Here is a 113669-nt window from a genome sequence, read left to right as displayed (position 1 = left end):
GGCCTGCTGCGACGCTTCTACTCAAGGACGGTGGACGACCACCTGCCCACGGTCTACATCGAGATCGGACCTCGGCCGGCCGAAAAGGGGAAGGGTAGCTGAGTCCCCGGCCGCCGGCCCGCATTCGGCAGCGTCGCCTGCTCATTGACGTCGTGAAGCGCGACGGCGTCTAGATCGCGATGGCTCGGAGGCCGAGGGCGATGAGGACGACCGCCGTCGCCTTGCCGACCGCGCGCTTGAAGCGGGCATGGTGGACCAGGCGCGCCCCTCGGCGCAGGAGGACCGTCCAGAGGCTTGGGTGTAGACGGAAGCGCTGCGTTTCGGCTGGTCCATCGGCGCGGGAGGCGGGGGCAGAGTGGTGGGGCGCCAGGTCCACAGGCCCAGGCGGACGAGGTAGGCAGCACCGAGGAGTTTGACGGCCGTCAAGGCCTGGCTGGAGTGCATGACCAGCGCCGACAGGCCGGCGATGGCCAGGGTGGCGTGGGCGTACAGGCCGGTGACCGTGCCGAGGATGACGGGCAGAGCCTGGCGGTGACCGCCCGCGGTGACGTACTGGATCAGCAGGGCCAGGCTGGCTCCCGGGGTGGCGATGAGCGGCAGGATCGCCAGGAGGAACGCAGCGACCGCGTACGGGTGGATCATGCGCGGAGCGCGACGCGGTAGTGGATGCCCAGGCGCCGCTACGAAGGCGGGGGCGAGATCGTGCTGATCGCCGGCACGCTAATCTGCGCCCAGCGCCACAGCGGGACGGACAACGGTGGCTCAGAGCCAGGTGGATCGCAGGTCAGCCAGCGCCTCAGGGACATTGGGGAACGTCTTCTTGACGCATCCCGGCTCATCCAGACTATTGCAGGATCATCGCGACCCGCTTCAACGACTGCTCACCGCGGAGGATCTCGCCGGGCTCATCGACGATCCCGATCCCTGCATCCGCCACCGCGCAAAGCGGCTTCAGGCGGTAAGGCCACAGGGATGGCAGGAAAGCGGTGCCCATCGGCAGTTTTAGACCTCGTGGCCTTGCTCGGGTACGTGCGACTCTTTCCATGCACCTATTGAGAATCGGAGAGAATCATGAAGCGTATTGTCATGACGGCCATCACGGCGGCATTTGTGGCGGGAGGGATCGCCGCGGTGGTCGCCGCTCCGGCGAACGCGGACAGCGTCCGGATCACCACGGTCGGCGAGGCCGGTGCTGTCACCAGCGACAACCGGGACATGTAGTCACTGGCGAGGACGTCCACCTCTCTCCGGGCGTTCTCGCCAACCCAGTGACTCCCGAAGCCCGGCCCTCGGGAGCCGAAAGCAAAGCAGGTGAAGCGGTGCCCGCCGAGATTCTTCCTGGAAACTGCGCTCCACGCTTGACGCCATGACCCGCGCGCAGTTGGACAAGCAGCCGCGAGAAGTCGCCGAGATGTTCGATCGCACGGCCCGGCGATACGACTTCGTGAACGACCTCATCTCGTTCGGCCAGATGCGGCTGTGGCGCAAGGCCGCCGCCGACGCCATCGATGCGGGCCCCGGCGAGATCGTCCTCGACCTGGGCGCGGGCACGGGCACCTCCACCGAAGCCTTCACCGGCTCTGGCGCCCGCGCGATCGCCTCCGACTTCTCCATCGGCATGTTGAGCACGGGCGTCAGGCGCAGGGGACGCAACGCGCTCACCGGTTCGGGCGTGCCGTTCATCGCGGGCGACGCGCTGAACCTGCCGTTCGCCGACGACGCCTTCGACGCCGTCACGATCTCCGCAGCGCTGCGCAACGTGCACGACACCGAGCAGGCACTGCGGGAAATGCTGCGGGTCACCAAGCCGGGTGGCAAGCTGGTGATCCTCGAATCCTCCCACGTGACGATCAAGTCGTTCGACCTGGTCTACCGCGAGTACCTGATGAGGATGCTGCCCACAGTAGGCAAGATCTTCGGCTCGAACGACGACTCCTACGAGTACCTCGCCGAGTCCATCAGAGACTGGCACGACCAGCCTGCCCTGGCCAGGCTCATCCAGAGCAGCGGCTGGGAGCGGGTGGCGTGGCGCATCCTCAACCTGGGCATCGTCGCCCTGCACAGGGGCTACAAGCCCCGGCGTTGAACCACTGGCGTCGCGTTCGACACCGACCTTGAGGGGTGCCGGACCGGACAGAGTAGACATGCATGCATACATGTATGAAATGCGAGCGGAGCTGCCCACTGACCATGAGAAAGGCGTGAACACGCATGAAGGCCAGGGCGCCGCGTCTCGCGGCCATCTCGCTATATCCGGTCAAGAGCACGGCGGCGCGCGAGGTGGATCGGGCACGTATGGGGAGATACGGCCTTGCCGGCGACCGGGAATGGATGGTGGTGGACGGCGACGGCAGCGAGGTGACCGCGCGCGAGCTGCCCGCGCTTCTGCACATCACGGCCGGCAACAGGGCCACGGGCGGGCCCCAAGGGGTTGATCTCCGGCTCGATGCCCCAGGAGTCCCCGGGCTCGAGCTGACTGGCCCAGGTGAGGGTGACCGCAAGGTGCAACTGTTCGGGGAGCCCCTGATCGCACGTCCGGCTGGAGCGCATGCCGACGCCTGGCTGCGCAGAGCGATCGGTCGCGACGACGTGAGCCTGGTCCGGTGTGCCGCGCCCGAGGATCGGCGCGTGTCCTTCGGTAGTGGCCTCACCGGCCACGCCGCATTCCAGGACAAATCTGCGGTCAGTCTGGTCTCAACCGCCTCGGTTGCCCAGGTCAACGAGTGGGTGGGCGCCCCCCAACCGCTTCCAGCCAACCGCTTCCGCGCCAACCTCCTGATCGACGGTGTGGAGCCGTTCGCCGAGGACGGGTGGGGGGCGGTACGAATCGGAGATGCCGAGCTACGAGTGGCGGGTCCAATCCCCCGATGCGTCATGACCACCATCGACCCCGTCACGCTGGCTCGGGGCAAGGAGCCGATTCGCACGCTGGCCCGGCACCGACGCTGGAGCGGCAAGACATGGTTCGCCGTCCATCTGCTGGTCGACCGTCCTGGGACAATAGCCGTCGGAGACGTGGTCGAGTTCGAGCCTGGCTCCGGTGCCGCACCGCAAACCCAGCGGCCGGTGTGATCGTGGGCCACTGTGCGTCCCGGCCGGAATCCATCACTGATTGGCAGATAAAGAGCTTTATCCGTCGTCGGCCAGCCGGACATGATGAACGCAAGGCCAGGCTCCCTGCCGCAGACTCGTGGCCCTCTCGGCACCTGGCCCTGGTGCGACTCGGAGAAGCGCACTTACACCGCTGCTACCAGGTCTCCTCCTGCGAAGGGGAATATGGTCTCGATCTTTCTCGAAGTCGATCGGGTCGCGTAGCGGGTCCACCGGCTTGGTTTTCAGGTCTGGGCCCGCGTCCGGCGGTAACTGCACGCGAGCAACCGCGGCGGCGATCAGATCGGCCATGCCCGGAATGAGCAAGGCACAGCCGCCGGCGGCGAGGACCGCGGGCTCTTCCAAACATCCGGAACCGACATGGCCACGCGCCGCTTTCAAAGGACAGACCCATGCAGAACGACAAGAGGCTGCCGCCAGGGCAACGCCGGGCCAACGGGTTCCCACGCTTCGGCTCGCACCTTTCCCGGCCTGCGCCGGCCGTACCGGCCGACCCTGTCATCGAGATGCGCGGTGCGGTGACCGAAGGATTCGACCTGCCACTCGCCACGCTGTCGACGCTCCCTCGCCTGGAGATCGCCGCCGACTTCCATTGCGTCGCCGGCTGGTCGGCCACTGATCTCCACTGGGAGGGGGTCTCGTTCAAGACGGTCTACCGTGCCATCATCGAACCGGCGCTACGGCCCGGGACGACGGTCACTCATCTCCTGTGTCGCGGACTCGACGGATGGGAGTCGGTGCTGACGATCGAGGACGCGTTGGCCGACGACGTGCTCATCGCCGAGAACCTCAACGGTCACCCGCTCAATGGTGACCACGGAGCACCGGCCAGGCTGGTCAGCCCCCGACAGTACGGCTACATCAGCGTCAAGCATCTCTCACGCATCGACGTTCTGACCACCGCGCCGGAGCGCGCCGAAGGACTATTGCTGCGGACGCATCCGAGGGGGCGAGTCTGGGAGGAAGAACGGCACGGTCTGTTCCCCGGCAAGGTGGTGCGTCCCCTTTACCGGACGTTGATCGCCCCCATCAGGTTCCTCAGTTCCCGGGGTGCCTCCCGCTCCTCCTCCGATCACGAATCGAGACCGCCAAGCATTTGATCGGCCCCTTCTCGCCGATCGGATGCGGCGTCCCGTTCCGGTACGCCGCGATTCGCACACTCTCTTTCCGACCACGCGGCCGTCTGCGTGGGGAACGTGGCGCGCAGCCAGCCGACCAGCACGCCCAGGTTGCCGTAGGTGACGTACGGGTAGTCGTCCGGGCCGAAGGCGTCACTGCGCAGATCTCGGGCGTACGGATGGAAGGCGCCCCGCCACTGCCTGCCGCCCGCCCGCTCGGCCAGGCCGCGCAACACGGTCTGACCGGCCAGGGTGGCATCGTGGGCCGAGGGGCGTTCCAGTTCGACGCCGAACTGGTGGTCCAGGGAGATGAGCACCTTGGCGGTGGGCTGCTCGGCGAACACCCGGTCGTGGGCGGCGTTGTAAGCGCCGGCGAGTTCTCGTAGAAGGCCACCCGCTGACTACGCAAGGCTGGGTCCGCTATCGATACAGCGGGGTCAGCGCGGCTGGGCGGCCCCTTCGGGATCGCTGTGGCGCCGGCCGGCCATTGCGACGAGACCGGCCGTGGTAGCGGCGGCGAGGTCGGTGATCATCGTTTCGTCGACCGGCAGGTTGATGATGTACAGGCCGGCCGCGAGGGAGCCGAGCAGTAGCAGGTGGGCCAGCGCGGGGTCGACGGGTCCGGCCAGCTCGCCGCGGACCATGGCCCGTTCGATGATGTCGGCAAGGCAGGTGTGTTCGGCGGCCAGGAAGGTGTCCTGGAACCGCTTATCCAGTTCGAGATTGACGGCGAGTTCGCTTATCAGAGCCGGTGCCACTTGTCGGGCCGCCGGGGTGGCCATGCGGGCATGAAACGCGCGGACCAGTGCCAGTAGGTCCCCCTGCAGAGAGCCGGTGTCGGTCAATGGAGGCGGCCACTGTCCGCGCACGGTGGCGACGAACGCCATCTCGGCCTTGGAGGCGTAGCGGCGGTAGATCGCCGCCTTGCCGACCCCGGCCCGGGCCGCGACCTGGTCGACGGTCAGCGCCGGGTAGCCGGCCTCTTCGATCAACTCCCGGGTGGCCTGCAGGATTTTGTGATCCACGCGACTGTCGCGAGGGCGTCCGCCTTGTTGCCTTCCAGCTGTCATACCTGCATGATACGAAACGTGAGTACCGAAACTCTAGTATCGAAACCAGGCCGCTCCCCCCTCGTGCACCAGCCGCGCCATCGCCGACGAAGCCGCACCGCGCGGCTTCGCAACACGAACGGGGGAATCAGATCATCAAGTGGGCCGGCTGGATTCTCGCGCTCTCCGGAGCCGCGCACGCTCGACGCCCTGACAGTGGAGAAGGCCGCGAGCCATGCCGGAACATGGTTCAGCGGAGGGCTGTGGCACGAGGACCTGGCTGAGATGAGCCCGGCAGGCAGCGCGTACTGGCTGAGCGTGGACAGCTTCGGGCCCACCACTCATCGTGATCGGCCTGATCGTGATGTGGCTGGATCGCCGCGGCAGCACGCCGCCGCCGTTCATCGCCTGAATTCTGGGGCTCTGGACCGTGATCGATGCCGTCGTCCAGCCGTTCACGCCCTGGCCGCTCGGCGTGCTCGCGATCATCCTGCTGCTGGTCGGCGCTCGCCGCGCCACCCGCCACGACAACCCCACCTCCCAGGCCGGGCTTTCCCGATGACGTCAGGCACGCCGGAACATCTACCAGTGATAGGCGGTATGTCGCCATGAGACTTCCCAGCAGTGCGCACACCGATCAGCCATGGCGGATCAACGAGATCGCCGCCGACTTTCACCTCGAGGACGTGTGGGCGCTACCCACCCCCGGCGGCCCGGACGACTTCGCGCGATTCGTGCGGATGGGCGAACGGATCGCCGGCGACGATCACCACCCCACGGACGGCTGGGCATGGCCGGCGCGCGCACTGTGGGACCTGCGCTGGCAACTCGGTCGATGGCTGGGCTGGGACAAACCCGAACACGACCTCGACGTCCGGGCGCCGTCCCTACGTGACCGGCTACCGGCCGACTTGCGCGACGGGCCACCCCCGCCAGTGCCCCACGGGACACCGTTTCGCCCGGTCTACCTCACGCACAACGAGATGTGCTGGGAGCTGTCCAACAAGACCGTGCACTGCCTGTCCCATTACGGGTGGGTCCCCGACGGCTCGGGCGGCTACCACGCGCAGGCAGCCGCGCTGGTCAAACCGAATGGCGTTTTCGGGCGGGCCTACATGGCCGGGATCCGGCCGTTTCGCTACCTGATCGTCTATCCGCAGCTGATGAAGCAGATCGACCGCAGGTGGCAGAACACCCCACCCGGCCCCGCCACCGAGCCGAACCCGCAACGGCCGACATCCGGTGAGCAGGTGATCCGAGCTCACCGATCGGGCCGGTGACGCACACTTTTCCATGCGTTACGAGACACCGCCGTTCCCGCACAACAGAGCAGGGGAACTCATGCTCCGGCATCACGTCAGCTTCCATCATCATCACCCTGCCCGAACATCTGCGCAGGTCGCTGACCTGGGATCAAGGATCGGAGATGGCCCAGCACGCCAACTACGCATCGACACCGGGCTGGAGATGGCGTGATATGTGGGGTGTGTGTCGTTGACGCTATCGCCTGGCGTCAACGACGCTGAAGGAGTGACAACCCCCAGACCACGTGTCGTCTTTGTAGTCTTCGAGGACTTCCAGCCGCTGGACCTTGTCGGCCCGTACGAGGTGTTCAGCCATCCGGGTGAGTACCTGTGCCAGATCGTGGGGTCCGAATCCGGGCCGGTGCGCTCTCACAGTGGCCTGTACGTCCACGCTGGGCACGATGTCGACGACCTCGATCCGTACGGCATCGACACGCTGATCGTTGTCGGTGGCGCCGGTGTGGACAGGGCACGGCAGGACGACGCTCTGGTCCGGTGGATCGCCGCTGCCGGGGCATCCGCGCGGCGCGTGGCTTCTGTCTGCAGTGGCGTGTTTCTGCTCGCCGCGGCCGGCCTGTTGGGCGGCTGCCGGGTCACTACGCACTGGCGCAGGGAAGATCAGCTTGTCCGGGAGCATCCCGAGGTCATTGTGGACTGCGATCCGATCTTCATCCGGGACGGTCACGTGTGGACCTCAGCGGGGGTGACCGCGGGAATGGATCTCGCGCTCGCACTGGTCGAGGACGATCTCGGGCGGGGAGTCGCACATGACGTGGCCCGCGAGATGGTGCTGTTCCTGCGCCGCCCGGGCAGCCAGTCGCAGTTCAGCGTGCAGTTGTGGTCCGCGCAGCCATCCAGCGACCCGATCCGTGTGGTGGTGGAGGCGATCCACGCGGATCCGGGCGCCCGGCACGGCCTGCTGGAGCTGGCGGACCGTGCCGGGTTGAGCCCGCGTCACCTGCAGCGGCGGTTCACCGCTGAACTCGGTGTGCCGCCCGCGACGTACGTGGAACGGGTGCGGGTCGAGGCGGCGGGCCGTGCCCTGGTCGAGGGTGACGAGCCGGTGGAGGTGGTCGCCCGGCGAAGCGGTATCGGCACGGCCGAGTCCCTGCGCCGCGCGTTTCACCGCCATCTGGGGGTCCCGCCGTCCGAGTATCGGGACCGGTTCCGATCTACGAAGGAGTACGCATGACGAGCTATGGGTTGCTGATCTTCGAGGGTGCGGAGGAGCTCGACTTCGTCGGGCCCTGGGAGGTGTTCACCGCTTCCGCCATGATCCGCGACCAGGGTGACACGGCGGTGCTGATCGCCGAGCGAGAGGATCCGGTTCGCTGCGCCAAGGGCATGCGCGTGCTCCCCGATCACACGCTGAACAACCACCCGCCGCTGAACGTCCTGCTCGTCCCCGGTGGCATGGGCACCCGCCGGGAGGTGTCCAATCCGGCAGTGACCGGCTGGATCGGCAAGGTCTCCTCCGAGGTGGACTGGGTGACCAGCGTCTGCACCGGCGCGCTGCTCCTGCACGAGGCAGGGCCAGCACGGAACCGCCGTGTCGCCACCCATCACAGTTTCGAGAACACGCTCCAATCCCGTGGAGAAATCACCGTTGTGCGTGACGCGCGGTACGTCGTCGACGGCAACCTCGTCACCAGCCAGGGCGTCTCCGCCGGAATCGACATGGCGCTGTGGCTGATCGGCCGCTTGCATGGCCGCGACCACGCGCGTGCGGTCTGCCGCTACATCCAGTACGAGCCCGCGCCGCCGTACCTCGCCGACGAGCCCATCGGCTGACTACCGCGATGCCAAAGATGTCGACGGCTCCGACCTGGTCGGGGTGCCGGTAAGAAGCGTGTCATAAGCCCCAAACGAGCGTTGCCGCGGGAGCGACTACCGCTTGGACCTGCATTCCCTGCCGGTCAATGATGCCAAGGCCCGGACGCAGCCAGGGCCCGCGGGCTGCACGGGCCCTGGCTCGTTCTGGGGTGAGGTCGTCATGCGGTGGCGGGCTGGAGGAGTTCGATCTCGATGGCCAGCACGCCGAGCGCCTCCTTTCCGGGCCGTAGCTGCGGCGGATGTTGGCCAACTGTCGCTGCTGATCTTCTGGGGTTGCTTGCCAGCCAGACAACAGCAGCCGGACGACAGCGAAACGACACCAGGACGACACCGGACGAGAGGAACGTGACCAACCCAGGAGATCACCGCGATCAACCCGCGCCCGGAAAGGTGCGCTCGATCAACGAGGTTCTGGCGGTGAAACCACACCGGCGACATGCTCTCCCGGTTCACCGTGTCCGTCAGACGCCTGTGCCTCGCACCGATACCTGAGGGCCGGCCGACCGGCGACGGCCTCGACCTGTTCAGCCGCCTGGGGCGTGGTGAACCTCGATTATCTCCACCCGGCCTGCCGGCCGCGACCACCACTCGATACCGCCGCCAGTCGCCGTAGCGGCTTCACACGCGGTGACCTGCCGCGCCGGCGCATGGCGGATCACGAGCCGAAGGGCCGCCATGCCCGCCACGACCGCCACGACCGCCACGACCGACGACGTCCGACACCGACCCCAAACTCGTGGAGAGGGGAGATTCACACGTGATCACAGATGGGCCACCACGGCGGCCCCCGGTAAGCCGAGCCTGCTTACCGCCACGACAGGCCGAAGGCCACCAGCCACCTGAACGGTCCACCAAGAAGGCGCGAACCCCGTTCCGATCCGTGCTCGCCTACGCCCCCTCCGGGGTCAGCGCGTTCGGCCTGGCCGCAATCAGCAACATCTTCGCCGATCGAAGCCACCTGGGATTGCCCCCGCTCGACTTCGCCGTCTGCGCCGACCGCGCCGGCACCCTGCGCACCGACCTCGGCATGTGGACGCACGTCGAGCACGGACCCGAAGCGATCGCGAACGCCGACCTGATCATCGTGCTGCCCACCGACCAACAGCCGCTCACCCTTCCCGCACCCGTCACCAAGGCGATCACCGACGCCTACCACCGGCAGGCCCTCATCGCGGCCTACTGCGCCGGCTCATTCCTACTGGCCGAAACCGGCCTCCTCGACGGCCTGCGCGCCACCACCAGCCGGCCACTGGCCACCCACCTGGCCCAACGCCATCCGGGCATCATCATAAAAACCGACGCCCTCTACGTCGACGAAGGCCAGATCGTCACCGGCACCAGCGTGACCTCCTGCATCCACATGTGCCTGCACCTGCTGCGCCGCGAACACGGCGCGGCCGTCTCCAACGCCGTGGCCAGGGAATGGATGATCACGCCACGTCGGGAGAGCGGGCAGACGCGATACGTTCCCACCACCGCACCCGCGGGCACCCGATCACTGGCCGACGCCGAGGACGCCCGCCTGGCCGACCTGCTCATCTGGGCCCGCACCCACCTGCACCACCCCATGACGGTCAACGACCTCGCCAAACAGGCGTTGATGAGCGCTCGCACCTTCGCCCGACGTTTCCGGGCCGTCACCGGCACCACACCCCACGCCTGGCTGAACGACCAGCGGCTTGACCTCACCGAGGAACTGCTGACGTCCACCACCCTGTCCATCCAGGAAATCGCCAGACAGGCAGGCTTTGCCTCCAGTGGCGTCCTGCGCACCCAATTCACCAAACGCCACGGCATCGCCCCCAGCGTCTACCGGCACAAACCCGCCCAGGACCGAGCGGATCGTCCAACGCACCGGCGATCCGCCACTCGGTCGGCTCAGGACGAGGTCCGCCACCGGCCTGGCGAGACCGGTGGCTCATCCGGCCACGTCACAGACATGAACGAACGATGCACGCCTGATGACTTTCATCGAGAGGATCTGGCCACGTGAAGATCCCCAGGGCGCAATATGAGGCCACGGCAGCCGTCTTGTCGATCCCCTCAAAGTGTGGAGACGGTTCTATGCCACAGCGGCCCTCAGCAGGGCCGTTGATGCTTGCCTCTTCTCGATCATCTGACGCTCGAATGTGACAGGCGGCAGCCCGTCGTTGGCACTGTGCCTGCGCTTGATGAGGCGGTGGCCGCCGCACGTCACGCAGACACACCGTGTCGAAACAGCCACAATCAGCTACTCACTGGTGAGTGCCGGATACTTGCGGCATGGCGGGCGCGACACGCAAGATCCTGGAGATCAAGCCGAGGCAGTCCTGGCTGGTCCTCTCCGAGGGTCGCTGGGCCTACGACGCACCGCCCAACCACTCGTCGATGCCACTGGAACGGACCTCCATCTGGCTGCTGCCCCGAGCACCCCCGCCTGGACGTCGAATCCGAAGCTCGGGCGCGCCTGCAGCCCGGCGACCCGGACCTCGCCCAGCCGCTGCGATTGGTCATCAGCACCGGACTGGGTGCATGGTCCGACCACTGCATCTTCCACACCCTCAACTGGGTGGTGCCTTCAGAAATCGAGCTGTTCGCCGACCAGCCCCACGCGATCGCTACAGCCTCCGGCCGCAGCGTCCCAACGAACCAGGACGCCGCCAAGAGGCTGCTGGAGCAGCGAGGTCTCTGGAGAGGCGCTGCAGTAGCCGCCGGGGTGGTGCAGGCGGCTGCCAAGTGGGGGCAGGCCTGGGCGCGGCGAGTGTGCCCAGGTCAAGTACAGGAATCGGTTACGGCGTCCCGCCCTCGCACTACCGGCGCACCCGGACCCGCATGGCGGACCACGCGTGCCTTCACTCGTACGGTGTCAGGAACTCCCGCGGCTTCAGGGCCCGGGACATGATCCGCACGTTGCCGATCCACCCGTGACACGGAACGAACTCGGCACGATGCCGCTCCCGAATCCAGACTGAACACCCGTTTCGAGGATGCGCACCGTGACAGTCGCCTGCACCGCGCCGCGCAGGCTCGAGGTCAGCCACAGACGCTCGTAATCTCCGCCGCCCGCGTCCAGGCAGAGGACCAACGACACCTCGCCGAGACGGTCGGCGAGATGATGGAGGTAGGCGGGCAGATCAAGGCTGCCGGATTCCTCGCCTGTCTCCAGCAGCACCACCGCCCTGGCGTGCTCGCCGCCCGTACAGCAGGACGGTCCCGCTCGACGCCGTGCCCGACGTCGCGGGCACGTCCACGAAGAGGAGTGGGGCGCGGCCATCGAGCTGCACCACTTCGCGCCGCGCATCGGGAAGAGCCCGCGACGTCACCCAGGCCCGCACGTGTTCGACGGCCGCTCGCAAGTGACCGTGCTCCTCCCATTCGGCGTCGTAGGCAGCCGACACGGCGGGAATCTCGACCAACCCGGTAAGGCTGGGCAGCACGGCCTTCGTCCAGGAATCGCAATTCGCGGAAGCTTTTCGTGATCCATGCAGTCATAGCCGCATTGCGAACTGCGCACTTCGCTGCGGTCGCCGATGTCTTTCCGGCTGATCTGCCCGACGCGGCCCCCGCGGGCGGGTCAGGTTCGGCCTTGAGGGGAGCGCCATGGGAGGGGTAGGGCGCGGCGGGGGCCGGTCATCCGCTGCAGGCCCTGGTCGATGTCGGCGAGGGACTCCGCGGTGAGGCGTGAGCTCAGCTGGTCGACCGCGCTCTGGGCGAGCCAGTAGATCAGCACCGGACCCGTTCCAGGACCGCTCTCCGCCATGATCGCGAGCAGGTCTGTCAGCGGGGCAGGGTGGTCGAGCCGGTCGAGCGCCGCTTCCACGTCGGGCTCGGTGAGCGGGGTGGGGAATTGCTGGCGGATCGCGCCCTGGACCTTGCGGATCCTGCCGGTCTGGGAGGACACCGTCCTCGGAGGCCGGCCGCTGAAGAGCCTGCGCGGGCTCCGCAGCACGCGGGTGAGCGCGGGGGCGGTCATCCTGGTGAGGCCGTCCTCGATCTCCCGCTTGATCGGGCCTTCCAGCCCCAGTTGTCTCAAGGCGTGCGCGGTCAGCCCCGACAGCAGCGCCGCACCCGTTCCAGGGCCGCTCTCCGTCATGATCGCGAGCATGAACGCCTGGGGAGGGACTTCGTCCAGGGCCTCGAGGATCTCTTTGACGTCCGCGGGGAGGAGCAGGCGGCCGCGGCTGAGCCGCAAGATGCTGCGGTGATGCTCCAGGCCGGAGTCGCCGAGGCAGGCGGAGACCGGCTTGACCAGGTAGCGGTGGTGGTGGAGCTGCTGGGCGACCTCCTTCCTGTCGTGGCGGTCTCCCAGCTCGCGCAGGACGCTGTCCAGCACGGTGGCGTCGCGGGAGGGCCCGATCAGGTGGAGCAGCTCGTCGACGGTCATGTTCGAGAGGAGCTGCTGCCGCATCCTGGCGTCGCCTATGAGGAAAGTGATCAGCAGCTTGACCAGAGGCTCGCAGTGGGCGGATGCCGCCTTGAGCGCCTTGGCGAGGGGGCGGGGAACCTCGCTGAGGCCGGCGAGGTCGTGGTGGAGGTTCTCGAGGTCGTGGCGGTGGAGGGCGGGGCCGTACAGGAGGCGCAGGAGGATCTCGAAGAAGGCACCCGTGGTGGGGGAGTCGGCCAGCCGGTCGGGCAGCCGGGTCAGGTTCCGCTTGACGATGTCGCGATAGACCGGGCGGTCGTCGTCGGCGATGCGGTGGAGCGCCTGCGACAGATGAGCGTTGAGCTCCTGGAGCCGCACCTCGTCCGCGCCGGCGAGGCTGTCGAGGGACTCGGGGAGCAGCTGCCTCACGGAGGAGGCGAGGCTGATCGCGGTGTGCTCGCGTACTCGCACGAGGGCCTCGGCGCGGTCGGTCTCGCTGTCGAGGTCCAGCGGGCGGTCAAGGGCGGCCAGGCGGCGGATCAGGCGGGCCAGGCCGTCGTGCTCGTACTGCGCGAGTTCCTGCTCGTAGCGGCGGGCCTCGGGAGGGAAGTCGTACGGGACGTCCTTCTCCCAGGGGAGCTCCCAGGCGCCGTGGGCGGGGGCGACCTCGGCGAAGGAGAGCCGGATGCGGTGCCTGGAGGCGCTGTTGGTCCAGGTGGAGACGGCGAGTCCGCTGCGCATGCCGTACGGGAGGAGCGCCGCGACGGCGTCGAGGAAGTCGAGCCGCTGCTCCATCGGGAGCTCCGCGCGGACCACGCAGACGGGCTTGCCGGTGAGCAGGAGCGCCGCCGCCCGGCGCGCGGTGGCGTTGGCGATTCCGGACAGCCTGGGCGGGTCGTAGTCGCGGAGGCTGAGCCGGAACGGGCTCTCGCCGGAGAAGTCCTTTCTCAGCAGCGCCTCGTACAGGGCGCGGTAGGAGATCGGGGTCTTCGAGGCCTGCTCCCAGCGGAGGCAGACGTGCCAGGTCATCGTGTACGGACGGTGGAAGCCGTCCTGGGACTCCGGCTTCGTCTGCAGGGACAGACCAAGCCAGGACTCGCCGCGCCGGTTGAAGTGGCTGGCCGCCACGCGCGGCAGCGCCTTGGGCTCTGCGGTGCCTGAGGAGAACGACTTGAGCCAGTCGGAGAACTCCGCCTTGCTCAACGCTCCAGTGCTGAAGCCGATCACGTCGTAGTCGTCCAGGCTCTGCGGCGTCTTGCCGAGGACGGCCCAGTGAGCGGTCGGCCGCGCCGTCATCACCCGCTCCTCATTGAGTGCGGCCTCAGCATGCCGCCGAGCCAGATCACCGGCTCCATGACGTTGATGGGGCGGACGGGGCCGCGGATCGTGAGGCCCCCGTGGGGGTCGTCGATGACGTTGAGGAAGTCGTCCGGATCGAACCGGCCGTAGCGCTCGTCGATGTACATCCCCACCGACGAGGTCACGAAGAACTTCGCGCGGTCCTTGTGGAAGTACGTCTCGATCAGGTCGAGGATCATCTCCGCGTTGTGGTTGCGCCCGCGCCGGCAGAGCTGGTGGAAGAAATCCCTGGCGTGGTCCTCGGCCACGCGCGGGATGCGCAGCTCGTCACTGAGATCGGGCTCGGCGAACCCCCACTGGTCCGCCAGCGCCAACACCCGTGGGTCGTCATATTTCGTGATGCAGACGGCGATGTAGTGCGGGAGCTTGCCGTCGGCGTACTCGTTGCCCGCCAGCATCTGCGCGGCCACCTCGTTCAGCGCCGAGTCCAGGTGCTTGAAGGCGTCGCCGACCAGGCTCTCCCGGTCCGGGTCGAACATGTAGATCAGCCCGCGGCTCCTGACCAGGCTGGACACCAGGGCCTCCTTGTCGACGCTCGCCTGCGGGTCGGCGTACAGGCCGCCGCGCGGATCCAGGAAGTCCAGTTTGATCCTCGGGGCCCTGCCCGGCTGCGTTCGCCACGGCCGCCACCACTGCCGGTGGTCCTCCCCTGGGCCGATCAGCAGCCAGCTGTAGTACGTCAGGGACTCGGTCGAGTCGGGGAACCTGCGATCGTCCAGCAGCCTGTTGCGGAGCTTGATCAGCTCCGCCCCTGAGGCCTGGTTCTCGCCGACCAGCTTCCAGTTCGTCTCGGCCCTGTTCAGCGCGATGCTCAGCGCAGCTAGGAAGGCGGTCTTGCCGCTACCCGAGGCGCCCCACATCGCGATGTCGGGCGCCGGTTCGGTCTCGGTCACGCGGGGTCCTCATTTCAGCTGACGAGGGGAAGGGCGAGCGCGCCGCCGGTGGACGTCAAGTCGAGGCGGGCGGCGAGCTTCTCGACGTCCACCGCGTCCACCTGGTACAGCGCCGCCGGGCCGAGCCGCTCCCAGACCGGCGAGGTGCCGTCGCAGATGGCCGCGCACTTCATGCCGTGGCGCTGCTCCAGCTCCTGCAGCAGGATCTGCCAGTCGTGCCGGAGCGGGCAGGGCGGCACGCGGTCCCTGCCGACCCTGCGGGGGTGCGGCGGGCGCGCGCCGACCGTGAGCAGGGCGGTACGGGCGCCGTCCTGCCTGAGCCGGCCGCGCAGCTCGGCTAGGACGTCCTCCACCTGGGCGGCGTTCGGGTACGTCGGCGGAGCCGGGCGCAGCGAATCCAGCGCCAGCCTGGCCTCGGCCGCCGAGCCGGCCCAGATGGCCACCCTGGGCGAGACGTGGATCGGGTGACGTTCGCCGAAGACATGGGTGCCGTAGCTCATGATCGAGATCTGTGTGGGGGTGTCGGCCAGCAGGTCGATGAGGTACGCGGGCCAGTGGCAGCGGGCCTCCAGTTCGTCCTGGGTGCCCGTGGTCTCGATGGCGCAGATCAGGTGGGCGGGGCGGGGGGAAGGGGGGCGGAGCCGTACGGGGAGGTCGGCGACCACCTCCGTCCAGGAGCCGGTGTGCGGGCGCAGGCCCACGATGCCGGAGAAGCGGACCTGGCCGGGGCGCTCCAGCACCGCTCTGAGCGTGTGCCGGCCCGCAGGCAGCGGCGCGTGGTCGACCGAGACCAGGCCCGACGGTTCGAGCGGGCCCACCCACGCCGAGACCGCCAGCAGCATGCCGCCGGGGTCGGTGCAGGTCACGGTGACGTGGGCGTCCTGGCCCGGCAGCGTGCCCGCGCCGAAGAGCGGCTGCCCGGCCAGCTCCAGCTGCCCGTCCCCGGCCCGTTCCCTGGCCACGATCAGGTCGTACGACTGCCGCAGCGGAACCCGGGTGGCCAGGTCGCGCAGCAGGCCACCCGCCTTGATCGCTGGCAGGTGCGCGACCTGGGCGGCAGGGCACCACGCGGTGAGCGCGCGCAGGCTCGCCTCTTGTTCGGGTCCGGCGGCGGTGTGCAGCACGACGACCTGGTCGAGGCCGTCGGGGGAGACCAGCTCGCGGGCGACCCGGCCCACTGCGTCCGCCACCTCGTCGCCGGTGGCGGTCAGGGTGGACCACTTGGCGGCGGCCCTGCGGATGACATACGGCGTGCCGATCTCGTCCGCGCGGACCTCGAAGAACCGGATGCCGGCGACGTCGATCTCCACGACGGTCAGCCGCTCCACGAACGACGCGATGAGGTCGTGGATGGACGCGCTCATCGATCGGAAGCGTAGAGTTTGGGGGAATTTGTCAATATTACGTCCGTTTCATGCATATTTGTTACCCGTGTCGCGGTAACGGGTCCATTTGTCAGACGTGGTTGATGCCTACCTTGTTGATGGCGTTGCTTACTTCGTCGTTGCCGACTGTTGATGCTAATCAGTACGCTGCCGAGAGGGTAGCGGCGGGACTCTCGGGAGCGGCATGTGATCGGTAAATGGTTGATCATTCTGTCAGGTGCCCGGCAGGACGTGCTGGAGAAATACGATGGCGAACGCGCCAGGTTCGTCGGCCTGGGCGGGGCCATCCTCACCACCGCCTGCCTCGCCGCGCTGGCCATGATGTTCGCGCTCTCCTCGGCACTCAAGGTCTTCCTGCCGCTCGCCATCGCCGGCGGCCTGGTCTGGGGCGTGGTGATTCTGGGCCTAGACCGCTGGCTCGCCACCTCGCTGCCGGTCAAGGGCCGGCGGCGGTTCTGGCTCGCCCTGCCCCGCGTCCTCCTGGCACTCCTCCTCGGCGCTGTCATCTCCACACCGCTGGTGCTGCAGATCTTCAAGCCGGAGATCGACGCCACCATTCTCGACATGAAACAGGAACGGCTCGACGTCTTCACGCGCGCGCAGCAGACCGGCGAGACGGGCAAGCGCGTGGACACCCTGGAGAAAACGGTGACGGAGCTCGAAGCCGTGATCGCCTCCCGAGGGGAGACAGCGCTCGACCCTGCCTCCGACCGGCGGATCCAGGAGCTGGAGAAGTCACGCAAGGGGGCGGTGAAACAGCGGGACACGTTCTACGACGAATGGCAGTGCCAGCTTTACGTGGGTCCGCCGAAATGCGCCAAAAAGGGTCCCGGACCGTTGTCCCAGGCGGCCGAACAGGCCTACCAGCGGGCCGCCACCCGGGTGAACGACATCGACCGGCAGATCCAGCAGCGCCGCGACCAGCTCGTGAGCACCCAGGCCGCTGGACGGGCCAGGCGGCTCGAAGCGGCGGAGGAGGAGCTGCCGGAGGTGCGGGCCGAGCTGGAGCGGCTGACCGGCCAGCAGACCGACCTTCGCGACCAGTTCGTCGAGGAGAACCACGGCTCCGACGGCCTGCTGCTCCGGCTCGAGGCGCTCAGCCGGGTCTCCCAGGACAACACCACGCTCAACATGGCGCGCCTGCTGCTCTTCCTGTTCATCCTGGTCATCGAGTGCCTGCCGGTGCTGGTCAAGCTGATGCAGCGGCCGGGGTCGTACGACAAGATCGAAGAGAAGCTGGACGCGAAGCGGCTGCGTGACGCGCTCGACGACATTCGCGACGAGCCCGGCCAGACGCGGCGCTTCACCTCCCCCTACGAGGCGCCCGACCACGACGATCCCGGCTCGTACCCCACGGACAACTACGGGACGCGCAGCTTCGAGGACGACGCGCTGCGCGCCCTGCGCGACACCCGATCCGGCGGTGGGCGTTACGAGCGCGTCGGGCAACTGAACGATGATTGGTGACCGCGTCGCCGGCCGCTTCGTCATCGAAGCGCCCCTGGGCAGGGGCGGCATGGGGCGGGTCTGGCGTGCCAGGGACCGCGCACTGGACCGGACGGTAGCGCTCAAACAGATCCGCCCCGACATCGGGTCAGTGCCCCAACTGGCGGCGCGGGCCAGGCGGGAGGCGCAGGCGCTGGCGAGGATCGTCCATCCCGGCATCGTCAGGGTGCACGACATCCTGGACACCCAGGACGGGCCGTGGATAGTGATGGACTACGTCCGCGGCGACACGCTCGGCACGCTGATCGACCGCTCACCGCTGCCGGAGCTCGAAGCGGCCAGGATCGGGGCCCGGGTGCTCGACGCGCTCACGGCCGCGCACGCGGTGGGGGTGTATCACCGCGACGTGAAGCCGGACAACATCCTCATCACCGCCTCCGGCGAGGTGGTGCTGGTCGACTTCGGGATCGCCGCCATCGAGGGCCAGTCCTCGCTCACCATGCTCGGGCAGCTGGTCGGGACCCCTGACTTCATGGCGCCCGAGCGGCTTCATGGCGACCCGGCCGGAGAGGCGGCCGATCTGTGGTCGCTCGGCGCCACGCTCTACACGGCGCTGGAGGGTCGGCCGCCGTTCCGCAGGAGCAACAGCGCCGCCATCAGGTTCGCGATCCTGAGCGCCGATTGCGACCCTATGCTCCGCTCCTGCACTCTCGCCTCAACGATCGGCCGCTTGCTGGACAAGAACCCCGGCACCCGTATGAAGGCCGCCGAACTGGCCCACGACCTGAAACGTCTCCTTGAACCGCCCCGCTCTCCCGGGAACGGGGACCGTCATCCACGATCCGGGCGAAATGCTGTCGGAGGCGGACCGGTCAGGCGCGATCCGTCCGTTGACAAGGCCGCGAGAGATCCTGCTGGAAATCAGGGCGGAGGCGGGGCGGTCAGGAGAGGCGTGCCGCCGCAAGGGCGTCCCACCGTGGGGAAGGCTCGGCCGCCTGCTCGGCGCTCGATCGTGCACCAAGGGGGGAAGCTTCTCGAGCTTCCCGCCGCCGATGCCGCATTGGTGCTCGGAGAACGGTGGCAGGAGCTGACCGCCGACGCGGTGGAGGAGATGTGCAGGCAGGCTCCCAAGAGCGCCAAGATCCTGCAGATGCTGCTCCCCCGGCGCGCGTGCCGGCTGCTGGATCAAGTCCGCGACCCTGCCCTGGTCGCGGGGGTGGTGCTGGCGATGGACACCCGCCACCGCGGTCACATCCTCGGCGGCATGCACGACAGGAACTCCGCCGCCGCCATCGGCGCGATGGCCGCCACCGATCCCCGCCAGACGGGCCTCGCGGTCGCCGCCATACCGGAGGATGCGGCCGTACGCGCCCTTAACCGTCTCTCGCCCGCCACCATCGCGGACGTCCTCACCCACTGCTCCCACTCCGCCCGCGACCACCTCCTCTCCCGCCTCCCCGGCACCACCCGCGAAGCCGTCAAACGCAGGCTCACGGGCTGACGCTTTCCCGGTCGAGTGACGTGGAGCCGACCGTCCTCTTCGCACGGCGCCACCGATCGAGCAGAATTAGCTCGAACATGCGTTAAGTTGCTTGAATCGCGGTGCAAATGCTTGACATTGAGCACAACGAACCAGACGTTTGCCGCAAACGCCTGGCGAAAGGTGGGCGAAGATGGCGAATCGGGCATCGAGTCAGGGGCTCGCGCTTCGAGCCGCCCGGCTCTGGGCGCGGATGGTGCCGTGGCGCGGGCTACGGCCGAGTACTGCCCTCATCGCCTGCGTCGTGGTGTTCCCCACCCACCGGCGGTGGAGACGCTGATCTGTGAGCTCCAGCGCTCACATCCGCCGTCGAAGCTGAGGTGGAAGCTCGATCATGGTCCACAACTCGCGAGCGTCAACGAGAACGGGCGGGGCTCCGTGAGACTGGAGGCCCGCCCGTACCTGCGATGTTTGCCCTGGTCAGCGGCCGGAGCCGCTGACCAAGGTCGAGTGCCCCCTGTAGGATTCGAACCTACGCACCCGGCTCCGGAGGCCGGTGCTCTATCCCCTGAGCTAAGGGGGCTCAACGTGTGACAAGGCTACCAGCATCCCGACCCCACTCGGCACCAGATAAAGGTCCGCGAACACATCCCGCGAAGACCGCACGTGACCGCCCTGCTACAGGTAGCTTTGCCGCCGTGGGTGAGGTTCTTGGGAAAGTACTGGTCGTAGACGATGACGAGGTCATTCGTCAGCTCATCGCGGTCAATCTCAACCTTGAGGGGTTCGAGGTGACGACCGCCACCGATGGGCAGGACTGCCTTGACCAGGTGCTCGATGTGATGCCGGATGTGATCACGCTGGACGTGATGATGCCGTGCCTCGACGGGTGGGCGACCGCGCAGCAGCTACGCAGCGGGGAGGCGACGAGTCACATCAAGCTGGTGCTGATCACCGCGCGGGCCCAGGACGACGACAAGAGGCGGGGGCGGAGCATCGGCGTCGACGCCTATCTGACCAAGCCCTTCGATCCGGCGGAGCTGATCCAGGTGGTTCGGGAGTTGGCAGGCCGATAGTCAGGCGAGCAGGCCGTGTTTGCGGGCGGCTGCGGCTGCCTCGGTGCGGGTGGAGACGTCCAGTTTGGCGAGGATGTTGGACACGTGCACGCTCACCGTCTTGGGGGCGATGAACAGCTGTGCGGCGATCGCCCGGTTGGTCAGGCCTTCGGCTACGAGTCGCAGGACCTCTGTCTCTCTGGCCGTGAGGCCGCCTTCCGCGTCGCCGGGACCGAATCGGGCTCTTCTCCCGAATTCGGCCAGGGCGGCTTCGAGGGGGGCGGCTCGTAGCTTGCCGGCCTGCTCTCTGGCGAGCTCCCATTCGGCCTGTGCGGCCGGCCGGTCGCCGCTGGCCAGCAGAGCCTCCGCGAGGCGCCAGCGGGCTCTCGCCTCCTCGTAGATGAAGCCGTAAGAGAAGGCCGTGACGACCTCGCGCCACAGGTCGACGTCCAGGCGGCCGTGGACGCGATGCCACTCCGCCTCCAGGCGCAGCGCCCAGGCCTGGCCTTCGGGGCCCAGCTGGCCACCCTCGCCGACGGGGCCGGTGGTGACGGAGAAGCGGGCGCGGGACAGCAGGTCCTCGGCGCCTTCGGTGATGCCGAGGTCGGCCATGGCCCACAGGCCGATGGCGGCGATGCGGATGGTGCCGGACTCGCCGGGGTCGAGGGTGGCGAGGGTGGCGTGGATGTGGTCGAGGGCGGTGGCCGGGTCGCCCTGCCAGAGGGCGTGCTCAGCGGCGAGGCCGCGGGAGATGTAGGCGACCAGGGAGTCGCTCCAGAAGGGGCGCAGCCAGGCGAGGCGGTCCTCGACGGCGGGCAGGCCGCGGGCGACCTCGATGAACAGGGCGTAGGACGACAGGGTGGCCTCGGGGACGGTGCCGACGCGGGCGCCGAAGCTGCCGGCCACCGACTCGGCCTGGTCCCACTCCCCTGCCACGTAGTGGATGAGGAAGCGCAGGAAGCGCAGGTCGGTGCCGTAGGTGCTCCACTTGAGGCCGCTTTCGACGGCGAGCCGGATGCCCTCGTCGGCCACCTCCGCCGCCTGGGCGAGCAGGCCCTGCTCGTAGTGGATGCGGGCGTGGTGGAAGCGGGCCCGCAGGTCCATGGCCAGGTCGCCGGTGCTCTCGGTGGAGGCGGTCTCGACGAGGTCGTGGGCGGCGGCCATGTCGTGCCGGATCTCGGTGAAGGTGGCCAGCGTGAGCAGGGCGCCGACCTCGGCGTCCTTGGCTCCGGCGGTGCGGGCGGTGGCGAGCGCGCGGTGCGCGAGCTCCTCCACCTCGGCGTGGCGGGGGCCCCACAGGAGGGTGCGGGCGTAGGTGGCCAGGGCTCTGGCCAGGGCGATCTGGTCGAAGGCGGTCTGCACGGCGTGCTCGGCGGCGGCGACCGCGGCGTCGAAGTCGTCCATCTCGAACAGGTAGTAGGCCAGCCGTTCGCTGACTTCGGAGGTGGGCGGCAGGGCGCGCAGGGCGGCGACGGCGCGGTGGTTGTCGCCGCTGTCGGCGGCCATGACGGCGCTGCGGAAGGCCAGCGCGACGCGGCTCTCCCCGGCCAGCTCGGCAGCGTCGGGGACCCGGTCCCACAGGCTGAGCGCCTGGTCGTAGTGGCTGTGCGCCTCGGCGGGGGCGCCGAGGCGCTCGGCCACGCGGCCCGCCTCCGTGGAGGCGGCCAGCGCGCCGGCGAGGTCGTGGCTGGCCAGGTGGTGGTGGGCGAGCTCGGCGGGCGCGGTGAGCAGGCGGGCGAAGTCGGCGTGCAGGCGGGTGCGCTCGCCCGGCAGCAGGTCGGTGTAGACGACCTCCTGGAGGAGGGCGTGGCGGAAGGCGTAACCGTGGCCCTGGACGCGCAGCAGGCCGCGCGAGACGATCTCGCGCACCGCCTCCTCGAAGTCGGCCAGGGGCAGGCCGGAGACCTCGCGCAGAAGCTCGTCCTCGACGCGGCGGCCGGCCACGGCGGCGGCGCGCAGCACCTGCTGGCCCGCCGGGGACAGCACCTCGACCCTGGACATGAGCAGGCTGGTCAGACCGTCGGGGAGGGTGTCTCCCTCGGCCACGGCGGCGAACAGCTCTTCGGCGTAGAAGGGGTTGCCCTCGGCCCGGGTGACGATCAGGCCGAGCTCCCGGGCGTCCACTCGCCCCAAAGTGCTGACATAGTCGGACATGTCGCCGCTGCCCAGCGGGCCCAGCTCAACGTGGGTGACGCTGGGCAGCCGCTTGAGCTCGGCGAGGACCGAGCGCAGCGGGTGGCGGCGGTGGAGATCGTCGGTGCGGTAGGTGCCGACCACGCACACCCGCTCGGTCTGCACCATGCGGCTGAGGAAGACCAGCAGGTCACGGGTCGAACGGTCGGCCCAGTGCAGGTCCTCGATCACGAACACCACCGGCTGGACCTCCGACAGCAGCCCCAGCAGCGAGCCGAACAGCCGCTGCTGGGTGAGCCCGGCCGACGGCGCGCTCTCCGTGCCCGGCAGGAGCTGGCCGAGCATGGGATGGGCGGCGGCGGCCTCGCGCACCCCCGGCTCCGCGCCGCGCAGCGCGTCGGCCAGCGGGAGGTAGGGCAGCGCGTCGCCGAGCTCGGCGCACTGGCCGACCAGCACGTTGAAGCCGCGCCGGCGGGCCTCCGCGACCAGCTCGGTGACCAGCCGGGTCTTGCCGATGCCGGCGTCACCGCCGACGAGCGCGACCCCCGCCGTGCCTGCGGCGGCCGCTTCGAGCACCCGCGCGAGCCGAGCGAGCTCGACCGAGCGCCCGACGAGAGTTCCGTTCACGCAGTCACTATGCCACGCCCCGCCGACATCCCCATTGGTCCATAATCAATGGCCGTGATTGGCCCTGCCAAGCGGACCAAAGCGCGCCTACGCTGGGCATTCGTGATCTCCTCCACCACGTTCGCCCTTTTCGTCGCGGCCTCGCTCGCGCTGGTGCTCATCCCCGGGCCGAACCACCTCTACATCACCGCCCGAGGCCTGGCCCAGGGCAGGTCGGCCGGCCTGGCCAGCGCGTTCGGCGTGGAAGCCGGGACGCTCGTGCACATCGCCGCGGCCGCCGCCGGGCTGTCGTACGTCATCTCGCGGTCGGCGACGCTGTTCGCGATCGTCAAGTGGGCGGGCGTCGCCTACCTGGTCTACCTCGGTGTACGCGCCTTCACCGCCAAGGGGGAGACCACCACGCAGGCGCCGCCGCCCCAGCCGCTGCGCAAGGTCTTCCTCGAAGGCGTCCTGGTCAACGTGCTCAACCCCAAGGTGACGCTGTACTTCCTGGCGTTCCTGCCGCAGTTCGTGGAGCCGTCGGCAGGGCCGCCCGCGCTGCAGATCCTGATCTTCGGCGCCACCCTGCTCGTCCTGGGGCTGCTGTCGGACATGGTGTACGCGTTCACGGCCGGTGCGCTCAGCGGCCGGCTGGAGCGGAAGGGCACCACGATGCGGTACTTCAGCGGAGTCGTCTACCTGGGCCTGGGCGTGGCCACGGCGTTCGCCGGGAGAAAATGAGCCGTACAGGCTCAGAGCGCCTCAGCCAGAGTCGCCGGGATGCGGTCGAGCACCGGGTGCGGCACCAGGCCGTAGGCGTAGAAGTCCACCGCCATCGCCCCCGCCGCCTTCGCCCCCCGGGCCTTGGCCACGAGCCGATCGGCGGAGTCGCTGTCAGGGTGCCCCGGCCGCAGCACGGCACGCACCTCCCGGTCCTTGCCCACCGACCGCAGGTAGGCGCCGACGTCGTCGGCCACCCGGGCGGCGTCGCGAGCATAGGCGAGCACACCGAAGGCGGGCACCAGGTCGCCGAGCGCCACCAGGTCCACGCCGAGTTGCCAGGCGTCGTGCGCGGCCAGGCCGGGCGACGGCAGGCCGTCGCGGTAGCCCTTGACGCCACCGGTGGAGTCGATGAAGACCAATTTGGAGCCCTCGGCGGCGACGGCGGAGGCGACCTCGGAGACGAGGGTGGTGACCGTCTCGGAGCGGGCGCGGGCGTAGGCGACGACGTCGGGGCCGGCGTAGGCGGTCAGCGCCGCCCTGGTCACCTCGCCCTGCGCGGGCGTGTCGCCGTCGAGCACGCCGCCGACGATCCGGGCGCACTCCTCGCGCGCCACCGCGGCGTCGACGCCCAGGTCGGTGGCCCGGCGCATGCAGTAGTCGCAGAAGCACAGGCCGAACAGGTAGGTGTCCATCGGCCCGAGCGGCACGAACGAGCGCTCCGGCTTGAGCGGCCTGAAGTGCAGCGACTCGGCGACCACGCTGTCGACGCCGAGCCGGGCGACGGCCCGGGCCAGCGCGACGGCGTACTCGCGCACGTCGGGGTGCGCGGGGCACAGGTCGGACGGGGAGCCGCGATCGCCGAAGCAGTCGCGTACAGTCACGTCGGGGTGCGCGGCGCCGATGGTGGCGTTGCGCAGGAAGACGGTCCAGCCGTGCAGCGTCAGGCCCCGCCTGGTGCAGGCCTCGCGCAGGCCGTCGAGGGCGTCCTGGTGTCCGGCCGTCGGCTTGAGCCGCCGGCCGGAGAACAGGTCGGGCGGCGGGGGGAAGTGCGCTCCGTCGCGGCGGATGGTCAGCTTGGACAGCCCGTGCGGGGTGATGTCGCGGGCGGCGTGGTGGACGGCGCCGATGGTGACGCCGCGCACGCCGTACGCGCTGATCCTGTCGAGCACCCGCTCGACGCCCTCACCGCGCAGGTCCTCGACGAAGACGTACACCGAACTGTCCACGAAGCGACTTTACGCGCTCTTGTGAGCGACGAAGTCGATCTCCACCAGGATGTCCAGCAGTTCGGAGCCGACCGTGGTGCGGACGGGGTACGGCGCGGTGAAGTACGTCTTGTATGCCTCGTTGTAGGCGGCGAAGTCGCGCTTGACGTGCTGCAGGTGGACGGTGGCCTTGATCACGTCGTCGAAGCCGAGGCCGTGGGCGGCGAGGACGGCGCCGAGGTTGCGCATGACCTGGTGGGTCTGGGTGGCCACGTCGGTGCCGACGAGTTCGCCGGTCTGCGGGTCGAGCGGGCCCATGCCGGAGGTGTAGACGAAGTCGCCGACGACGAGTCCCTGCGAGTAGGGGCCGATCGGGGCCGCCGCGTCAGCGGTTTTGAGCTCCTTCTTCATGGCTGCTCCTAGAAGTGGGTGGTTATGGTGCCGACGACCCGATAATTCCAGTCGATCAGGGGAAGGGACCGCCACTTGTCGAAAGCGGTGCACGGGTGGGAGATGCCGAAAGCCAGCAGGTCACCCGGTGCGAGACCGTCGGCGCGCACGATCGTGTGCTGGTCCTGCATGGCGACGACGGTGACGTCGCCGCGTCTGGGGATGGGCAGGCCCTCGTCGTAGGGGGCGTCGCGCTTGCCCATGCCGACGACCGCGAGGCCGGGCTCGGGGGTGGACAGCACCTGCGCCCACACCTCCAGCGCGGGCCGCAGCTCGCCGTCGACGCGGTTGAAGGGGGTGCGTTCGCGGTAGTAGCCGTCGTCGTGGGTGACGTACGCGCCGCTGCGCAGCAGGATCCTGGCCTGGGTGGCGACGAGGTGGCGGCCGATCACGTCGAACCACTGGCTGCCGCCGACGCTCAGGATCGGGGTACGGACCCGCAGGTGCTCGACGGCCTCCTGCAACGAGTCCAGATATTTCCGGACCTCTCCCGCTGTTTTGAGCGCCCCTTCGTACCCGGCCACCCCCGCCAGCTCGATCCCGTCGGTCTCCTGCGCGTGCCGGGCCACCGCGAGCAGCTCGTCCAGTGTCCGGCAGCCGGCCCTGCCACCGGCGTGCCCCAGCTCGGCCAGCACCCTGAACGGCCGCGAGCCGGCGTGCCGGGCCAGGATGTCCACCCCGGCCACCGAGTCCGCGAACGACAGGAGCTCGAAGTCCGGATCGCGCTCCAGCTCCGCCGCCGCCCACCGCAGCCCCGCCGCGTCCACGACCTGGTTGGCCACCATGATCCGGCTCACCCCGAACCCGCGCACGGTCATCGCCTGCCGCGACGTGGCCACGGTCAGCCCCCAGGCCCCCGCCCGCAGCTGCCGCTCGGCGATCTCCGGCGACAGGTGCGTCTTGGCGTGCGGGGCCAGCTCCAGCCCATGGTCGCGGGCGAACGCGGCCATGGTCGCGATGTTGTGCTCCAGCGCGTCCCGGTGCACCACCATCAACGGGAAACCGAGCTCCCCTTCCAGCACAGACCCTTCCGGCACGACCCACCCCCTCTGCCGAGCCTATCCCGAAGATCTTGTCCGGGCCTGTCTTGAAGATCTTGTCCGGGCCTGTCTTGAAGATCTTGTACGGGCCTGTCTTGAAGATCTTGTCCGGGCCTGTCTTGAAGATCTTGTACGGTCAGCGCGGGCGAAGGGCTCGGCCGGGGGTCGCGCCGGTCAGCTCGCCGGCCGCCAGCACCGGCCGGCCGGCCACCAGCACGTCGTCCACCCCGCGGGCCGGCGTGCGCGGCGTGTCGTAGGTGGCCTGGTCGCCCACCGTCAGCGGGTCGAACACCACCACGTCGGCGGCGAACCCGGCTCGCAGCAACCCCCGGTCCGCCAGCCCGAACCGCCTGGCCGGATGCGAGGCCAGGTGCACCACGGCCTGCTCCCACGTCCAGTCACCGAGCTCGCGCACATGCCGGCCGAGGAAGCGGGCGAAGGCCCCGAACGCCCGAGGGTGCGGGTGGCCGCCCACGAAGATGCCGTCGGAGCCGCCGATGTGCGACGGATGCCGCAGGACGCGGCGTACGGACTCCTCGCCTGCCGGGCCCTCGTCGGGGCGAGCCTCCACGCAGCCCGCCTCCAGCCGCGTCTCGATGAGCAGGCGCCGGCAGAACTCGGCCGGCTCCACCCCGGCCCGTCCGGCGGCGGCGACCATGGTCAGGCCCTCCGCCCACTCCAGGCCGGGGGCGTGCGCGATGGTCAGGCGCGGCCAGGTCCCGGCCAGCTCCGGCCACCAGGCGTCGAGCTCGGACGAGGCGATCATCTCCAGGGCGCGGTCCGTCTCGGCGCCCGGCACCTCGGGCGGCAGCGCCATCATCGCCAGGATCGTGCTGCTGCGCAGGTAGGGGTAGGTGTCGAAGGTCAGGTCGACGCCCTGGCCGAGTGCCTCGTCCAGCCGCGGCAGCAGCACGTCGGCCGGGCCGTGCAGGTGTGAGACGTGCACGGCGGCGCCGGACAGCTCGGCGATCCGCACGACCTCCGCCATGCCCACGGGCGCCCTGGAACCGTAGGCCCGCATGTGGGTGACGTACGGCAGGCCGCCGAGCGGGCGGCAGAGCTCGGCCAGCTCGTCGGCGGTGGCGTAGCGGCCCGGCAGGTACTCCAGGCCGGTGGACAGGCCGCAGGCGCCCTCGGCCAGGCCGCGCTCCACGTGGGCCAGCATCAGGTCCAGGTCGTCCCGGGCGGCGTGGCGGGGTGAGGGGCCCATGACGTCGTAGCGGATCGTGCCGTGCGGCAGCAGGTAGGCGGTGTTGACCGCCACCGAGCGGTCGTAGCCGTCGAGCAGCTCCGCCACCGTGAGCGGGCCTTCCGTCATGGGCGGCCCGTTGACGGCGGCGAAGTAGCGGGAGACGTAGGCGAAGGTCTCGGCGGAGCCGGGGGCGAACGACAGCCCGTCCTGGCCGAGCACCATCGTCGTCACGCCCTGCCGCAGCGCCGCGAGCTGCACGCCGGGGTCGAAGACCGCCGCGTCACCGTGCGCGTGGGCGTCGACGAACCCCGGCGCCACCAGCCGCCCACCTGCGTCGATCATCGACCCGGCCCGTGCCCCTTCGAGGCGGCCCACCGCCGCGATCCTGTCGCCGGAGATCGCCACGTCGGCCCGGTACGGAGGCGCGCCCGTGCCGTCGAGCACCCGGCCACCGCTGATGACTACGTCGAACGTCACCTACGGATTCAATCACCAGAACGGGCCGCGCAGGAGCGCGCCGGGAGGATGGGACGCTCGGCCAGCAGGGCGCGGGCCTCGGCCCTGGCCAGGTTCCAGCCGTTCCACGGATCGGGCCCGCCCAAGTCGTTGGCCGCGGCCACGTCGGAGAGCACGCAGCTGCGCAGCGGCTCCGGCAGCCGGTCCAGCGCCGGGACGGCCTCGGCGCCCAGATCACCCAGGTAGTCGGTGTCGAATGTCTGCCCCCCGCGCGCCTCGACCTGCGACTCGGCCACCCGCAGGTCCGGGTTGACGACGGCGAAGGCGGCCAGGCCGAGCGCGGTGACCAGGACGATCGTGCGCGGCAGCCAGCCGGCCCCCCGCCCGGCCAGCCGCACCCCGCCGGCGATCAGCACCAGCGCGAACAGCGCGAACAACCACCAGATCGTGGCCTGCACCGACAGGCGCAGCCGGGACAGGCCGTACGCGTCGGTGTAGAGGCCCAGCCGGTGCAGCGCGGAGAACAGCACCACGAGGGTGAGCCCGCACAGCACGCCGAGCAGCCCGGACAGCAGCCAGCGCTCCCGCCGCTCGGTCTTCAGCACGCTCGCCGCCACCGCCACGATGCCGAGCACGATCACGCTGACCGCGACGAGCTGGAAGAAGCCCTGCCTGGCGTACTCGGCGTAGGTCAGCCCCGCCGTCTTCAGCACCAGGGCGTCACCGCCGAACAGCACGGTCAGCTGGACCATGACGAAGACCGCGAACAGCAGGTTCACCGCGGTGAGCGGCAGCAGCCAGACGGTCCTGCGCACGCCGACCTTGATCTCCGGCGCCACCGGGTCGACGACGGGCCGCAGCGCGACCAGCACCACGGCGGCCAGCAGCGCCGCGAACACCACGAACACGAAGATCCGCAACGGCAGGGACTCGGCCCAGGCGGGCGTGGTCGTCAGCCGCTCCACATAGCTCGCGAACACCGCGTCCGCCGAGGCGAACAACAGCCCGAACACCACCAGCAGCACGGCCGTGATGCCCAGCGCGGCGAGCGTGGACACGATGCCGCCCTTCGCCCGCAGGTTCTTCAGCGGCCTGGCCAGGAACCAGGGCACGGGCCCGAGCGCCAGCAGCACCGAGGCGCCGCCCCTGATCACGCCCAGCCAGCCGCGCCCGGCTCCCGACACGGCCAGCGCGACCAGGGCCGCCCCCGCGAGGAGCAGGAACGTCACCAGCCAGTCGGCGTCCCTGATGGCGGCCATCGCGATCAGCACGTACGCCACCAGCCCGTACGCCACCGTCCACGGCGTCATCCGCCGCAGCACCGCGGGCAGCGCCGCGGCTCCCAGCACCATCGACACCAGCACGATGCCGAGCCCCACCTGCGCGTCGGGCAGCGCCACCGCCGCGAACACGCCCGCTCCCGCCGCCGCCGGCAGCAGCCAGCGCGGCGTCTCCGGCAGCTCCGGCCGGGGGAACAGCGGCGGCGGGACGTACGCGGGAGGAGGAGGTTGCGCGCCGTGCGGCTGCCCCGCCAAGGGCTCCTGACGCTGGTACGGCGAGGACGCGGACGACGCGGACAGCGCGGACGACGCCGACGACGCCGACGCGGCGGACGACGCGGTCGCCGACTCAGGCGTGGACGACGCGGGCGGCGTGCGCGGCGCGGTGGCTGCCGCGTAGGCGCCTCGGCGGCCTGAGCCGGCGCCCAGGGACGCCCCGATGGCACCGAAGGTCGCGGTGCACAGGACGAGCGTGACGAACGCGAAACTGTCCCCCAGCATCAAGCTGGCGAACACGGCCGCGAACATCCCGATCAGGAAGCCGACCATCACCCCGACGACGACCCCCACCGCCATCTTCGCCAGCCGCTCGCGGGACGACTCACCCGCCCCCCGGACCTGCGCCGGGACGCCCGGCCGCAGCGCCCGTGGATCGGCGGCGGGGTCCTGGGCCGGAACGGCGGGCGCGTCCTGACGCGCGACGGCGGCTCCGGCGGTGGCCGGAGCCCCGTCCTCACCCCGGCCCCTTGAGCCCTCGGCGGACGACCCCTCACCCTCGGCCGGCGCCCCTCCGGTCACGACCGACCGGCCTCCACTCTCGCCCGACCGACCTCCTACCGCCACCGGCTCCCCGTCCGCCGCAAGCGATCGACTCTCCCCCTCGCCCGACCGACTCCCGGCCACGACCAACCGGCCTTCGGCGTCGACCGGCCAGCCCATGGCCGCAACCGGACGACCTTCGACCGCAACCGACCCGCCTTCGACTTCGACCGAGCCGGCGCGCTCGGTTCGGCCAGGCACGGCTCCCGCCAGGTCCCCTTCAACCGGGTCCCGGCCGTCCTCCGGCTGAGCCATCGTCTGTGGAGCCGTCTGCGGGGCCGTCTGCGGAGTCGGTACGGGAGCTTCGTCCCGGACCGTCGTCTGCTCCCCCGTCGCCAGCTCCGGCTCCCGTGGCGCGTCGGCCATCGTGGTCCTCCCTGGTAAGTCGATGATCATGCGGCATCCCGCGCAGTCGTCGATGCGGATCGAACCGCCGTGCAGTTCGACGATCTCCTTCACGATGGCCAGCCCCAGCCCGGCGCCCCCGGCGTCGGCGGCGCGGCCCGCGTCCAGCCGGGAGAAGCGCTCGAACACCCGCCCCCTGGCCGCCTCGGGGATGCCCGGCCCCAGGTCCGCGACCACGAGCCGGATCCCGGCGCCTTCCCCGGTGGCGGTCACGGTGACCGTGCCGCCTGCCGGGCTGTGCCGTACGGCGTTGTCGAGCAGGTTGGCCAGGACCTGGGCCAGCAGGTCGGGGTCGGCGCGCACGCCGAGCCCGCCAGTGGTCCGGGGCAGCAGCCGGACGTCCTCGCGCGCCAGCGACGCCTCCGCCACCGCCTGTTCCACCAGTGGCGCGAGCTCGACCGGCTCCGGCTCGATGAGCCGCGCGCCCGAGTCCAGCCGGGACAGGTCCAGCAGCTGGGCGACCAACCGGCCGAGCCGCTCGGTCTGGGCGAGCGCGGTGCGCATGGTGGCCGGGTCGGGCGCGGACACGCCGTCGACGACGTTCTCCAGCACGGCGCGCAGGCCGGTGATGGGCGTGCGGAGCTCGTGGCTGACGTTGGCGACGAGCTCGCGCCGCTGCCTGTCGACCGCGCCGAGGTCGTCGGCCATCGCGTTGAACGCCCTGGCCAGCTCGCCGACCTCGTCGCGCGAGGTGGCCCGGACGCGCAGGGTGTAGCGGCCCTTGGCGATGGTCTGGGCGGCCCTGGCCATCTCGCGCAGCGGCTTGGTCATGCCGGCGGCGAGCAGCTGCACCATGATCAGGGCGAGCGCCACGGCCACCGCGATCCGGACCTCGCGCGAGAGCCCGGAGTTGATGCCGACCTCGTTGACGACGAACGCGGTCGCCACGGCCAGCACGATGACCAGGCCGAGCTTGACCTTGATCCGGCCGAGGAAGTCGAGCGGCCTCATCGGCGCACCAGGGCGTAGCCGACACCGTGCACGGTTCGCACCACGTCGGGGCCGAGCTTGCGGCGCAGCGCCCGTACGTGGCTGTCGACGGTCCTCGTGGCGGCGGCCTCGGAGAAGCCCCACACGTCCGACAGCAGCCGCTCGCGCTCGAACACCTGGCCGGGCCGCTCGGCCAGGCGGCGCAACAGGTCGAACTCGGTCCTGGTGAGCTGGGCCTCGGCGCCGCGCACGAACACCCTGCGGGCGGCGGTGTCGATCTCCACCTCGCCCACCCTGATCACGGTGTCCTCGGCGACGAGCTGACCGGCCCGCTCGACCCGGCGCAGCAGCGCGTGGATCCGGGCGACCAGCTCCCGCATGCTGAACGGCTTGGCGAGGTAGTCGTCGGCGCCGACCCCGAGCCCGACCAGCACGTCGGTCTCCTCCCCCAGGGCCGTCAGCATCAGCACGGGCACCGGCCGGGCCGCCTGCATCCTGCGGCACACCTCCAGCCCGTCGAGCACCGGCAGCAGCCGGTCGAGGATGACCAGGTCGGGCTCCGCCTTGCCGTACTCGACCAGGGCGGTTTGCCCGTCGGCGGCCACCCGGACGTCGAACCCCTCGGCGGCCAGCCTGTCGCGCACGGCCAGCGCGATGGTGGCGTCGTCTTCGACCACGAGGATGCGTCGCTGCTCTGTCACGCTCGAAAGCCTAGGAGTGGCCCGTGCAGACGGCACTCCCCAATTCGTGCACATCCGGTGCAGACTTGGGCGGGTGGACACCGCGGGTTACCTTCGACGCCTGGGCCTCGCGCAGGCTGCCCCATCAGCGGCCGGACTCCGGGCGCTGCACGCCGCCCATGTGGAGCGCGTCGCCTACGAGGCCTTGCAGATCTGGCTGGATCGGCCCACCACGGTCGACCCGCTGGAGTCGGCGGCCCGCATCATCGGCGGCCGCGGCGGCTACTGCTACCACCTGAACGGCGCGTTCTCCGCGCTCGCCACGGCCCTCGGCTACCAGGTCACCAGGCATGTGGGCGGCGTCCAGACTCGGGGCGCCGAGCCCGGCGTCACCGCCAACCACCTGGTGCTGACCGTGCGCGGCCTGCCGGACGAGGCCAATCCGGGCGGCGAGTGGCTGGTCGACGTCGGGCTCGGCGACGCGCTGCACGAGCCGCTCCCGCTGGTCGCGGGCTCCTACGTGCAGGGCCCTTTCACGTACTGCCTGCGCCCGTCGGAGGTGGCGCCCGGTGGCTGGCGGTTCGACCATGACCCGAGCGGCTCGTTCGCCGGCATGGACTTCGGGCTCGCGCCTGCGGACATGTCGGCCTTCACGGCCATGCATGAGCACCTGAGCACGTCGCCGACGTCCGGGTTCGTCCGGGTGCTGAGCGTGCAGAGAAGGGACGCCAAGGGGGTGGACAGTCTGCGCGGGCTGAGGCTGTCACGGGTCGGGACCTGGGCGGACGCCATCACGCTGGACACGGCCGGCGACTTCTACGCGGCACTCGACGACATCTTCAACCTGCCGCTCGACGACGTCGAGGCCGAGGACAGGGACAAATTGTGGCGCAAGGTCCACTCGGCGCACGAGACGTGGCTGACGAGCGCCTGACACGGGTAGACCGTCATTGGTGAAAGCTGGCCATGGCCATGTCCGGAGGCGTGACGCTATCGTGCACCTCGCTGTGACTCCTCCACTCCCTGACGGGAGCGACTTCTCGTCAAGCCACTTGCGCAGCTTCACGCCTTGGGGGCCCGCTCGCACTGCGTCTCGATGTAACGCCGCACCGTCTCGGCGGACACCGCGCCGACCGTGGCCACGAAGGAGGATCGTGACCGCAGCGTGCCGTGCTCGTCGGCCTGGGCGCCGATCAACTCCTCAAGGCGGTACTCCGGGCACCACACGACGTGGTACCCGAGGCCATAGGCCACACCGGGGGAGGTGCGCACTTGACGAGTCACACGATCATTATCGCAATGCCGCACATCTCATGCACAACGAACGGAGACCCCTGATGCGCAGGCCAGACAGGTCACCGCACGCTCGGGCCTTGGCGCCCCTCCGGCTCCCGATCCTCCCGTCGACCCAAGGCGACGGCCCCCTCGGAAGGCTCTGATGGGAGAGACAGGAAAGCTCGCCGGACGTTATCGCCTGCTCAATCCCCTGGGCGGCGGTGAGCTCCTGCTGGCCTTCGACGAGCAGGAGCATCGTGACGTCGTGGTCAGGAGGCTGCGCGTCCCCGTGGAGTCGCGGGAGCCGGCGGTGGCGGAGGCGCGGCGCGCCACCGGGCTGTCGCACGCCTGCATGGTGCCGCTGCTCGACGTGCCCGTCGAGGGCGGCGAGGCGTGGCTGGTCATGGAGTTCGTCTCGGGATCGTCGCTGGAGCAGAGCGTGCGGGCGCGACGCCCGCTGCCGGTCCTGCAGGCGGCGCGGGTGGGCGTGCACCTGCTGTCGGCGCTGGAGGCCGCGCACGCGGCCGGGATCGTGCACGGCCGGGTGAATCCGGGCAACGTGCTGCTCACCAGCACCGGAAGGGCGTTGCTGACCGGGTTCGGGCTGCCCGCGCTGGGTATGCGGCCGACTGCGGACATGTGGTCGCTGGCCGCCACACTGCACTTCGCGGTCGAGGGACGCCCGCCTGGCCAGGCTCCGGCGGAGGGCACCGAGCCGCTGCGCTCGCTCATCAGGGCCATGCTGCGCCCCACGGACACGCCGCCGGTGCGGACGGTGGCCGAGACGCTGCGCCGGCTGGCCATGGACCGCTCCCTCGATCAGGTCGTCGCGGCCGGTGGGCCGATGCCGCCCCCCGAGGTGGCCGCGATCGGGCTGGCCGTGCTCGATCAGCTCGCCGACTCGCACGCGCGCGGCGAGCACCACGGCGGCGTGCAGCCGGGCAGCGTCCTGATCAACGAGTGGGGGCACGCCACGCTGGTCCCCCGCCTGGCGCCGGCCCAGTTGCCCGCCTTCACGCCGCCCGAGGGCGCCGGGAGCCCGGCGGCGGATCTGTGGTCGCTCGGCGCGACGCTGTTCGCGGCCGTGCAGGGGCGGCCGCCCGCCCCCGGCGCGCCGCTCAGCAGGGCGGGGGCGCTCGCTCCGGTGCTGTTCGACCTGCTGTCGGGCGAGCCGGGCCGGCGTCCGGCCGCTGACGTGCTGCGCCGCAGGCTCATGGGGGTGCTGGAGCACAACGGTTGAGATACATCGTGACCAGGAACCAAGGCAGGGGGCCCACTCGTTGGCAGGACGACGCACAATGTGGGAGAGGCGGGGCGCGCGCTCCGCGTTCGGAGGAAGTTGAGGATGTCACCAGTCCAGAAGTACGCCATCGGCGCAGGCGCCGCTGTTCTGCTCTCGCTGATTTTCTTTGGGCCCGGGTTCGTGACTCTGCTCGTCATCCTCGGCGTGGTCGCCGCACCGGTGGTCGGCTACCTGATGCTCGACCCGTCGCAGCGCGAGCGGCTCAAGCGATCCCGCAAGCGCGGCATCGGCCGTTGACCCGGCGCGGCGGGGGCCCTCAGGCCTCCGCCGTGCTCTGTCCGGCCGCGCTCTGTCCGGCCACCCGCTCGCGCACCTTGCGCTCGACGAAGAACGACAGGAACGGCACCGTGCCGCCGAGCATCACGCCCAGCATGTACGGCCACGACCAGCGGGCCTTCATGCCCAGGTTCATCACCGCGACCAGGTAGAGCATGTAGAGGCCGCCGTGGATGGGCGCGATCGTCTTCGACAGGCCCGCGCTGCCGAAGCCGTAGCGCATGACCATGGCGACGCAGAGGATGAGCAGCATCACGCCGACCACGTACGCGAGCACCCGGAAGGGCTTGAGAGCCGATTCCACCGTTAACCTTCCAGAACCATCTCGGGGGACCGTTCGCGGTCCCGATCCGCTCGTACGGCGTCACGTACGAAGTGGAACCACATGAACACGGCGAATCCGGCGAAGATCCACCAGTTGGCGGCGTAGGCGAGGTTACGCCACGTCAGCTCGCCGCCCACGATCGGCGGGGCCGCCTTGACCTGCGTCAGTGAGCCCGAGGGCGGCTGGGCGACGACGTAGCCGTTGCGCACCTTCTGCCCGCTCCACAGGTTGATCAGCTCACCGGTCGAGACCGTCTGCACCTGGCCGGCGGGCACGCCCTCCGGTCGCCGCTGCACCCCGTCGGTGCCCTGCGGCGGGCGCAGCCGCCCCTGCACGGCGATCCGGCCGCCGGGGACGGCGGTGCCCGGGTCGTCGGCCTTCGCCACCCAGCCGCGCACGACCGGCATCAGCGTGCCGTCGTCGAGCCGGAGCGGGGTGAGCACCCAGTAGCCCTCGCCGCGTGAGACGTTGCCGCCCGGCGCCGCCACGTCGGGCGGCCGGTCGGCGACCAGGAGCTGGCGTCCGGCGTCGTAGACGCCCTCGGCGGTGACCTTGCGCCCCACGGCGACGTTGTGCATGTGCGCGCCCACCTGAGCGAGCGTGGTGACGCTCACCGGCTCGGGATCGGTCATCGCCTGCGGCTTGCCGGAGTCCTGGAACACGCCGAGCTGCCAGCGTCCGAGAAAGATGAACGCGAGCACGACCCCGATCGTGAGCAGGTGCAACCCCAGAAGGCGAGGGGACAACAGGGTCCTGAGCATGGGTCAAAGCTATCCGCCCACCGGACCGGTCCCGTCACCAGCCCACCCCACGGATCGCGCAAAACCGCGCAAAAACGGCATGTGATCCCGCTAGGCTGCTGCCCATGTCTGACCAGCATATCGACCCTTCGGGCAGCACCCAGCAGTTCCGCGCGTTCGCGCAGCGGTCCGAGCAGGAGTCCAAGAAGGCCAAGAAGTCGCCGCTGCTGCCGATCATCGCGGTGGTCGCGGTGGTCGTCGTCATCGGCGTGGCCGCGTTCCTCCTCCTGCAGTAAGCCCTTTCCCCATAGACCTGACCCACCCGCCGCGGACAGTGGCGGGTCGTCGCCATGCCCGCGGCGGGTCGAACCGATGGATCAGCGCCTCGGCCGCACCACCAGCGCGCTGCCTCCGCCGCGCCGGGTGGGCTCGGCGACCGCCTGGACCCGGTTCCGGTCGAGGAGCTCCAGCGCGGTGGCCGCGCCGATCTCCGGGTTCAGCACCAGCTGGTGCCCCCGGTCCGTCAGCTCCTGCTGGTAGCGGTCGAGGAAGGCCTGCTCGGCCTGGGTCTGCGCGGTGTTGCGCTGCGTGGCCCTGGGGGCGGCGAGCGCCTCGGGCAGCGACATGCCGAACTCGTACCGGTTGACCATGATCTGCAGCACGGTCGTGATGATCGTCGAGCCGCCGGGCGAGCCGAGCGCCAGCACCGGCCTGCCGTGGTCGAACACCAGCGTCGGCGCCATCGAGGAGCGGGGGCGCTTGCCGGGGGCGGGCAGGTTCGGGTCGCCGGGGGCGGGGCCGAAGGTGAAGTCGGTGAGCTCGTTGTTGAGCAGCATGCCGCGGCCGGGCACCACGATGCCGTTGCCGCCGGTGGACTCGATCGTCAGGTTGTAGGCGACCACGTTGCCCCAGCGGTCGGCCACGACCAGGTGGGTGGTCTCAGGGCCCTCCTTCGCGGTCGGGGTCGCGGTGCCGGTCGGGGCGGCGCAGGGGCCGTAGTCGCCGTCCGGCTCGCCGGGCGCGGCCGGGGCCGCGATGGCCCGGTCGCCGACCAGGCAGGCGCGTTCCTTGGCGAACCCGTCCGACAGCAGCTCCTTCAGCGGCACGCCGGGCAGGTCGCCGACGTAGGCGTTGCGGTCGGCGAAGGCCAGCTTTGACGCCTCCAGATATTCGTGCAGGCCCACCTCGGGCAGCGCGTCCAGGATGTTCAGCGCCTCGCCCACGGTCGAGCCGCCGGACGACGGCGGCGCCATGCCGTAGACGGTCATGCCCCGGTAGTCGACGCGGGTCGGATCCCGCATCAGGGCCTGGTATCTCCGCAGGTCGCGCATCTCCATGAGCCCCGGCCTGACGGTGCGGGCGGCGCCCGGGGTGACCGGCGGCTGCTTGACCGTGGCCACGACCTCCCTGCCGAGCTGCCCGCCGTACAGCCAGTCCGGGCCTCGCTCGCCCAGCTCGCGGTAGGTGGCGGCGAGCTCGGGGTTTCTGAAGACGGAGCCGACGGGCGGCGGCGAGCCGTTCGGGAGGTAGAGGCGGGCCGTGGAGGTGATGTCCTTGAAGCGGTCGGCGTTCTGGGCGGTCTGGTCGTGGAAGGTCTGGTCGACGACGAAGCCCTTGGCCGCCACCTCGATCGCCGGCCGCAGCGCCTGCTTCAGCGACAGCGTGCCGAACCGGCGCAGGGCCAGGTCCCACTGGGCGACGGTGCCCGGCACGCCCGCTGACAGGCCGCTGGTGACGGCCTCCGCGAACGGGATGCCCTCCAGGCTGGTGGCGGTCATGGCTCCGGGGGCGGTCTCCCGGCCGTCGATGGTGTGGACCTGACGCCTTCTGGCGTCGTAGTAGACCATGAAGCCGCCGCCTCCAGGACCGGCGGAGTACGGCTCGGTCACGCCGAGCACCGCTCCGGCGGCGACCGCGGCGTCCATGGCGTTGCCGCCCTTCCTGAGCACGGCGATGGCCGCCTTGCTCGCGTCCAGGTCGACGGTGGCGACGGCCCCGCCGTACCCCTCGGCGACCGGGACCTTCTGCTGCTCTGTTGTGGCCGGCGCGGGAACGGCGGTGGCCAGCGAGACGAGGACTGCTACTGCGGGAACGATCACTCGGCGCATGTTCTCCACCATGGCCCAGCTACGCCCATCGCGGTAGGGCCCCCTTCCACCATCAGAGGATGCGGTGGTGGAATGCGGGACCTAGCGTGGGGTTGTGCGTAAGCAGTCCGGTTTCGATCCGTACCTCGCGTTGATCGTCGCGGTCGCCCAGGTGGTGCTCTCTCAGGGGGCGGCCTGGGGGCAGCGGGCCTCCAGGGAGCCACTCGACCCGGTGGCCTATGCGCTGCTGCTCGTCGGGCCGCTGATGATCCTGGTGCGCCGGAAATATCCGGTCACGGCAACGATCATCACGTTGTTGGCGACATATGTGTATACGTGGCTTGGGTATCCGTACGGGCCGGTTTACCTGGCTCCGATCATCATGCTTTTCTCCCTGGTCACGCAGGGACTACGGGTGGCCGCCTGGAGCATGGCGGGGGTCACGCTCGCGGTCTTCCTCAGCTACGGCTACCTGCTCTCGGGCGAGTCGGCCGGGCTCTTCCACGACTCGGCGATCACCGCGTTCATCCTGCTCGTCATGGTGATGGCCGAGCTCACCAGGATCCTGCGCGAGCGCCGCGCCCAGCAACAGCGGGCCGTCGACGAGGAGACCAGGCGGCAGGCCAGCGAGGAGCGGCTGACCATGGCCCAGGAGCTGCACGACGTGCTCGCGCACAACATCTCCCTCATCCACGTCCAGGCCTCGACCGCGCTGCACCTCATGGACGACAATCCCGAGCACGCGCGCACCGCGCTGGCCACCATCAAGACCGCCTCCAAGGAGGTGCTCGGCGAGATGCGCTCGGTGCTGAACGTGCTGCGCGAAGGCGCCCCACGTTCCCCCACCGCCGGGCTCGACCGCCTGGACGAGCTGGTCGAGCGCTCCGGCCTCGACGTGACCCTCGACCGGGCCGGCTCACGCCCGCTGCCGAGCCAGGTCGAGCGCGCCGCCTATCGCATCGTCCAGGAGTCGCTCACCAACGCCGCCCGGTACGCGCCCGGATCGCGGGTCACGGTCCAGCTGGAGTACGGCCCGGCCGAGCTGACCGTCCGGATCGCCGACACCGGCGCGACCACGGCCACCATGCTGTCGGAGGAAGGCAGCGGCAACGGCATCCCCGGCATGCGCGAACGCGCCTCCGCTCTCGGCGGCACCCTGGTCGCCGGCCCGGCGGGCACCGGCTTCCAGGTCTCCGCCCGGCTGCCCCTACCCGAGGAGAACCCATGATCAAGGTGTTGCTGGCCGACGACCAGGCCCTGGTGCGGGCCGGCTTCAAGGCGCTGCTCGACGCCCAGCCCGACATGACCGTCGTCGCCGAGGCCGCCGACGGCGCCGAGGCGGTCCGCCGGGCACGCGAGCACGCGCCGGACGTGGTGCTGATGGACATCCGGATGCCCGGCACCGACGGCCTCACCGCCACCCGCCAGATGCCCGAAGGCCCGCGCATCATCATCCTGACGACCTTCGAGCTGGACGAGTACGTCTTCGAAGCCCTCCGGGGCGGCGCCAGCGGCTTCCTGGTCAAGGACACCGAACCGGCCGAGCTCATCCAGGCCGTGCGGGTGGTCGCCGCCGGGGAGGCGCTGCTCTCCCCCAGCGTGACGCGCCGCCTGATCGCGGAGTACGCCACCCGCGCCAAGGAGCCGCTGGCCGCCGACGGCCTGGACCTGCTCACCGACCGCGAACGCGAGGTGCTGGCCCTGGTCGGCACCGGCATGACGAACGACGAGATCGCGGCCAAGCTGTTCATGTCACCGGCGACGGCCAAGACGCATGTGAGCCGGGCGATGATGAAACTGCACGCCCGCGACCGGGCCCAGCTCGTGGTGATCGCGTACGAGTCCGGACTGGTCAGGCCGGGCTGGCTCTGACGATCGCTCAGGCCGGCTGGAGCCATTCGGCGGCGGCCTCGCGCAGCCCGGTCGTCCCCGTCCAGGCCACCTGGCCGTCCGGGCGGATGAGCAGGGTGTCGGCGGGGGGTTCGGCGCAGTGGGCCCGGACCACGCGGATCCAGTCGCCGTCGAGCGTGGCGCCACCGCCCAGGTCCAGCAGCAGGGGACGGCCGTCGCGCATCAGCTCGGCCACCCGCGTGGGCCCGTCCCCGGTGCTCAGCTGAAGATCCGGAGCCAGGCGGCCGACCAGATCGGCGCCCACGACGCCCCCACGACCGGCCTCTCCGTCGAGCACGCCGTCCGGTGACGGGAGGCCGGACCTGGTGTCGGAGAGGTGCAGCAGGTTGGCGAGGTGGCGCGCGGGCTGCTCGAAGGCGAAAACCTCGGCCAGCAGGTCGCGCAGCGCGGCGCCGTCCTCGCCGGTAAGCCGCTCCAGGGCGGCCTGTGCCCGGGTGTGCGCCAGCGTGCGCTCGCCGACCGGGCGGCGCTCGGTCTCGTAGGTGTCCAGGAGCCGGACCGGGGCCCGGCCGGTGAGCACGGCGGCCAGCTTCCAGCCGAGGTTGACCGCGTCCATCAGCCCGACGTTCAGCGCCGAGCCGCCGGCGGGGAACAGGTGCGCCGCGTCCCCCGCCAGGAACACCCGGCCCGAACGGTAGCGCTCGGCCAGCCGCGCCTGGGTGACCGTACTGGACAGCCAGATCGGCTCGCCGAGCGGCAGGTCGGCGCCGATCACCCGGCGGATCGCCGCCTGGAAGCCGGCCAGGGTCACCGGGCCCGTGGCGCCCTTCTCGCGGACGCCGACGATGTGCACGCCGGGCTGTAGTGAGGTGAGCAGCAGGCGGCCGTGCGGCGTGTGGTTCCAGCCGGGCTCCAAGCCCATCACCCGCGACTGCTCGAACAGGCCGGTGACCTGGTCGGTCCTGAAGTGGCCCAGGAGCAGCACCTCGTCGTCGGTGGTGCCGGGGAAGGCGATGCCGAGCCGCTCGCGGACCAGGGAGCGGCCGCCGTCGCAGCCGACCGCGTAGTGGGCGCGCAGCCGCCGTCCGGGCAGGTCGAGGGTGACGCCGTCGTCGTCCTGGCCGATCCCGAGCACCGGAGTCCCCCGTACGACCTCCACACCCAGCTCGGCGGCGCGCTCTGACAGCAGTCGCTCCATGCGCGGCTGCTGGATCATCACCATGCGCAGGGGGATGTCGTCCAGCCCGGCGAACCGCAGCGGCACCGAGCCGAACGGGAAGCCGGGTGGCCGCCCGGCGAAGGGGCTGCCTTCGGCGAAGCGCTCCAGCAGCCCTCGGTAGTCGAGCATCCGCACGATCTGCCCGCCGACGCCGTTCGCCCTGGGCAGGTCGCTGGGCTCGGGTCTCTTGTCCAACACGGTCGGGCGCACGCCGGCCAGGGCCAGCTCGCACGCCAGCATCAGCCCCACAGGGCCGGCTCCCACGATGATCACTTCGTCCATACCTGTCAGGCTAGGCTGACACGGGAGTGCCGTCAAGCCAGCCTGACAGAGTGGACGTGGGAGAACAGATCGGCGCGGCCTACGACGTGCCGGTTCTTCGTGGAGCACTGCGCCGAGGACTTCATGGCCATGGGCAATTACGGCATCGTGTCCAGGCAGCAGGTTCTGGACATGTACACCAAGGCGCCCGCCCGAACCAGGGTAGTTCGTCCCACGAATTTGTTACCCTGGGCCGATGAGCGAGTATGTCGACGGGCAGATCAGCACGGTGTCCGCACTGGTGCGGTCCACGTTCCTGGTGAATGCCGTGTACGTGAATTCCGCCCGCGATTACGGCATCACCCAGCAGCAGGGCCAGCTGTTGTGCGTCCTGATGGCGCAGCCGTACGGCATGGGCGAGCTGGGCGCGATACTCGGGCTCGCCAAGTCGAGCCTGACCGGCCTGGTGGACCGCAGCGAGCGCAACGGCCTGGTCCGGCGGGAGGCCGACCTGGAGGACTCCCGCGCGATCAGGGTGGCGCTCACCAGGCGCGGCGCCAAACTGGCCGACGAGTTCTACGCCGAGACCTGCCGCCGCGTCGAGGCGCTGACCTCGGCCTTCACCCCGGCGGAGCGTGACACGCTCGCCGCCCTGCTCGGCCGCGTCGTGGCGGACAACAAGGTGCCCGTCGTCTTCAGGTGACCGCGCGGCCGGCGGAGTTGCAGTTCGTTCCACGAACTAATATGGTTCGTGGAACGAACTTCTACGTTGCGGCACCTGAAAGGCAGAACAATGTCCCCACCTGACATCGTGTTCGGTTTCGGCGCGCATTCCGGCATCGACGACATACCCGAGTTGCTGCGCATGGCACAGCAGGCCGACCGCGACGGGCTCGACCTCTTCACCCTGTCGGACCATCCCTACATCGGCGGGCGACTGGACGCCTACGCCGCGCTCGGCTTCATCCTCGGGCGCACCCAGCGCATCGCCGGTTTCGCCAACGTCACCAACCTGCCGACACGGCCCGCGCCCATGCTGGCCAGGACGGTGACGTCGTTGTCGGCGCTGTCGGAGGGCCGGGTCGTGCTCGGCCTGGGCGCGGGCGGGCTGTGGGACCGCATCACCGACATGGGGGTGCCCCGGCTGTCACCGGGCGCGGCCGTGGACGCCTTCGAGGAGGCGATCGTGCTGGTCAAGCTGCTGTCGGGCGGCGGCCCTCCGGTCACCTACCAGGGCACCCACTACCAGGTGAACAAGATCGAGCCCGCTCCGGTGGCCGCGCCGCCCGTGTGGACCGGGTCGGTCGGCCCGAAGTCGCTGGCCGCCACCGGCCGGGTGGCCGACGGCTGGATCCCCGGCCACGCGGCCGACTGGCTCAGCGAGCGCTACCGGACCTCGCGGCCGATCATCGACCAGGCGGCCACGTCCGCCGGCCGCGAGCCGAGCGAGATCCGCACGGTCTTCAACCTCCCCGGCCGCATCACCGAGCGGCCACTCCCCGCCACCCGCGATCGCGACGGCCGCTGGATCGGCGGCTCCACCGGCCAGTGGGTCGAGGAGCTGACCGGCGCGGTGCTGGAGCACGGCGCGTCGGGCTTCACACTCTTCACCGCCGGCCACGACGCCCCCGACCGCACCCTCCTGGCCCGCTGGGCCCAGGAGATCGCGCCGGCCGTACGCGAGGCGGTCGCGGAGTAGTTTCCTGTCAGGCTGGATTGACAGTGGCGTACGTGTCAGGCTAGCTTGACGTCGTGGACATGGGAGAGCTGTCTGAGCGCATCAAGTCCAACGACCCCGCCCTCGGGCTGCGCGCGGTGGGCGCGCTGCACCGGCTGGCCGAGCAGGTCGAGGCCGCCTCGGTCGCGCTGGCCAGGGAGCAGGGCTGGACGTGGGAGCAGATCGGCGACGCGCTCGGCATGTCGCGCCAGTCGGTGCACGCCAAGTACGGAAAGTGAGGCTCGTCATGTTCGGGATGGACAAGAGCCCGTTCGCGGTCGCCGTCAAGGCGGCCATGGACGAGGCGAGACAGCGCGGCGACCGCCGGATGGGCACCGAACACCTGCTCCTGGGCCTGCTCCGCGACCCGTCAGGCCCGCCGGCCCGCGCCCTGGGCGTCGACGCGCGCACCGCGCGAGCGGCCCTGGACTCGCTCGACCAGGCCGCCCTGCGAGCGATCGGCCTCGACATCGGCGACACCCCTCTCGGCAGCCCGCGCAAGCACCCGCCGATCCCCGCCACCGCGCTCACGTCGAGCGCGCGGGCCGTCATCAACCAGGCGATCAAGGCGACGAGCCGCAAGACCCGGGACCGCACCGGACCGGCCGCGGTGCTGCTGGCCCTGCTGGACCAGCGGCACCCCGACCCCGTGGCCGCCCTCGTCGACCGCCTCGGCATCGACCGCGCCACCGTCCGCACCCGCCTGGAGAGCTGAAACCCACTACGTCCATGGGCGTAGGGCGGGCGACGTCGAGCACTCCCCCGGGTGGACGGCCGGACGCGCCCGGAGTCCGATTCGCGGGGCTTCTTCTGCGGCGAACCTTGAGGTACGTCAAGGAGGAGACATGAACACATTCGTACACACGGGCTTCTGGCCCGTCATCCCGCTCGTCTGGGGCCTGTTTTGGGTCGCCGTCGTCGCGTTCGGCCTCTGGGCCTGGCGGAAGAAGGGCCAGGCGGGCCGTACCGAAACCACGCCGACGGCGTCGGCGGAGCGGATCCTCGCCGAGAGGTACGCACGCGGCGAGATGAACGATGACGAGTACTTCGAGAAGATGTCCGTCCTCAAGGGCGCGACCTCGTAAACGGCACCCAGGGTCAGCGAACTGTTACTGGTCGCGTTCGGCGCGGGCCGATACGTTCCTTGGGAGGACCCTTTACGAGAAGTGGGGCGAGGCATGCGGGCGATCGCCAGGTTCTGCGGCCGGCACGACGGCGGCCGCCCCGGCCCGGCGCTCGTCCGCTGAGCGTGCAGGCGACGGCCCTGCTGGCCAGCGGCCTGGCGGCCGGGCTGGTGGCGGGGACCGCGTCGTGCACGGCCGTGCAGGGCGGCCTGCTCATGGGGCTGACCGCCCGCTCGGCGGGCCGGGCGAGGGATCCGGTCGTGCTGGCCTGGTTCCTCACCGGCCGGCTCGCCTCCTACTCCGCCGCCGGCGCCCTGCTCGGCCTGCTCGGGGCGGCCGTCAAGCCGCCGCCGGCGCTCCGGGCGCTGCTCCTGGTGGCGGCGGGCGTCCTGGTGATCGCCTTCGCGGTCGGGCTGCTGCGCCGCACCGGCTGCGAGCCCCCCGGGCGGGAGTCGCCGGGGCTGGCCGCGCCCCTGCTGGGGGCGGCGACGATCCTGGTGCCCTGCGGGGTGACGATCGGCATGGAGCTGATCGCCGTCTCCAGCGGTTCGCCTCTCGCGGGAGCGGCCGTGATGGCCGGGTTCGTGCTCGGCACCACCCCCGCCCTCGCGCTGCTCGGCTATCTGCTGCGGCGCGTCTCGCGTACCAGATTGTCGAAGGTGGCGGCGGTGCTCGCCATCGCGGCCGGGGTGTGGACCATCGGGTCGGGGATCAGCCTCGGGGGCTGGCTGCCCGCGACCGCGACGACGGAGCGCGGCGGGCCGCCGAGCCCGATCGTCACCATCTGGGCCACCCACGACGGCTACCGGCCCGCGGCCGTGGAGGCGCCCGCCAGGGTGCCCGTCCAGGTGGTGTTCAAGGTGGTGGACCGGGGGTGCACGGACACGGTCGCGATCGGCGGGCGCGACGTCGCCCTGCCGGCCACCGTACGGCTGCCTCCGCAACCTCCGGGCTCGCTGCGTTACGCCTGCGGGATGGGCATGTTCACCGGGTTCATCAAGTTCTCCTGATCGGCTCGGCGATTACGGTTCGCATCCGGGCGATTACATGCCACCCTGTGGCCATGGCCAGGTGGGAAGGTGAGGTGGCGATGCCGGCCGTCCCGGCGCCACGCGTGGGGGACGAGGCCGAGCTGCTGATGGCGGCGCAGGCCGGCGACGCGCAGGCCGCGCACCGGCTCGGCCGGCTCTACGCCCAGCGCGGCGACCGCGCGGCGGCCCGCCACTGGTGGGAACGGGCCGCGACGGCTGGCAATATCGACAGCGCCTACAACCTCGGCATCTGGCACGAGAAACACGGCAGCCTGGACGACGCCGTCACCTGGTACGAAGTGGCCGCCGGCGCCGGCGACGCGGAGGCCGCGGTCAATCTCGGCACGCTGCTGCTGGAGCAGCGCGGCGATCTGGCACAGGCCAGGAGCTGGTACGAGATCGCCGCCCAGGCGGGGTCGCGAGCCGGAGCCCGCAGGCTCGCGCTGATGTGCGAGGACGCGGGCGAGACCTCGGCCGCGCGGGAGTGGCACCGCACGGCGGCCGCCGCCGGTGACGCCTCCTCCGCCCACGACGCGGGCTTCCTGGCCTACTCGTGCGGGCACGAGGAGGAGACCGTGCACTGGTGGGAGTGCGCGGCCCAGAACGGCCACGCCGACTCCGCCTACTCGCTGGGCCTGTTCCTGCAGGCCAGCCGTGACCCGGAGGGCGCCGAGGCCTACTACCGGCTGGCCGCCAGGAGCGAGCACCCCGGCGCGGCGTCCCAGCTCGGCGGCATCGCGCTGTCCCGGCGCGACCTGCGCACCGCGCGGGCCTGGTACGAGCAGGCCGCGGGCGCCGGTCGGCTGGAGGATCAGCGGATGGCCGGGTTCGTCTGCGTGGAGCTCGGTGACGCCAGGGGCGCGAGCCACTGGTTCGGCAGGGGCGCCGCGGGCGGCGACGCGGAGTCGGCGTTCAACTTCGGGCTGCTGCTCATCGCCGAGTTCGGCGATCTGGGCGGCGGGCAGCACTGGTTCCGGCAGGCGGCGCTGGCCGGGCACCACGGGGCCGCCATGGAGCTGGGCGGGCTGCTGTCGGCGGCGGGCAGGCGGAGCGAGGCGGAGGAGTGGCTGGCCGACCCGCCGCCGCCCGCCTGGGACCGGCCCGCCGAGCCGGAGCTGGTGGCGCGGGCCGAGCTGGCCGCCGCCGCCACCGGCCGCCGGGGCGGCGTCCCGCTGTCCGTGCCGGAGCTGACCGAGATCCTCGGCACCTGGGACCTGGTGACCAGGCCGCTGCACGACCACGCGGATGTGATCGACTGGCTGGTGAACCGGAGCCGGCTGCACGCCAGCGCGGTCGAGCATCTGGCCTCGGTGCGCGGCACCCTGCTCCGGCCGGGCAGCGGCCCGTGGCCGAGCCCCGGCGAGGTGTGGCACGTCCTGGCCACGGCCCGTGAGCTGCGCCGCCGCCTCGGCCCGTCCAGCGCCGGCCGAGGCGGCACAGGCGCCCCGCACCGCCGCTGAACAGGTGTCAAGCGGCCAGGACGTCGGCCACCGGGGTGAACGGGAGCCGTAGCGCCTGGGCGACCGGCTCGTTGGTGAGGGCGCCGGCGTGGGTGTTGAGGCCGCCCGCGAGGCCGGCGTCGCTCATGAGCGCCTCCTGCCAGCCCAGTTCGGCAAGTTTGACCACGTACGGGAGGGTCGCGTTGGTCAGCGCGTAGGTGGAGGTGTTGGGCACCGAGCCGGGCATGTTGGCCACGCAGTAGAACAGCGAGTCGTGCACCGGGTAGGTGGGCTGGGCGTGCGTGGTGGGGCGCGAGCTCTCGAAGCAGCCGCCCTGGTCGATGGCGATGTCGACCAGCACGGAGCCCGGCTTCATCCGGGCCACCAGCTCGTCGCTGACCAGCGTCGGGGCCTTGGCTCCGGGGATCAGCACCGCGCCGATCACCAGGTCGGCCCGCAGGACCTCCCGCTCGATCGCGTACGCCGTGGAGACCAGCGTGGTGAGGCGGCCCTGATAGACGGCGTCGATGAAGCGCAGGCGGTCCACGTCGGTGTCGAGGACGGTGACCTGGGCGCCCATGCCGACCGCGATCTGCGCCGCGTTCAGGCCGGAGACCCCGCCGCCGATCACGACCACCCTGGCGGGGGCGACGCCCGGCACGCCGCCGGGCAGGATGCCGCGACCGCCGTTGAAGCGCATCAGGTTGTAGGCGCCGACCTGCGGGGCCAGCCGGCCCGCGACCTCCGACATGGGGGCGAGCAGCGGCAACGAGCGGCCCACCTGCACGGTCTCGTAGGCGATGCCGGTGGTCCGGGCGGCGAGCAGGGCGTCGGTGCACGGGCGGGAGGCGGCCAGGTGAAGGTAGGTGAAGAGCACCAGGCCCTCGCGCAACCGGTGATACTCCTCGGCGATCGGCTCCTTGACCTTGAGCACGAGGTCGGCCTCACCCCACACGGCGTCGGCGCTGTCGCGGATCTTCGCGCCGGCGGCGAGATACTCCTCGTCGGTGATCTGCGAGCCGAGGCCCGCCCCTCGCTCGACGGTGACGTCGTGACCGTGGCTGACCAGCTCGTGCACGCCGGCCGGGGTGACTGCGACGCGGTATTCGTGGTTCTTGACCTCGGCCGGCACGCCTATCTTCATGGCGGTGTTCCTTTCGGCGAAAAAATATCCGGTACGGCGTGCCGTACCGGATGGGTGTTCAGAGTCGCGCCCACGCCTCGGTGAGCACCGTGCGGAGGATCGACTCGATCTCGTCGAACTCCTTCTGCCCGGCGATCAGCGGGGGCGCGAGCTGGATGACGGGGTCGCCGCGGTCGTCGGCCCGGCAGTAGAGGCCGGCGTCGAACAGCGCCTGCGACAGATAGCCGCGCAGCAGCCGCTCGGACTCCTCGGCGGTGAACGTCTCCTTGGTGGTCTTGTCCTTGACCAGCTCGATGCCCCAGAAGTAGCCGGAGCCGCGGACGTCGCCGACGATCGGCAGGTCCTTCAGGCGTTCGAGGGTGGCCTGGAAGACCGGCTCGTTCTTGGTGACGTGGCCGAGCAGGTCCTCGCGCTCGAAAATGTCGAGGTTGGCCAGCGCCACGGCGGCGGAGACGGGGTGGCCGCCGAAGGTGTAGCCGTGGGCGAACATGTGGTCGCCATTCTTGAACGGCTCGAACAGCCGCTCGTGCGCGATCATCGCCCCGATCGGGGAGTAACCGCTGGTCATGCCCTTGGCGCAGGTGATGATGTCCGGCACGAAGTCGAACTTCTCGCCGCCGAACATGGTGCCGAGCCGGCCGAAGGCGCAGATGACCTCGTCGGAGACGAGCAGCACGTCGTAGGTGTCGCAGATCTCGCGCAGGCGCTGCCAGTAGCCGGGCGGCGGCGGGAAGCAGCCGCCCGCGTTCTGCACGGGCTCGGCGAAGACGGCGGCCACCGTGTCGGGGCCCTCCATCTCGATCGCGCGGGCCACCCGGTCGGCCGCCCAGATGCCGTACTGCTCGGGCGTCATGCCGGGGACGCCGCTGATCTCGTCGGCGCGGTAGTGGTTGGTGTTGGGCACCCGGATCGAGCCGGGCACGAGCGGCTCGAACATCTGCTTGAAGGCCGGGATGCCGGTGATCGACAGGGCGCCCTGCGGGGTGCCGTGGTAGGCGATCTCGCGGCTGATGACCTTGTGCTTGAGCGGCTTGCCGACGAGCTTGTAATACTGCTTGGCCAGCTTCCAGGCGGATTCGACCGCCTCGCCGCCTCCGGTGGTGAAGAAGACCCGGTTGAGGTCGCCGGGCGCCAGGCCCGCCAGGCGCTGCGCCAGCTCGGCGGCCTTGGGGTGGGCGTAGGACCACAGGGGGAAGAAGGCGAGCTCCTGCGCCTGCTTGGCGGCGGCCTCGGCCAGCTCGGCCCGCCCATGGCCGACCTGGACGACGAACAGCCCGGCCAGGCCGTCGAGGTAGCGCTTGCCGTGGATGTCGTAGATGTAGGAGCCCTCGCCGCGGACGATGGTCGGGATCTCGGCTCGCTGGTGGGCGCTGTGCCTGGTGAAGTGCAACCACAGGTTGTCCTGAGCTGCCTTCAGGACGTCGTTTTCCGGCTGCGTCATGTCTATCTTCCCTTGCGTCTGACCTGTCCCACAGTCTGCATCTTCACCTGGGCTTTGCCAAGCGAATGCGTCGCGACTCTCTGCGAGAAAACCGAGATCCGCAGCTCCGGCATGCGAGCACTACGAAATCCGCAGGTAGATTAGCGCGCGGGTCATCCCGTTTCACGCAGTGTGAAGCCTTCTGTGATCCAATGAGACGTTGACCATCGCGAACGACCCCCGGGGGACCTTCCCGTGACGCCTGACCAGATCGAGAGCGCCGTACAGGCCGGAATGCCGCAGTCCGTGGAGGAGCTGAAGCGCCTGGCCGCGATCCCCTCCGTGGCCTTCCCCGGACACCCCGAGGAGGCCGTGCACGCCGCCGCGGCGGCGACGGAGGAGCTGCTGCGCAGCACGGGACTGACGCGCGTCCAGCGGATCCCCGTCGAGGGCAGCTTCCCCGCCGTCTACGGCGAGGCGCCCGCCCCGCCCGGCATGCCGACCGTCCTGCTGTACGCCCACTACGACGTGCAGCCCGCCGGCGACCTCGCCGCCTGGCGGACCCCGCCGTTCGAGCCGACGCTGATCGACGGCAAGCTGTTCGGCCGGGGGGTGGCCGACGACAAGTCCGGCATCATCTCCCACGTCACCGCGCTGCGCGTCTTCCAGGGCCGCTTCCCCGTCGGCATCAAGGTCATCGTCGAAGGCCAGGAGGAGTACGCCGGCGAGCGCCTCGAAGCCTTCGTCGAGCGCAACCCCGAGCTGCTGCGGGCCGACGCCATCGTGGTGGCCGACACCGGCAACCCGCGCGTCGGCGACCCGGCGGTCACCACGTCGCTGCGCGGGATGGCGGCCTTCACCATGGAGGTCCGCACCCTGCGCGAGTCGCTGCACAGCGGCTCCTTCGGCGGCGCCGCCCCCGACGCGCTGGCCGCGCTGATGCGCATGGTGACCGCGCTGCACGACGACAACGGCGACATCCGCGTGCCCGGCCTGCCGCGCGGCAGGTTCCTCGGCCAGGGGCCGGCGGAGGAGGAGTTCCGCAGGACGGCCGGGGTGCTGGACGGCGTCTCGCTGGTGGGCTCCGGCTCGCTGGCCGACCGCCTCTGGGCCTCCTACGCGATCACCGTCACGGGCCTGGACGTGCCCTCGGTCTCCGGCGCCGTCAACGCCGTGCAGCCCGTGGCCCGCGCCCGCGTCACGGTCCGCATCCCGCCGGCCGGCGACCCCAAGACCACGGTCAACGCCGTGGTGGAGTTCCTGCGCCAGGTCGCGCCCTGGGGGGTGCAGGCGTCGTTCGGCGACTTCACGGTCGGCTCGGGCTTCCAGGCGGACTCCGGCGGCAAGGCCCGCGCGGCGCTCAACCGCGCCATGGAACGCGCCTTCGGCCGCCCGCCCAGGGACGTGGGCGCCGGTGGGTCGATCCCGCTGGTCAACACGCTGCTCAAGCAGTTCCCGGCGGCGGAAATCCTGCTGTTCGGCGCGGAGGACGAGGACGCCTCCATCCACGCGCCCAACGAGCGGGTGGACCTGGAGGAGCTGCGCCGGATCGCCACCGCCGAGGCGCTCTTCCTGCAGGAGCTCAGCCTGCCGTCGGCGCTGGGCGTCTGAGTCAGAACTTCCAGCGGGTCTGACTGTATTCGCCCTTACGGAAGCCGAACGCCCTGACCGGAGCGACCGCGAACACCAGCGCCCGGCCGCCCTCCTCGCTGTGGAAGGCCTCGTCGCGCACCTCGAAGCGCCACTCGCTGCCGTACTTCGCCTCGAAGGCGTCGGCGAGTGCCTTCAGCGCGCCCTGGTCGGTGACCCGCTCGGCGACGCCCTCGACGACCACGTCCAGCCCTTCCCGCAGGAGGTTGACGCCGGTCGTCAGCACGCAGTGCCGGTTGGCCGCGAGGTTCCCGGCCTTCTGCTCGCCGGCGCCCGTGCAGAAGTGGAGCGCCTCGTCCCGCCAGACGGCGAGCAGGGGCGTGACGTGCGGGCGGCCGTCCGGGCGGACGGTGGACAGCCAGAACGTCTCCGCCCGGATCAGCTGCTCGCGGGCCTCCTCCCAGGTGGTCGCGGTCGCCCCTTCGGCGCTGAAGCGCGCGTCGAGCTCGGTGACTGGGTTCATGGTCGCTCCTCTTCCTGGACGGTCATGGGATAGACCCGGTGGCCGTCAGGAACTCATCGCGGGGCGCGGGAACAGCCGCACGAAGCGCTCGGCCACCTGGCGGTCGCCTTCCACCATGCCGGGGTCGAGCCTGTCGCCGGTGAACACCAGGGCCCGCAGCGTGTCGGCGCCGGCGCGCAGCACCGCGTCGGCGGGTACGGCGCCCGGCTCGGTCCTGAGCAGCGTGAACCGCCCGCCCGACACCTCCGCCAGGAAGCTCTGCTCGCCCAGCCGCAGCTCCAGCCGCCCCGCGAAGTCGCCGGCCGCCTCGGGGTCGAAGGTGGACTTGAGCGCGTACATCAGCGCGTCCACGCTCAGCGGTCCGGCCGAACGCAGCGGCGCCCGGCTCCCCCAGCGAGCCAGCGCGAGCACGACCGGCTCCAGCTCGCGGCCCCGGTCCGTCAGCTCGTAGACCTGGCTCGCGGCCGGCGGCGGCAGCTTGCGGCGGCGGACGACCTGGGACTCCTCCAGCTCGCGCAGCCGCTGGGAGAGCACGTTCTGGCTCGCGCCCGGCAGGCCGGCCCGCAGGTCGGTGAAGCGTTTGGGACCCAGCAGCAGCTCCCGGACGATCAGCAGCGCCCACCGCTCGCCGACCTGGTCGAGCGCGCGGGCGATGCCGCACGGGTCGTCATAGGTCCTCATCCACTCCCCTTGCCATGTCGCACCATCTAGTCCTAATTTAGGACTAAATAAGGAAAGGGGCAATGCCATGACCGCGCTCGACTCACTGCCACAGGGAGACGTCAGGCTGCTGGCGCACCCGGTGGCACGGCGGCTGCTCGACTCCACGGAGCTGGCCCGGGTGGCCTACGTCGCCGCCGACGGCACGCCACGCGTCTACCCGACGATGTTCCACTGGACCGGCGAGGAGCTGGTGATGGCGACGTTCGCCGGCGCCGCCAAGATCCCCGCGCTGCGGGCCAGGCCGGACGTCGCCATCACCATCGACGTCAACGTGATGCCGCCCGAGGTGCTGCTGCTCCGCGGCCGGGCGGAGGTGACGGAGGTCGAGGGCATCGTGCCGGAGTACGCGCTGGCCCATCACCGCTACGCGGGCCCCGAGCAGGGGGCCAGGAACGTGGCGGAGGCCGACCGGCCGGGTGTCCGGATGGCCCGCATCGCGCTCAGGCCGTCCTGGGTGGGCGTGCTGGACTTCCAGAGCCGGCTGCCCGCCCCGATCGCCGGGAAGGGCTGAGCGTGGCGACCTTCGTGCTGATCCACGGCGGTGGCGGCACCGCCTGGCAGTGGCACCTGCTGGACGCCGAGCTGCGCGAGCGCGGGCACGACGTGGTGGCGGTGGACCTGCCGACCGAAGACCCGGACGCCGGCCTCGGCGACTACGCCGGCTCGGTGGTCCAGGCCATCGGGGAGCGCGCCGGCCTGGTCGTGGTGGCGCACTCCTGGGGCGGGTTCGTCGGCCCGCTGGTCTGCGACCGGGTCAAGGCCGACCTGCTGGTCCTGCTCGCGGGCATGGTCCCGGTCCACGGCGAGCCGCCGGCGAACTGGTGGGAGAACACCGGCTTCGGCATGAAGGACATCGACGACGCGGTAGACCTGTTCATGCACGACGTGCCACCCGGCCTGGCCGCCGAGGCCTCCCGGCGTGGGCGCACCCACGCCGAGAAGGCGCTGGCGGAGCCGTGGCCGCTGGAGAGGTGGCCGGACGTGCCGACCCGGTTCCTGCTCTGCCGTGACGACCGGTGGTTCCCGGCGGACTTCATGCGGGCGATGGCGCGCGAGCGGCTGGGCGTCGAGGCGGACGAGATCGACGGCAGCCACAGCGTGATGCTCTCCCGGCCGCGAGAGCTGGCCGACCGGCTGGAGAGCTACCTCTGAAGCACCGGGAGGTCGTAGGCGCGACGGACGCTGCTGCCCAGTTTGTTCAGGTCAGCGCCGTAGACGTGCACGGACACCCCGGTCACCGGGCTGGTGTTGCGCACCTTGTGGATGTCGCCGGGCGGCGCGAAGCCGCTGACCTCGCCGGGCCGGTTCTCCGCGTGCCCGATCTCGACGAGGTGGTCGCCCTCGTCGCGGTAGAGGGTCTCGTACTCGATGCCGCTGAGGATGCCGAACGTGCACCACGACACGTGGTCGTGGATCACCGTCTCCTGGCCGGGCCGCCACACGACGGCGGCGATGGAGAAGTCGGCCTGGGCGTGCAGCACGTGGGAGACGTAACCGTCGGGGGAGCCGGCCCGCTCCTCCTCGGTGAGGATGTCCTGGGACGGGAGCCGCTCGCGCAGCAGGTCGGCCACGGCGACCGCGGCCGCGTGGGCGTCCGGGCGCCGGGCCGTGATCGCGGCGATGCCGGACACGAGCTCGTCGAGGCCCGGCCTGAGGATGGAAGCGACCGTATTCATGGCATCTCCTAGAAAACCGTCTTTCCTCCTACGGTCCTCTCTACCCACCGATAGGTCCAACAGAAGTTCTTGGGCCTATCCATAGATATGCTTGATACATGCTCGATGTCGTACGGCTGCGCGTCCTGCTCGCCGTCGCGCGCAGGGGCTCGCTCACCGCCGCCGCCAAGGAGCTGCACTACTCCCAGCCGTCGGTCAGCCACCACCTCGCCCGGCTGGAGGCCGAGACCGGGGCCAAGCTGATCCAGCGCGCCGGGCGCGGCATCCGCCTGACCGAGGCCGGCAGGCTGCTCGCCGACCGGGCGGCGGACATCGTCGGCAGGCTCGACGCCGCCGCCGAGGAGCTCGCCTCCCACGTCGGGCTGCGCTCCGGGCGGGTGCGGCTGGCGGCCTTCCCCTCGGCGCTGGGCACGTTCATCCCCGAGGCGGCGACGCGGCTGGGCCGGGCCCATCCCGGCCTGCTGCTGCACCTCACCGAGACCGAGCCGCCCGAGGCGCTCAAGCTGCTGCGCGCGGGGCGGGTGGACGTCGCGGTGATGTTCCGCTACGACGACACCGCGCCGGAGGAGAACGGCATCCAGATGGTCCACCTCCTCGACGACCCCAGCTACCTGATCCGCCCCGGCCCGCAGGGAGAGCGCACCGGGCACTCGGACCACGCCGAGCTGGCCGAGCACGCCGAGGCGGCCTGGATCGCCGGCTGCGACCGCTGCCGCCTGCACCTGCTCGACATCTGCGCCAAGGCCGGGTTCGAGCCGCGGATCACCTTCACCAGCGACGACATCGTGGCCGTGCAGGCGCTGGTGGCGGCCGGGATGGGGATCACGGTGCTGCCGGGGCTGGCACTGCGCGCGCACCTCCACCCCGGCGTGTCGGCGACCCCGATCCCCGGCTCCACCAGGCACGTCCTCGCCGCCGTCTACGGCGACCCGCCCCACCCGCCGGCCACCGAGGCGCTGCTGTCGGCGCTGCGGGAAAGCCTTTGACGCCGTACCTACGATGGCCTCATGCCGGATCTCACGACGCTCGCCCTGTTCTGTACGGCCACCCTCGCCCTGCTGCTCGTGCCGGGGCCCGCGGTCCTGTTCATCGTCACCCGCAGCGTGGCCCAGGGCCGGTCGGCGGGGCTGATCTCGGTGCTCGGCGTGCACGCGGGCTCGCTGGTCCACGTGGCCGCCGCCACGCTCGGCGTCAGCGCGCTGCTGGCGGCCTCCGCGACGGCCTTCACCGTGGTCAAGTACGCCGGCATCGCCTACCTGGTCTGGCTCGGCACGCGCAAGCTCCTGCGGCGGGGCGGCGGCGAGGAGGCCGTGGAGCTGCCCGTGCACTCCCGGCGCCGCATGTTCTGGGAGGGGTTCGTGGTCAACGTGCTCAACCCCAAGACCGCGATCTTCTTCCTGGCCTTCCTGCCGCAGTTCACCGACGCCGCCGCCGGGCCCATCGCGCCGCAGATGCTGCTGCTCGGCCTGCTCTGGCTCGCGCTCGGGATGGCCAGCGACGGCACCTACGCGATGCTGGCCGCCACGCTGGCCGGACGCGTGCGCCGCTCGGCGAAGGCCCGGCGGCGCCTCGACGTCGGCAGCGGCCTGGTCTATCTCGGCCTGGCCGCCTGGCTCACGGGTGAGAAGGCCTGACCCGGCCGACCATCTCCTTGGCCCACCTGTAGTCGGCCTTGCCCGCCGGGGAGCGGACCATCTCGGCCACGAAGACGTACGTGCGCGGCACCTTGTAGCCCGACAGCAGCCGCCTGCAGTGCGCGTCCAGGTCGGCGTCCGTGACCCCGGAGCCGGGACGGGCCTCGATCACGGCCGCCACCCTGCTCCCCCACCGCTCGTCGGGCACGCCGGTCACCACCGCGTCGAAGACGGCGGCATGGCCCTTGAGCACCGCCTCCACCTCTTCGGGGTACACCTTCTCGCCACCGGTGTTGATGCACTGTGAGCCCCGGCCGAACACGGTGACCGTGCCGTCCTCCTCGACCCTCGCCAGGTCGCCGGTGAGCAGCCAGCGGGTGCCGTCGTCGGTGGTGACGAAGGTGCGGGCGGTCTTGTCCGGGTCGTTGTAGTAGCCGAACGCGATCCGTCCCGCCTTGGCCAGCGTGCCCACCTCTCCGGAGCCGGGCGTGACGGGACGTAACCGATCGTCGAGCACGACCAGGCCGGAGGTGGCGTTCGGCTGGTAGCGCAGGCCCTTCTCGGGGCTGGACCCGGCCACTCCGGAGGCGGTGTAGCCGGACTCGGTGGAGCCGAAGTTGTCGAGGATCATCACGTTCGGCAGCAGCTCCTGCAGCCGGTCGCGAACCGCGCCGGTCAGGATGGCGCCGGTGGAGCTGACCACGATCAGCGAGGAGACGTCGTAGCCGCCCCCGGCGAGCGCGTCCGCGAGCGGCCTGGCCATCGCGTCGCCGGTGATGTTGAGGGTGAACACCCGCTCCCGCTCGATGGTCCGCCACACCTCGTCGGCCTGGAACTTGCGCACGTAGACCATGGTGCCGCCCATCCACCAGGTGATGAACGTGGCCATCTGCGCGGCGCCGTGCATCAGCGGCGGGGCGGCCATCATGATCAACGGCCCGGCCTTGACGGCCTCGTCGATCACCTCCTGCGGGGTGGCGCGCGGCTCGCCGTACGGGTTGCCGCCGCCGAAGGCCATGAACAGGTCCTCGACATGCCACATGGCGCCCTTGGGCATGCCGGTGGTCCCGCCGGTGTAGATGATGTAGACGTCCTGCCCCGACCGCGGCTCGAAGCCGCGCTCCGGGCTCCCGGCCTTCAGCGCCTCCTCGTACGGCACCGCCCCCGGGACGGCCGACGGGCCGCCTGCCGCGACGAGGTGGTCGAGCTCGGGGCTGTCCCGCACCACGGCGGCCACCCGGGCGTCGAACTCCACGTCGTAGATCAGGGCCCGGATCCGGGAGTCGCGGTAGAGGTAGAGCAGCTCCGCCTCGACGTAGCGGTAGTTCACGTTGATGGGCACGGCCCGGATCTTCAGCGTGGCGAGCAGCCCGGCGACGTACTCGATGCCGTTGTAGAGATGGATGCCGACGTGGTCGCCGGCCCTGATGCCCCGGCTCAGCAGATAGTGCGCGAGCCGGTTGGCCTCGGCGTCGAGCTCGGCGTACGTGCGGCGCTCGGCCCCGCAGATCACGGCCGTCCGCTCCCCGATGGCGTCCGTGAGCCCTTCGAACAGGTCAGCGTGGTTGAACTCCATCAGGGTCTCTCCCGTCCGACGATCCACATCGAGAAGAACTGAGCGCCACCCCCGTACGCGTGACCGAGCGCGAGCCGGGCGCCGTCCACCTGGTGCTCCCCCGCCATGCCGCGCACCTGCAGGGCGGCCTCGGCGAACCTGATCAGCCCGGACGCCCCGATCGGGTTGCTGGACAGCACCCCGCCGGAGGCGTTCCACGGGGTGTCGCCGTCCAGCGCGGTGGCCCCCGACTCGGTGACCTTCCACCCCTCGCCCTCGGCGACGAACCCCAGGTTCTCCAGCCACATCGGCTCGTACCAGGAGAAGGGCACGTACACCTCGGCCACGTCGATCTGCCGCCTCGGGTCGGTGACGCCCGCCTGCTGGTAGACGTCGGCCGCGCAGTCCTTGCCCGCCTGCGGGTTGACCGTGTCGCGGCCGGCCCGGAAGATCGGCTCCGAGCGCATGGCGGCCCCGTGCACCCAGGCCGGGGTGCCGGTGGCGGCCCGCTCCGAGGACAGCACCATCGCGCAGGCGCCGTCGCTGGACGGGCAGGTCTCCAGGTAGCGGATCGGCTCCCAGAGCATGGGCGTCGACTCGACCATCTTCCGGTCGATGCCGGGGATCCTCAGGTGGGCGTAGGGGTTCTTCAGCGCGTTGAGCCGGTCCTTGACGGCCACCAGCGCGCCGATGTGCTCGGGGGCGCCGGTCCTGCGCATGTACTCCCTGATGTGCGGCGCGAAGTAGCCGCCCGCGCCCACCACCAGCGACGCGCTGAACGGCAGGTGCGTCGACAGGGCCCAGGTGGCGTTCGACTCCGACTGTTTCTCGAAGGCCACCACCAGCACCCGCTCGTGCACGCCGCCCTGGATGAGCCCGGCGCCGACCAGGGCGGTGGACCCGCCGACGCTGCCCGCGGTGTGCACCCGCATCATCGGCTTGCCCGCCGCGCCGAGCGCGTCGGCCAGGTACGCCTCGGGCATCATGACGCCCTCGAACAGGTCGGGGGCCTTGCCGATGACGACCGCGTCGATGTCGGCGAAGGTGAGCCCGGCGTCGTCGAGCGCGCGCAGGGCGGCCTCGCGCACGAGCCCGGCGATCGAGACGTCCCTGCGCTTGGACGTGTAGTGCGTCTGCCCGACCCCGATCACGGCGCAGCGTTCGGCCATCATGCCTCCAGTACGGTGACGAGGTTGTGCTGCAGGCAGGGGCCGCTCGCGGCGTGGCCGACGGTGCGGCGGGCCGTGCCGTCGTGGATGCGGCGGGCCGCCTCGCCGATGCGGATGAGGCCGGTGGCCATCACCGGGTTGGCCGCCAGCGGGCCGCCGGAGGGGTTGATCACCGTGCCGTCCGGCAGCTCCAGGGCCTGGCGCAGGATCACCTCCTCGTGGGCGAACTGGGCGTGCAGCTCGGCCACCTCGACGGGCCCCTTGCCGACTCCCGCGGCCCGTGCGGCGTCGGCCGCCGACACCGAGCGGGACAGGTCGCGCATCCCCAGATAGTGGGGTTCGATGCGGTGCGCGATGCCGGCGATGTACGCCGGGGTGGCGCACAGCCGCTCGGCCAGGTCCCCGGCCGCCAGCACCACGGCGGCCGCGCCGTCGGTGATCGGGGCGGCGTCCGACGCCTTGAGCGGCTCGACGGCGAAGCCGTCCGGGATCTCCTCGGGCAGGTCCAGCGCGTACGGGTTGCGCCTGCCGTCGGCCCGGCTGCGCCGGACGATCTCGTCCAGCTCCTTGCGGTCGGCGCCGGTGGCCGAGGCCTGCAGGGCGGCGAAGGAGAGCTGGTCGAGGCCGAGCGGGGCCAGGTAGTAGGGGTCCAGCTGGAGCGTCATGATCTCGGCCAGGTCGCCGAGGGACGACTTGCCGAAGCCGTACACCAGGGCGGTGTCCACGTCACCGTGCTGCAGCCGCACCCAGGCCTCGTACAGCGCCCACGCGCCGTCCATCTCGACGTGGCTCTCCGAGATCGGCGGCCAGGCGCCGAGCGCGTCGAGCGCGGAGACGAACGAGAACGGCGCGCCGGCCAGGTAGTCGCAGCTCCCCGAGCAGGTGAAGCCGAACCGCGTCAGGCCGGTGCGCTCCTTGACCTCGTTGATCACCGGCAGGATCAGCTCGACCTCGCCGACGCCGGTGTCGTGGCCGGTGTGCTCGGTCTGGGCGAAGGCGACGATCGCCACCCGTCTCATCGCAGTACAGCTCTCATCACAGCTCCAGGTCGGGCTCGCCGGTGGGTGCGAACCACCGGATGTTCGCCATGGACAGCGTGCGCTCGCTCTCGGGCACCCACTCCGCCCGGACCCGCATGCCCTGCCGTACCTCGTGGGCCGGGACGCCGCCCACCAGGCTGATCATGGGCACGTCGCTGCCGTCGAGCAGGATGTAGGCCGAGACGAAGGGCACCTCGGGGGCGCGCGGGTCGGGCAGGTTGTTGATCGCGAAGGTGGTGATGGTGCCGGTGTCGGGCAGTTCGACCTGGTCGGCCATGGGGATGCCGCATTCGGGGCAGGAGAGGCGGTAGGGGACGTACACCTTGCCGCAGCCGCCGCAGCGGCCTCCCACGAAGACGCCGCGCCTGACGCCTTCGAGGAAGACCTGCAGCGCCCCGCCCGCCTGCAACCGGTAAACGGTCCGCACAGGCGACACGATGGTGGTTACTTCAGGGGCGAAACACGAAATATCGGTTATGTGGCCGGTGCGTTGGCCGCGCCACACCGGCCACACCCGGGTCCCGGCGGTGATCGCCTTGGGATTGCCCGCGTCCACCGCGTGCACCAGCGCGGTGTCGGCGCCGTCCAGCTCGATCAGCGCCCAGGCGAAGGGCCGGTCCAGCGGATGGGAGGGGCGCGGCTCGGCCACCCAGGCCCAGGCCCGCACCGTCCCGGCCGGCCCCACCTCGACGTACTCGCCGGTCACCGCGTCGCCGGTGGCGGGATCGTACTCCAGGGGCGGCACCAGCACCCTGCCCCCGGCCGTCCGCACGCCCACGATGCGCCCGCCCCGCAGCTCGGTCAGGAACCGGCCGATCACCGGCCCGGTCGTGCGCGTGTAGCCGCCGGGGAACTCCAGCACGTGCTCCGCGCTCAGCCCGCCTTCAGATGGCACGGTCACGACCTTCCCAGTAGGGGGCCCGGAGCTTGCGTTTGAGCAGCTTGCCGTTGGGTTCGCGGGGCATCTCCGCGATGAAGTCGATCGTCCGCGGCCACTTCATCTTCGACAGCCGCCCTTCCAGCGAGGCGAGGATCTCCGCGGCGAGCTCCGGGCCGGGCGGCGCGCCGAGGGCCGGCTCCACGACGGCCTTGATCTGCTCGCCCCACTCCTCGTCCGGGATGCCGAACACGGCCACGTCCGCGACCTTGGGGTGGATCATGATCTCGTTCTCGATCTCGGCCGGGTAGATGTTCGCGCCGCCCGAGATGATCATGTCGGCCTTACGGTCGAGCAGGAACAGGAACCCGTCCTCGTCCAGGTAGCCGATGTCGCCGACGGTGAAGTGGTCCTTGAGCCGGTTCGCCGCGGTCTTGGCCGGGTCGCCCTTGTACTCGAAGGTGGCGCCCATCATCTTCATGTAGATCGTGCCGGGGGTGCCCGCCGGGACCGGCTCGCCGTCGTCGTCCACGATGAGCAGCTCGCTGATCGGCCAGGCGTTGCCGACCGTGCCCGGATGGGACTTCCAGCCTTCGGGCGTGGCCAGGGTGCCGCCGCCCTCGGTGGCCGCGTAGTACTCGTACAGGCAGTCGCCCCACCATTCGAGCATGGCCCACTTGACCGGCACCGGGCAGGGCGCGGCGGCGTGGATCATCCACCTGAGCGAGGACAGGTCGTACCGCGCGCGGGTCTCCTCCGGCAGCGACAGCAGGCGCTTGAAGTGGGTCGGGACCAGGTGCGAGTTGGTGACCCGGTGGCGCTCGCAGAGCCGGAGCATCTCCTCGGCGTCCCACCGGTCCATGTAGACCAGGGTGTGTCCCATGTGCAGCGCGGTGCCGCCGAACTGGGTCACGGCCGTGTGGTAGTTGGGCGAGGTGACCAGGTGCGCGTTCGGCCGGCCCGGCGTGATGCCGAACAGGCCCAGCAGGAAGGTCATCAGCTCGGCCGAGTCGTCCGGGTCGAGGCCGTTCAGCGCCCGCTTGACGCCTTTGGGCTTGCCGGTGGTGCCGGAGGTGTAGTGCATGGCCGCCCCGGCGGTGCGGTCGGCGGGCGCGGTGTCGGGCCGCCCGTCGGTGAGCTCACTGATCGGCCTGAACCCCGAAAAATCACCATCCGGTACGGCGAAGCGGCGGTCCGGTGCGATGGCCTCTGCGCCCCGGGCTCCTTCGGCCGCGTACCTCGGGTGCACGAAGAAGGCCTTGGCCTCGCTGTCCCCCACGATGTAGGCGATCTCCGGGCCGGTCAGGTGCCAGTTGATCGGCGTGTAGTACCACCCGGCCTGGAGTGCGGCCAGGTAGAGCACCAGCCCGTCGGCGCCGTTGGGGGCCAGGGCGCAGATGCCGTCGCCCGGACGCAGTCCCAGCTCACGCAGGCCGTGCACCAGGCGGTTCGAGCGGGCCAGGAGATCGCCGGCCCGATGCTCCGTGCCGTCCGGGTCCACGGCGGCGATCCACTCCGGGTTCGCCTGCGCCAGCCTCCAGAAACCGAGCGTGCCCATCGGAACTCCTTCATCAGGTGTTCGAGGCCCCGAGCCGCCGGAAGTGAATCATGCATCGCCGTCCGCCACAAGGCTCCCGGCCGACTCAGGTGGGATAAACAAGAACAGGTTCTCGTTTATCCCGGGCAGCGTAACCCGGCCCACAGACATGAGCAAGCGCTTGGCTACACCGGTTGATCGCGGGTTAGGATCATCACCTGGCAAGCGTTCGATCACGGAGGTCCTCTGTGGAGCTTCTGCCCATCAGCACCCCGCACTGCCGGATCGAGCGCGACGGCCACGTCGTGATCGTCACCATGAACCGGCCCGAGGCACGCAACGCGCTCTCCTCCGACATGCTGATCGGCCTGGCGAGCGCCTGGGCGTACGTCTCGGCGGAACCGGAGGTCAGGGTCGCCGTCCTGACGGGCGCCGAGGGCACCTTCTGCGCGGGCGCCGACCTCAAGGCCATGGGGCAGCCCGCCGCGGACCCCGAGGTGCGGGCCCGCGCCGCCCAGATCGCCAACTTCCACTGGAAGGGCCTGCTGCGCGAGGACCTGCCCACCAAGCCGATCATCAGCGCGGTGGAGGGCTACGCCGTGGCCGGCGGCACCGAGCTCCTGGTCGGCACCGACCTGCGGATCGTGGCGGAGTCGGCCACGCTCGGCCTGTTCGAGGCCAAGCGGGCGCTGTTCCCGATGGGCGGCAGCGCCGTGCGGCTGCCCCGGCAGATCCCCTACTGCCACGCCATGGACCTCCTGCTGACCGGCCGCGCCGTCACCGCCGCCGAAGCCCTGTCGATGGGCCTGGTCAACCGCGTCGTCCCCGACGGCCAGGCCCTGCCGGCAGCCCTCGGCCTGGCCGCCGACGTGGCCGCCTCCGGCCCCCTCGCCGTCCAGGCCATCCTGCGCACCTACCGCGACACCCTGGGCCTGCCGGAGCCGGCGGCCCTCAAGGTCTCGGACGACCTCGGCTGGCCCGTCATCGGCTCGGAGGACGCCAAGGAAGGCACCCGCGCCTTCCGCGAAAAGCGCCCCCCGACCTACCAGGGCCACTGACAGCGTCAGTCGCCGGTGATGCGGTCCAGGCGTTCGAGGGCTTGGGCGTACTCCTCGATCAGGGAGTAGACGACGTCCTTGGTGGAGCGCACCTGGTTGGTGATGCCGATGATCTGGCCTGCCGGGAAGGTGGCCAGTTCGGCGACGTCCGAGCGGCCGATGCGGCGTAAGGCGTCCGAGACCAGCATGAACTGCATGGGCATCGGCAGCGTGCCCGGCGACTCCTGGGCCTCCCAGGCGTCCGTCCACTCGTTCTTGAGGAGCCGGGCGGGCTTGCCGGTCCAGCTTCTCGAGCGGACCGTGTCGCGGGAGGTGGCCTCCAGGATGCGGCGTTTGGCCATCTCCGGGGTGTCGGCCTCCTCGACGGTCAGCCAGAGGGAGCCGGTCCAGACGCCCTCGGCGCCCAGTGCCATCCCGGCGGCCATCTGGCGGCCGTTGCCGATGCCGCCCGCCGCCAGCACCGGGACGTCGACCGCGTCCACGACCTGGGGGATGAGGACCATGGTGGAGATCTCGCCGGTGTGCCCGCCCGCCTCGGTGCCCTGCGCGACCACGAGGTCCACGCCCACCTCCACCTGTTTGAGGGCGTGGCGGGGGGTGGAGGCGAGGGCGGCGACCTTGACGCCGTGCGCGTGGGCCAGGTCGACGACGTCGGCGGGCGGCGGGCCGAGGGCGTTGGCCAGCAGCGCGATCGGGTGCCGGAGAGCGACCTCGACCTGCGGGCGGGCGGTCGCGTCGGTCCAGCCGAGCAGCACCCGTCCGGCGTCGGCGTCCTGGGACAGGGGCGGGACGCCGTGGGCGGCCAGCAGGTCCTCGACGAACTTACGGTGCCCCTCAGGGATCATCGCCTGCAGGCGGCCGACGAGTTCCTCGGGGGCGAAGTCGGCGCCTTCGTAGGAGGCGGGCATGACGACGTCCACGCCGTACGGTTTGCCGTCGACGTGGTCGTCGATCCAGGCGAGCTCCGTTTCGAGCTCTTCGGGGGTGAAGTAGAGAGCGCCCAGCACGCCCATCCCACCGGCTCTGCTGACCGCGGCGACCACGTCGCGGCAGTGGCTGAAGGCGAAGATCGGGAGCTCGATTCCGAACATGTCCGTGGCACGGGTCCGCATGGCCTGACGATAAGCCGCCGACCCAGCAAACTGCAACGCGTTCTACTCTAGAACCTTTGATCGGTACGCTTCATAGAACGCGTTCTAACGCGGCATCCGGCGCCAGACGGAGCGCGGCAGCAGCCGGAGCACGCCGAACGCCGGCCCCAGTGCGCGCGGCACCCACACCTCGGCCGAGCCGTCCCGCAACGCCCGCACCGTGGCGACCGCCACCTGCCGGGGCGTCGAGGACAGCGGCGCGGGCGTGAGCCCTCTGGTCATCCGGCCGATCACGAAGCCCGGCCGCACGATCAGCACCCTGGCCCCCGAGCCGTGCAGGGCGTCGCCGAGCCCCTGCGCGAACCCGTCGAGCCCGGCCTTGGCGGAGCCGTACACGAAGTTGGCCTTGCGGACCCGCGCGCCCGCGACCGAGGACAGCACCACGAGCGTGCCGTGGCCCTGCTCGCGCAGCACCCTGGCCGCGTGCAGGCCGACGGACATGTGCGCGCCGTAGTTGACCGCGACGGCCGCCATCGCGGCGGCGGGATCGGCGTCGTAGGCGGCCTGCGAGCCGAGCACGCCGAACGCCGAGATCACCACGTCGAGATCGCCCACCCGTCGCGCCGCCGCGTCGAAGACCTGCTGGTGCGAGCCGGGGTCCAGCGCGTCGAACGGCACGACGTGCACCTCGGCGCCGGGCAGCGAAGGGACCGGGCCGGGCTCGCCGCGCACGGCCAGCACCACCCGGCTCGCGCCGAGCCGCACCAGCAGCCGGACGATCTCCAGGCCGATCTCGCTACGGCCGCCGAGCAGGAGCACGGAGTCCACCGCGCCCAGGGCATTCTTCACAAGCCGAGCCTCCTGGCCAGGTCGGAGCGGAACAGGCCGGTGGGGTCGGCCTCGTCCCTGATCCGCCGCCACCGCTGGAGCCAGGGGTACATCGCCGCCATCGTGTCGGAGCGCATCCGGGAGTCCTTGGCAAGATAGACCCGCCCGCCGGCGTGCGCGACGAGCTCGTCGAAGCCGCGCAGCAGCCCGCCCAGCCCGCGCTGCCCGGCGGGGATGTCCAGGGCCAGCGTCCAGCCGGGCAGCGGGAACGACAGCAGCCCGCCGGAGCCGGGGCCGAACCTCTTGAGCACGGTCAGGAACGACACCGTGCCGCGCGCCGACAGCGTCCCGACGATGCGGCGCAGCGTCTCCTCCGCCCCGAACGGCACCACGAACTGGTACTGCACGAAGCCGCGGGGGCCGTACATCCGGTTCCAGCCCTCGACGGCGTCGAGCGGGTGGAAGAACGGCGCGATGCCCTGCACGACGGTCGCCCGCCGGGGGGCCCTGCGGTACCAGGCCTCGTTGAACGCGCGCACGCTCAGCCCGTTGAGCAGCCCGCCGGGCGCCCAGGCGGGGGCGCGCACGAGCGAGCGCGGCGCGAAGTCCGACGCGCCTCGCGGGTCGTGATCGCCCCTGGTCAGCACGCTGCGTCCGATCCGCCGTCCCCGGGCGAGCAGGTCGATCCAGGCGACGCTGTAGCGGTGGCGGTCGTCGCCGCTCGCCATCGCCGCCATCGTCTCGTCCAGATCGGCGGTCCGCTCGATGTCCACCACCATCCGCGAGCTCGCGATGGGAACGCAGTCGAACGTCGCCTCGGCGATCACCCCGGTCAGCCCCATCCCGCCCACGGTGGCCTGGAAGAGCGGGTCGACGGGGCGCAGCGTCCGCACCGTGCCGCCGGCGGTCACCAGGGTGAGCGAGCGGACGTGGGCGCCGAAGGAGGAGTCGCGGTGGTGGTTCTTGCCGTGCACGTCGGCCGCGATGGCGCCGCCTACGGTGACGTGCCGGGTGCCGGGGCTGACGGGGACGAACCAGCCGCGTGGCACCAGCGCCGTCATCAGCTCGTGCAGGCTCACCCCGCCGGAGGCGGTCACCCGGCCGCCGTCGAAGGTCCACCGGTCGAGCCCCGTGCAGTCGAGGACGAGGCCGCCGGAGTTCTGCGCGGCGTCGCCGTACGCCCGGCCGAGACCGCGCGCCACGACGCCGCGCGGCGGCGCGGCGGCGACCAGCTCCGCCAGCTCGCCGAGGTCGCGGGGCCGGGCGAGCGTGGCCGGGGTGGGAGAGGTGCGCCCCCACCCGGTGAGGAACGTGGTCACAGGTGGACGCCCAGCGCCACGAGCACGACCTGGGCGGCGGCGAACAGCAGCAGCGGCCGGTCGCGCACCGCGAGCTCCTCCGGCTCCTCGCCCATCCCCCGGTCGACCAGCAGGTTGTGCCTGAGCACGAGCAGGAGGAACGGGACGATGCTGAGCGCGTAGAAGACGCCGTCGTGCGCGTTGAGCGCCCACAGGCAGTACGTCACGATCAGCGCACCCGAGCACATGACCCGCACCTGGGCCAGGTATGCGGGGCTGTAGGAGGCCAGCGTGGCCCGCGTCCCACGGTCGCCGTGGGCGCGCAGCTCGGCCTCGCGCTTGCCCGCCACCAGCTGCAGCGCCGCCAGGGACACCACGACGAGGAACCACCCGGTCACCGGCACGTCCACGGCGACGGCCCCCGCGAACGCCCTGATCACGTGACAGCCCGCGACCGCGATCAGGTCCACGACCTCCTGGTGCTTCAGCCACAGCGTGTACGACAACGTCAGCGCGAGGTAGCCGGCCACGACCGCGGGCGACCGCCAGTCACCGGTGAGCGCGGCCACCGCGGGCGCGAGGAGCATCAGGGCCACCCCGGTCACCCTGGCCAGGCGGACGGAGACCGCTCCCGAGGCCACGGCGCGCGCCGCCTTGCGCGGGTGCAGCCGGTCCGCCTCCACGTCGGAGGCGTCGTTCAGCAGGTACGTCCCGCTCGCGGCCAGGCAGAAGGCGGCGAAGACGAGCAGTGCGGACAGGAGGCTGCGGGGCTCGCCCAGCACCCCGGCGGCCATCGGCGCGGCCAGGACGAGCACGTTCTTCAGCCACTGGCGCGGCCGGGCGGCCCTGAGCAGCCCGAGAACGGGCCCCAGGATGGACACGGCCGCCGAAAGCGGCCGCGCCACGGTCCCGCCCTGGCTCATGCGACCTTACGCCGGAACATCCAGCCGCCCACGACGAGAACGACCACGCCCACGATGAGCAGCACGAGCGGGATGGTGGTCCTGACCAGGGTGATCTGGCTCTTACCCGCCACGGCGCTGTCGACCAGCTCCTCGACGGTCTCGTCGGTCATCTTGGCGTCGGCGACGAACGCCTTGGCCCGCTCGATGCCGTCCTGGCTCTTCAGCACCTCGTGGCGCCGCTGCTCCTGGCGGACCGGCGCGCCGGTGAGCGGCTCGATCCAGTAGGTGTTCGTACCGGAGTAGAAGCGGTCGAGCTGCACGTCGCCGGACTCGCCCATGTCGAAGAGCGCGGCGGGCACGTTCCTGGTCTCGGTCTTGGTCTCGGGCACGACCTGCTCGAACTTGTACACGTCGAGGCCGTTGACCTTCTCCGCGGCGACGAACTTGGCCTCGAAGGCCTTGCCCGCCGTGGCGTTGAAGACCTGGTAGGTCCGCTGCTCGACGTCGAAGGGGAACTTGTAGATCTGCCCCTGGAGCTGCACCGGCTCCTTGTCGACGCTGACTCCGCAGCAGTTGAGCCCGACACCGGAGCGCTTGTCGAAGGCGCTGCGCCGCTCGGTGAAGCTGATGCCCGGCTTGCTGTGGGTGACGTCGTTCACCGAGGTGAACTCGTCCCACACCACCCGGTCCCCGACGGCCTCCTTGACGTCGCCGCGCGTGGTGACGGTGATGTCGAGGTCGGCCGTCAGCACCTTGCCGTCCGGCGCGCTGAAGTACTGGGCGCCGGTGGCCTGGAGCTTGCTGATCCCGTACTGGTCCGCCTTGGCGGCGATGAGGGCCGGCGCCACCTGGAAGCGCATCAAGGGGGCCAGCACGATGAGAAAGGCCCCGACGGCGATGAGAACGCTTCCAACGACCCGGTTCATGGACCCTCCATGTGCAGGTGCACGGATGCCTTTTAAGGTACTGAAACGGACTTCTACTGACCGGTATGTTATTGCCGCCAGTGACCATCGTCACCAGGGATGCGGAAACGTGACCGAAACAGGTTCTACTTTGTCGGAGAGGCGGGTCGCCGGCGGCCGTCAGACCTCTCTCGACGGCGTTCGCGCCATCGCGGCCTTCGCGGTCCTCGTCTTCCACGTCTCGATGGAGGCCGGCACGGCGCTGCAGCCGGGCTTTCTGGGTGCCGTGCTGTCGCGGGGCGAGATCGGCGTGCCGATCTTCTTCACGCTGTCCGGCCTCCTGCTCTACCGCCCCTGGGCGGCGGCCCTGCTGACCGGCTCGCCGGCCCCGGACGTCCGCCGGTACCTGTGGAAGCGGTTCTTCCGGATCATCCCCGCCTACTGGCTGGTGGTGGCCGTGGCCCTGGCGCTGTGGGGCGGCACGCACCGGGACGACCTGTGGACCTGGGCGCAGTTGCTGTTCCTGGTGCACACCTACGACCTGAGCCCGTGGTGGTTCGGCCTCGGCCCGAAGGGGCTCGGCCAGATGTGGAGCCTCGCCGTCGAGCTCACCTTCTACCTCACGCTGCCACTCATGGCGGCCGCGCTGCGGGCCTTCGCGCTGCGCGCCGGGCCGGACGTCGCCGCCCGCGCCAAGCGGCTGCTGTTAGGGCTGGCGATCTTCGGCGCGCTCTCGTACGTGTACACGATCTTCGAGTACTGGCCGGACTACCGGCCGTGGATGAACGTGTGGCTGCCGCGCTCGTGGACGTTCTTCGTGCCGGGGATGGCGCTGGCGGTGCTGACCGTCTGGGCCGGGGCACGGCCGGGCCGGGCCCGCCGCCTGAGCGTCGCCCTCGCGTCCTCCTGGGGGTCGCTGTGGCTCATCGCCGGGATGGCGTACGCGATCGCCGCCACTCCGGTCACCGGGCCGCGGTTCGTCGGGCTGGGCGGCATCTGGACCGCGTTCTACGAGCAGGCGCTCTACACCCTGATCGCCTTCTGCCTCGTCGCGCCCGCCGCCGTGGAGCCGGTGGCGCGGGTGCGCCGGATCCTCGGCGGGCGGGTGATGAGTTATCTGGGCCAGATCTCCTACGGCGTCTTCCTCTGGCAGTTCGTGGTCATCTACCTCTGGTACGACTTCACCGGCCAGCAGCCGTGGAGCGGCAACCTGCTCCTCAACCTGGCCGCCGTCACCGCCCTCACCGTGCTCCTGTCCCATTTCACCTATCGCTACCTCGAAGAGCCCGCCAGGCGCCTGGTCCGCTACGTCCCTCACAGGGCCGGAGGAGCCGGTCCCGGCTCGCCGAAGGCCACTGCCTTGAGGCAGAAGCCCTGACCCTGGTCACCGGCCGCGGTGATGCGCAGCCCCTGGCCCGGCCCGTCGTGCGGAACGTAGTAGAGCGCCCCCAGCTCGGACGTCGCGGGCAGGGTGGCCGCCCGCTGCGTGCCGCCCAGGTCCACCACCACCCGCACCGGCCGCGGGCTGAAGTAGGCGAGGGCCACCACCATGCTCGGATCGCCGTGGGACTCCACGGGGAACGACTTGCCCGCCGGGTAGCACTTGTCTCCTTTGACGCCGTCGAAGAACGGGGTCACCTGCCCGACGGGCACGAGCTTGCCCGCGTCGTCGAAGACGTACGGCCTGGCCGACGGGGCGGGGAAGCGCATCCGCTGCCTGAGGTGCGGGGCGGCCAGTGGTGTCAGCACATGGGAGGTGAGCCGGCGCGCGCCGTTCCAGGGCAGCACGATGTGCGCCGGCACGGGCCGCGCGTAGATGTCGGCGTCGGGCGCCGCCGTGGCCAGTGACTCCCGCGCGGCCTGCAGGTAGGGCCTGATCCGGTCGCCGGTGAGCGTGTCGCCGAAGGCGTTGATCGAGACCAGCGAGGCGGCCAGGAACCCGGCGGTCAGCACCCCGGCGGCCGGCGTCAGCCATCCGGGCACCGGCCTGCGCCGGGCGTCGTAACCACCGTCGGCACCACCGTCGGCACCGCTGTCGGCACGGCTGTCAGCGCCGCTGTCGGCACCGCCGCCGACCGGGAGCGCCGCGAACGCCAGGCACAGGGCGAAGATCAGCGCGGCGTCGGCGACGTACCGGGTCTCCGCGCCGATCAGGTCCCACTGCGTCGCCCGCGCGATCACGGTCGGCACCGTGTCCGCCACGACGACGTACGCCGCCAGGATCGCCCACGCCCGCCAGGCCCGCCTGCGGTACAGGCAGGTCAGCAGGGCCAGCGCGACGATCAACGTCCAGGACACGATCACCGTGGCCGTGGCCGGATCGGCAAGCCCGCCGGTGGAGGTGACGCCGCCCCACCGCAGCGGCCCGCCGACCGCGCCCGTGGGGAAGGTCTCCCCCAGCAGCCGCCTGACCAGGCCGGGCACCACCTCGGCCTTCGGCCCGGTCAGCGCGTCGTCTCCGGCGGTGCCGCGCCTCAGCAGGTAGAGCACGGCGTATCCGGCCAGGAGCAGGCCGTGCGCCCACCAGACGGGCCTGCGCAGCTCGGCCAGGATCGCGCGCGGCCAGAGCCCCCGGCCCAGGTAGGCGCTGGTGAAGCCGAGCACCACGAAGGGGATGAACACCCCCTTGGTGGAGAAGGCCATCCCGACCGCGGCCCAGGCCAGGCCGTGCCACCGACCCTTGCCCGTCCGCACGTACCTGATGTGCGCCGCCAGGGCCGCGACCAGCGCGAGCTGGAGCGGCACCGCGTTGAGCGCGGCCGACCACCAGCTCATCGCGGGCACGGTGAGCGGCGCGAAGACGTAGACGGCCAGCACGGCGAGCACCCCGAACCGGTCGCCGAACAGGCGGCGCAGCAGCACCAGGAACACGATCGAGGCCGCCGCCTGCAGCGCGATCGTCACCGCCGATACCAGCGCCCAGCTGTACGGCGCGATCGTGGTGAGCACCCACACCAGGGCGAGCGCGCCGGGCATGAGGTGACCCTTGTGCACCCTGGTCAGGTAGTCCCAGGTGAAGCCGCTCTCGCTCGCGCCCGCCACGAACAGGAAGTCGTCCTCGACGAAGTAGGCCTTGCTGAGCACACTGGCCTTGAAGGCCAGTGAGACCAGGACGATCAGCAGGCCGACGCCCGTCACCGGGCCCTTGCCCAGCGCGGGCAGCCTGATCTGCACTGGCTCAGCCATCTCCTAGCCCTTCGGTAAGCTCCGCGCCGTGGACACCCCTGAACCGTTCCGGGCGGATCTCAAGAGATCTGTCCGGTTGCTGCGCGCGTTCCGTCTGGAGCAGAGCGACCCCGACTTCTTCTACGGCACGCTGGCCGCGGACACGGTGGCGCAGCTGGCGACGTACACCGGGCTGGCGGGCGCCACCGTCGTCGACGTCGGGGGCGGCCCCGGTTACTTCGCCGACGCCCTGCGGGCTGCGGGCGCGCGGACCGTGTGCGTGGACTGCGACGCCGGGGAGATGCGGCTGCGCGACGGCGAGCCGCCCCGTGACGCCCTGCTGGGCAGCGCGCTGGACCTGCCGCTCGCCACGGGCTCGGTCGACGTGTGCTTCTCGTCCAACGTGCTGGAGCATGTGCCGGATCCGCTGCGGATGGCGGACGAGATGGTCCGCGTCACCCGGCCGGGCGGGGTCGTCTACCTGTCGTACACGATCTGGCTGGGGCCGTGGGGCGGCCACGAGACCTCCCCCTGGCACTACCTGGGCGGCCACCGGGCGGCCCGGCGCTACGAGCGCACGCACGGCAGGCCGCCCAAGAACGTCTACGGCGAGAGCATGTACGCCGTCGGCGTCGCCGAGCCGCTGGCCTGGGCGCGCCGCCACCCGGACGTGCGGATCCTGGACGCGGTCCCCCGCTACCATCCCCGCTGGGCCCGCCATGTCGTCCATCTACCTGGCCTCCGCGAGCTGGTCACCTGGAACCTGCTCCTGGTCCTGCGCCGCAGGTGAGCGCCGGCGCGCGAGCCAGATCGCGGCGACCACGCAGCCGCCGCCGACCAGCCCGCCGCCCACCGGCGCCACCGTGTCCACCAGCAGGATCCAGCGCCGGTAGAAGGCCGCGGTGTCCAGCGCGGTCAGGACATCGCCCGCCGACGTGCGGAAGACCGCGTTCAGGCCGGTCAGGCGGGCGCTCCCGTCGGCCGTGCTGAGCGTCTCGGTCACCTGGTCCTCGGTCCTGATGGGCTGACCGCTGACCGGTTCGACCCAGAACGTGCGCCGGATCTCGGCGTACCGGGCCACGCCCACGTAGCCCTTGCCCTTGAGGCCGAGCAGGCTGCGCGGCAACGGCGCCTCGTGTCCGGGCACGAGCTGCCGTGGCGTGCGCTGCACGTAGCGGTAGGTCTCGACCTCGCCGACCATCTCGACGCCGTCGAACGTGGCGCTCACCGGCCTGCGCAGGCGCAGGTCGAACAGCGGGTAGTCGCGCCGCTCGGCCTGGAACGGCCAGCGGAAGGCCTGCCCGGTCTGTTTGACGCGGGTGTCCTCGTCCAGGTACTCGCCGCAGCAGTTGACGATGGCGCCGCTGCGGCGGTCGAAGGCCAGCCGCCGCTCGTGGTAGTCCAGCCGCTGGTCCTCGGCCGTGGTCAGGGAGACGGACTCGCCCCACACCGCCCGCTCGGCGGTGCCCGCCAGCACGTCGCCGATCAGCCACCGGGTCAGGACCAGCGGGCCTGCCACGATCTTCATGGTGGACGGATCGAGGTAGGTCGCGGACTCCGCCGTCGATCTGGTCACGCTCTGCTGCTCCAGCGGCGCCTTGAGCACCTGGTCGTACACATGCAGGCGCAGCAGCGGGACAAGGGTGATCAGGAAGGCTCCCACGGCGGCCAGGAGCAGGGGCAGATGCTTTCTCACGGCGTGTCTGTTCACGGCCGGGGCACCGCCTGCCCGGGGGTCACCGTGCCGACGCACACGCCCGGCGGCACGTCGGGCACCGTGATCCGGTCGGCTCCCGGCACCGCGAGCAGGAAGATCTTGCCCACGCCGGTCCGCAGCTCCACGTCGGTGGGCCGGTCGGCCATCCAGAGGGTGACCCTGGTGTCCGCCTTCGCCGAGTAGTCCAGGCGCACCAGCGTCCCCGCCGGGCGGCGGGCGCTGTTGTCCAGCGGCACCTGTACGGTCCCGCCGGTCACGGGCCAGCACCGGTCCAGCGTCCGCGGCGCCAGCGGCACCCCGGCGACCTCCACCGGCACCAGCCGGCCCCGGTCGTCGAAGACCATGCCGTCCAGCGCCGCGGGCGGCGCCTGCATCCTGGCCCGCAGCCGGGGCGAGGCCATCGCGCCCAGGACCCGGGAGGTGAGGCTGTAGCTCCGGTAGCTGCCGGGCATCACGTCGGCGGGCACGACCCGGTCGTAGACGACGACGTCCGCGGGCGCCTTCGCCAGCTCCGCGCGGGCCGTCTCGATGTAGCCGTGCCGCCGGTCCGCGCCCAGGTAGCCGCCGAAGATCGTCACCGAGACCAGCGACGCGCCCGCGAACACCCCGAGCACCACGCCGCACGCCCCGGTGATCCGCTCCCTGGCGGGCAGCGCTCTGTTGTACGGGTCCGCCTCGCCCTGGTACGGCAGCAGGACGAGCCCGACGACGAGGGCGATCAGCGGGGCCGCGTCGGCGACGTAGCGGGTGTCGGTGCCGGCGAACGAGCCGAGCAGGTGGACCCGGCCCAGCAAGACGGGCAGCGCGTCGGCGATCACGACGTAACCGAGGAGCGTCACCCAGGCGAGCAGGGCCCGTCTGCGGTAGTGGCCGGTCACCGCCACCAGGGCCACGAGAACGACCAGCGAGCCGATCACCGCGGCCGTCGGCGGCGAGGCGACGCCCCAGTCGTTGGCCGCGAACCACGTCCACGGCCCGCCCAGCACGGTGGTGGCGAAGGTCCTGCCGAGCAGCTCCCACAGGAAGCCGGTGGCCTGCTCGAAGCTCGGCAGGCCGCCGGTGCCGGGAGCCGACAACGACCGCTGCACGTAGATCGCGCCGAACCCGGCCAGCACGCCCGCCTGCATCAGCCAGGCGGGCCAGTGGCGGCGCAGCGCGCTCCTGAGCCCGCCGAAGTAGATCGCCGTCAGCGCGAACAGCACCAGCGGCACGGCGAAGCCCTTGACGAACCCGAGCAGCCCGACCAGCACCCACAGCGCCGCCGCCACGGCGTGCCGCATCCGGCCCGAGCGCAGGTGGTGCCAGTGGGAGGCCACCGCCATCGGCAGGGCGAGCTGCAGGATGACCGTGTTGAGCGCCGCCGCCCACCAGGCCAGCGCGGGAACGGTGATCGGCGCGATCAGGAAGACCAGGAGCGGCGCGAGGATCGCGGGCCGGTTGCCGAACACGACGCGCAGCATGCGGTAGACGGCCAGCGCCGCCAGCGCGTGCACGATCAGCACGCCGCCCGCCGCGACCCCCCATCCGTACGGCTCCATCCTGGCGGAGAGCCAGGCCAGCAGGAAGCCGCCCGGCATGAACTGGCCGAAGTGCACGCGGGTCAGGTAGTCCAGGGAGAGCTCGCTCTCCATGGCCCTGGCCACGAACTCGAAGTCGTCCTCCTTGAAGTAGGCCTGCTGGACGATGGCCGTCTTCCACGCCATGGCCGCGGCGACGATCGCGAGCGCGGCCAGCAGGACACCGTGCCGCCGCAGCGCGCGGGCGGCGTTCGCCATCGGCGCCGGGACCGTGATCACGATCTCTTCGTTCGTCCGGGTCATCGCGCGCCCGTCATGCTCGGGTCGCCCTCGGCGACGGGTTCGGCCGGCCTGAGCCGCGCGGCCGGTCGCCGCCCGGCGGCCACCTCGACGGACAGCTGCGCCAGCAGGGGCAGGCAGAGGACCTGCGACCACAGCCCGCCGACTCCCACGGCCAGCCAGGCCGCGGCGATCAGGTAGAGGCAGATCCCGGCGTACGGCCCGGTCAGCAGCCGCAGCAGCCGCCCGCGCGGCCCGGCCCGCAGATGATCGGCCTCACGCAGCGGACGCAGCCAGGCTCCCAGCAGGTACGTGGCGCCGACGACCGCCACGCCGACCACCCCGCCGACCCAGAAGCCGAGCACGGCGGTGAAGGGCATGACGAAGCCCGCGCGCAGCCGGACGGGCTGGGCCGGCGCCAGGCGCGGGAGCGGCCGTCGCTCCTTGACGAGCGCCAGCAGGACGACGAGCAGCGCCAGCGCGCCGCCCGCCGCGAGGCTGGCCCGGTAGGGGGCGTCGGGCACGTAGGTGAGGGTCACGGTGCCGGAGGTGTAGGCGGGCACGAACCAGGCCTGCCGCCAGCCGTCCAGCCGGACCGGCCTGAGCTCGGCGGCGCCGAGCGTGGCCCGCCAGCCCGTGTTGAAGTTCTCGTTGACGACCAGGTAGGAGTCGCCGGTGACGTTGACCTTGACCACCCGCTCGCCCGGCCCCCACGCGTCCACGGGCACCGCGCTCATCGTGGCGGACGCGGGCGCGGGGGCGGTGGCCCGGGCGGGGCGGACGATCGCGGACTCGACCCGGTACGAGTCGCCGGGCCGCACCGACAGCCGCGTCCGGCCGGCCTCCATGGTGAGCCGCTCGCAGGTCTCGAACGTCACCGGCCTGCCGCTGACCATGTCGTTCAGCGTGCCGTCGGTGATCTTCGTATTGACCGTCTCACCACTGACCTCGAACGTCGGGCCGAACCCGCAGGGCAGCCTGAGCGGGAAGCCGTGCAGGGCGCTGAGCCGGCTCACCTTCGGGATCGCGATGTCGCTGATCTCGATGGGCCGGCCGCCCGAGACGCCGAACTCCAGCTCGATCTTCTCGGCGGCCATGGCGGGGAATCTGATCAGCCCCTCCTGACCGACCCAGCTCTGCCTGACCCCGCCTTCGGCCCGGATCGTCACCCGGATGGGCGGCGCGCCGAGATAGGAGTCGGGGGTGATGATCCGCAGCTGGGACAGCTGGATCCGGCGTTCGAGCTGCACCGTCAGCGTGGGCCGGGGGTCCAGCGGGTCGGCGAACCAGACGGTCTGCGCGTCGCCGTCGAACGCCCACCGGCCGCCCGCCGCGCCGTGCGCGACCGCCGTCGAGGACGCCGTGACGCTCAGCGGCTCGCCCGGCAGCGTGCTGAGCCGCTCGATGGCGGCACGCTCGGTCAGCACCGCCCGGCCGGAGACGGCGTAGTCGCCGTCCTTCCTGGTGGAGAAGGTGCGGTCGAAACCGTGGCCGTCGTCGCCGAGGACCTCGTGGCCCTGCGAGCAGCTCCAGGTGAGCGAGCCCCGGACGCATCCGGGCACGTCCCCGGTCCTGCTGAGCGTGACGGTCGCGGGCTCGGCCGTCCCGCCGGCCGTGCCGGCCGGGTCGGGTACGGCGATCGAGCGGCCGGGGGTGACGCCGGGGACGGCCAGCTCGCTGATCCCGACCCGGCTGCCGAGGTCGCTGGCCGGCCGGTAGGCGGTCCCGACGACCTTCACCCGCAGCCTGGAGGTCGAACCCTCGGGCACCACGAGCTCCTGCGGCTCCGCGCCCGCCCGCACGCTCTGGCGCAGCGAGCCCGCGTCGGTCTCCACCACCACCTCGGTGGGCGGCGGGCCGATCGGCGCGGTCTCGAAGGAGACCTTGACCGTGGCCGGCCGGATGGGCGCGGTGAACGCGACCTCCAGCCATTCCCCGGCCGCGCCGTGCCAGCCGGTGGAGCGCCAGCTGGTGCGCGGATCGCCGTCGAGCGCGGCGAACGGCTGGTGGCCGGGCTCCCTGGCGCCGGCGGAGGCGGTGACGTCCGCTTCGGAGGAGGACGCCGTCACTCCGGCGATCCCGGTGTAGCTCGCCGTGGACAGGTATCTCTCCCAGCCGGGGTCGAGCAGGTCGTTCGCCGGCGAGGCGCCCTTGAACGGCTCGTCGGCGGTGAGCGTGGCGCTGGCGGCGCGCCGCAGGTCGGCGAAGGCCACCTCCCTGCGACGCAGCGTGTCGGTCAGCACGGTGTCCTCGGCGGGCACCTCGACGGCGCCGTCGTCGTCGTTGAGCAGCACCGGCCGGTCGTCGTCCAGCAGGCCCTGCTCGGCCAGGTCGAGCACGGCCTCGGGGGCGCCGCCCACCCGCAGCGGCCGGTCGGCGTCGACGGTGCCGACCAGCGGCGCGGCCCCCGCCACCTGATAGACCTCGACCGCGGGATAGGGCTGGTCCACCCAGGCGGCTGCCCTGCCATGCTGCCCGACCCCCACACCCGGCCCGAACTGGGTCACCCGCGAGATGCCCGGCGAGTCCTGCAACGCCTGGTGCACGCGGACCGGCCAGGCCGTGCCGATGGTCGCCCGGTCCAGATCGTTCCGGACCACCAGGTACGTCACCCCGATACGGCGCAGCGTGGCCGCGAGCCCCGCCGAGCCTTCGCCGGCCGACAGGCGCTCGTCGATGGCCGCCATCAGCCGCGACCCGCCCGCCGACCCCCAGGGCACGATGGTGTGGGTGGCCCAGCGCGCCCGCGACAGCGGCTGCAGCGGCTCGTCCAGCGGGCGGCCCCACAGATACTCGCCGCGCTTGGCGCCGGGCACCGCCAGCACCATGCCGTCTCCCGCGTTGCGTCCGAGCCAGGTGATGGCCTGCTTCCAGTAGTCCGGGATCGTGGTGAACCCGCCGGTCGGCGCGAGGCCCGCGTACAGGACGGGCAGGCTCGACAGCGCCACCAGCCCGGCCGCGGCGACGGTCAGGTGCCGCCGCCAGGCGAGCCGTACCAGGTGCAGCGCGCCCGCGACGCCGAGCGCCACGGGCAGCCGGATCAGCGCGTCGAACTTGTGCAGGTTGCGGAAGGCCGACAAGGGGCCGTCCAGCAGGTCGACCATGAGCTGCGCGTGCGGCGTGCCGGGGTGGCCGGTGGTGATGACGATGACACCGATCAGCAGGCTGATCAGCAGGAACGACCGCTCCGGCATGGCGCGGTAGGCCAGCCCGGCACAGCCGAGGGCGGCGACGGCCGCGGTGACCACGATCAGCCAGGGCGCCGTGGACTGCTGGTGGGCGTCCGGCAGCCAGATCTGCCCGTCGACGGTCAGGAAGCTGAGCCAGCTCGACGTGCCGCGTAGCGCGTTGACCAGGGAGGTGATGCTGGTGGTCGCGCCGGCCGTCTCGATGTAGGGCAGGAAGGAGAAGATGTAGCGGCCCATGGTCAGCAGCGGGACCGCCCACCACAGTGACGCGACGGCGACGAGCGGCAGCCACCACATGATGAGCCGGCGTTTGACCGGCCCGCCTCGCCTGGTCAGCAGGTACAGCAGGGGGACGACGAGGACGGCGAGCACCGCGACGGCGTTGACGCCGCCGCAGCAGAGATAGGCGAGCGCGGACAGGGCGGCGGCCCGCCGGGGCGACAGTTCGCGGTTGGCGCCCTTCACCAGCGGCAGCACCATCCACGGCAGCACCGCGCTGGGCAGGAACTCCGAGGAGTTGATGCCGATCAGGGCCTGCGCGTGCGGCGCGAGCGCGTACACGAAGCCGGCGATGATCCAGGCGCGTGGGCGACCGATGCCGAGCGCGCGGGCCAGCTGGACCACGCCCAGGAAGGCCGTGCAGAGCACCAGCGACATCCACAGCCGCTGGACCGTCCAGGACTCCATGCCCAGGTTGAGGCCGATGGCGTAGAAGGGGCCCATCGGGAAGAGGTAGCCGTAGGCCTGGTTCTGCAGGTGGCCGAAGTAGGCGCCGTCCCACAGGTGCAACGCCCTGCCGAGGAAGCCGAGCGGGTTGACCGCCATGTCGAGCTTCGTCTCGGGGATGATCTTCTCGGTCGAGGTGTTGAACGCGATGGCGCCGAGCAGGAGGCAGGCCGCGAGCAGCCGCAGCCGGTGCCTGATCCGTGTCTCGAAGCTCTCGACCGCAGACTCCTTGGGCGAGGCATCGGTCACTTGGAGGCTCCGCCACCGTCTTGGAGTTTCGTCACGATAAGTTCGGATATGTTAGCCCCAGTTCGGGCCCAGGTAAATTCGCGCGCCCACGCGCGGCAGGCCTCGGCCACCTCCTCGCGGCGGCGCGGCGACTCCAGCTCGGCCAGCGCGCGGCCGACCACGTCGGCCAGCTGCTCCCCGTCCCGCACCAGCCACCCGGTGACGCCGTCACGGACCGAGTCACGCAGCCCCGCCACGTCGTAGGCCACCGTGGGCACGCCGAGCGCGGCCGCCTCCATCACGGTCAGCCCCCAGCCCTCGAACTCCGACGCCGTCACGTTGAGCCGGGCCGCGCCGAGCAGCGCGACCTTGCGCTCCTCGGGGACGAACCCGTGCAGCCGGACCCGGTCGCCGAGCCCGCCGCGCTCGACCCGCCTGGCCAGCCGCTCACGCTCCGGCCCGCGTCCGACGATGTGCACCGACACCCCGAGCTCACCGGCCAGGTCCACGACCTGCTCGATGCGCTTGTGCCCGACCAGCCGCCCCGCGTACACGATCACCGGATCGCCGCGCACCTCCGCCGGCGGCACCCGCTCGGGCACCACGCACCCGTTGGGCACGATGGTGATCGGGCCGAGCCAGCGCAGCTTGCGGAGCAGCTCCTGCCTGGACGACTCCGAGACGGTGATCGTCACGCAGCGGCGGTAGAGCAGGCGGGCGACAGGGCCCTCGACGAAGCAGCCGAGCACGGCCAGCCACCTCGGCAGGAAGGCGTCGAACTGCCGGTCGTGCACGTGGTGGACCAGGCAGAGCACCTGGGTGCGGCGGCTCACCACCACCGGGGAGAAGAACGGGATGCCGTTCATCGTGTCGATCACGGCGTCGAAGCGCCGCCGGTGGAACAGCAGCCAGAGCGGCACCAGCAGGTAGACGAGGAAGGGGTTGCCCATCCTGCGCAGCCCGATGCCCTCGCGGACCTCCGCGCGGCGCTGTCCCCGCTGGCGGCCGGTCACGAACACGACCGAGGCCCCCTGGGACAGCAGGTAGCGGCTGACCTGCCAGGCGTACTCCTCCGCGCCGCCCGCCGTCGTCTGCTGCGGTTCGCGGAAGTTGAGCATGGCGACCCGCACCCCCGCGAGCGGCCGATCGTCGTCCGGGGCGGCCGGTCGTGCGGTGTCCGCATGCTCACCGGCAAAGACCACCATCACTCCTCACAGCGAGTCACAGCGAGCATGCGGGCATGGCGAGGCCACGCCCTGAGCTCAATCGGCATGGCCTCGTGGAACGGGCAGAGTTACCTGGTGCCGTAGTTGTAGAGCGGCTGGTTCGCCGGAGTCGGCACGGGCGATGCGACGTTGACCACCGCTACAGAGGCTCCGACCGCCAGCAGAGCCCCGATGCCCAAGGCCGCGAGGATTCGAACCACAGAGCCACTCCCTTCACATCGGTACGCAGTGCAGTTAGCCGAGACTAGAACGTGTTCCGGCTTGAATCCAGGGTTTGGTCAAACCGTGATGATATAAGTTACCCTCTGGTAAGGAACGAAAGGGCCGGTCAGCGCCTTAGCAGGACCAGGTCAGCGCCCTTGAAGACAGTGGTCCAGCCGGTGAGCCCAGACGGGAACCCGTTCTCAGTGCCGACGGTGAGAACGTACCTGACCCCGAGTCGGGCGGCGAAGTCGGGGGCGCCCAGCAGGTCGCCCGCGCGGCGGTTCAGCGGATCCTCGCCGCGCACCCGCAACCGCCCGCCGTCCGGCAGCCCGACGAGCAGCGTGTCGTCCCAGATCACCCGGCGGCCGAAGAGCTTGGTGGCCGGGTCGAGCACCACCCGGCCGCCGTTCCAGGCAAAGGCCCGGTGCGCTCCCCAGGGCAGCGACAGCAGCGCGCCGGGCGCGGGGTCGGCGTTGACGATCCGCTGCACCTCCCGCCACTCGCGCGGGTACTCCACCGCCGCCAACCTGCCGAAGCCGCCGAGGGCGAACGTGGGCAGCACCAGCACCGGCGCCAGCACCCCGACCACCGCCGGCACCCCCGACCGCAGCACCGACGCCACCCCCACGGCGGTCACCAGCACCAGCGGCGCGAGGTAGACCTGCCCGTCCCGCAGCGGCCCGAAGCCCGGCCACAGCCCGATCAGCCACTTGAGCGGCCCCGGCGCGAACGCGCCGAACCCGGCCACACAGAACCCCGCCACCGCCGCCACCGCCAGCCCGCCCCACCAGTCAGGCCGCTCCTCGGCGGCGCGCAACCGCGCGTACCCGACGATCCCCACCACGACGACCAGCAGCCGCACGCTCGCCGCCCACCACGTCCCCTGCCCCGGCAGGCCCGCCTCGGCGCTCCAGATCCCGCCGAGCGACAGCAGGCTCCCCAGCACCCCGAACGGCCCGTCGGCCCGAACCGCGAACGCGTCCACCCCCGCCGGATCCGTCACCGCACCGGAGGCCAGCGCGGGAACCAGCCACGGCAGACTGAACGCCCCCAGAACCCCCACCACCACGGCCACCCTGCGGCGCGACGACCGGGGGGAAGTCCTTGCGCCCAGGGCGGGCCCTGGGGCGCTCCGGGCGAAGGCGATCGGCAGCAGGGTGAGCGCCGAGACCAGCATCGCCTGGAACCCGCCGATCGCCGCCGGCAGCAGCGCCAGCGCGAGCCGGGGCCAGGGCAGGGCCGTCGCCCGCACCGCCCACGGCAACCCCGCCACGCCGAGCAGCAACGCCCACTGCCCGAGCATGAGCCGCTGGGCCAGGTAGATGTTCCAGGCGTAGAAGGCGGCCGCGACCAGCCTGGCGAGCCTGCGCTCCGGCGGCACCAGCGCCGCCGCGCCGCTCGCCGCGAGCACGAAGATCCCGACCAGGAACGCCTTCTGTACGACCTCCACCGGCAACACCCGAGACAGCATCGCCACCACGAAGTCGCTGGGCACGGCGCGGGGAAACCCCCCGGTGTCGGGCAGCAACGGCGGATCCGGCACGAAGAGGAGGTCGTACCGGAGCACGAACCCCCACCCCAGGGCGGGCCCGAGCGCCAGCACGGCCAGCCCCAGCCCCAGGAATGCGGGAGCCGGCCGCCACACGCGCTCGCCGCCCACCGCAGCCACCACCCGTCCCTGTCCCGGAGCTCCCCGGAAACAGGGAGGGTAGCGGCCCCCGCCCGGCAGGTGTTACTCCCCCGGCTCCCCAGGTCGCGAAACAGGCGCTACCCCGATGTCACTTCCCCGGTTCAGGGTCCCGGGGGAGGCCGAGCATGCGTTCGGCGATGATGTTGAGCTGCACCTCGGTGGTGCCGCCGTAGATGGTCATCGCGCGGGTCGCGAGCACCGCCCTGTTCCAGTAGCCCGGGTCGCCGAGCTTCATGTCGGCGGCCGTCACGGCGGCCGTGCCGAGCAGGCTCACCGCGGCCTCGGAGACGTGCTGGGCGTGCGAGGTCGACAGCAGCTTGCGTACCGACGCGTCGGCGCCCGGCTCGGCGCCGGCGAGCTGCTTGAGCGTCACCCGCAGCGACAGCGCGCTGATCGAGTGGCCCTCGCAGATGACCCCCGCGACCTCGTGCGCCTCGACGGGCGTGAGCTCGCGGCCGAGCCGGCCGACGAGCCCGAGCAGGTCGGGGACCGAGGAACCGGTGCCGCCCGCGCCGGACGAGAGCGAGACCCGCTCGTTGGACAGCGTGTTGCGCGCCACCTTCCAGCCCGCACCGACCTCCCCCACGACCAGGTCGTCGGGCACGAACACGTCGTCGAGGAAGACCTCGTTGAACAGGTTCTCGCCGGTCATCTCGGTCAGCGGCCTGACGGTGACGCCCGGAGCCTTCATGTCGACGAGGAAGTACGTGATGCCCTCGTGCTTGGAGCCCTCGGAGGAGTTGCGGGCGATGCAGATGCCCCATTCGGCGACGTGCGCGACGGAGGTCCAGATCTTCTGGCCGTTGAGCCTCCAGCCGCCCTCGACCCGCTCCGCCTTCATCTGCAGCGCCGCCAGGTCGGAGCCGGCGCCGGGCTCGGAGAAGAGCTGGCACCAGATCATCTCGCCGCTGAGGGTCTTGGGCAGGAAGCGTTCCTGCTGCTCCTGCGTGCCGTAGGCGGCGATGGACGGCACCACCCAGGCGCCGATGATCATCTGCGGCAGCCGCACCTTGGCCGCCTTGAGCTCCTGCGCGATCAGCACCTGCTCCAGCGGCGTGGCGCCACGGCCCCACGGCCTGGGCAGGTGGGGCATGACGAAGCCGCGATCGGCCAGGGCCCGCTTCTGCTCCTTGCCCTCCAGGGCGGCGATCTCGGCGATCTCCGCGCGCAGCGCCTCACGCATCGGCTCGGCGTCCTCGGGCAGGTCGATCTCCATCTCCCGGCCGACGCCCTGCAGGGCGAGGTCGGTGACGCGAGCGGCCCACTCGGCGGAGGAGCCGAGCAGCGCGCGCAGGGTGAGCGCGCGGCGGTAGTAGAGGTGGGCGTCGTGCTCGAAGGTGTAGCCGATGCCGCCGAAGGTCTGGATCGCGTCCTTGGCACACTGCACGGCGGCGTCCGGGGCCATCACCCCGGCGATCGCGGCGGCGTAGTCCAGCTCACGGCCGCCGGCGCGGGTGGCGTCCCAGACGGTGGCGCGGGCCTGCTCCAGCGCGACGAGCATGCGCGACAGCTTGTGCTTGATGCCCTGGAACTGGCCGATCGGACGGCCGAACTGGACCCGTACCTTGGCGTACTCGGAGGCGGCGGTGACGCACCAGGAGGCGACGCCGGCCGCCTCCGCGCCGAGCAGGATGGCGGCGAAGTTGCGCACGTCGGAGCCCGCGACGCCGTCCAGCACGCGCTCGGCGGGCACGGTCACGTCCACGACCTCCACCTTGGCCACGGACCTGGTGAGGTCCAGCGACCTGACAGGGGTGACGGTGACGCCAGTGGTGTCGAGGGCGTCGAGGGCGATCCACTCCTCGCCGTCGGCGGTGACGACGGGCAGCACCAGCACATCGGCCGCCGAGCCGCCCAGCACGGGCTCGGCGGTGCCGGTGACGACCAAGGAGCCGTCGCTCGCGCGGGTGCCGGTCAGGGCGCCGGTGAGGGCCAGCGCGCCGGTGCGGCTGCCGTCGGCCAGGCCGGGCAGGAGCTCGTGGTGCTTGGAGGCGTGGATGACCGCGCTGGCCAGCACGGTCGGCACATACGGACCGGGGGCCACCCGCTCGGCCAGCGCCTCGATGGCCACCGCGGCTTCCAGCAGCCCGTAGCCGGAGCCGCCGGCGTCCTCGGGCAGGTGCAGGCCGAGCAGTCCCTGCTCGGCGAGCCCGGTCCAGAACGCGGGCCGCTCGTCGGTCGCGGAGCGCAGCAGCTCGGCCGGGATGTTCCGGTCGGCCCAGCCGCTCACGGACTCGCGGAGCGCCTCGTGCTCCTCGCTCAAACCGATCGCCATGTGCTCATCCTCCAGGCAGGTCCCGTAGTAGCCAGAACCATATTCTAGAGGATGCTTCTGGCCTAGAGGGGACGGACTTTCGTCACCAAGGTGTTCAGATCTGCCCAGTAGGCCTTGCCGGTCGCCGGGATGGACGCCATCAGCATCGCGGGCTTGGTCTTGCCGACCTCCAGCACCGACACCACGGCCCGGCCCTCCTGCTGCTTGCCCGCATGCGTGTAGGTGACCTCGAAACCGAGCGTCCACCCCTTGCCCGCGGGCGTCTTCTGGGAGCCGGTCCAGGCCAGCGTGGCGCCCTCGGGATACTGCGTGCGCAGCGTCCAACGAGCGGCTTGTACGGCGAGCTCGCGGTAATCGGCGTCCGTCGACGGCTTGGTCCCGGCGTCGCCGGGCAGCATGGCCGAGGCGATCACCGTCTGCGGCACCGCCACCTTGCCGACACGCTGCGCGACCGCGAACGGCGGGAACGACCGGGCCGACCACGGCTTGCCGAGCCGGGGATAGCCGATGCCGCTGGCCTTGTCGGCGATCGTGCCGGACACGGCGCTGGTCTTCCCCGGCAGCTTGGCGAACGCCCGCTTCTCCGGCGGCTCCGGCACCGTCGCCGCCGCACCCCCACTCGGCGGTACGGACGCCGTGGAGGCCGACGGCGAGGGCACCGGCTGAACCGGCACCACCGGCTCGCTCGCCGGCTGGTCGGTCACGTCACCCGGGAAGATCACGAACACCAGCAGCACGGCCAGAACGGTCGCCAGGATGGCTCCCAGCAGGTAGACGACCTTGATGGGGATGTCGCCGATCCGGCTGAGCAACCCACCCTTCGGCGGCGGCGGAGGCGGCGGGAACGGCGGCAGCAGGGGCGCCCCCTGCCCCGGAAACGCCCGCCCCGGCTGCCCCCCGGGCCCGAAAGCCCCGGACCCCATAGGCCCAGGACCCATGGGCCCGGGCCCCGGAGCCCCAGGGCCCAACGGCCCGGGTCCCGAAAGCCCAGCATGCGGAGGCCCCAGCCCCGAAGAGCCGGACCAGGAGGGGCCGACCCCCGAAGGGCCAGGCCCGGAGGATCCGATCCCCGAGGGGCCGGGCCCCTGCTGCGCGAGACCTGGGGGCGGCGACACCGGCCGCTGCCCGGAATCCGGGGACGTGGGTGCCGCCTGCCGCCCGAGTTTGGAGGCCAAGGACTGCGCCCCCGAGGACGGCGGCACCGGCCCCCGCTCTGCGTCCGAGGACGGAGAGACCGGCCGCTTCCCGGCACCCTTGGACGAAGACACAGACCCCTGCCCGGAATCCCCGGACGACGATGCGGGCCGTTTCCCGGTGACCTTGGACGGAGGCGCCGGCCGTTTCCCGGTGCCCTTGGACGGGGATGCGGGCCGCTGCTCGGCGCCCTTCGCGGGCGGGTCCGCGCCCTCAGGCGGGTCCGCGCCCTCGGGCGGCGGGTCAGTGTCCGGGGTGGAAGGTGTGGGGTGGGATGCGGCTCCGGACTGCGCCCTGGGGAAGCTGACCGTTTTGTCCGTCGGCGGCAAAACGATCTTACGGATGGGAGCGGTGGGAGCATCGTTCGTGTGGTCCTGGTCGCCGACGTCCGCCATGGGATGAGGCTACGTCACCCAAGGAAGGGATATTTCTGCTATTCCCCCTGCAGAACTTAATTCTGTAATGTCACGGACATGAGGGGCTTCTATGAGATCGCGGCCGACGACCCGGAACGTGCCGCCCTGCTCGGCGCTGACACCACCACCTACGGAGACCTGCTCACCCAGGTGAACCAGGCCTCGAACGGCCTGCTGGCACGCGGAACCGGCCAGGGCGACACGGTGGTGACCGTGCTCAAGAACGGGCTCGACGCGCTGACCATGATGCTCGCCACCTACCAGATCGGCGCCTACCTGGTGCCGGTCAACTGGCATTTCACCGACGAGGAGATCGCCTACATCGTCGCCGACTGCGGCGCCGGGACCGTGGTCTCGCCGAAGCACCTCACGGTCGCCGACCTCACGGCCGACCAGCCGGACGCCGCCCCCGCGCACCGGCGGGCCGGGTCCATGATGCTCTACACCTCCGGCACCACGGGCCGCCCCAAGGGAGTGCGCAGGCGGCTGCTCGACCTCACCCCCGAGGAGCTCCACCCGATCCTCATGCGCAAGAGCTGGACGCACTTCGGCCTGCCGCCCGACGGCGTGCACCTGGTGTGCTCGCAGCTCTACCATTCCGCGCCGTACGGCCAGGCGATGATGGCGCTGCAGTTCGGGCACTCGATCGTGGCGCCGGAGCGGTTCGACGCGGCCGAGACGCTGCAGCTGATCGAGCGGCACAGGGTGACGAACGCGTTCATGGTGCCCACGATGTTCCACCGGCTGCTGGCCGTACCGGATCGGAAGTCGTACGACCTGTCCTCGCTCACCCACCTCTACCATGGCGCGGCCCCCTGCCCGCCCGCGACCAAGCAGGCGATGATCGACTGGCTGGGGCCGGTGCTGTGGGAGTACTACGGCTCCACCGAGGCGGCGGTGGCCACCATGGTCTCCTCCGAGGAGTGGCTGGCCAGGCCGGGCACGGTGGGCAGGGCGCTGGGCGGGATGGAGTTCAGCGTCATCGGCGAGGACGGCGAGCCGGTGCCTCCGGGGCAGCCCGGATTGGTCTACATCGGCGGGATCAACCGGTTCGAGTATCACGGCGACCCGGCCAAGACGGCCGAGACCATGCGCGGGCGCGACTACACACCGGGCGACATCGGCTATCTGGACGCGGACGGCTACCTGTTCCTGCTGGACCGCAGGACCGACCTGATCATCTCCGGCGGCGTCAACATCTACCCCGCGGAGATCGAGGCGGCGCTGCTGGAGCATCCGTCCGTGGCGGACGTGGCGGTGATCGGCGTGCCGGACCCCGAGTGGGGCCACACGGTCGTGGCGCTGGTCCAGCCGGTCACCGACGTCCCCGTGGGCGCGGAGCTCACCGCCGAACTGCTGCGGCACTGCGAGCCCCGGCTGGCCAGGCTCAAGCACCCGCGCGTCATCGAATACCGCGACGCCCTGCCCCGCACCCCCACCGGCAAGCTGAGCAGACGCCGGGTCCGCGAGGCGTATCTTTCCCGCTGAGCTGGGCACAAAGCCCTCCATGGGGAAGGTCGCCGGGGGGCTGGCCGCCGCGGTCCTGCTGACCGCGTGCGGGACGGCGGGCACGCCGGTCGTCCCCCCACGGACCACCCCGACCACCCCGCCTCCAGCCTCGGCGCCCGCCACCGCCGCTCCCGTACAGGCCCTTGAGGAGGCGTACGAGCGCGTCATCGCCGAGGTACTGCCGTCGATCGTGCAGATCAACACCAAGGTGGGCCTCGGCTCCGGCGTCGTCTACGACGCCGAGGGGCACGTCATCACCAACGCGCACGTGGTGGGCGAGGCGACCGTGATGAACGTGACGTTCGCCACCGGAGGCAGCCCCCGCAAGGCCAGGCTGGTCAAGACCTTCGCCGCCGGCGACCTCGCGGTCATCAAGGTGGACGACGCGCAGGGCCTGCAACCGGCCAGGTGGGGCGACTCGGCCAAGCTCAGGGTGGGCCAGCTCGTGCTCGCGATGGGCAACCCGCTCGGCCTGTCGGGCAGCGTGACCGAGGGCATCGTCTCGGCGCTCGGCCGTACGGTCACCGAGCCGGAGAGCCCCGGCTCGACCGGCGCGACCATCGCCGGCGCGATCCAGACGTCGGCGTCGATCAATCCGGGCAACAGCGGCGGCGCCCTGGTGGACCTGTCCGGGCGGGTGATCGGCATTCCGACCCTGGCCGCCTCCGACCCCACCGTGGGCGGCGCGGCGCCCGGCATCGGGTTCGCCATCCCGAGCAACATCGCCCTGGACATCGCCGCCCAGATCATCGAGCACGGCAAGGTGATCAACAGCCATCGGGCCGCGCTCGGCATCAGGGGCAACACGATCATCGGCGCGGACGGGCAGCCGACGGGGGTGGGCGTCGGCGTCGTGGAGAAGAGCAGCGCCGCCGCCCGCGCCGGGCTCCGCGAGGGGGACGTCATCATCGCGATCGGCGGCCGGAGCACCTCCACGATGGCGGAGCTCACCGAGGCCCTGACCACCCACAGACCCGGCGACACGGTCCCGCTCAAGGTCGTCCGCCCGGACGGCAAGACCGACACCGTCACCGTCACCCTGGGCGAACTGTCAGGCGAATGACCGGCGACACCATCACCGTCACGCCGGGCTGCCCGCCGGGCGGGTGACCGGGCGTAGGTGGCGCAGCAGGCAGGCGGTGGCCGTCAGCGACGCCAGGCCGGCCAGCGCCATGGCGACGGGCACCGGCACGCCCTCGGCGAGCGCGCCGGTGAGCGATGCGGCCAGCGCCTGACCGGTCAGCATCCCGCTGCCCGCCAGCCCGAGCCCCTGCCCGCGCATCCGCTCGGGCAGCGCCGCGAGGTAGCGCTCCTGCGTGCCCAGGTGCCCGGCGAACCCGAACGACGCCACCGCCACCAGCGCCGCCGCCACCCACACCTCGGGCCGCAGCACGAACAGCAGGTACGGCGCGGCCAGCAGCACGTAAAGGGGCACGCCGAGCCGCAGCCGGGACTCGGGCGTGGTCCACCGGCCCACCACCACGTCGCCGACGAGCATCCCGCCCGCCGCCGCGACGAACAGCACGCCGGCCGAGTCGCCCGCGTACGGCACGTACAGCGCCTCGGCGCCCACGATGAGCCCGTTCGGCGCCCACTGCACCAGCAGCAGGCCGCGTAGATTCCGGTCGCCGAGGAGCAGCCTCGCCCCGGCGATCGACCGCCGTGCGGTCGCGCGGGGTTCCCTGGCCCGCAGCCCCAGCCGGTAGAGCAGCGCCACGGCGGCGGCCGTCCCCGCGCCCGCCCACATCGCGGCCGTGGGCCCGACGAGCGACAACAGCAGCGCCCCGCCGCCGAACCCGGCGATCTGCGTCGCCCCGGCCGCGATGTTCAGCACCGACCTGCCCAGCACGTACCCGTTGCCCGGCAGCAGGTCGGCGATCAGCGCGTTGCGCGAGGCGGCGGCCACGGAGTCGGCCAGCCCGGCGGTCATGAGCAGCGCCAGCATGCCCCAGACCGGCAGCACGCCGAGCGCGAGCACCACGAGCAGGCAGGCGTGCACCGCCTCCCAGCCGGCCAGCAGCGGCCTGGGCGGCAGGCGGTCGGCCAGCCCGCCCAGCACCAGCGCGCCCAGCGCCTGCGGCAGGAACCCGGCGAGGTAGGCGACTGCGGCCAGGAACGGCGAGCCGGTGTCCGCGTAGACGAGCGTGGACAGCGCCAGCATCGTCACCGTGCCGCCCGCCACGCCGGCCGTCGCCCCGGCGAACAGGGTCCTGAACTCTCCGACCGCGAACACATCCCGATACGTCTGCATGAGAGGAGACCTTCGCGGGACAGCGGCGCGCGGGCTACTGTTTCGCCGGAGGACGAAACAGACATGGCCTATCTGGACTGCACACCCGAGGACCTGACCAGGGTGAGGTTCGGCCTGTCCCCGATGGGGCAGGTCGTCGGCGCCATCGGGGTGCTGGGCGGGCATCCCGTGCCGCCGGGCATGCCGATCTGGAAGGCCCGCGTCCGTGACCGCTACGAGCGGCTGCTGGCCGCCGACCCGGTGCTGCGCGCCCTGGTACGGCTGCACCGGGTCACCGACTACCTGCCCGACTTCTACTGCGTGCCGCCCGACGGCGTCGGCGTCGCGTTCGAGGACGAGCTGCTCGCCGTCCGCCGCGTCCCGTCCGAGCGGGCGCTGGCGGACCTGCGGCTCAGCCATCGGGGCAGGCCGCTCGACGCCGCACTGGACGTGCCCGACGTGGCGGAGCGGGTGGCGGGGGCGCTGGCGGCCGTCTGGCACGAGCTGGTCGCCCCCGACTGGCCGCGCCTGCGAGCCCTGCTGGAGCGCGACATCGTGCAGCGGGCGGGCCGGCTGGCGGTCTACGGCTGGGCCGACGTGTTCGCCGGGCTCGGCATCGAGCCGATCTCGCGGAGCGGGCGCATCCTGCTCGGCAGGCCGGGCGGCGCACCGCACCGGCCCGGCGGGGTGGGTCTGGTGCTCATGCCGAACGCGTTCGGCGCAGCCAGCGTCTACCTCGACCCGCCCCGCGCCTACGGCCTGGCCTATCCGGCGCACGGGGTGGCCGCGCTGTGGGAGCGCTCACCCGCTTCCGACGGCCTGGTCGCCCTGCTGGGCCGGGGCCGGGCGGCCGTGCTCGGCGCGCTCGACAGCCCGGCCAGCACCAGCCAGCTCGTCGCCCAGCTCTCGATGACGCTCGGCGGGGTGGGCGACCACCTGGCCGTGCTGCGCCGGGCGGGCCTGGTCTCCCGCACCCGCAGCGGCCGATCGGTCCTCTACAGTCGCACCGCGCTGGGTGACGCGCTCATTGCCTGACGTTGTAGACGATCTCGACGCGGCGGTTCTTCGCCCGGTTCTCGGCCACCGGCTTGCCGTCGACGACGTTGGGCATCTTGGGGCGGCTCTCGCCGTACCCCTGAGCCTGGAGGGTCACGCCCGCGCTGCTGAGCAGGCCGCGCATGGCCTGTTCCACGGCCTGCGCGCGGCGCCTGGAGAGTGTCAGGTTGTACGCGTCGGCGCCCTGGTCGTCGGTGTGGCCCTGGACCTTGACCACGCCGCCCGCACTCTCGGTGTCGACCTTCGCCGCGACCTCGCCCAGCCGCTGCCTGGCCTTGGCCGTCAGCTGCCATTCGTCCAGCGCGAACAGCACGTCACTGGTGAGCGCGACCGTGACCTGCGTGCCCTCCTGGATCTCGCTCTCGGTGCCGTCGAGCGACTCGATCGCGCCGATCACGTCCTCGATCGGCAGCACCAGGTCTTCCACCCTCCCGGTGGCGTTCTCCGGCGCGGCGGTGGGAGGCGATGTCAGGACCAGGGCCAGGGCGAGGCTAAGAGAGCGGAACATCGGTCAGCACACCGATCAGCGGCATCTCAACGTTGATCTTCGTCACGTCCGCCGGCGGAGCGGCGAAGACCGCGTAGTGCGAGGCCTTCTCGTTCTTCTCCAGGAACTGCCCCTGGGTACCGGAGCACACGCACTTGGCGTCGGCCCCGGTGCCGTTGCGGGCGACGCGGTAGCGCTTGGCGTTGACCGGGTCGATGAGGGAGACGGCGGACACCGTGTAGTCGAAAACCCCGCCGCCCATGCTGTTGTGCAGGTGGACCTTGCCGTCGAGGACAGTGACGGTCCAGTTGAGGCTGACGGTCTTGCCCTGCCGCTTGAGCGCCGTGATGTCGACCCTGGCCCGGCCCGATTCGCCGCCCGCCGCCACGTCGGTCTCACGGGTGGCGACCACGGCGCCCTCCTGCGGCGGCGCGCTCTGCTGCGGCTCGTCCGTCGCGGCCTGTTCCTGGGTGGGCTGCTGCTCGGTCGTGGGCTGCTGCTGGGCCGTGGCCTGCTGCTTCTCCTCGCCACCGCCGCCGCCTGGCTGTCCGGGGAGCATCCCGCAGCCGGTGAGCGCGACGGCGGCCACAGCCAGCGCGAGCGTCTTGCGCATGATTACGGTCACCTTTCGGGGGTTTCAAACTCGTGACTCGAAGCTAGCGGGGCGACCTTCAGAATCCGCATAGTCCGCTATATCCGGCGCCGGTGCGCCTCCTGGGTGAGGCGCTCGGTCTCGGCCCGGCCCTGCTCATCACCAAGGACGTCAAACTCTCCCATAGCACGCGTAAGCATCTCAATCGCCTCATCAATCTCATTGAGCTCGATGAGTGCCGCTGACAGGACGATCAGGGCGTTACCCCTGCCACGGCGGTCCCCGTACGCCGTGAACGTCTCCAGCGCCTGGCGAGCCGGCTCCACGACGCCCTCCGGCGAGCCCTGCGCCCGCGCGATCCTGGCCAGCACGAGCAGACCCGCCGCCTCCGGCAGGCGGTCGCCGAGCCGCCGGTTGACGGCGATCCGCCGCCGCGCGCAGTCGTCGGCCTCGGCCAGGCGGCCGGCCTCCAGGTGCAGCCTGGCCAGGTCGAGGAGCGACTCCGCCTGGCCGCGCGGATCGCCCAGCTCGCTGTAGGCGGCCAGGCTCTCCTCCAGCAGCGCCTGATCCCGGCGCAGCGCGCCGAGGGCCCGCAGGGTGTCGGCCCGGCCCCGCTGGTCCGCCGCCTCCTCGAAGACCCGCAACGCCCTGCGCAGCACCCGCTCGGCCTCGGCCGGGCGCTGCTCCACCATGCCGAGCCGGAGCGTGATCCGGGCCTGCTCCAAGCCCGCCACCAGGGGCTGGGCGGCCCTCAGTGCGGCGGCCGCCGCATCATTACGGCCCTCGGCCCGGTGCAGGTCGGCCAGGCCGCGCAGCAGCAGCGCCTCACCCTGCCGGTGGCCCGCCGCCCTGGCCGCGTCGAGCCCCGTCGCCGTGGTGGCGTGCCAGTCGTCGTGGTGCCCACCCAGCTCGAACAGCGGCGTGAGGTAGAAGGCCAGCCGCCAGGCCTCCTCGTACAGCCCCGCCCGGAAGAAGTCGCCGACCGTCGCCGACAGGAACCGGCGCTCCGCGCTCAGCCAGCGCGCCTCCTGCCGCAGCCTGCCGGTCTCCAGGAGTTGCTCGGCCGTGCGGACCAGGGTCCGTCCCGAGCCGGGCTCGGCGGGCAGCAGGGTGACCCTGGCACGCCTGGTCCTGTCGAGGATCTCGGCCGCGCGGCCGGCCAGCACCTGGGCGGGGCCGCCCTCCTCCTCCGCCAGCCGTTCGGCCGCGTACAGCCTGGTCAGGTCGTGCCGGCCGTACCTCTCCTGACCCGCCTCGTCCAGCCCGCGCGACTGCAGCAACCCCGCCTCGGCCAGCGGCTCCAGATCCTCGCCCAGCACCCACGAGGCGAAGTCGGGCGCCGTCAGCGCGCCCAGGGCACGCAGCAGCCGCCGCTCGGACTCGGCCAGCCCGCGATAGCCCAGCGCCAGGCTGCCGCGCACGGCCAGGTCGCCCGCGCTCAGCTCGTCCAGCCTGCGCCGCTCGTCGGCCAGGCGCCCCACCAGGTGCGCCAGCGTCCAGCCCCGCTTCCTGGCCAGCCGCGACCCGGCGATCCGGAGCGCCAGCGGCAACGCGCCGCACAGCCGCACGAGCGTCCGCGCCGCCTCCGGCTCCGCCTCCACCCGGTCCCGCCCCGCCACGTTCGCGAGCATCCGCAGCGCCTCGTCCGGCTCCAGCACCCCCAGCTCGTACGCCCGCGCGGCCTCCAGCCCGGCCAGCGGTGACCGGCTCGTCACGATCGTCACGCTGCCCGGCCCGGTGGGGAGCAGGGGCCGTACCTGTGTCTCGTCGGCGGCGTCGTCGAGCACCACCAGCAGTCGCCGGCCGGACGTCAGCCTGCGGTAGAGCCGCACCCGCTCGTCGAGCGTCGGCGGCACCGACCCGTCCGGCCGGCCGAGCGAGCGCAGCAGATCCTCCAGCACGGCCCCCGGCGTCCGGGCGCCGAGCACCGCGTACAGCCTCCCGCCAGGCAGATCGAGCAACGTCGCGGCCCGTACGGCCACAGCCGACTTCCCGCACCCGGGCGGCCCATGCACCACCAAACGCACCGGCGCGCCACCCCCCGACGACCCTGCCGACGCCCCCGCTCCGGACGCCCCCGCCCACGCGCCGCCTGCGGGAGGCTCCGGGGAGGCTGGAAGAGCGGTGGTGAAGCGGGCCGAGGCGAGGATCCAGGCGAGGACGTCCTCCCTTCCCGTGAAGTCCGAAATATCGGGCGGCGTCTCGTTGAGCGGGATTTTTCGCTCGTCGGGCGAAAAATCAGCCTCGCCGCCGTCCAGCACCCGCTGGTGCGCCTCCCGCAGCTCGGCCCCCGGCTCCAGGCCCAGCTCCTCCACCAGCGTCCGCCGCGCCTCCTGATAGACGGCCAGCGCCTCCGACCTGCGCCCCGCCTGCCCCAGCGCGGCCATGAGCTGTCCCCAGGCCCGCTCCCTGAGCGGATACGCGCCGACCAGCGCCCGAAGCTCGCCGACCACCTCACCGCCCCTGCCCAGCCGCAGGTCCAGCTGCACGCGCTCTTCGAGCGCGGTCAACCGCAGCTCTTCCAGAGGTACGGCATGCGCCCGGCGGAGCTCGGCACTGTCGATGCCCTCCAGAGCCTGCCCACGCCACAGCGACAGCGCGGCCCGCAACCCGTCGGCGGCCTCGGCGACCGCCCCTGCCTCCTCTGCCTTCCTGGCCTGGGCGACGAGCCGCTCGAACCGGTGGCAGTCGACCTCGTCAGGATCGACCTCCAGCAGGTAGCCGCCCGGCACGGTGGCGATGCCGTCAACGATCTTGCGCAGCGCGCTGACGTACACCCTGAGCACCGACTCCGCCGAGACCGGCGGCCGATCTCCCCACAGCGTCGCCATCAGCCGCTCGATCGGCACCGCCCGCCCCGCCGAGACGAGCAGCGCCGCCAGCAGGGTCCGGTGCTTGGCCGGGCCGGGCTCCCGCCCGTCGTCGACCCGCAGCGGGCCCAGCACCCGATACCGCACGACCGTCATGCTCGGGCGCCTCTCAGCTCTGCGCGGGCCTGAGCGCGAACGACTCGAACCGCACCCGCAGCGCCCCGCCCGGCTCCGGGGCCGCGTGCACCCCCGCCTCGCTCGGACCGTAGGCGCCGGAGGCGTCGGCGGCCTCCGCGACGAGCCCCTCGTTCAGCCACATCCGCAGGGTCACCCCGTCTCCGCTCCCGGCGCACTCCGCCACGACCCGATTCGCCTTGGCCACTTTCGCCGTCGCGGGACCGTACAGGATCTCGCCCGGCTGCCCCGTGCGGCGCTTGACGATGGAGACCTTGCCCGAGCCGCTCACGGCGAACTCGTAGCGGTCACCGGAGCCGGCGGCCCCATGGCACCACACACCGTACTCCCCGCTCCCCTCCTCCAGCGTGGCCCGCGCGCTGACCACCACGCCGCCGGGCTCCCGCCTGGGCGCGGACTTCCACAGCCGCCAGCCGTCCTTGACGGTCAGCACGTACCCCGAGGCGTCCTGCCGCGCGCTGCCGCCGTCGGAGGAGCCGACCGCCCACGAGTCGGCGAAGTCCGTCTCGTACGGCCAGGTCTCCTCGGCGAGCCCCGGCACGACCACGGCCGCCACCCCCGCCGCGACGGCGACCGTCACCGCGGCGCCGCCGATCAGCCACCTCCTGCGTCTCCCCGTCAGGGCGGACGGCCGCCGCGCCGCCTGCTGGGCTGACTGCTGTGCTGACTGGTGGGCTGCCTCCTGTGCTGGCTGCTGGGCCGGTGGCGGCGGCTCGGGGCTCGACCAGGTGCGCTCGACGACCTGGGTGGCCGAGGCGGCGCTGTGCCGGGTGCCGCCGAGCAGGTCGTCCAGGAGCCGCCCCACCGTGGGCCGCGCGCGCGGATCCTTGGCCAGCGCGCGCTCCACCAGGCCCCGGACGCCGTCGTCGAGGCCGTCGAGCCGGGGCTCCTGGCTGACGATCCGATAGATGACCTCGCCAGGCGCCCCGGCGCCGAACGGCTGCCGTCCCGTACCGGCGTAGGCGATCACCCCGCCCCACGCGAACACGTCGGTCGCGGGCGTGAGCGGCTCGCCGCGCGCCTGCTCCGGCGCCATGAACGAGGGCGTGCCGAGGATGGCCTGGCTGACCAGGCTGTCGGTGTCCACGAGCTGGGCGATGCCGAAGTCGATCACCCGCGGCCCGAGCGGGGAGAGCAGCACGTTGGACGGCTTGAGGTCGCGGTGGATCACCCCCGCGCCGTGGATGGCGCTGAGCGCGGTCGCGATCCCGACCGCCAGCGCCTCCAGGTTGCCGCCGGACAGCGGCCCCTGATCACGTACGGCCTGCGCCAGGTCGGGACCCTTGACGTACTCGGTGACGAGGTAGGCGACGTCCCCGTCGATCCCGGCGTCCAGCACCGGGGCGGTGCAGAACCTGGCCACCCGGCGGGCGGCGGCCACCTCCCGGTCGAACCTGCGGCGGAAGGCGGGGTCACGGGCCAGCGACGGATGGATCACCTTGACGGCGGCCAGCCCGCCGGTGGGGGTGGTGGCCAGATGCACCTCGCCCATGCCGCCCCGGCCGAGCACGCGCCGCAGCGTGTAGCCGCCTATGACCCGTTCGCCGCTCACCGCAGACAGAGTAGCCAGGTCCCGATTCTCCCGCTTCGCCCCTGGGTCAGGCGGGCGCCTGAGCCAGCCGTCAGGCGGGCGCCTGAGCCAGCCGGAATCGGGACGGCGCGATCCCGTAACGGTCGACGAAGGCCTGCCGCAGGGTCTCCGCCGTGCCGAAGCCGCAGCGGGCCGCGACCGCCGCCATCGGCAGGGAGGTCGAGGCCAGCAGGTGGGCCGCGGCCTCGGTACGGGCCTGCCGGACGTACCGGCCCGGCGTCTGGCCGAGGTGCTTGAGGAACAGGCGGGTCAGGTGCCGCTCGCTCACCCCCGCCCCGGCGGCCAGGGTGGGCGTGGTCAGGTCGGCGTCCAGATGGCCGCAGATGTGCTCGACGGTCCGTCTGACCAGGCTGTTGGAGGCGGGCGGCGCGCTGACGAACATGCTCATCTGCGCCTGGTTGCCGGGACGCTGAAGGTAGGTCACCAGGCCGCGGGCGACCGTGCGTGACAGCTCGACGCCGTTGTCCTCCTCGACGAAGGCGAGCGTGAGGTCCAGGGCGGCGGTGACCCCCGCGGAGGTGGCGTAGTCGCCGTCGCGGATGAAGATCGGATCGGCGTCGACCTTGACCTCGGGGTGGAGGGTGGCCAGGCGCTGCGCCCACTGCCAGTGGGTGGTGGCGCGACGGCCGTCGAGCAGACCGGTGGCGGCCAGCACGTAGGCGCCGGTGCACACCGACGCGACGCGGCGGCTCTGCCTGGCCAGGCGGCGGACGTGGCCGACGATCGACGGGTTCGCGGCGGCGTTCTCGCAGCCGATGCCTCCGGACACGATGAGCGTGTCGATCGCCCCGGTGACCCGTTCGAGGGTGAGCTGGGCCTGGAGGGTCAGCGCGGAGTCGGTGACGATGGGGTGGCCGCCGGGGGTGGCCAGGCGCACTTCGTAGCAGGGGGCGGCGCCGTGCCAGTTGGCGCTCTCCAGCGCCGAGGTGACGCAGGCGATGTCGAGTAACTGCGCGGCGTCGTAGCCGACCACTATGACGCGACGTGTCTCCATGCCCCCGACTCTAGGTCCGAAAGACGGAGAGCCCAAGATTCCGGACCTCCACATCCGCCTTCCTCGCCCCGGGACCCGCCCTGCCGCACAGTCATGGGCATGACTCCTATCACGTCGAACACCACGGTCCGCCGCTGGGCAAGGTTCGCCTGGCACTACGTGGAGATGGTCATCGCGATGTTCGCCGGGATGATCATCCTGGGATTCGCGCAGTCCGCCGCCGGCCTCGACTTCACCTACCAGAACGACCCGGAGATCGCCTCCCTGCTGATGGCGTTCGACATGTCCGTCGGGATGGCGGCCTGGATGCGCTTCCGCGGGCACCGCTGGCCCGTCACGCTGGAGATGTGCGGCGCGATGTTCGTGCCGCTCGTGCCGTGCTTCCCGCTGCTGTGGCTCGGGCTCATCGACGGCGGGGCGCTGATGCTCGTCTCGCACGTGGCGATGTTCCCGGCCATGCTGGCCGTCATGCTCATGCGCCTGGACGAGTACGCGGGCTGCGCTCGTTAGCGCTTGGCCTTGCGGTAGCCGTCCAGGACGTCCTGCCGCAGCAGGTGCCCGAACCCGGCCCGCACCAGCCGGAGCCCCAGCGCGGCCGCGTCGGTGCCGAGCGCGGCCGCGGTGTCCGGCAGGCTCCAGTCGTGCTCGGCCAGCTTGCTGATCAGATAGCCGCGCCTTGTCTGCGCCTGGGAGAGCCTGAAGGTCTTCAGGTACGCCGTCCGCCCGTCGGCGTCGTCGATCGTCTCGCCGATGTGGTTCTCGGCGTGCCGCTCGAAGGCGGGCAGGAAGCGCCGCAGGGTGTAGCGGCCGAGCCGGTGGACGTCCTGCACCTGGGCCGGTGCGGCGAGCAGTCCCGCCGCCATGACGGAGTCGTGGAAGCCGGCCCACTCCCGCTCGTGCCGCACGGCCTGCGCCCGCAGGTCCGCCAGCGAGGCGACCGCCTTCTCGTCGATCACCGCGGGGAAGCCCCTGACGGGGTGGAACAGGGCGTACTCGTAGACCAGCTCGCCGTACAGGTCCCGGATCAGCGTGGGGTGCAGCGCCCGGTAGTCCTCCTCGTGCGGCACCACGAAGGCGCTGGCCAGGGAGTCGGCGGCGTACAGGAGCAGACCGCACTGACCGGGATAGATCTCGAAGACGCGCAGCGCGTCGTCGAGGCCGTCCACCTGGGCTCCGGTGTAGGCCTCCTCGACCCGAGGCGACAGGCCCCGCCTGACGGCCTGCGACGACCATTCCTCCCACATGATCGCGGGGCCGCCGAAGTGCAGCGCGAGGAAGCCTTCCAGGGCGAGGTGCAGGGGGAGGAAGCGCAGCCGGTTCTTGTCCACCCGCCGGGCCATCCGGCGGCGGGTCCTGACCGGGATGTGCTGCCGCGGCTCGGCGAGCTGGGTGCCGTACGCGGCGGCGGGCGTGCCGTCGTCGGTCCACGACGCCACGAAGGCATGCGGGACATACGAGATGTACGTCGATCTGTCGGGCAGGTCGACCAGGGACAGTTCGTCGCCGTACACCTTGACGTGCAGGCGCAGGTCCGTGATCGGCTCCGGCCGCACCAGCGGCACCAGCCGGATCGCTCCCCACGTCTGCGCGGGCCGGGTCTCCAGCCCGGTGAGGTCGATCATCGGCGTGCCACCCTGTCCTTGAGATGCGTCATCGGCCCGCCACCCTGTCTTCGAGGCCCGCCGCCCTGTCCGCCAGGTAGGACCGCAGCTCGGCGGGACCGCTCCGCCCCTCGGCGAACTGGGCCAGCTCCACCAGGGCGGGCAGGTCCTCGGCGTCGCGGATCCCGGCGGTCGGCACCGACGCCGACAGCCGCCGCACGTCGTACCGCCCGGCGTCGTACACCGGGTTCAGATGCACGATGCCCACCTCTCCCAGGGGATCGAGCTTGCGCCGCCACACCCGCAGCACCTCGGCCGCCAGCCCCGGCGGCGCGTTGTCCCAGCCGTCGGAGACGATGACCAGCCGGTCGGGCCGGGTTTCGAGCGCGTCGATGATCCGCTGACCGAGCGGCGTCGCCCCCGAAGGCCGCACCCGCACCGCGTCGGCCCGCCCCGACAGCCACAGCCCCTGGTAGGTCCCGGCCAGCGCCGCCAGCAGGTAGTGGCAGGCCAGCGCCACCGCCAGCGGGCGATGCCGCTTCACCGGCGAGCCGAAGGAGGAGAAGCTGTCGTCCAGCACCGCCGTGACGGTCCCCCAGGTGCCACGGCGCGCCCCCGCCACCCGCGCGGCCGCCGACCGCAGCGCCGCGACATGCTCATGCGTCCGCTCCGCGACAGGCAACGACAGCACGTACGACGCCACCCGCACCAGCGGCATGGCGGCCAGATCGGCCCCGCTGTCCACACCCGCGCTCTTCGCGGACTCCGTCAGCCGCAGCCTCTCCAACCGGGTCAGCCGGGGCTCGATCCGCTCCAGGAACACCTTCCTGTCGATCCCGTGCCTGGCCGCGAACCCCTCCGCGGCGGTGTACGGCAGCTCGTAGAGCGCCTTCTTGTCGTAGTGCGCGCGCCGCCAGGCCTCCAGCACCGGCGTGTCGTACTTCGCCCGGCTGTGCGGCGCGAACAGGAAGTCCCCCAGCTCACCCGGCAGCCGCAGATGCGCGTGCCGCACCGCCGCCTTCACCGCAGAGCGGTACTTGACCGCGTCGAAGGCCAGATCGGGGCGGGCCAGCAGCCAGTCACGGATGATCGCCCTGGTGCGCCGGTTGTTGACCCCGTCACGCCGCAACTCCCGGAACAGCCGGTAGACGCGCGGCGGGCTCATCCGGCCCAGCCGCCAGGCGATCAGCTTCCCGTCACCGCTGCCCGGCGTCGCCAGCAGGTTGCGGACGATCATCGCCGCGTTGTGGTCGTTGATGTCCAGGGCCAGCGTCGCGGCGTAGAGGTCGGGGTAGTTGCCGTGCACGTAGCGGTGCAGGAAGTCCAGGGACAGCCGCTGCCGGGACGCCCCGCTGTGGAACTCGCGCTGCCCGGTGGAGGTGATCGCCGCGTTCGCGAAGAGGAGCACGTCCTCGCACTCGATCAGGTCGGCGTAGGTGTCCATCGGTCCCTCCGGCTGGTCGGGCCGGCCGGGGAATGGGGGCACGAGCTGCGAGAGCATCGCGGTACAGGCGGGTTCCGGAAGTCGCACCGAAGTCCCGCGGCCGACCTGATCTCGGACCATACCGGCTACCGCCACCCCACGCGACACCATTTCCCGCGATAACCCCATGAGAGATGACTTTCACCGCAGGTGGAAGCCGGGGTGGAAACCGCTTCGGGCAGGCGGGCCGGATGCCGCCTCAAGTGGGCGGGGCGCGGAACCGCTTCAGGCGCGCGGGCTGGAGCCGGTGGGCGACGGCGGCGGCGCTGGGGAGGCGCCGCCGCTGCTCGTGGGTCAGGCCGCGGTGCGCTCGGTGTCGTGTTCCTGGAGGAACCGCTGGAGGCCGGCCAGGTCGTCGGTGTTGAGGTGGTCGACGTCCGCCGCGACCAGCTCGCGCCAGATCGCGTCCCTGGCGGCACCCGCCGTGTCGGGCGTCGCCCAGAAGCGGACCCGCTGCCCGTCACGGTGCGCGGTCGCCACGATCTCCCGCAGCTTCGCCCGCTCCGCCTCCGGCATCTCGCCCTGTCCGGCCCAGCTGAAGTGGTTGGTCCAGTTGTCGCTGATCAGCGGGACCAGGGAGGCCCCGCCCTGTCCCAGATCCGACATGCGGCCGTCGTAGAAGGCGTACCGCCGCTCCTGGGACGCCATGAGGTCACGCGGCCGGTCGCCGCTGATGACCACCGTCACCGCCCCGGGCTTCACCTTGCCCTTGTGGTAGGTCGTCAACATCTTGCGGTACGTACGCAGCACCCGGTCGATCTCGGTGTAGGTGGCGACGCCGTTGTTCTTGATGTCGACCAGGAGCTGAAGCTGCTGGCGGCTGCGGGGATAGACGTGCCCGTGCCCGGCGCGGACCCGCTGGGCCAGCGGGTCGAGGTAGAGCGACTGGAGGGTCCGGCCGGCCACCAGGTCCTCCGGGTCGTGCCCGACCCGCAGCTCGCCGTCCACGAGGTAGACGTCGGCCTCGACGCTGGCGAACCCGTGGTCGAGCGCGTCCTGCAGCGGGCGGTCGTGCTCGTAGTCGTTGTGGGCGTGGGCACGGGGCAGCGGCTGGACACCGGTGGCCGTCGCCGGGGTCGCCACCACCAGCAGCATCGCCCCCGCGGCGACCAGCGCGCCCAGAGCTCGACGGATCATTACATCCCCTTCACACGATTCGATGCCAGAGATGTAAGACACGCTAAGTGGGCAAGGTGTGACCCAAGTGGCTTTTGTCGTAATACTGGGCGCCCAGTCGGTTCACCACGCGCCCAGCGGGCTCACCCCTCGCCTGTCAGCTCCCGCCTGCGCCGCAGCAGCGCGGCCCGTACGACATGTGCCCGCACCGTGACCACGGCCGACACGACGATGAACGTGGCCCCGCCCACGACGGCCGGGATCACGCCCGCGTCTCTCCCGACGGCCACCACCACGATGAGCACCGTCGTCACGGTCGAGACCGCCACGGCCAGCCAGCCCGCGATCACCCGATCCAGCGCGAACAGCGGCGCCCTCCTCCTGATCACCCACCCTCCGTAACCCGCCCAGGCCAGGCAGAACCCGGCGAGCAGGGCGAAGGCGACCTGGGTGTGGCCCGGCAGCGGGCCCGGCTCGGTAGCCCACAGCAGGGCCACGAAGATCGCCCCGGCCGCCCCCGCGATCAGGGCCACCACCCCACCGGCCCGCCGCCACGGGGACAGCGCCCCGTCCAACCGGCCGATCATGTCCTCCGCCGACAGACCCGGCTCATCGCTCATCGCTGGAATCCCTTCTCCTCGAGGTGGTCGCGCAGCAGACGACGGGCCCGGTGGAGCCGGGACTTGATCGTGCCGGGCGGGACGGCGCAGATCTCGGCGCAGTCCTCGATCGACAGATCCTCCAGGTAGAACAGCACCAGGACCTCCCGCTCCAGAGCCGGCAGCCCGGACAGCCCGGCGACCAGCTCGGCCCGGTCCACCAGCTCGGCGATCGCGTCCCCGGTGACGCGTTCGTCCTGGAGCGGCGACTCGGCCCTGCCGTACTCCTCGCGCAGCCGGTCCGCCACCGCCCGCCTGGCGATCGTGAACAGCCAGGGGACGAACCTGCCCGGCTCCGCCAGCCGGGGCAACCCCCGGATCACGGCCAGCCAGATCTCCTGGGTCACGTCGTCGGCCCTCTCGGCGTCCAGCATCCGGCGCACATACCTCCACACCGGCGCATGCCAGGCCCGCACCAACTCCGTGACGGCCTCGCGCTCGCCCAACTGGCAGCGGACCACCAGCAACTCGTCGGTCATCTCGTTCTCCTGTCGCCCGTCACCCACCACAGTCGGAGAACGAGCCCTCCAGGTTCACCATCCGCCGACCCCGCACGGGCCGCCACCAGCGGGCGGTCCAGGCCCCGACCCAAAAATAGTTGAAAACTTGACTTCTTTGCCGATCTCGCCCGACCATGGAGACGCCCGAAGCCGGAGCAGGACGCCACGAAAGGCCCATGGCGCTCCGGTATTCACCTCCACGGAATGGGGAGTACCTTGCGCGTACGCAGACTTATGGCAACCCTCGGCAGCGCCGCGATGGTGTCCGCCGCCGTCCTCGCCGGAGCGAGCGCGGCTTCAGCGGACGCGGCCGACCTTGAGGCCTGCCAGGCCCAGAAGGCAGTGTGCTTCTTCGCCAACGGGGTCGAGGGCACGCCGGCCGTCTACCCCGGCGCACCCACGACCTGCACGGTCCTTCCTTTCACGGTGCACACGGAGTTCAACTTCAGCACCAGCGCCATCCAGGTCTACAAGACGACGGACTGCACAGGCCACGCGCTCACCTTCCCGGCCAACGACTTCCACACCTTCAACGGCTTCGACGGCCGTAGCTTCAAGGCCGCGAGCTGACGCACCCCGGCGGCGCTATGAGCTCTTGAGGCGGATGCCCTCGATCGCGATGTCCAGCAACCGGTCCGCCTGCTCGTCGTCATCGTGGTGCTCGGTGGCCAGTGAGATGGCGGCGAAGAGCGCGAGCAGGTCCTCGACAAGCAGGCCGGGACGCACAGCGGACGCCTGTTGCGCTCGTCGCAGGAGCTCGCGCGCCGCGTTGGCGATCGTCGCCTGGCAGCCTTCGCCCTGCTCCAGCAGGTCGGCGTCCCGGCCGTCGCGCAGCAGTGAGGCGGCCAGGCCGCGACTGGCGACCGCGTAGGCGTTGAGGTCCCGCAGCCAGGCGAAGAGCGCGGGGCCCGGCTCGTTCTCCTTCGCGCGTTGCGCCGCCATGGCGCACAACTCCTCGACCCGGTCGTGGAAGACCGCTTCGAGCAGGGCTCGGCGGGAGGAGAAGAGCCGGTGCAGTGTCGCCGATCCGGTCCCGGCTCGACGGGCGATCTCCTTGAGGGAGGCGCCGGCGCCATGCTGGGCGAAGACCTCCCGGGCCGCGCTGACGATGCGGTCGTAGTTGCGCTGGGCATCCGCGCGCAGGGGTCGTGGCTGGGCGGCGTGGGCCATGACCACCTCCAGGCTTTGACAATCGGACCGGCTGTCCGGTTAGAGTAGCCGAACATAAGTGGGCTATCGGCCCAGTTATGTTCGGAGTGATGGGGGAAATCATGCGCGCCGTCCAATACACCAGTTTCGGCCCGCCCGAGGTGTTACGCGTCAACGACGTGCCCACGCCTCGGCCCGGGCCGGGAGAGGTACTCGTCGAGGTCCGCGCCGCGAGCGTGGACGCCGGAGAGCTCGCCTTCCGCGCGGGCAAACTGCGCGCCATCAGCCGGGCCCGCTTTCCCCGCGGCCTGGGCACCGACTTCGCCGGCCGCGTCGCGGCCCTGGGCTCCGGGGCTCACACCTGGAGTGTGGGCGAGGAGGTGTGGGGGCTGATGCCGCACTTGACCTTCGGCGCCATCGCCGACCACGTCACCGTTCCCGAACAGCGGCTCGCCCGGGCGCCGGAGAACCTGAGCCTGCTGGATGCCGCCGCCCTGCCCGTGTCGGGCACCACCGCCATGACCGCCCTGACGGACAAGGCCGGCCTCGTCAGCGGTGAACGGCTCCTGGTCCGCGGTGCCACCGGGGGCGTCGGCAGCATCGCCGTACAACTGGGCAAAGCGCTCGGCGCCCACGTCACCGCGCTCGCCGGCGCCCGCAATCTCGACTGGGTCACCGAACTCGGCGCCGACGTGGCCCTGGACTACCGCACGACCCGTCCGCAGGATCTCGGTCACTTCGAGGTGATCCTCGACGTCGTGGGCACCGACCTCGGCGCCTACCGGGCCCGGCTCACTCGGGGTGGCCGCATGGTCGCGATCGCCTTCGACCAGGACCGCATCCTGACCTCCATGGTCACCATGGGATTGCGGGCCGCCCTGTCACCCCGGCGGATGAAGCTCTTCAGCAACAACCCCTCTCCCGCCCGGATCGCCGAACTCACCGCCTCCGCCGAGGCGGGAAGCATCCGCCCGGTGATCGACACCGTCTACCCGATCACCGGCATCGCAGCGGCTCACGAACGACTCGAAACCGGCGGCGTCCGCGGGAAGTTCATCATCGACATGCGGCTCTGACACCCGAGCGTACGTCCACAGAACGCGGAAAACCGCCTCCCACCTGCGGCCTGATCGCAGATAGGAGGCGGTTCGTCACGGTGTCGCGGAGTGTGGAATCACCACTGAACGAAGTCCGAGATTTCGCCGGAGGGGTTGGTGTCGGGGATGATCTCGGCGGCGGAGGCGGAAGAGGCGGTCGCAGCGCCAAGGCCGAGCGCGAGAAGACCGGCCACGGACACCACGGCGAGCTTCTTGAGCAGTCTGACGTGCTTCAACGAGACCTCCACATAGATGCGAATGTGCAGGCGAGCCTATGCACGGCAGGAACGCGAGGGTGTCAGGTGAACACCCGACAAGCTTCGTCCCCCGCTGAGCGCGCGGGAGTCCCGCGGCGTAAGCCCCTGGCGAGTCGTTTGTAAGTTGCCTGTAAGCCGACACGTCTACACCTGCATATGTGAACCAAGACGCCGAAAGTCCGTACAAGACGGCGTTCCATCCGCCATCGTCGCAAACAGGCCAGGCCCTCTCGTCACTCTGTCGATCTCCGTTGAAGGATGTGAGCGCTCCGTATGGCGCTGGAGGTTAGATTCCTCGGACCGTGGCAGGTCCTGGCCGATAACGAACCGGTCCGGTTCGCCGGGCGAAGACGCATCGGTGTGCTGGCCAGACTCGCCCTGGACGCCGGGCGGGCCGTACACGCCGAGCGGATCCTCACCGACATCTGGGGCGACAGCACCGCGGCGACCGCCGACAAACAACTCCACATCGTGATCTCCAAGCTCCGCGAGGCCCTCGACCCGCACACGCCCGAAGAGCTCATCCAGACCGTGCCCAGCGGCTACCGGCTCGCACTCGAACCCGACCGCATCGACGCCCTCCTGTTCACCCGCCTGGCCGAACGCGCCCGCACCGCCCAGGCGCAGGGGGCGGGCGCCGCCGCGGACGCCCTGTTCCGCCGGGCCCTGCAGTTGTGGCGAGGCGAGCCACTGGCCGAGTTGACCGTCCCCTGGGCCCGCATCGAAGCCACCCGTCTGCAAGAAGAGCACCTCGCCTTGCTGGAGGACCACACCGAGCTGCGCCTCGCCGCCGGCGATCACCACGCGGTGGCCGCCGACCTGGCCGTGCACGTGCGGGCCCATCCCCTGCGCGAACGCCCCGCCGCCCAGCTCATGCTCGCCCTGCACCGCGCCGGCCGCCCGTCCGAAGCGCTCGCCGTCTACCGGGACACCCGCCGGAGCATGGTCTCCGAACTCGGCATCGAACCCGGCGCCGAACTACGCCGCCTGCACCAGGCCGTCCTGGTCAAGGACCCCGTCCTCGACCTGACCACCCCGGCCCAGCGGATCGCGGTCGGCGAGCCGTACATCCCCGCCGAACTCCCCGCAGACACCCACGCCTTCACCGCCCGCGCCACCGAGATCCACCGCCTGCGCACCGCGCTCGGCCCCGCCGACGGATCCACCCACGGGCCCGCTCACGGGCGCACCCAGGGGCCCGCTCAAGGGCCCACCGTCACCGTGATCGACGGCCCCGGCGGCATCGGCAAATCCGCCCTGGCCGTCCACGTCGCCCACGCCATGGCCGCCCGGTTCACCGACGGAGTCATCTACCTCAACCTGCACGGGTCCACCCCCGGCCTCGACCCGCTGACCCCGGCCGAAGCCCTGCGCCACCTGCTGCGCTCCCTCGGCCTGGACGGCACCGCCGTCCCCGCAGAGCCCGGCGAGGCCGCCACCCGCTATCGCTCCCTGACCGCGACCTGCAACCTGCTGGTCATCCTGGACAACGCCCGCGACGTCCGCCAGATCCGCCCGCTCATCCCCGCCGGCCCTGGCTGCCGGACTCTGGTCACCAGCCGGAACCCGCTGACCACCCTGGACAACGCCCGCCACCTCCACCTGGGCACCCTGAACGCCGACGACGCCGCCACACTTCTGTCCCGCCTGGCCGGACCCGACCGGGTACGCGCCGAACCGCAGGCGGCCGAGCGACTCGCCCACCTGTGCGGCGGCTTCCCCCTCGCCCTGCGGATCGCCGGCGCCCGCCTGGTCGCCCGCCCCGACTGGAGCCTGTCCGACCTGGAAGCACGGCTGGCCGACGCGACCCGCCGCCTGGACGTGCTGGAGTATGCCGACCTGGCCGTCCGCGCCAGCATCGCGGTCAGCCACCAGCACCTCCACGAGGAACCCGCCGGCCGCGACGCCGCCCACCTGCTGCCCCTGCTCGGCCTGCTCGGCCTGCCCTCCTACACCCCGGCCGCCACCGCCGCCCTGACCGGCTGGCCCCGCCACCGCGCCGAAGAAGCCCTGGAACGCCTCCAGGACGCCCGCCTCCTCGAACCCGCCGGACCCGATCGCTACCAGTTCCACGACCTGGTCGGCCTCTACGCCCGCGAATGGGCGCACCAGAACCTGCCCGAGGAGGAACGCACCACCGCCATACGACGTGCGCTCCACCACTACCTGACCACCATCTGGGCGGTGAGCACCATGCTCAGCGGCGATGCCGTACCGCGCTGCCCTGTCGAGCTGCCAGAGGCCACCTTCGAGGACCTGGCGCAGGCGGGAGAATGGGTCCGAGCCGAGCGGGACAACGTCCTCACCGCCGCCCAGCAGGCGCTGGACTGCCCCGACCCTGCCCTTGGCGTCGGCCTGGTCCTCGGTCTCCACTGGCCGTTCTGCTACCAGGGCTGGCACACGCAACTGGCCGACGTCTACGCGAAGGCCATCGAGGCGGCCGATCGCACCGCGGCCTGGGAGGACAAGGCTCAGCTCCGCAGCTTTCTCGGCTGGGTCTACCGAGACCAGGGCCGCTACGACGCCGCGACCGCACAACTGAGGACGGCTCTCACCGACTGGGACCGCGCGGGCCTGCCTCGGCGAAAGGCCGGGGCGCTCAACAACCTCGGTGTCGTCAACACGATCGCAGGCCACCTCGACGAGGCACTCGCCTACCTCGAGTCCGCCTTGACGCTCACCGACGATGCCGAACGCCCAGGGGCCGCGGCCACGATCCGGAACAACCGGGTGCACGTCTACTACCGCCAGGGGCGCTTCGACGAAGCGCTCGCGGAGGCACGCCAGCTGGTGGAGCTGCCCTCCAAAGGGGGCCCGCTCGCCGATACGGGCATCGCCCACGGTTCGCTGGGCGACGTCTACCGTCATACCGGTCGGCTGAACGAGGCGGTGGAAAGCTATACGACGGCCCTGCGGCTGTTCAGCGAGTCGGGATATCGCCTGAAGGAGGCCCTGACGCGCTGGTGGCTGGGCACCACGCTGCACGACCTCGACCGGCACGGCGAAGCGCGGAAACAGTGGACGGAGTCCGTCCGCCTCCTGTGCGACGCCCGTCTGCTCACGCCAAGGGAGGCGGCCGAGATCCTCGCCCAGGCCGTGCCCGAAACGCCCCAGCCGATCAAGAACCAGCTCTGACGAGCCGCGTGCCCTGACAGACGCGAAACCGCCCCCTACCTGCGGCCTAATCGCAGGTAAGAGGCGGTTTGTCACACAGTGGAGGTGGCGGGAATCGAACCCGCGTCCTTCAACCCCAAGACAGGGCTTCTCCGGGCGCAGCCTGCTACGTTTTTCTCAGCCCCGGTGATCATGCAGGCAAGTGCACCGACGGGCTCAGCCACTGTTTGGTTTCCCGATCAACCCCGTGGCCGGGTCGATCGGTTGAGCCTTCTAGCGATGCCAGATCCCAGGCCGAAGGCACTCCCGGGCTGACAGAGGTTTTACGCTACTTAGGCAGCGAGGGCCAGGGAGTCCTGGCCCACCTCAGCGTGCTTGTTATTGGCACTTAATGTTTGCGGTCACAGGATTAACGAGGTTATGTCCGCCGTCCTCGGCCCGCTTCACCTGACTTGCAAAGTCAAAGTCGAAGCCGGTCACCCCCATGTAGTTGTCAACACGCTCCCCGTGAGGAGCGAGCAATATGACGATACCCTTCACAACACCCAGGATGCCAACTCAATTCCCGGGGCCACGGGCGCGGATATGCCGAAACCCCCGGGAACGCCGCACAGCAGCTCACGTTCCCGGGGGTCGACCGGCAGGGTCGAGCCGGTCCGGACGGCAGGACTTCCCCCGAGATGAAGTCCTGATCTCATCACGGCGACTGAGCCCGCAACCCCCCGAGCGGGTCCAGTCACTAGGTAAGACGCAGCCGGACCGCCGGATGGTTGCTCTATGTCACGAGAAAATCACGAACGGTCGTCGAGGGCCGCGAAGAAGTAGCCCGCCACGGCCGCCGGGTCGTAGCTGCGGGTGAGCGCGGCGACCGCCACGTCCCCCTGCCAGCCGACGAACCACGCCATCTGCCGGTCCTCGCCGACGCCCTTCGCCGTCACGCCGTAGACCCGCCCCCGTCCGTTCTGGGCCGGGGTGCCGACGGAGCCGGCCCGCATCATCGAGACGAGCGCCTTGCGGACCCGCGGATCGACGGGCACCGGCTGGACGGCCGGGGACGGCGACGCCTCTGCCGTGGCGTCGGGCGAGTTCGGCTCGGTGACCAGCAGGGGCGGGCGCCAGGTGCCGGAGGCGACCGCCCCCGCGATCAGGGCCATGCTGAGCGGGCTGACCTCGACGTTCTGGCCGGCGATGGCCTTGGCCTTGTCGGCGTCGCTGGACACCTTGGGCAGCGAGCCGCTGAACGACTTGAGCGGCAGCCGCCACGTCTGTCCGATGCCGAAGTTGTGGGCGCTCTTGGCCAGCTCCTCGCCGCTCACCCGGCGGGCCAGCGAGGCCAGCGCGGTGACGCAGCCCTTGGCGAAGTTCTCCTGGAAGGTGGGCGAGGCGCCGGTGACCTGGCTGGCGTGCACGAATTTCGCGCCGCCGACCGTCCGCTCCGCCGGGCACGGCAGCTTCTGCTTGGGAGACACCCCGCCCTTGAGGAGGGCGTCGGCCGCCACGATGGAGAACGCGGTCCCGGCGGGGAATCTGCCGGCCAGCGCGTCCTTCTCCTGGTGCAGGCCCTTGCTGCCGACCGCCAGGATCTCGCCCGTCGACGCCTTGACCGCCACCAGGGCGCTGGTGCGGGTCTCGGAGACGGCCCGCTCGGCCGCCGCCTGCACGGAGCTGTCGATCGTGGTCCGCACCGAGATGTTCTGCCTGCCTGGCCACTCCTGCAGGGCGGCGACCTCCCTGCCGGTCTTGAGATCCAGGGTGATGACCGTGGTCCGGGTGGATCCGGTGAGGTAGTCCTGGTAGGCCTGCTGCAGGCCGCTCTGACCGATGGAGTCGCCCGCTCGCTGCGGGCCGCCGAGCTTCTGCTCCGTCTCGGGGGTGAGCGCGCTGACCTTGCCGACGATCTGCTTGGGATCGTCCGGGTCGACGGGCTGCTCCTGGGGCACGGTCTTGAGCTCGGGGATCGCGTCGAGCTTCGACTTGACCTGGAGGTATCGGGTGCGGCCGAACGTGACCAACGGCACGGTCACGTTCGGCGGCGCGGATCGGATCCGGCTGAGCAGCCGGTCCTCGGCGTAGCCGGTGATCTCCGTGAGCTGCTCGACGACCTGCTCGGCCCGGTCACCGAGCTGCGAGGGCACGACACCCGTGACGTACAGGAAGGTCTGGTCCTGCAGGGAGTTGCCGTCCTTGTCGACGATCGGCTGGCGCGGCTGCGGCTCGGACTTGACGGCGAACCGCTGCCCCTCCTTGAGCTGGGGGTGCAGCACCGACGGCGACCAGCGCACCTTCCACTGACCGTCGACCAGGTGCAGCGGCAGCACGCCCTCGTAGGTCCACAGGGGGTTGTTGTCCCCCAGGTCGACCTCCACGCCGAACTCGGCCCGCGACTCCTCGCCCTCCACCTTGAGGCTCTTGATCTTGAATCGGAAGGAGGCGGCGTCGAGCTGGAGCTTGGCGTCGGCCAGCGCCCTGCGGACCTTCTCCTGGTCGGCGTCGGTGCGGCCGGCCGCCAGGGCGTAGTCGTTGGACTGCCAGCCGACCAGGAAGTCGCGCACCGCGTCGTGCGGCGACGACTCCTCGAAGCAGGCGGTCAGGGTCATGCTCGCGATCGCCATGGTGACGGTCGCGGCGATGGCGCGGCGGGCTCGGCTCATCGGTTGTGGTGCCGGAGCGCCCGAGCCATCTCCCGCTTGGCCTGCTGCTCGGCCAGCGACTGCCGCTTGTCCCAGTCCTTCTTGCCCCGCGCGATGCCGATCTCGACCTTCGCCTTGCCGTTCAGGAAGTAGAGCGAGAGCGGCACGATCGTGAGCCCGCCCTCCTTCGTCTTCGCGGCGAGCTTGTCGATCTCCTTGCGGTGGAGCAGGAGCTTGCGCTTACGGCGGGCGGCGTGGTTGGTCCACGTCCCCTGGCTGTATTCGGGGATGTGGACGTTCATCAACCACGCTTCGCCGTCGTCGATCGTGGCGTAGCCGTCCGAGAGCGAGGCGCGACCCTCACGCAACGACTTCACCTCGGTGCCCTGCAGCACGAGCCCCGCCTCGAAGGTGTCCTCGACGTGGTAATCGTGCCGGGCACGCTTGTTCTGGGCGATGACCTTCCGCCCGGTCTCACGTGGCATGCTCTGACCTTACCGGCGTTTCGTCAGACCCTGAGGTAGCGACGAAGTGTGACGAATGACGCCAGCACACAGATGACCACGCCGATGACCATCGTCAGGGTGATGACCGAGGCGACGTCGTTCCAGCCGATCTCCGCGCCGCGCGCCAGCTGGGCGCCGATCTCCTCGAACAGGAACACCTTCGCCAGGATCAGCAGGACCGCGGCGAACACGCCGCCGATCAGGCCGGCGATCATGCCCTCCATGACGAAGGGCAGCTGGATGTAGAGGTTGGAGGCGCCGACCAGCCGCATGATGCCTGTCTCACGCCGTCGGTTGAAGGCCGACAGCCGCACCGTGTTGCCGATCAGCAGAGCCGCCGCAAGCACCAGGACGATGGCGACGACGAGCGCTCCGGCGCGCAACTTGTCCAGCAACTCGAAGACCTTGCTGACCAGGTCCTTCTGGTTGAGCACCTGGGCGACGCCCGGCTGTCCGGTGAGGGCCTGGACGATCGGCTGGTAGTCGTCCGGATTCGTCAGCTTCACGCGGAAGGACGTGGGCATGTCCTCCGCCTTGGTCGCGGCGACCAGCGCCTTGTTGGAGGCGTAGGCTTCCTGGAAGTTCTTGTAGGCGGCGACCTGGTCCTCGAAGAACACCTCCTCGACCCCGGGCAGCCCTTGGATCTGCTTCTGCAGCGCCTGCGTCTGCGGGTCCGTGATCGCCTTGCCCTTGCAGGATTCGCTGGCGTTGTTCTTGTTGCACAGGAAAACTGATACTTCGACCTTGTCGTACCAGAAGTCCTTCATCATCGTAACCTGGGCGTTGATCATCAAGCCGACGCCCAGCATCGCCATGCCGACCGCCACGGTGATGATGACCGCGATCGTCATGGTCAGGTTGCGACGGAGGCCGATCCAGACCTCGGAGAAGATGAAGTTCGCCCGCATGGTTTGTCTGCTGCTCCCTGCTCAGTACGCCTGGCCGTAGACGCCACGCGACTGGTCGCGGACGATCTTGCCATCCTCCAGCTCCACGACACGTTTGCGCATGGAGTCGACGATGGCCGCGTCGTGCGTGGCCATGACGACCGTGGTGCCGGTCCTGTTGATCCGGTCGAGCACCTTCATGATGCCGATGCTCGTCGCGGGGTCGATGTTGCCCGTCGGCTCGTCGGCCAGCAGGATCATGGGCCGGTTGACGAACGCTCGAGCCATGGCGACGCGCTGCTGCTCGCCGCCGGACAGCTCGTCGGGCATACGGTGTGCCTTGCCTTCCAGGCCGACCAGCTCGATGACCTCCGGCACGACCTTGCGGATGAACCGCCTGGGCTTGCCGATGACCTCGAGCGCGAACGCCACGTTCTCATAGACGTTCTTGTTCGGAAGCAGCCTGAAGTCCTGGAACACGCAGCCGATACGGCGGCGCAGGTGGGGCACCTTGAAGTTGGAGAGCCGACCCAAGTCCTTGCCTGCGACATGGATCGCCCCTGAGTTGGGTCGTTCCTCTTTGAGGATCAGGCGTAGGAAAGTGGACTTGCCTGATCCCGAGGGACCGACGAGGAACACGAACTCGCCCTTGTCCACGTCAACCGAGACGTGGTCGAGAGCGGGCCTGTTCTGGTTCGTGTAGACCTTGGTGACATTATCGAAATGGATCACGAGAGCATCACGGCATGCCAGTCTAGGGGTCAGGACGGATGCGAGGGTGGCACATGCCCACTTCCCGCCGCTCACCGATCGGGGACGCCCATCTTTACCGATGATCGACGTTCCGATTGGCCAGAGGACAGTCTAGGGGGAAGACTGGCATGGAACGTCCATAACGGAAACAAAACGATTGTGCGGCTAGACTTGGGGCTGACATGAGTTGCCAACACCTCGTATGCGCGCAGTGCGCCCACCCCGTGATAGAGGGCCGCTGCTCACTCTGCCGAGCCAACCGCGAGCGGATGCATCACCACGGCTTCGCCGGGCTGCCCCCCGCCCTCATCGCCGTGCTGCTGATCGTCCTGCTCTTCGTGACCCTGGTGCTACGCCACCTCTACGCCACCTAGGCGGGCTCAGGAGGCAGGCTCTGACTCCTGGCGGCGCATCCAGCGGATCTCCGACTCGATGAAGGCGTCGAGGTCCCCGTCGAGCACCGCCGACGGGTTGCCCGCCTCCGTGCTCGTGCGCAGGTCCTTCACGATCTGGTACGGATGCAGCACGTAGTTGCGGATCTGGGTGCCCCATGAGGTGGTCGACACGCCGCGCAGCTCCGACATCTTCTCCGCCTCCTCCTGCCGCTTGCGCTCCAGCAGCTTGGCCTGCAGCACGTTCATGGCCGTGGCGCGGTTCTGCAGCTGCGAGCGCTCGTTCTGGCAGGAGACCACGATGCCGGACGGCAGGTGGGT

104 protein-coding genes, 1 tRNA gene and 1 other RNA gene (2 of these 106 only partly in view) are annotated in these 113669 nt (G+C 71.2%); 42 read left to right on the top strand and 64 right to left on the bottom strand.

Annotation, left to right across the window (positions count from 1 at the left end):
• On the top strand, nt 1-102 hold the final stretch of the coding sequence (locus ACTMTF_RS20435; RefSeq protein WP_441112100.1) for a PPOX class F420-dependent oxidoreductase. It extends 507 nt beyond the left edge of the window; the window shows 102 of its 609 coding nt (coding positions 508-609); the start codon falls outside the window, past its left edge; its stop codon occupies nt 100-102.
• Nucleotides 103-141: 39 nt separating this feature from the next.
• Here ACTMTF_RS20435 and ACTMTF_RS20430 read toward each other — a convergent pair whose 3' ends face one another.
• Both ACTMTF_RS20430 and ACTMTF_RS20425 read right to left on the bottom strand, forming a co-directional pair.
• Complete coding sequence (locus ACTMTF_RS20430) at nt 142-642, bottom strand: LysE family translocator (RefSeq protein WP_441112099.1); 501 nt, start codon at nt 640-642, stop codon at nt 142-144.
• A 202-nt stretch (nt 643-844) separates the two neighbouring features.
• Nucleotides 845-994 carry a hypothetical protein gene (locus ACTMTF_RS20425; protein ID WP_441112098.1) on the bottom strand — a complete coding sequence of 50 codons (150 nt, stop codon included), beginning with the start codon at nt 992-994 and terminating at the stop codon, nt 845-847.
• A gap of 77 nt (nt 995-1071) precedes the next feature.
• On the opposite strand from ACTMTF_RS20425, the gene ACTMTF_RS20420 reads away from it, so the two are divergent.
• From ACTMTF_RS20420 to ACTMTF_RS20405, 4 genes are all read left to right on the top strand, one after another.
• A complete protein-coding gene (locus ACTMTF_RS20420; RefSeq protein WP_441112097.1) occupies nt 1072-1221 on the top strand; it encodes a hypothetical protein in 150 nt (49 codons plus the stop codon).
• 145 nt (nt 1222-1366) lie between these two features.
• Nucleotides 1367-2086: a demethylmenaquinone methyltransferase gene (locus ACTMTF_RS20415; RefSeq protein WP_441112096.1), complete on the top strand. Its 720-nt coding sequence runs from the start codon at nt 1367-1369 to the stop codon at nt 2084-2086.
• 125 nt (nt 2087-2211) lie between these two features.
• On the top strand, nt 2212-3072 hold the full coding sequence (locus tag ACTMTF_RS20410; protein ID WP_441112095.1) for an MOSC domain-containing protein: 861 nt from the start codon (nt 2212-2214) through the stop codon (nt 3070-3072).
• A 431-nt stretch (nt 3073-3503) separates the two neighbouring features.
• Complete coding sequence (locus tag ACTMTF_RS20405) at nt 3504-4211, top strand: molybdopterin-dependent oxidoreductase (protein WP_441112094.1); 708 nt, start codon at nt 3504-3506, stop codon at nt 4209-4211.
• On the opposite strand, the gene ACTMTF_RS20400 is transcribed toward ACTMTF_RS20405, so the two are convergent.
• Together ACTMTF_RS20400 and ACTMTF_RS20395 are read right to left on the bottom strand one after the other, a co-directional pair.
• Nucleotides 4184-4573, bottom strand: a complete 390-nt coding sequence (locus tag ACTMTF_RS20400; protein WP_441112093.1) for a hypothetical protein — start codon at nt 4571-4573, stop codon at nt 4184-4186. The genes ACTMTF_RS20405 and ACTMTF_RS20400 overlap by 28 nt on opposite strands.
• A 93-nt stretch (nt 4574-4666) precedes the next feature.
• Nucleotides 4667-5254 carry a TetR/AcrR family transcriptional regulator gene (locus ACTMTF_RS20395; protein ID WP_441112092.1) on the bottom strand — a complete coding sequence of 196 codons (588 nt, stop codon included), beginning with the start codon at nt 5252-5254 and terminating at the stop codon, nt 4667-4669.
• A gap of 454 nt (nt 5255-5708) precedes the next feature.
• On the opposite strand from ACTMTF_RS20395, the gene ACTMTF_RS20390 reads away from it, so the two are divergent.
• The 5 genes from ACTMTF_RS20390 (at nt 5709) to ACTMTF_RS20370 (ending at nt 10408) form a co-directional block, all read left to right on the top strand.
• Nucleotides 5709-5840 carry a hypothetical protein gene (locus tag ACTMTF_RS20390; protein ID WP_441112091.1) on the top strand — a complete coding sequence of 44 codons (132 nt, stop codon included), beginning with the start codon at nt 5709-5711 and terminating at the stop codon, nt 5838-5840.
• Nucleotides 5841-5886: 46 nt separating this feature from the next.
• On the top strand, nt 5887-6558 hold the full coding sequence (locus tag ACTMTF_RS20385) for a DUF2867 domain-containing protein (RefSeq protein ID WP_441112090.1): 672 nt from the start codon (nt 5887-5889) through the stop codon (nt 6556-6558).
• Nucleotides 6559-6808: 250 nt separating this feature from the next.
• Nucleotides 6809-7774, top strand: coding sequence for a GlxA family transcriptional regulator (locus tag ACTMTF_RS20380; RefSeq protein ID WP_441112146.1), 966 nt, complete (start codon nt 6809-6811; stop codon nt 7772-7774).
• Nucleotides 7771-8373 carry a DJ-1/PfpI family protein gene (locus tag ACTMTF_RS20375; protein WP_441112089.1) on the top strand — a complete coding sequence of 201 codons (603 nt, stop codon included), beginning with the start codon at nt 7771-7773 and terminating at the stop codon, nt 8371-8373. The genes ACTMTF_RS20380 and ACTMTF_RS20375 overlap by 4 nt, the downstream gene beginning before the upstream one ends.
• A 922-nt stretch (nt 8374-9295) precedes the next feature.
• Complete coding sequence (locus ACTMTF_RS20370; protein ID WP_441112088.1) at nt 9296-10408, top strand: GlxA family transcriptional regulator; 1113 nt, start codon at nt 9296-9298, stop codon at nt 10406-10408.
• 870 nt (nt 10409-11278) lie between these two features.
• Here the strand turns inward: ACTMTF_RS20370 and ACTMTF_RS20365 are convergent.
• The 4 genes from ACTMTF_RS20365 to ACTMTF_RS20350 form a co-directional block, all read right to left on the bottom strand.
• Entirely contained in the window at nt 11279-11569 is a 291-nt protein-coding gene (locus tag ACTMTF_RS20365; RefSeq protein WP_441112087.1) for a hypothetical protein, read from the bottom strand.
• Between the two features lie 399 nt (nt 11570-11968).
• On the bottom strand, nt 11969-14053 hold the full coding sequence (locus ACTMTF_RS20360; protein ID WP_441112086.1) for a hypothetical protein: 2085 nt from the start codon (nt 14051-14053) through the stop codon (nt 11969-11971).
• Nucleotides 14053-15009: a hypothetical protein gene (locus ACTMTF_RS20355; protein WP_441112085.1), complete on the bottom strand. Its 957-nt coding sequence runs from the start codon at nt 15007-15009 to the stop codon at nt 14053-14055. The genes ACTMTF_RS20360 and ACTMTF_RS20355 overlap by 1 nt, the downstream gene beginning before the upstream one ends.
• A 14-nt stretch (nt 15010-15023) precedes the next feature.
• Nucleotides 15024-16373 carry a hypothetical protein gene (locus ACTMTF_RS20350; protein ID WP_441112084.1) on the bottom strand — a complete coding sequence of 450 codons (1350 nt, stop codon included), beginning with the start codon at nt 16371-16373 and terminating at the stop codon, nt 15024-15026.
• Between the two features lie 252 nt (nt 16374-16625).
• On the opposite strand from ACTMTF_RS20350, the gene ACTMTF_RS20345 reads away from it, so the two are divergent.
• Together ACTMTF_RS20345 and ACTMTF_RS20340 are read left to right on the top strand one after the other, a co-directional pair.
• Complete coding sequence (locus ACTMTF_RS20345; RefSeq protein WP_441112083.1) at nt 16626-17861, top strand: DUF4407 domain-containing protein; 1236 nt, start codon at nt 16626-16628, stop codon at nt 17859-17861.
• A complete protein-coding gene (locus tag ACTMTF_RS20340; RefSeq protein ID WP_441112082.1) occupies nt 17851-19341 on the top strand; it encodes a serine/threonine-protein kinase in 1491 nt (496 codons plus the stop codon). The genes ACTMTF_RS20345 and ACTMTF_RS20340 overlap by 11 nt, the downstream gene beginning before the upstream one ends.
• 490 nt (nt 19342-19831) lie before the next feature.
• Here ACTMTF_RS20340 and ACTMTF_RS20335 read toward each other — a convergent pair.
• Nucleotides 19832-19903, bottom strand: a tRNA-Arg gene (locus tag ACTMTF_RS20335).
• 115 nt (nt 19904-20018) lie between these two features.
• Here ACTMTF_RS20335 and ACTMTF_RS20330 point away from each other — a divergent pair.
• Nucleotides 20019-20396 (top strand): response regulator transcription factor, encoded by a 378-nt coding sequence (locus ACTMTF_RS20330; protein WP_397008764.1) that lies wholly within the window; start codon nt 20019-20021, stop codon nt 20394-20396.
• On the opposite strand, the gene ACTMTF_RS20325 is transcribed toward ACTMTF_RS20330, so the two are convergent.
• The gene (locus tag ACTMTF_RS20325) at nt 20397-23135 is read right to left on the bottom strand and encodes a helix-turn-helix transcriptional regulator (RefSeq protein WP_441112081.1); all 2739 of its coding nucleotides are present in this window, start codon (nt 23133-23135) and stop codon (nt 20397-20399) included.
• A gap of 102 nt (nt 23136-23237) precedes the next feature.
• On the opposite strand from ACTMTF_RS20325, the gene ACTMTF_RS20320 reads away from it, so the two are divergent.
• Nucleotides 23238-23855 (top strand): LysE family translocator, encoded by a 618-nt coding sequence (locus ACTMTF_RS20320; protein ID WP_397008760.1) that lies wholly within the window; start codon nt 23238-23240, stop codon nt 23853-23855.
• An 11-nt stretch (nt 23856-23866) separates the two neighbouring features.
• On the opposite strand, the gene ACTMTF_RS20315 is transcribed toward ACTMTF_RS20320, so the two are convergent.
• The 6 genes from ACTMTF_RS20315 to ACTMTF_RS20290 all read right to left on the bottom strand — a co-directional run bounded on the left by ACTMTF_RS20315 (nt 23867) and on the right by ACTMTF_RS20290 (nt 32315).
• Nucleotides 23867-25063: a hypothetical protein gene (locus tag ACTMTF_RS20315; RefSeq protein ID WP_441112080.1), complete on the bottom strand. Its 1197-nt coding sequence runs from the start codon at nt 25061-25063 to the stop codon at nt 23867-23869.
• Nucleotides 25064-25072: 9 nt separating this feature from the next.
• Complete coding sequence (locus ACTMTF_RS20310) at nt 25073-25453, bottom strand: Rid family detoxifying hydrolase (RefSeq protein WP_441112079.1); 381 nt, start codon at nt 25451-25453, stop codon at nt 25073-25075.
• 8 nt (nt 25454-25461) lie between these two features.
• Nucleotides 25462-26529 carry an alanine racemase gene (locus ACTMTF_RS20305; RefSeq protein WP_441112078.1) on the bottom strand — a complete coding sequence of 356 codons (1068 nt, stop codon included), beginning with the start codon at nt 26527-26529 and terminating at the stop codon, nt 25462-25464.
• A 139-nt stretch (nt 26530-26668) separates the two neighbouring features.
• On the bottom strand, nt 26669-28201 hold the full coding sequence (locus ACTMTF_RS20300; RefSeq protein WP_441112077.1) for an N-acyl-D-amino-acid deacylase family protein: 1533 nt from the start codon (nt 28199-28201) through the stop codon (nt 26669-26671).
• 8 nt (nt 28202-28209) lie between these two features.
• Entirely contained in the window at nt 28210-31635 is a 3426-nt protein-coding gene (locus tag ACTMTF_RS20295) for a DUF4153 domain-containing protein (RefSeq protein WP_441112076.1), read from the bottom strand.
• On the bottom strand, nt 31632-32315 hold the full coding sequence (locus ACTMTF_RS20290; protein ID WP_441112075.1) for a response regulator transcription factor: 684 nt from the start codon (nt 32313-32315) through the stop codon (nt 31632-31634). Before ACTMTF_RS20290 ends, ACTMTF_RS20295 begins: the two co-directional genes overlap by 4 nt.
• A gap of 73 nt (nt 32316-32388) precedes the next feature.
• Between ACTMTF_RS20290 and ACTMTF_RS20285 the strand changes: the two genes are divergently transcribed.
• Nucleotides 32389-33228 (top strand): arylamine N-acetyltransferase family protein, encoded by an 840-nt coding sequence (locus ACTMTF_RS20285; RefSeq protein ID WP_441112074.1) that lies wholly within the window; start codon nt 32389-32391, stop codon nt 33226-33228.
• Nucleotides 33229-33356: 128 nt separating this feature from the next.
• Here ACTMTF_RS20285 and ACTMTF_RS20280 read toward each other — a convergent pair whose 3' ends face one another.
• A complete protein-coding gene (locus ACTMTF_RS20280) occupies nt 33357-33566 on the bottom strand; it encodes a hypothetical protein (RefSeq protein ID WP_441112145.1) in 210 nt (69 codons plus the stop codon).
• A 166-nt stretch (nt 33567-33732) separates the two neighbouring features.
• Here ACTMTF_RS20280 and ACTMTF_RS20275 point away from each other — a divergent pair, with 166 nt between their 5' ends.
• Both ACTMTF_RS20275 and ACTMTF_RS20270 read left to right on the top strand, forming a co-directional pair.
• Nucleotides 33733-34809, top strand: coding sequence for a protein kinase domain-containing protein (locus tag ACTMTF_RS20275; RefSeq protein WP_441112073.1), 1077 nt, complete (start codon nt 33733-33735; stop codon nt 34807-34809).
• Nucleotides 34810-34914: 105 nt separating this feature from the next.
• Nucleotides 34915-35109 carry a hypothetical protein gene (locus tag ACTMTF_RS20270; RefSeq protein WP_441112072.1) on the top strand — a complete coding sequence of 65 codons (195 nt, stop codon included), beginning with the start codon at nt 34915-34917 and terminating at the stop codon, nt 35107-35109.
• A 19-nt stretch (nt 35110-35128) separates the two neighbouring features.
• Here the strand turns inward: ACTMTF_RS20270 and ACTMTF_RS20265 are convergent, their stop codons facing one another.
• Both ACTMTF_RS20265 and ACTMTF_RS20260 read right to left on the bottom strand, forming a co-directional pair.
• Nucleotides 35129-35452: a DUF3817 domain-containing protein gene (locus tag ACTMTF_RS20265; RefSeq protein WP_189138711.1), complete on the bottom strand. Its 324-nt coding sequence runs from the start codon at nt 35450-35452 to the stop codon at nt 35129-35131.
• A gap of 2 nt (nt 35453-35454) precedes the next feature.
• On the bottom strand, nt 35455-36234 hold the full coding sequence (locus ACTMTF_RS20260; protein ID WP_441112071.1) for an SURF1 family protein: 780 nt from the start codon (nt 36232-36234) through the stop codon (nt 35455-35457).
• 104 nt (nt 36235-36338) lie between these two features.
• Between ACTMTF_RS20260 and ACTMTF_RS20255 the strand changes: the two genes are divergently transcribed.
• Entirely contained in the window at nt 36339-36509 is a 171-nt protein-coding gene (locus tag ACTMTF_RS20255) for a hypothetical protein (RefSeq protein WP_397008736.1), read from the top strand.
• Between the two features lie 81 nt (nt 36510-36590).
• Here the strand turns inward: ACTMTF_RS20255 and ggt are convergent, their stop codons facing one another.
• Nucleotides 36591-38321 carry a gamma-glutamyltransferase gene (ggt, locus tag ACTMTF_RS20250; protein ID WP_441112070.1) on the bottom strand — a complete coding sequence of 577 codons (1731 nt, stop codon included), beginning with the start codon at nt 38319-38321 and terminating at the stop codon, nt 36591-36593.
• Between the two features lie 94 nt (nt 38322-38415).
• On the opposite strand from ggt, the gene ACTMTF_RS20245 reads away from it, so the two are divergent.
• Both ACTMTF_RS20245 and ACTMTF_RS20240 read left to right on the top strand, forming a co-directional pair.
• Nucleotides 38416-39528, top strand: a complete 1113-nt coding sequence (locus tag ACTMTF_RS20245) for a sensor histidine kinase (protein WP_441112069.1) — start codon at nt 38416-38418, stop codon at nt 39526-39528.
• On the top strand, nt 39525-40172 hold the full coding sequence (locus ACTMTF_RS20240; protein ID WP_441112068.1) for a response regulator transcription factor: 648 nt from the start codon (nt 39525-39527) through the stop codon (nt 40170-40172). The genes ACTMTF_RS20245 and ACTMTF_RS20240 overlap by 4 nt, the downstream gene beginning before the upstream one ends.
• Nucleotides 40173-40179: 7 nt before the next feature.
• Here the strand turns inward: ACTMTF_RS20240 and ACTMTF_RS20235 are convergent, their stop codons facing one another.
• On the bottom strand, nt 40180-41652 hold the full coding sequence (locus tag ACTMTF_RS20235; RefSeq protein WP_441112067.1) for an FAD-dependent monooxygenase: 1473 nt from the start codon (nt 41650-41652) through the stop codon (nt 40180-40182).
• Between the two features lie 235 nt (nt 41653-41887).
• Here ACTMTF_RS20235 and ACTMTF_RS20230 point away from each other — a divergent pair, with 235 nt between their 5' ends.
• The 7 genes from ACTMTF_RS20230 (at nt 41888) to ACTMTF_RS20200 (ending at nt 46963) form a co-directional block, all read left to right on the top strand.
• Nucleotides 41888-42334, top strand: coding sequence for a MarR family winged helix-turn-helix transcriptional regulator (locus ACTMTF_RS20230; RefSeq protein ID WP_441112066.1), 447 nt, complete (start codon nt 41888-41890; stop codon nt 42332-42334).
• A 90-nt stretch (nt 42335-42424) separates the two neighbouring features.
• Complete coding sequence (locus tag ACTMTF_RS20225; protein WP_441112065.1) at nt 42425-43330, top strand: LLM class flavin-dependent oxidoreductase; 906 nt, start codon at nt 42425-42427, stop codon at nt 43328-43330.
• A gap of 59 nt (nt 43331-43389) precedes the next feature.
• Nucleotides 43390-43587 (top strand): helix-turn-helix domain-containing protein, encoded by a 198-nt coding sequence (locus tag ACTMTF_RS20220; RefSeq protein WP_189138928.1) that lies wholly within the window; start codon nt 43390-43392, stop codon nt 43585-43587.
• An 8-nt stretch (nt 43588-43595) separates the two neighbouring features.
• On the top strand, nt 43596-44063 hold the full coding sequence (locus tag ACTMTF_RS20215; protein ID WP_441112064.1) for a Clp protease N-terminal domain-containing protein: 468 nt from the start codon (nt 43596-43598) through the stop codon (nt 44061-44063).
• A gap of 130 nt (nt 44064-44193) precedes the next feature.
• Nucleotides 44194-44433 (top strand): SHOCT domain-containing protein, encoded by a 240-nt coding sequence (locus tag ACTMTF_RS20210; protein WP_441112063.1) that lies wholly within the window; start codon nt 44194-44196, stop codon nt 44431-44433.
• A gap of 164 nt (nt 44434-44597) precedes the next feature.
• Complete coding sequence (locus tag ACTMTF_RS20205; protein WP_441112062.1) at nt 44598-45482, top strand: urease accessory protein UreH domain-containing protein; 885 nt, start codon at nt 44598-44600, stop codon at nt 45480-45482.
• A 53-nt stretch (nt 45483-45535) separates the two neighbouring features.
• Entirely contained in the window at nt 45536-46963 is a 1428-nt protein-coding gene (locus ACTMTF_RS20200) for a tetratricopeptide repeat protein (RefSeq protein WP_441112061.1), read from the top strand.
• Nucleotides 46964-46970: 7 nt separating this feature from the next.
• On the opposite strand, the gene ald is transcribed toward ACTMTF_RS20200, so the two are convergent.
• Nucleotides 46971-48086 (bottom strand): alanine dehydrogenase, encoded by a 1116-nt coding sequence (ald, locus tag ACTMTF_RS20195; protein ID WP_397008714.1) that lies wholly within the window; start codon nt 48084-48086, stop codon nt 46971-46973.
• A 58-nt stretch (nt 48087-48144) separates the two neighbouring features.
• Complete coding sequence (locus ACTMTF_RS20190; RefSeq protein ID WP_441112060.1) at nt 48145-49527, bottom strand: aspartate aminotransferase family protein; 1383 nt, start codon at nt 49525-49527, stop codon at nt 48145-48147.
• A gap of 234 nt (nt 49528-49761) precedes the next feature.
• Between ACTMTF_RS20190 and ACTMTF_RS20185 the strand changes: the two genes are divergently transcribed.
• Nucleotides 49762-51117, top strand: coding sequence for a M20/M25/M40 family metallo-hydrolase (locus tag ACTMTF_RS20185; protein ID WP_441112059.1), 1356 nt, complete (start codon nt 49762-49764; stop codon nt 51115-51117).
• A 1-nt stretch (nt 51118) separates the two neighbouring features.
• On the opposite strand, the gene ACTMTF_RS20180 is transcribed toward ACTMTF_RS20185, so the two are convergent.
• The gene (locus ACTMTF_RS20180; RefSeq protein ID WP_441112058.1) at nt 51119-51619 is read right to left on the bottom strand and encodes a pyridoxamine 5'-phosphate oxidase family protein; all 501 of its coding nucleotides are present in this window, start codon (nt 51617-51619) and stop codon (nt 51119-51121) included.
• Nucleotides 51620-51664: 45 nt separating this feature from the next.
• Nucleotides 51665-52300 carry a winged helix-turn-helix transcriptional regulator gene (locus tag ACTMTF_RS20175; RefSeq protein ID WP_441112057.1) on the bottom strand — a complete coding sequence of 212 codons (636 nt, stop codon included), beginning with the start codon at nt 52298-52300 and terminating at the stop codon, nt 51665-51667.
• A 67-nt stretch (nt 52301-52367) separates the two neighbouring features.
• Here ACTMTF_RS20175 and ACTMTF_RS20170 point away from each other — a divergent pair, with 67 nt between their 5' ends.
• Nucleotides 52368-52853 (top strand): pyridoxamine 5'-phosphate oxidase family protein, encoded by a 486-nt coding sequence (locus ACTMTF_RS20170; RefSeq protein WP_397008704.1) that lies wholly within the window; start codon nt 52368-52370, stop codon nt 52851-52853.
• 2 nt (nt 52854-52855) lie between these two features.
• Nucleotides 52856-53494, top strand: a complete 639-nt coding sequence (locus tag ACTMTF_RS20165) for an alpha/beta fold hydrolase (protein ID WP_441112056.1) — start codon at nt 52856-52858, stop codon at nt 53492-53494.
• On the opposite strand, the gene ACTMTF_RS20160 is transcribed toward ACTMTF_RS20165, so the two are convergent.
• Nucleotides 53485-54018, bottom strand: a complete 534-nt coding sequence (locus ACTMTF_RS20160; protein WP_441112055.1) for a cysteine dioxygenase — start codon at nt 54016-54018, stop codon at nt 53485-53487. The genes ACTMTF_RS20165 and ACTMTF_RS20160 overlap by 10 nt on opposite strands.
• Nucleotides 54019-54116: 98 nt before the next feature.
• Here ACTMTF_RS20160 and ACTMTF_RS20155 point away from each other — a divergent pair, with 98 nt between their 5' ends.
• Nucleotides 54117-55004, top strand: coding sequence for a LysR family transcriptional regulator (locus ACTMTF_RS20155; RefSeq protein ID WP_441112054.1), 888 nt, complete (start codon nt 54117-54119; stop codon nt 55002-55004).
• A gap of 21 nt (nt 55005-55025) precedes the next feature.
• Entirely contained in the window at nt 55026-55652 is a 627-nt protein-coding gene (locus tag ACTMTF_RS20150) for a LysE family translocator (protein WP_441112053.1), read from the top strand.
• On the opposite strand, the gene ACTMTF_RS20145 is transcribed toward ACTMTF_RS20150, so the two are convergent.
• From ACTMTF_RS20145 to ACTMTF_RS20125, 5 genes are read right to left on the bottom strand one after another with little or no spacing between them, the layout of a single operon-like run.
• Entirely contained in the window at nt 55633-57228 is a 1596-nt protein-coding gene (locus ACTMTF_RS20145) for an acyl-CoA synthetase (RefSeq protein WP_441112052.1), read from the bottom strand. The two genes, ACTMTF_RS20150 and ACTMTF_RS20145, sit on opposite strands and share 20 nt — an antisense overlap.
• A complete protein-coding gene (locus ACTMTF_RS20140; protein ID WP_441112144.1) occupies nt 57228-58376 on the bottom strand; it encodes a thiolase domain-containing protein in 1149 nt (382 codons plus the stop codon). Before ACTMTF_RS20140 ends, ACTMTF_RS20145 begins: the two co-directional genes overlap by 1 nt.
• A complete protein-coding gene (locus ACTMTF_RS20135; protein ID WP_441112051.1) occupies nt 58376-59395 on the bottom strand; it encodes a thiolase domain-containing protein in 1020 nt (339 codons plus the stop codon). Before ACTMTF_RS20135 ends, ACTMTF_RS20140 begins: the two co-directional genes overlap by 1 nt.
• Before the next feature lie 16 nt (nt 59396-59411).
• Nucleotides 59412-60311, bottom strand: coding sequence for a Zn-ribbon domain-containing OB-fold protein (locus ACTMTF_RS20130; RefSeq protein WP_441112050.1), 900 nt, complete (start codon nt 60309-60311; stop codon nt 59412-59414).
• On the bottom strand, nt 60301-61851 hold the full coding sequence (locus ACTMTF_RS20125) for an acyl-CoA synthetase (RefSeq protein WP_441112049.1): 1551 nt from the start codon (nt 61849-61851) through the stop codon (nt 60301-60303). The genes ACTMTF_RS20130 and ACTMTF_RS20125 overlap by 11 nt, the downstream gene beginning before the upstream one ends.
• 227 nt (nt 61852-62078) lie before the next feature.
• Between ACTMTF_RS20125 and ACTMTF_RS20120 the strand changes: the two genes are divergently transcribed.
• Complete coding sequence (locus tag ACTMTF_RS20120) at nt 62079-62888, top strand: crotonase/enoyl-CoA hydratase family protein (protein WP_441112048.1); 810 nt, start codon at nt 62079-62081, stop codon at nt 62886-62888.
• Between the two features lie 5 nt (nt 62889-62893).
• Here ACTMTF_RS20120 and ACTMTF_RS20115 read toward each other — a convergent pair whose 3' ends face one another.
• From ACTMTF_RS20115 to ACTMTF_RS20095, 5 genes are all read right to left on the bottom strand, one after another.
• Nucleotides 62894-64000 carry an NAD(P)H-dependent flavin oxidoreductase gene (locus ACTMTF_RS20115; protein ID WP_397008684.1) on the bottom strand — a complete coding sequence of 369 codons (1107 nt, stop codon included), beginning with the start codon at nt 63998-64000 and terminating at the stop codon, nt 62894-62896.
• Between the two features lie 84 nt (nt 64001-64084).
• Nucleotides 64085-64828 (bottom strand): SDR family NAD(P)-dependent oxidoreductase, encoded by a 744-nt coding sequence (locus ACTMTF_RS20110; RefSeq protein ID WP_441112047.1) that lies wholly within the window; start codon nt 64826-64828, stop codon nt 64085-64087.
• Complete coding sequence (locus tag ACTMTF_RS20105) at nt 64825-66126, bottom strand: FAD-binding protein (protein ID WP_441112046.1); 1302 nt, start codon at nt 66124-66126, stop codon at nt 64825-64827. Before ACTMTF_RS20105 ends, ACTMTF_RS20110 begins: the two co-directional genes overlap by 4 nt.
• A complete protein-coding gene (locus ACTMTF_RS20100; protein ID WP_441112045.1) occupies nt 66123-67028 on the bottom strand; it encodes a decaprenyl-phosphate phosphoribosyltransferase in 906 nt (301 codons plus the stop codon). The genes ACTMTF_RS20105 and ACTMTF_RS20100 overlap by 4 nt, the downstream gene beginning before the upstream one ends.
• Nucleotides 67025-67936: a DUF3068 domain-containing protein gene (locus ACTMTF_RS20095; protein ID WP_397008676.1), complete on the bottom strand. Its 912-nt coding sequence runs from the start codon at nt 67934-67936 to the stop codon at nt 67025-67027. Before ACTMTF_RS20095 ends, ACTMTF_RS20100 begins: the two co-directional genes overlap by 4 nt.
• A gap of 109 nt (nt 67937-68045) precedes the next feature.
• Between ACTMTF_RS20095 and ACTMTF_RS20090 the strand changes: the two genes are divergently transcribed.
• Nucleotides 68046-69293 carry an acyltransferase family protein gene (locus tag ACTMTF_RS20090; protein ID WP_441112044.1) on the top strand — a complete coding sequence of 416 codons (1248 nt, stop codon included), beginning with the start codon at nt 68046-68048 and terminating at the stop codon, nt 69291-69293.
• On the opposite strand, the gene ACTMTF_RS20085 is transcribed toward ACTMTF_RS20090, so the two are convergent.
• Nucleotides 69230-71101, bottom strand: coding sequence for a hypothetical protein (locus ACTMTF_RS20085; protein ID WP_441112043.1), 1872 nt, complete (start codon nt 71099-71101; stop codon nt 69230-69232). The genes ACTMTF_RS20090 and ACTMTF_RS20085 overlap by 64 nt on opposite strands.
• A gap of 28 nt (nt 71102-71129) precedes the next feature.
• Here ACTMTF_RS20085 and ACTMTF_RS20080 point away from each other — a divergent pair, with 28 nt between their 5' ends.
• Nucleotides 71130-71870: a class I SAM-dependent methyltransferase gene (locus ACTMTF_RS20080; protein WP_397008670.1), complete on the top strand. Its 741-nt coding sequence runs from the start codon at nt 71130-71132 to the stop codon at nt 71868-71870.
• Here ACTMTF_RS20080 and ACTMTF_RS20075 read toward each other — a convergent pair.
• The 8 genes from ACTMTF_RS20075 to ACTMTF_RS20040 form a co-directional block, all read right to left on the bottom strand.
• Complete coding sequence (locus tag ACTMTF_RS20075) at nt 71811-72776, bottom strand: DUF3068 domain-containing protein (protein ID WP_441112042.1); 966 nt, start codon at nt 72774-72776, stop codon at nt 71811-71813. The two genes, ACTMTF_RS20080 and ACTMTF_RS20075, sit on opposite strands and share 60 nt — an antisense overlap.
• An 11-nt stretch (nt 72777-72787) precedes the next feature.
• Entirely contained in the window at nt 72788-74617 is a 1830-nt protein-coding gene (locus tag ACTMTF_RS20070; RefSeq protein WP_441112041.1) for a hypothetical protein, read from the bottom strand.
• The gene (locus ACTMTF_RS20065; protein WP_441112040.1) at nt 74614-78756 is read right to left on the bottom strand and encodes an alpha-(1->3)-arabinofuranosyltransferase domain-containing protein; all 4143 of its coding nucleotides are present in this window, start codon (nt 78754-78756) and stop codon (nt 74614-74616) included. Before ACTMTF_RS20065 ends, ACTMTF_RS20070 begins: the two co-directional genes overlap by 4 nt.
• Nucleotides 78753-79940 carry a glycosyltransferase family 4 protein gene (locus tag ACTMTF_RS20060; protein WP_397008662.1) on the bottom strand — a complete coding sequence of 396 codons (1188 nt, stop codon included), beginning with the start codon at nt 79938-79940 and terminating at the stop codon, nt 78753-78755. The genes ACTMTF_RS20065 and ACTMTF_RS20060 overlap by 4 nt, the downstream gene beginning before the upstream one ends.
• A gap of 89 nt (nt 79941-80029) precedes the next feature.
• Nucleotides 80030-80161, bottom strand: a complete 132-nt coding sequence (locus ACTMTF_RS20055; RefSeq protein ID WP_327109136.1) for a hypothetical protein — start codon at nt 80159-80161, stop codon at nt 80030-80032.
• 128 nt (nt 80162-80289) lie between these two features.
• Entirely contained in the window at nt 80290-81834 is a 1545-nt protein-coding gene (locus tag ACTMTF_RS20050) for a hypothetical protein (protein ID WP_441112039.1), read from the bottom strand.
• Between the two features lie 109 nt (nt 81835-81943).
• On the bottom strand, nt 81944-84130 hold the full coding sequence (locus ACTMTF_RS20045; RefSeq protein ID WP_441112038.1) for an acyl-CoA dehydrogenase: 2187 nt from the start codon (nt 84128-84130) through the stop codon (nt 81944-81946).
• Nucleotides 84131-84192: 62 nt separating this feature from the next.
• On the bottom strand, nt 84193-84942 hold the full coding sequence (locus ACTMTF_RS20040; RefSeq protein ID WP_441112037.1) for a hypothetical protein: 750 nt from the start codon (nt 84940-84942) through the stop codon (nt 84193-84195).
• 855 nt (nt 84943-85797) lie between these two features.
• Between ACTMTF_RS20040 and ACTMTF_RS20035 the strand changes: the two genes are divergently transcribed.
• A complete protein-coding gene (locus ACTMTF_RS20035; protein WP_441112036.1) occupies nt 85798-87228 on the top strand; it encodes an AMP-binding protein in 1431 nt (476 codons plus the stop codon).
• Between the two features lie 19 nt (nt 87229-87247).
• Entirely contained in the window at nt 87248-88312 is a 1065-nt protein-coding gene (locus ACTMTF_RS20030) for a S1C family serine protease (RefSeq protein WP_441112035.1), read from the top strand.
• Between the two features lie 18 nt (nt 88313-88330).
• Here ACTMTF_RS20030 and ACTMTF_RS20025 read toward each other — a convergent pair whose 3' ends face one another.
• Complete coding sequence (locus ACTMTF_RS20025; RefSeq protein ID WP_441112034.1) at nt 88331-89500, bottom strand: MFS transporter; 1170 nt, start codon at nt 89498-89500, stop codon at nt 88331-88333.
• Nucleotides 89501-89563: 63 nt separating this feature from the next.
• On the opposite strand from ACTMTF_RS20025, the gene ACTMTF_RS20020 reads away from it, so the two are divergent.
• Entirely contained in the window at nt 89564-90514 is a 951-nt protein-coding gene (locus ACTMTF_RS20020) for an ArsR/SmtB family transcription factor (RefSeq protein ID WP_441112033.1), read from the top strand.
• Here the strand turns inward: ACTMTF_RS20020 and ACTMTF_RS20015 are convergent.
• The 5 genes from ACTMTF_RS20015 to ACTMTF_RS19995 form a co-directional block, all read right to left on the bottom strand.
• Nucleotides 90504-91043: an OmpA family protein gene (locus ACTMTF_RS20015; RefSeq protein WP_441112032.1), complete on the bottom strand. Its 540-nt coding sequence runs from the start codon at nt 91041-91043 to the stop codon at nt 90504-90506. The two genes, ACTMTF_RS20020 and ACTMTF_RS20015, sit on opposite strands and share 11 nt — an antisense overlap.
• On the bottom strand, nt 91027-91635 hold the full coding sequence (locus ACTMTF_RS20010; protein WP_441112031.1) for a hypothetical protein: 609 nt from the start codon (nt 91633-91635) through the stop codon (nt 91027-91029). The genes ACTMTF_RS20015 and ACTMTF_RS20010 overlap by 17 nt, the downstream gene beginning before the upstream one ends.
• A 77-nt stretch (nt 91636-91712) precedes the next feature.
• Nucleotides 91713-94580 (bottom strand): AfsR/SARP family transcriptional regulator, encoded by a 2868-nt coding sequence (locus ACTMTF_RS20005; protein WP_441112030.1) that lies wholly within the window; start codon nt 94578-94580, stop codon nt 91713-91715.
• A gap of 13 nt (nt 94581-94593) precedes the next feature.
• Nucleotides 94594-96171 carry a protein kinase domain-containing protein gene (locus tag ACTMTF_RS20000; RefSeq protein ID WP_441112029.1) on the bottom strand — a complete coding sequence of 526 codons (1578 nt, stop codon included), beginning with the start codon at nt 96169-96171 and terminating at the stop codon, nt 94594-94596.
• Nucleotides 96172-96241: 70 nt separating this feature from the next.
• Nucleotides 96242-97204: a GlxA family transcriptional regulator gene (locus ACTMTF_RS19995; protein ID WP_441112028.1), complete on the bottom strand. Its 963-nt coding sequence runs from the start codon at nt 97202-97204 to the stop codon at nt 96242-96244.
• Nucleotides 97205-97303: 99 nt separating this feature from the next.
• Here ACTMTF_RS19995 and ACTMTF_RS19990 point away from each other — a divergent pair, with 99 nt between their 5' ends.
• Nucleotides 97304-97714 (top strand): hypothetical protein, encoded by a 411-nt coding sequence (locus tag ACTMTF_RS19990; RefSeq protein WP_441112027.1) that lies wholly within the window; start codon nt 97304-97306, stop codon nt 97712-97714.
• On the opposite strand, the gene ACTMTF_RS19985 is transcribed toward ACTMTF_RS19990, so the two are convergent.
• From ACTMTF_RS19985 to ACTMTF_RS19965, 5 genes are all read right to left on the bottom strand, one after another.
• Nucleotides 97711-98826 carry an ARPP-2 domain-containing protein gene (locus ACTMTF_RS19985; RefSeq protein ID WP_441112026.1) on the bottom strand — a complete coding sequence of 372 codons (1116 nt, stop codon included), beginning with the start codon at nt 98824-98826 and terminating at the stop codon, nt 97711-97713. The two genes, ACTMTF_RS19990 and ACTMTF_RS19985, sit on opposite strands and share 4 nt — an antisense overlap.
• A gap of 28 nt (nt 98827-98854) precedes the next feature.
• Entirely contained in the window at nt 98855-100306 is a 1452-nt protein-coding gene (locus tag ACTMTF_RS19980; protein WP_441112025.1) for a hypothetical protein, read from the bottom strand.
• 276 nt (nt 100307-100582) lie between these two features.
• Nucleotides 100583-101425, bottom strand: coding sequence for a phosphatidylinositol-specific phospholipase C/glycerophosphodiester phosphodiesterase family protein (locus ACTMTF_RS19975; RefSeq protein ID WP_441112024.1), 843 nt, complete (start codon nt 101423-101425; stop codon nt 100583-100585).
• Nucleotides 101426-101547: 122 nt separating this feature from the next.
• On the bottom strand, nt 101548-102024 hold the full coding sequence (locus ACTMTF_RS19970; protein WP_441112023.1) for a hypothetical protein: 477 nt from the start codon (nt 102022-102024) through the stop codon (nt 101548-101550).
• Nucleotides 102021-102542 (bottom strand): RNA polymerase sigma factor, encoded by a 522-nt coding sequence (locus tag ACTMTF_RS19965; RefSeq protein ID WP_441112022.1) that lies wholly within the window; start codon nt 102540-102542, stop codon nt 102021-102023. Before ACTMTF_RS19965 ends, ACTMTF_RS19970 begins: the two co-directional genes overlap by 4 nt.
• Nucleotides 102543-102797: 255 nt before the next feature.
• Here ACTMTF_RS19965 and ACTMTF_RS19960 point away from each other — a divergent pair, with 255 nt between their 5' ends.
• Nucleotides 102798-103133: a hypothetical protein gene (locus tag ACTMTF_RS19960; protein WP_441112021.1), complete on the top strand. Its 336-nt coding sequence runs from the start codon at nt 102798-102800 to the stop codon at nt 103131-103133.
• Between the two features lie 15 nt (nt 103134-103148).
• Here the strand turns inward: ACTMTF_RS19960 and ACTMTF_RS19955 are convergent, their stop codons facing one another.
• Nucleotides 103149-103733, bottom strand: a complete 585-nt coding sequence (locus ACTMTF_RS19955) for a TetR/AcrR family transcriptional regulator (protein WP_441112020.1) — start codon at nt 103731-103733, stop codon at nt 103149-103151.
• Between the two features lie 101 nt (nt 103734-103834).
• Here ACTMTF_RS19955 and ACTMTF_RS19950 point away from each other — a divergent pair, with 101 nt between their 5' ends.
• A complete protein-coding gene (locus ACTMTF_RS19950; protein ID WP_441112019.1) occupies nt 103835-104788 on the top strand; it encodes an NAD(P)-dependent alcohol dehydrogenase in 954 nt (317 codons plus the stop codon).
• Between the two features lie 98 nt (nt 104789-104886).
• Here the strand turns inward: ACTMTF_RS19950 and ACTMTF_RS19945 are convergent, their stop codons facing one another.
• A complete protein-coding gene (locus ACTMTF_RS19945) occupies nt 104887-105045 on the bottom strand; it encodes a hypothetical protein (protein WP_441112018.1) in 159 nt (52 codons plus the stop codon).
• A 294-nt stretch (nt 105046-105339) separates the two neighbouring features.
• Between ACTMTF_RS19945 and ACTMTF_RS19940 the strand changes: the two genes are divergently transcribed.
• A complete protein-coding gene (locus ACTMTF_RS19940) occupies nt 105340-108201 on the top strand; it encodes a BTAD domain-containing putative transcriptional regulator (protein WP_441112017.1) in 2862 nt (953 codons plus the stop codon).
• Between the two features lie 76 nt (nt 108202-108277).
• Here ACTMTF_RS19940 and ssrA read toward each other — a convergent pair.
• The 6 genes from ssrA to prfB form a co-directional block, all read right to left on the bottom strand.
• Nucleotides 108278-108664, bottom strand: a transfer-messenger RNA (tmRNA) gene (gene ssrA, locus ACTMTF_RS19935).
• A gap of 307 nt (nt 108665-108971) precedes the next feature.
• Nucleotides 108972-110831, bottom strand: a complete 1860-nt coding sequence (locus ACTMTF_RS19930; RefSeq protein WP_441112016.1) for a penicillin-binding transpeptidase domain-containing protein — start codon at nt 110829-110831, stop codon at nt 108972-108974.
• The gene (smpB, locus tag ACTMTF_RS19925) at nt 110828-111295 is read right to left on the bottom strand and encodes an SsrA-binding protein SmpB (RefSeq protein ID WP_397008616.1); all 468 of its coding nucleotides are present in this window, start codon (nt 111293-111295) and stop codon (nt 110828-110830) included. Before smpB ends, ACTMTF_RS19930 begins: the two co-directional genes overlap by 4 nt.
• Nucleotides 111296-111318: 23 nt before the next feature.
• Nucleotides 111319-112224 carry a permease-like cell division protein FtsX gene (gene ftsX / locus ACTMTF_RS19920; RefSeq protein ID WP_397008612.1) on the bottom strand — a complete coding sequence of 302 codons (906 nt, stop codon included), beginning with the start codon at nt 112222-112224 and terminating at the stop codon, nt 111319-111321.
• 21 nt (nt 112225-112245) lie between these two features.
• Complete coding sequence (gene ftsE / locus ACTMTF_RS19915; RefSeq protein WP_336207831.1) at nt 112246-112935, bottom strand: cell division ATP-binding protein FtsE; 690 nt, start codon at nt 112933-112935, stop codon at nt 112246-112248.
• A gap of 401 nt (nt 112936-113336) precedes the next feature.
• Nucleotides 113337-113669: the 3' portion of a peptide chain release factor 2 gene (gene prfB / locus ACTMTF_RS19910; RefSeq protein WP_441112015.1), read on the bottom strand. It continues 786 nt past the right edge of the window; 333 of the gene's 1119 nt are visible here — the last part of the coding sequence; its start codon lies off the right edge, out of view — the gene reads right to left on this strand; its stop codon occupies nt 113337-113339.

The organism is Nonomuraea sp. ZG12 (genome assembly GCF_052068115.1).
Taxonomy (GTDB): domain Bacteria; phylum Actinomycetota; class Actinomycetes; order Streptosporangiales; family Streptosporangiaceae; genus Nonomuraea.
This window is presented reverse-complemented; position numbering and strand designations above follow the sequence as displayed.

Coding starts and splice junctions, on each gene's coding strand:
- ACTMTF_RS20430 (WP_441112099.1), bottom strand. CDS start 642: ATGATCCACCCGTACGCGGTCGCTGCGTTCCTCCTGGCGATCCTGCCG.
- ACTMTF_RS20425 (WP_441112098.1), bottom strand. CDS start 994: ATGGGCACCGCTTTCCTGCCATCCCTGTGGCCTTACCGCCTGAAGCCG.
- ACTMTF_RS20420 (WP_441112097.1), top strand. CDS start 1,072: ATGAAGCGTATTGTCATGACGGCCATCACGGCGGCATTTGTGGCGGGA.
- ACTMTF_RS20415 (WP_441112096.1), top strand. CDS start 1,367: ATGACCCGCGCGCAGTTGGACAAGCAGCCGCGAGAAGTCGCCGAGATG.
- ACTMTF_RS20410 (WP_441112095.1), top strand. CDS start 2,212: ATGAAGGCCAGGGCGCCGCGTCTCGCGGCCATCTCGCTATATCCGGTC.
- ACTMTF_RS20405 (WP_441112094.1), top strand. CDS start 3,504: ATGCAGAACGACAAGAGGCTGCCGCCAGGGCAACGCCGGGCCAACGGG.
- ACTMTF_RS20385 (WP_441112090.1), top strand. CDS start 5,887: ATGAGACTTCCCAGCAGTGCGCACACCGATCAGCCATGGCGGATCAAC.
- ACTMTF_RS20375 (WP_441112089.1), top strand. CDS start 7,771: ATGACGAGCTATGGGTTGCTGATCTTCGAGGGTGCGGAGGAGCTCGAC.
- ACTMTF_RS20360 (WP_441112086.1), bottom strand. CDS start 14,053: ATGACGGCGCGGCCGACCGCTCACTGGGCCGTCCTCGGCAAGACGCCG.
- ACTMTF_RS20350 (WP_441112084.1), bottom strand. CDS start 16,373: ATGAGCGCGTCCATCCACGACCTCATCGCGTCGTTCGTGGAGCGGCTG.
- ACTMTF_RS20340 (WP_441112082.1), top strand. CDS start 17,851: ATGATTGGTGACCGCGTCGCCGGCCGCTTCGTCATCGAAGCGCCCCTG.
- ACTMTF_RS20310 (WP_441112079.1), bottom strand. CDS start 25,453: ATGAAGAAGGAGCTCAAAACCGCTGACGCGGCGGCCCCGATCGGCCCC.
- ACTMTF_RS20295 (WP_441112076.1), bottom strand. CDS start 31,635: ATGAGGCCGCTCGACTTCCTCGGCCGGATCAAGGTCAAGCTCGGCCTG.
- ACTMTF_RS20275 (WP_441112073.1), top strand. CDS start 33,733: ATGGGAGAGACAGGAAAGCTCGCCGGACGTTATCGCCTGCTCAATCCC.
- ACTMTF_RS20270 (WP_441112072.1), top strand. CDS start 34,915: ATGTCACCAGTCCAGAAGTACGCCATCGGCGCAGGCGCCGCTGTTCTG.
- ACTMTF_RS20260 (WP_441112071.1), bottom strand. CDS start 36,234: ATGCTCAGGACCCTGTTGTCCCCTCGCCTTCTGGGGTTGCACCTGCTC.
- ACTMTF_RS20255 (WP_397008736.1), top strand. CDS start 36,339: ATGTCTGACCAGCATATCGACCCTTCGGGCAGCACCCAGCAGTTCCGC.
- ggt (WP_441112070.1), bottom strand. CDS start 38,321: ATGCGCCGAGTGATCGTTCCCGCAGTAGCAGTCCTCGTCTCGCTGGCC.
- ACTMTF_RS20240 (WP_441112068.1), top strand. CDS start 39,525: ATGATCAAGGTGTTGCTGGCCGACGACCAGGCCCTGGTGCGGGCCGGC.
- ACTMTF_RS20235 (WP_441112067.1), bottom strand. CDS start 41,652: ATGGACGAAGTGATCATCGTGGGAGCCGGCCCTGTGGGGCTGATGCTG.
- ACTMTF_RS20230 (WP_441112066.1), top strand. CDS start 41,888: ATGAGCGAGTATGTCGACGGGCAGATCAGCACGGTGTCCGCACTGGTG.
- ACTMTF_RS20225 (WP_441112065.1), top strand. CDS start 42,425: ATGTCCCCACCTGACATCGTGTTCGGTTTCGGCGCGCATTCCGGCATC.
- ACTMTF_RS20220 (WP_189138928.1), top strand. CDS start 43,390: ATGGGAGAGCTGTCTGAGCGCATCAAGTCCAACGACCCCGCCCTCGGG.
- ACTMTF_RS20215 (WP_441112064.1), top strand. CDS start 43,596: ATGTTCGGGATGGACAAGAGCCCGTTCGCGGTCGCCGTCAAGGCGGCC.
- ACTMTF_RS20210 (WP_441112063.1), top strand. CDS start 44,194: ATGAACACATTCGTACACACGGGCTTCTGGCCCGTCATCCCGCTCGTC.
- ACTMTF_RS20200 (WP_441112061.1), top strand. CDS start 45,536: ATGGCCAGGTGGGAAGGTGAGGTGGCGATGCCGGCCGTCCCGGCGCCA.
- ald (WP_397008714.1), bottom strand. CDS start 48,086: ATGAAGATAGGCGTGCCGGCCGAGGTCAAGAACCACGAATACCGCGTC.
- ACTMTF_RS20190 (WP_441112060.1), bottom strand. CDS start 49,527: ATGACGCAGCCGGAAAACGACGTCCTGAAGGCAGCTCAGGACAACCTG.
- ACTMTF_RS20180 (WP_441112058.1), bottom strand. CDS start 51,619: ATGAACCCAGTCACCGAGCTCGACGCGCGCTTCAGCGCCGAAGGGGCG.
- ACTMTF_RS20175 (WP_441112057.1), bottom strand. CDS start 52,300: ATGAGGACCTATGACGACCCGTGCGGCATCGCCCGCGCGCTCGACCAG.
- ACTMTF_RS20170 (WP_397008704.1), top strand. CDS start 52,368: ATGACCGCGCTCGACTCACTGCCACAGGGAGACGTCAGGCTGCTGGCG.
- ACTMTF_RS20160 (WP_441112055.1), bottom strand. CDS start 54,018: ATGAATACGGTCGCTTCCATCCTCAGGCCGGGCCTCGACGAGCTCGTG.
- ACTMTF_RS20155 (WP_441112054.1), top strand. CDS start 54,117: ATGCTCGATGTCGTACGGCTGCGCGTCCTGCTCGCCGTCGCGCGCAGG.
- ACTMTF_RS20150 (WP_441112053.1), top strand. CDS start 55,026: ATGCCGGATCTCACGACGCTCGCCCTGTTCTGTACGGCCACCCTCGCC.
- ACTMTF_RS20145 (WP_441112052.1), bottom strand. CDS start 57,228: ATGGAGTTCAACCACGCTGACCTGTTCGAAGGGCTCACGGACGCCATC.
- ACTMTF_RS20140 (WP_441112144.1), bottom strand. CDS start 58,376: ATGGCCGAACGCTGCGCCGTGATCGGGGTCGGGCAGACGCACTACACG.
- ACTMTF_RS20135 (WP_441112051.1), bottom strand. CDS start 59,395: ATGAGACGGGTGGCGATCGTCGCCTTCGCCCAGACCGAGCACACCGGC.
- ACTMTF_RS20125 (WP_441112049.1), bottom strand. CDS start 61,851: ATGGGCACGCTCGGTTTCTGGAGGCTGGCGCAGGCGAACCCGGAGTGG.
- ACTMTF_RS20115 (WP_397008684.1), bottom strand. CDS start 64,000: ATGCGGACCCGTGCCACGGACATGTTCGGAATCGAGCTCCCGATCTTC.
- ACTMTF_RS20100 (WP_441112045.1), bottom strand. CDS start 67,028: ATGAGCCAGGGCGGGACCGTGGCGCGGCCGCTTTCGGCGGCCGTGTCC.
- ACTMTF_RS20095 (WP_397008676.1), bottom strand. CDS start 67,936: ATGAACCGGGTCGTTGGAAGCGTTCTCATCGCCGTCGGGGCCTTTCTC.
- ACTMTF_RS20085 (WP_441112043.1), bottom strand. CDS start 71,101: ATGGCTGAGCCAGTGCAGATCAGGCTGCCCGCGCTGGGCAAGGGCCCG.
- ACTMTF_RS20070 (WP_441112041.1), bottom strand. CDS start 74,617: ATGACCCGGACGAACGAAGAGATCGTGATCACGGTCCCGGCGCCGATG.
- ACTMTF_RS20060 (WP_397008662.1), bottom strand. CDS start 79,940: ATGGTGGTCTTTGCCGGTGAGCATGCGGACACCGCACGACCGGCCGCC.
- ACTMTF_RS20045 (WP_441112038.1), bottom strand. CDS start 84,130: ATGGCGATCGGTTTGAGCGAGGAGCACGAGGCGCTCCGCGAGTCCGTG.
- ACTMTF_RS20035 (WP_441112036.1), top strand. CDS start 85,798: ATGAGGGGCTTCTATGAGATCGCGGCCGACGACCCGGAACGTGCCGCC.
- ACTMTF_RS20030 (WP_441112035.1), top strand. CDS start 87,248: ATGGGGAAGGTCGCCGGGGGGCTGGCCGCCGCGGTCCTGCTGACCGCG.
- ACTMTF_RS20025 (WP_441112034.1), bottom strand. CDS start 89,500: ATGCAGACGTATCGGGATGTGTTCGCGGTCGGAGAGTTCAGGACCCTG.
- ACTMTF_RS20020 (WP_441112033.1), top strand. CDS start 89,564: ATGGCCTATCTGGACTGCACACCCGAGGACCTGACCAGGGTGAGGTTC.
- ACTMTF_RS20015 (WP_441112032.1), bottom strand. CDS start 91,043: ATGTTCCGCTCTCTTAGCCTCGCCCTGGCCCTGGTCCTGACATCGCCT.
- ACTMTF_RS20010 (WP_441112031.1), bottom strand. CDS start 91,635: ATGCGCAAGACGCTCGCGCTGGCTGTGGCCGCCGTCGCGCTCACCGGC.
- ACTMTF_RS20005 (WP_441112030.1), bottom strand. CDS start 94,580: ATGACGGTCGTGCGGTATCGGGTGCTGGGCCCGCTGCGGGTCGACGAC.
- ACTMTF_RS19995 (WP_441112028.1), bottom strand. CDS start 97,204: ATGGAGACACGTCGCGTCATAGTGGTCGGCTACGACGCCGCGCAGTTA.
- ACTMTF_RS19990 (WP_441112027.1), top strand. CDS start 97,304: ATGACTCCTATCACGTCGAACACCACGGTCCGCCGCTGGGCAAGGTTC.
- ACTMTF_RS19985 (WP_441112026.1), bottom strand. CDS start 98,826: ATGATCGACCTCACCGGGCTGGAGACCCGGCCCGCGCAGACGTGGGGA.
- ACTMTF_RS19980 (WP_441112025.1), bottom strand. CDS start 100,306: ATGCTCTCGCAGCTCGTGCCCCCATTCCCCGGCCGGCCCGACCAGCCG.
- ACTMTF_RS19975 (WP_441112024.1), bottom strand. CDS start 101,425: ATGATCCGTCGAGCTCTGGGCGCGCTGGTCGCCGCGGGGGCGATGCTG.
- ACTMTF_RS19970 (WP_441112023.1), bottom strand. CDS start 102,024: ATGAGCGATGAGCCGGGTCTGTCGGCGGAGGACATGATCGGCCGGTTG.
- ACTMTF_RS19965 (WP_441112022.1), bottom strand. CDS start 102,542: ATGACCGACGAGTTGCTGGTGGTCCGCTGCCAGTTGGGCGAGCGCGAG.
- ACTMTF_RS19960 (WP_441112021.1), top strand. CDS start 102,798: ATGGCAACCCTCGGCAGCGCCGCGATGGTGTCCGCCGCCGTCCTCGCC.
- ACTMTF_RS19955 (WP_441112020.1), bottom strand. CDS start 103,733: ATGGCCCACGCCGCCCAGCCACGACCCCTGCGCGCGGATGCCCAGCGC.
- ACTMTF_RS19950 (WP_441112019.1), top strand. CDS start 103,835: ATGCGCGCCGTCCAATACACCAGTTTCGGCCCGCCCGAGGTGTTACGC.
- ACTMTF_RS19940 (WP_441112017.1), top strand. CDS start 105,340: ATGGCGCTGGAGGTTAGATTCCTCGGACCGTGGCAGGTCCTGGCCGAT.
- ACTMTF_RS19930 (WP_441112016.1), bottom strand. CDS start 110,831: ATGAGCCGAGCCCGCCGCGCCATCGCCGCGACCGTCACCATGGCGATC.
- smpB (WP_397008616.1), bottom strand. CDS start 111,295: ATGCCACGTGAGACCGGGCGGAAGGTCATCGCCCAGAACAAGCGTGCC.
- ftsX (WP_397008612.1), bottom strand. CDS start 112,224: ATGCGGGCGAACTTCATCTTCTCCGAGGTCTGGATCGGCCTCCGTCGC.